At 74.6% G+C, this 114,255-nt stretch carries 99 protein-coding genes (1 of these 99 running past the window's edge); 50 read left to right on the top strand and 49 right to left on the bottom strand.

The window, feature by feature from the left end; translation table 11 throughout:
- From proC to ACIA5A_RS04055, 4 genes are all read right to left on the bottom strand, one after another.
- On the bottom strand, positions 1-339 hold the 5' end (the start) of the coding sequence (proC, locus tag ACIA5A_RS04070; protein WP_396756194.1) for a pyrroline-5-carboxylate reductase. Its footprint begins 471 nt before the window's first position; only the first 339 of its 810 coding nucleotides appear in the window; its start codon is at positions 337-339; its stop codon lies off the left edge, out of view.
- An 89-nt stretch (positions 340-428) separates the two neighbouring features.
- A complete protein-coding gene (locus ACIA5A_RS04065) occupies positions 429-1,457 on the bottom strand; it encodes a 6-phosphofructokinase (protein ID WP_396756500.1) in 1,029 nt (342 codons plus the stop codon).
- 179 nt (positions 1,458-1,636) lie between these two features.
- Positions 1,637-2,140 (bottom strand): pyridoxamine 5'-phosphate oxidase family protein, encoded by a 504-nt coding sequence (locus ACIA5A_RS04060; protein ID WP_396756192.1) that lies wholly within the window; start codon positions 2,138-2,140, stop codon positions 1,637-1,639.
- A 90-nt stretch (positions 2,141-2,230) separates the two neighbouring features.
- Positions 2,231-2,728: a polyadenylate-specific 3'-exoribonuclease AS gene (locus ACIA5A_RS04055; RefSeq protein WP_396756190.1), complete on the bottom strand. Its 498-nt coding sequence runs from the start codon at positions 2,726-2,728 to the stop codon at positions 2,231-2,233.
- Between the two features lie 246 nt (positions 2,729-2,974).
- On the opposite strand from ACIA5A_RS04055, the gene ACIA5A_RS04050 reads away from it, so the two are divergent.
- Complete coding sequence (locus ACIA5A_RS04050) at positions 2,975-3,667, top strand: Crp/Fnr family transcriptional regulator (protein WP_091059444.1); 693 nt, start codon at positions 2,975-2,977, stop codon at positions 3,665-3,667.
- Positions 3,668-3,799: 132 nt separating this feature from the next.
- Here ACIA5A_RS04050 and ACIA5A_RS04045 read toward each other — a convergent pair whose 3' ends face one another.
- The gene (locus tag ACIA5A_RS04045; protein ID WP_396756188.1) at positions 3,800-4,003 is read right to left on the bottom strand and encodes a hypothetical protein; all 204 of its coding nucleotides are present in this window, start codon (positions 4,001-4,003) and stop codon (positions 3,800-3,802) included.
- Between the two features lie 214 nt (positions 4,004-4,217).
- On the opposite strand from ACIA5A_RS04045, the gene ACIA5A_RS04040 reads away from it, so the two are divergent.
- The gene (locus ACIA5A_RS04040; RefSeq protein WP_396756186.1) at positions 4,218-5,438 is read left to right on the top strand and encodes an MFS transporter; all 1,221 of its coding nucleotides are present in this window, start codon (positions 4,218-4,220) and stop codon (positions 5,436-5,438) included.
- Positions 5,439-5,492: 54 nt separating this feature from the next.
- Here ACIA5A_RS04040 and ACIA5A_RS04035 read toward each other — a convergent pair whose 3' ends face one another.
- A complete protein-coding gene (locus tag ACIA5A_RS04035) occupies positions 5,493-5,666 on the bottom strand; it encodes a hypothetical protein (RefSeq protein ID WP_396756184.1) in 174 nt (57 codons plus the stop codon).
- Positions 5,667-5,877: 211 nt separating this feature from the next.
- On the opposite strand from ACIA5A_RS04035, the gene ACIA5A_RS04030 reads away from it, so the two are divergent.
- Positions 5,878-9,345, top strand: coding sequence for an ATP-binding protein (locus tag ACIA5A_RS04030; protein WP_396756498.1), 3,468 nt, complete (start codon positions 5,878-5,880; stop codon positions 9,343-9,345).
- A gap of 2 nt (positions 9,346-9,347) precedes the next feature.
- Here ACIA5A_RS04030 and ACIA5A_RS04025 read toward each other — a convergent pair whose 3' ends face one another.
- On the bottom strand, positions 9,348-10,043 hold the full coding sequence (locus ACIA5A_RS04025) for a lysophospholipid acyltransferase family protein (RefSeq protein ID WP_396756182.1): 696 nt from the start codon (positions 10,041-10,043) through the stop codon (positions 9,348-9,350).
- Positions 10,044-10,194: 151 nt separating this feature from the next.
- Between ACIA5A_RS04025 and ACIA5A_RS04020 the strand changes: the two genes are divergently transcribed.
- Positions 10,195-11,034 (top strand): DUF308 domain-containing protein, encoded by an 840-nt coding sequence (locus tag ACIA5A_RS04020; protein WP_396756180.1) that lies wholly within the window; start codon positions 10,195-10,197, stop codon positions 11,032-11,034.
- A 172-nt stretch (positions 11,035-11,206) separates the two neighbouring features.
- Positions 11,207-12,625, top strand: coding sequence for a trehalose-6-phosphate synthase (locus ACIA5A_RS04015; protein WP_396756178.1), 1,419 nt, complete (start codon positions 11,207-11,209; stop codon positions 12,623-12,625).
- Positions 12,626-12,641: 16 nt separating this feature from the next.
- On the opposite strand, the gene ACIA5A_RS04010 is transcribed toward ACIA5A_RS04015, so the two are convergent.
- From ACIA5A_RS04010 to ACIA5A_RS03985, 6 genes are all read right to left on the bottom strand, one after another.
- A complete protein-coding gene (locus ACIA5A_RS04010) occupies positions 12,642-13,469 on the bottom strand; it encodes an alpha/beta hydrolase (RefSeq protein WP_396756176.1) in 828 nt (275 codons plus the stop codon).
- Positions 13,466-14,872, bottom strand: coding sequence for a flavin-containing monooxygenase (locus ACIA5A_RS04005; protein ID WP_396756174.1), 1,407 nt, complete (start codon positions 14,870-14,872; stop codon positions 13,466-13,468). Before ACIA5A_RS04005 ends, ACIA5A_RS04010 begins: the two co-directional genes overlap by 4 nt.
- A 453-nt stretch (positions 14,873-15,325) precedes the next feature.
- Positions 15,326-16,027, bottom strand: coding sequence for an endonuclease/exonuclease/phosphatase family protein (locus tag ACIA5A_RS04000; RefSeq protein WP_396756172.1), 702 nt, complete (start codon positions 16,025-16,027; stop codon positions 15,326-15,328).
- Position 16,028: 1 nt separating this feature from the next.
- Positions 16,029-16,985: an ROK family glucokinase gene (locus ACIA5A_RS03995; protein ID WP_396756170.1), complete on the bottom strand. Its 957-nt coding sequence runs from the start codon at positions 16,983-16,985 to the stop codon at positions 16,029-16,031.
- 64 nt (positions 16,986-17,049) lie between these two features.
- Positions 17,050-17,706 (bottom strand): hypothetical protein, encoded by a 657-nt coding sequence (locus ACIA5A_RS03990; RefSeq protein WP_396756168.1) that lies wholly within the window; start codon positions 17,704-17,706, stop codon positions 17,050-17,052.
- Positions 17,707-17,748: 42 nt separating this feature from the next.
- A complete protein-coding gene (locus ACIA5A_RS03985; RefSeq protein ID WP_396756166.1) occupies positions 17,749-18,204 on the bottom strand; it encodes an SRPBCC family protein in 456 nt (151 codons plus the stop codon).
- A gap of 97 nt (positions 18,205-18,301) precedes the next feature.
- Here ACIA5A_RS03985 and ACIA5A_RS03980 point away from each other — a divergent pair, with 97 nt between their 5' ends.
- From ACIA5A_RS03980 to ACIA5A_RS03960, 5 genes are all read left to right on the top strand, one after another.
- The gene (locus tag ACIA5A_RS03980) at positions 18,302-20,110 is read left to right on the top strand and encodes an AMP-dependent synthetase/ligase (RefSeq protein ID WP_396756164.1); all 1,809 of its coding nucleotides are present in this window, start codon (positions 18,302-18,304) and stop codon (positions 20,108-20,110) included.
- Between the two features lie 14 nt (positions 20,111-20,124).
- The gene (locus tag ACIA5A_RS03975) at positions 20,125-21,819 is read left to right on the top strand and encodes a GAF domain-containing sensor histidine kinase (RefSeq protein ID WP_396756162.1); all 1,695 of its coding nucleotides are present in this window, start codon (positions 20,125-20,127) and stop codon (positions 21,817-21,819) included.
- A 7-nt stretch (positions 21,820-21,826) separates the two neighbouring features.
- Positions 21,827-22,495 (top strand): response regulator transcription factor, encoded by a 669-nt coding sequence (locus ACIA5A_RS03970; RefSeq protein WP_007072219.1) that lies wholly within the window; start codon positions 21,827-21,829, stop codon positions 22,493-22,495.
- A 199-nt stretch (positions 22,496-22,694) separates the two neighbouring features.
- Positions 22,695-23,507 carry an SAM-dependent methyltransferase gene (locus tag ACIA5A_RS03965; RefSeq protein ID WP_396756160.1) on the top strand — a complete coding sequence of 271 codons (813 nt, stop codon included), beginning with the start codon at positions 22,695-22,697 and terminating at the stop codon, positions 23,505-23,507.
- Between the two features lie 85 nt (positions 23,508-23,592).
- The gene (locus tag ACIA5A_RS03960) at positions 23,593-25,266 is read left to right on the top strand and encodes a putative bifunctional diguanylate cyclase/phosphodiesterase (protein WP_396756496.1); all 1,674 of its coding nucleotides are present in this window, start codon (positions 23,593-23,595) and stop codon (positions 25,264-25,266) included.
- A 73-nt stretch (positions 25,267-25,339) separates the two neighbouring features.
- On the opposite strand, the gene ACIA5A_RS03955 is transcribed toward ACIA5A_RS03960, so the two are convergent.
- Together ACIA5A_RS03955 and ACIA5A_RS03950 are read right to left on the bottom strand one after the other, a co-directional pair.
- Positions 25,340-26,008: a response regulator gene (locus ACIA5A_RS03955; protein WP_396756158.1), complete on the bottom strand. Its 669-nt coding sequence runs from the start codon at positions 26,006-26,008 to the stop codon at positions 25,340-25,342.
- Positions 25,960-27,252 carry a sensor histidine kinase gene (locus ACIA5A_RS03950; protein ID WP_396756156.1) on the bottom strand — a complete coding sequence of 431 codons (1,293 nt, stop codon included), beginning with the start codon at positions 27,250-27,252 and terminating at the stop codon, positions 25,960-25,962. Before ACIA5A_RS03950 ends, ACIA5A_RS03955 begins: the two co-directional genes overlap by 49 nt.
- Before the next feature lie 163 nt (positions 27,253-27,415).
- On the opposite strand from ACIA5A_RS03950, the gene ACIA5A_RS03945 reads away from it, so the two are divergent.
- On the top strand, positions 27,416-29,518 hold the full coding sequence (locus ACIA5A_RS03945) for an MMPL family transporter (RefSeq protein ID WP_396756154.1): 2,103 nt from the start codon (positions 27,416-27,418) through the stop codon (positions 29,516-29,518).
- Between the two features lie 184 nt (positions 29,519-29,702).
- Here ACIA5A_RS03945 and ACIA5A_RS03940 read toward each other — a convergent pair whose 3' ends face one another.
- The 4 genes from ACIA5A_RS03940 to ACIA5A_RS03925 form a co-directional block, all read right to left on the bottom strand.
- On the bottom strand, positions 29,703-30,827 hold the full coding sequence (locus tag ACIA5A_RS03940) for a glycosyltransferase family 4 protein (protein WP_396756152.1): 1,125 nt from the start codon (positions 30,825-30,827) through the stop codon (positions 29,703-29,705).
- Entirely contained in the window at positions 30,824-32,083 is a 1,260-nt protein-coding gene (locus ACIA5A_RS03935; protein ID WP_396756150.1) for a M48 family metallopeptidase, read from the bottom strand. Before ACIA5A_RS03935 ends, ACIA5A_RS03940 begins: the two co-directional genes overlap by 4 nt.
- 164 nt (positions 32,084-32,247) lie before the next feature.
- Positions 32,248-32,472: a hypothetical protein gene (locus ACIA5A_RS03930; protein ID WP_396756148.1), complete on the bottom strand. Its 225-nt coding sequence runs from the start codon at positions 32,470-32,472 to the stop codon at positions 32,248-32,250.
- Between the two features lie 142 nt (positions 32,473-32,614).
- The gene (locus ACIA5A_RS03925) at positions 32,615-34,012 is read right to left on the bottom strand and encodes an NYN domain-containing protein (RefSeq protein WP_396756146.1); all 1,398 of its coding nucleotides are present in this window, start codon (positions 34,010-34,012) and stop codon (positions 32,615-32,617) included.
- 126 nt (positions 34,013-34,138) lie between these two features.
- Between ACIA5A_RS03925 and ACIA5A_RS03920 the strand changes: the two genes are divergently transcribed.
- From ACIA5A_RS03920 to ACIA5A_RS03900, 5 genes are all read left to right on the top strand, one after another.
- Entirely contained in the window at positions 34,139-35,896 is a 1,758-nt protein-coding gene (locus ACIA5A_RS03920) for a DEDD exonuclease domain-containing protein (protein WP_396756144.1), read from the top strand.
- Between the two features lie 128 nt (positions 35,897-36,024).
- Positions 36,025-37,812, top strand: coding sequence for a RelA/SpoT family protein (locus tag ACIA5A_RS03915; RefSeq protein ID WP_396756142.1), 1,788 nt, complete (start codon positions 36,025-36,027; stop codon positions 37,810-37,812).
- 49 nt (positions 37,813-37,861) lie between these two features.
- On the top strand, positions 37,862-38,401 hold the full coding sequence (locus tag ACIA5A_RS03910) for an NUDIX hydrolase (RefSeq protein ID WP_396756140.1): 540 nt from the start codon (positions 37,862-37,864) through the stop codon (positions 38,399-38,401).
- Complete coding sequence (locus ACIA5A_RS03905; RefSeq protein ID WP_396756138.1) at positions 38,398-39,288, top strand: NDP-sugar synthase; 891 nt, start codon at positions 38,398-38,400, stop codon at positions 39,286-39,288. Before ACIA5A_RS03910 ends, ACIA5A_RS03905 begins: the two co-directional genes overlap by 4 nt.
- 52 nt (positions 39,289-39,340) lie before the next feature.
- Complete coding sequence (locus ACIA5A_RS03900; RefSeq protein WP_107159942.1) at positions 39,341-39,628, top strand: Lrp/AsnC family transcriptional regulator; 288 nt, start codon at positions 39,341-39,343, stop codon at positions 39,626-39,628.
- A 60-nt stretch (positions 39,629-39,688) separates the two neighbouring features.
- Here the strand turns inward: ACIA5A_RS03900 and ACIA5A_RS03895 are convergent, their stop codons facing one another.
- From ACIA5A_RS03895 to ACIA5A_RS03875, 5 genes are all read right to left on the bottom strand, one after another.
- Complete coding sequence (locus ACIA5A_RS03895) at positions 39,689-40,363, bottom strand: DUF4142 domain-containing protein (RefSeq protein ID WP_396756136.1); 675 nt, start codon at positions 40,361-40,363, stop codon at positions 39,689-39,691.
- A gap of 169 nt (positions 40,364-40,532) precedes the next feature.
- The gene (locus tag ACIA5A_RS03890; protein WP_396756134.1) at positions 40,533-42,164 is read right to left on the bottom strand and encodes a cytochrome b N-terminal domain-containing protein; all 1,632 of its coding nucleotides are present in this window, start codon (positions 42,162-42,164) and stop codon (positions 40,533-40,535) included.
- Entirely contained in the window at positions 42,161-43,249 is a 1,089-nt protein-coding gene (locus ACIA5A_RS03885; protein ID WP_396756132.1) for a ubiquinol-cytochrome c reductase iron-sulfur subunit, read from the bottom strand. The genes ACIA5A_RS03890 and ACIA5A_RS03885 overlap by 4 nt, the downstream gene beginning before the upstream one ends.
- A gap of 67 nt (positions 43,250-43,316) precedes the next feature.
- Positions 43,317-44,150: a c-type cytochrome gene (locus ACIA5A_RS03880; protein ID WP_181569599.1), complete on the bottom strand. Its 834-nt coding sequence runs from the start codon at positions 44,148-44,150 to the stop codon at positions 43,317-43,319.
- 72 nt (positions 44,151-44,222) lie between these two features.
- Positions 44,223-44,822 (bottom strand): heme-copper oxidase subunit III, encoded by a 600-nt coding sequence (locus ACIA5A_RS03875; protein ID WP_091059316.1) that lies wholly within the window; start codon positions 44,820-44,822, stop codon positions 44,223-44,225.
- A 108-nt stretch (positions 44,823-44,930) separates the two neighbouring features.
- Here ACIA5A_RS03875 and ACIA5A_RS03870 point away from each other — a divergent pair, with 108 nt between their 5' ends.
- The 4 genes from ACIA5A_RS03870 to ACIA5A_RS03855 all read left to right on the top strand — a co-directional run bounded on the left by ACIA5A_RS03870 (position 44,931) and on the right by ACIA5A_RS03855 (position 47,810).
- Complete coding sequence (locus tag ACIA5A_RS03870) at positions 44,931-45,911, top strand: cytochrome c oxidase assembly protein (RefSeq protein ID WP_396756129.1); 981 nt, start codon at positions 44,931-44,933, stop codon at positions 45,909-45,911.
- Between the two features lie 47 nt (positions 45,912-45,958).
- Complete coding sequence (locus ACIA5A_RS03865) at positions 45,959-46,357, top strand: hypothetical protein (protein WP_396756127.1); 399 nt, start codon at positions 45,959-45,961, stop codon at positions 46,355-46,357.
- A 77-nt stretch (positions 46,358-46,434) separates the two neighbouring features.
- The gene (gene trpD / locus ACIA5A_RS03860; protein ID WP_396756125.1) at positions 46,435-47,481 is read left to right on the top strand and encodes an anthranilate phosphoribosyltransferase; all 1,047 of its coding nucleotides are present in this window, start codon (positions 46,435-46,437) and stop codon (positions 47,479-47,481) included.
- Positions 47,482-47,603: 122 nt separating this feature from the next.
- Entirely contained in the window at positions 47,604-47,810 is a 207-nt protein-coding gene (locus tag ACIA5A_RS03855; protein ID WP_396756123.1) for a hypothetical protein, read from the top strand.
- A 338-nt stretch (positions 47,811-48,148) separates the two neighbouring features.
- On the opposite strand, the gene ACIA5A_RS03850 is transcribed toward ACIA5A_RS03855, so the two are convergent.
- Positions 48,149-48,577, bottom strand: coding sequence for a cytochrome c oxidase subunit 4 (locus ACIA5A_RS03850; RefSeq protein WP_396756122.1), 429 nt, complete (start codon positions 48,575-48,577; stop codon positions 48,149-48,151).
- Positions 48,578-48,588: 11 nt separating this feature from the next.
- The gene (gene coxB, locus ACIA5A_RS03845) at positions 48,589-49,548 is read right to left on the bottom strand and encodes a cytochrome c oxidase subunit II (RefSeq protein ID WP_396756121.1); all 960 of its coding nucleotides are present in this window, start codon (positions 49,546-49,548) and stop codon (positions 48,589-48,591) included.
- 170 nt (positions 49,549-49,718) lie between these two features.
- Here coxB and ACIA5A_RS03840 point away from each other — a divergent pair, with 170 nt between their 5' ends.
- Positions 49,719-50,870 (top strand): cysteine desulfurase family protein, encoded by a 1,152-nt coding sequence (locus tag ACIA5A_RS03840; RefSeq protein ID WP_396756119.1) that lies wholly within the window; start codon positions 49,719-49,721, stop codon positions 50,868-50,870.
- Positions 50,867-51,091 (top strand): sulfurtransferase TusA family protein, encoded by a 225-nt coding sequence (locus ACIA5A_RS03835; protein WP_396756117.1) that lies wholly within the window; start codon positions 50,867-50,869, stop codon positions 51,089-51,091. Before ACIA5A_RS03840 ends, ACIA5A_RS03835 begins: the two co-directional genes overlap by 4 nt.
- A gap of 85 nt (positions 51,092-51,176) precedes the next feature.
- Here the strand turns inward: ACIA5A_RS03835 and ACIA5A_RS03830 are convergent, their stop codons facing one another.
- From ACIA5A_RS03830 to ACIA5A_RS03810, 5 genes are all read right to left on the bottom strand, one after another.
- Positions 51,177-51,710, bottom strand: a complete 534-nt coding sequence (locus tag ACIA5A_RS03830; protein WP_396756115.1) for an AAA family ATPase — start codon at positions 51,708-51,710, stop codon at positions 51,177-51,179.
- The gene (locus tag ACIA5A_RS03825) at positions 51,707-52,681 is read right to left on the bottom strand and encodes a carbohydrate kinase family protein (protein WP_396756113.1); all 975 of its coding nucleotides are present in this window, start codon (positions 52,679-52,681) and stop codon (positions 51,707-51,709) included. The genes ACIA5A_RS03830 and ACIA5A_RS03825 overlap by 4 nt, the downstream gene beginning before the upstream one ends.
- A gap of 186 nt (positions 52,682-52,867) precedes the next feature.
- The gene (gene erpA, locus ACIA5A_RS03820; protein ID WP_091059278.1) at positions 52,868-53,239 is read right to left on the bottom strand and encodes an iron-sulfur cluster insertion protein ErpA; all 372 of its coding nucleotides are present in this window, start codon (positions 53,237-53,239) and stop codon (positions 52,868-52,870) included.
- 159 nt (positions 53,240-53,398) lie between these two features.
- The gene (locus tag ACIA5A_RS03815; protein ID WP_396756111.1) at positions 53,399-54,070 is read right to left on the bottom strand and encodes a DUF4232 domain-containing protein; all 672 of its coding nucleotides are present in this window, start codon (positions 54,068-54,070) and stop codon (positions 53,399-53,401) included.
- Between the two features lie 100 nt (positions 54,071-54,170).
- On the bottom strand, positions 54,171-55,331 hold the full coding sequence (locus tag ACIA5A_RS03810; RefSeq protein WP_396756109.1) for a glycerate kinase: 1,161 nt from the start codon (positions 55,329-55,331) through the stop codon (positions 54,171-54,173).
- A gap of 43 nt (positions 55,332-55,374) precedes the next feature.
- Here ACIA5A_RS03810 and nadA point away from each other — a divergent pair, with 43 nt between their 5' ends.
- The 3 genes from nadA (at position 55,375) to ACIA5A_RS03795 (ending at position 58,797) form a co-directional block, all read left to right on the top strand.
- Positions 55,375-56,550 (top strand): quinolinate synthase NadA, encoded by a 1,176-nt coding sequence (nadA, locus tag ACIA5A_RS03805; protein WP_396756107.1) that lies wholly within the window; start codon positions 55,375-55,377, stop codon positions 56,548-56,550.
- Positions 56,551-56,763: 213 nt separating this feature from the next.
- Positions 56,764-58,119, top strand: a complete 1,356-nt coding sequence (murA, locus tag ACIA5A_RS03800) for a UDP-N-acetylglucosamine 1-carboxyvinyltransferase (protein ID WP_181569613.1) — start codon at positions 56,764-56,766, stop codon at positions 58,117-58,119.
- A gap of 69 nt (positions 58,120-58,188) precedes the next feature.
- Complete coding sequence (locus ACIA5A_RS03795; RefSeq protein ID WP_396756104.1) at positions 58,189-58,797, top strand: DUF3043 domain-containing protein; 609 nt, start codon at positions 58,189-58,191, stop codon at positions 58,795-58,797.
- A gap of 21 nt (positions 58,798-58,818) precedes the next feature.
- On the opposite strand, the gene ACIA5A_RS03790 is transcribed toward ACIA5A_RS03795, so the two are convergent.
- The 3 genes from ACIA5A_RS03790 to ACIA5A_RS03780 are packed head-to-tail and all read right to left on the bottom strand — an operon-like array spanning position 58,819 to position 61,485.
- Complete coding sequence (locus tag ACIA5A_RS03790) at positions 58,819-59,805, bottom strand: ATP-binding cassette domain-containing protein (protein WP_396756102.1); 987 nt, start codon at positions 59,803-59,805, stop codon at positions 58,819-58,821.
- A complete protein-coding gene (locus tag ACIA5A_RS03785; protein WP_396756100.1) occupies positions 59,802-60,614 on the bottom strand; it encodes an ABC transporter permease in 813 nt (270 codons plus the stop codon). The genes ACIA5A_RS03790 and ACIA5A_RS03785 overlap by 4 nt, the downstream gene beginning before the upstream one ends.
- Before the next feature lie 19 nt (positions 60,615-60,633).
- Positions 60,634-61,485, bottom strand: a complete 852-nt coding sequence (locus ACIA5A_RS03780; RefSeq protein ID WP_396756098.1) for an ABC transporter permease — start codon at positions 61,483-61,485, stop codon at positions 60,634-60,636.
- 161 nt (positions 61,486-61,646) lie between these two features.
- Here ACIA5A_RS03780 and ACIA5A_RS03775 point away from each other — a divergent pair, with 161 nt between their 5' ends.
- Both ACIA5A_RS03775 and ACIA5A_RS03770 read left to right on the top strand, forming a co-directional pair.
- The gene (locus ACIA5A_RS03775) at positions 61,647-66,674 is read left to right on the top strand and encodes a WG repeat-containing protein (protein ID WP_396756096.1); all 5,028 of its coding nucleotides are present in this window, start codon (positions 61,647-61,649) and stop codon (positions 66,672-66,674) included.
- Between the two features lie 52 nt (positions 66,675-66,726).
- Positions 66,727-67,725 carry an aldo/keto reductase family protein gene (locus tag ACIA5A_RS03770; RefSeq protein WP_396756094.1) on the top strand — a complete coding sequence of 333 codons (999 nt, stop codon included), beginning with the start codon at positions 66,727-66,729 and terminating at the stop codon, positions 67,723-67,725.
- 49 nt (positions 67,726-67,774) lie between these two features.
- Here the strand turns inward: ACIA5A_RS03770 and ACIA5A_RS03765 are convergent, their stop codons facing one another.
- Together ACIA5A_RS03765 and ACIA5A_RS03760 are read right to left on the bottom strand one after the other, a co-directional pair.
- Entirely contained in the window at positions 67,775-68,572 is a 798-nt protein-coding gene (locus ACIA5A_RS03765) for a site-2 protease family protein (RefSeq protein ID WP_396756092.1), read from the bottom strand.
- A complete protein-coding gene (locus tag ACIA5A_RS03760) occupies positions 68,569-68,769 on the bottom strand; it encodes a hypothetical protein (protein WP_396756090.1) in 201 nt (66 codons plus the stop codon). Before ACIA5A_RS03760 ends, ACIA5A_RS03765 begins: the two co-directional genes overlap by 4 nt.
- A 202-nt stretch (positions 68,770-68,971) precedes the next feature.
- On the opposite strand from ACIA5A_RS03760, the gene ACIA5A_RS03755 reads away from it, so the two are divergent.
- The 3 genes from ACIA5A_RS03755 (at position 68,972) to ACIA5A_RS03745 (ending at position 73,035) form a co-directional block, all read left to right on the top strand.
- Positions 68,972-70,918, top strand: coding sequence for a bifunctional adenosylcobinamide kinase/adenosylcobinamide-phosphate guanylyltransferase (locus ACIA5A_RS03755; RefSeq protein WP_396756088.1), 1,947 nt, complete (start codon positions 68,972-68,974; stop codon positions 70,916-70,918).
- On the top strand, positions 70,908-71,681 hold the full coding sequence (gene cobS, locus ACIA5A_RS03750) for an adenosylcobinamide-GDP ribazoletransferase (protein ID WP_396756086.1): 774 nt from the start codon (positions 70,908-70,910) through the stop codon (positions 71,679-71,681). The genes ACIA5A_RS03755 and cobS overlap by 11 nt, the downstream gene beginning before the upstream one ends.
- 61 nt (positions 71,682-71,742) lie before the next feature.
- Complete coding sequence (locus ACIA5A_RS03745) at positions 71,743-73,035, top strand: DUF2314 domain-containing protein (protein ID WP_396756084.1); 1,293 nt, start codon at positions 71,743-71,745, stop codon at positions 73,033-73,035.
- Positions 73,036-73,083: 48 nt separating this feature from the next.
- On the opposite strand, the gene gcvT is transcribed toward ACIA5A_RS03745, so the two are convergent.
- Positions 73,084-74,208, bottom strand: coding sequence for a glycine cleavage system aminomethyltransferase GcvT (gene gcvT / locus ACIA5A_RS03740; protein WP_396756082.1), 1,125 nt, complete (start codon positions 74,206-74,208; stop codon positions 73,084-73,086).
- A 165-nt stretch (positions 74,209-74,373) separates the two neighbouring features.
- Here gcvT and ACIA5A_RS03735 point away from each other — a divergent pair, with 165 nt between their 5' ends.
- The gene (locus tag ACIA5A_RS03735) at positions 74,374-75,942 is read left to right on the top strand and encodes a leucyl aminopeptidase (RefSeq protein ID WP_396756080.1); all 1,569 of its coding nucleotides are present in this window, start codon (positions 74,374-74,376) and stop codon (positions 75,940-75,942) included.
- A 77-nt stretch (positions 75,943-76,019) separates the two neighbouring features.
- Here the strand turns inward: ACIA5A_RS03735 and ACIA5A_RS03730 are convergent, their stop codons facing one another.
- A complete protein-coding gene (locus tag ACIA5A_RS03730) occupies positions 76,020-76,349 on the bottom strand; it encodes a hypothetical protein (protein ID WP_396756078.1) in 330 nt (109 codons plus the stop codon).
- Positions 76,350-76,526: 177 nt separating this feature from the next.
- Between ACIA5A_RS03730 and lpdA the strand changes: the two genes are divergently transcribed.
- Both lpdA and sucB read left to right on the top strand, forming a co-directional pair.
- Positions 76,527-77,918: a dihydrolipoyl dehydrogenase gene (lpdA, locus tag ACIA5A_RS03725; protein WP_396756076.1), complete on the top strand. Its 1,392-nt coding sequence runs from the start codon at positions 76,527-76,529 to the stop codon at positions 77,916-77,918.
- A gap of 66 nt (positions 77,919-77,984) precedes the next feature.
- Complete coding sequence (sucB, locus tag ACIA5A_RS03720) at positions 77,985-79,883, top strand: 2-oxoglutarate dehydrogenase, E2 component, dihydrolipoamide succinyltransferase (protein ID WP_396756074.1); 1,899 nt, start codon at positions 77,985-77,987, stop codon at positions 79,881-79,883.
- Positions 79,884-79,943: 60 nt separating this feature from the next.
- On the opposite strand, the gene ACIA5A_RS03715 is transcribed toward sucB, so the two are convergent.
- Positions 79,944-80,888 (bottom strand): SDR family NAD(P)-dependent oxidoreductase, encoded by a 945-nt coding sequence (locus tag ACIA5A_RS03715; protein ID WP_396756072.1) that lies wholly within the window; start codon positions 80,886-80,888, stop codon positions 79,944-79,946.
- A gap of 147 nt (positions 80,889-81,035) precedes the next feature.
- Here ACIA5A_RS03715 and ACIA5A_RS03710 point away from each other — a divergent pair, with 147 nt between their 5' ends.
- The 7 genes from ACIA5A_RS03710 to ACIA5A_RS03680 all read left to right on the top strand — a co-directional run bounded on the left by ACIA5A_RS03710 (position 81,036) and on the right by ACIA5A_RS03680 (position 87,571).
- Positions 81,036-81,602 (top strand): TetR/AcrR family transcriptional regulator, encoded by a 567-nt coding sequence (locus ACIA5A_RS03710; protein ID WP_396756070.1) that lies wholly within the window; start codon positions 81,036-81,038, stop codon positions 81,600-81,602.
- A 63-nt stretch (positions 81,603-81,665) separates the two neighbouring features.
- Positions 81,666-82,991 (top strand): low temperature requirement protein A, encoded by a 1,326-nt coding sequence (locus ACIA5A_RS03705; RefSeq protein ID WP_396756068.1) that lies wholly within the window; start codon positions 81,666-81,668, stop codon positions 82,989-82,991.
- 80 nt (positions 82,992-83,071) lie between these two features.
- Positions 83,072-83,950 (top strand): oxidoreductase, encoded by an 879-nt coding sequence (locus ACIA5A_RS03700; RefSeq protein WP_396756066.1) that lies wholly within the window; start codon positions 83,072-83,074, stop codon positions 83,948-83,950.
- A gap of 120 nt (positions 83,951-84,070) precedes the next feature.
- Positions 84,071-85,024: an LLM class flavin-dependent oxidoreductase gene (locus ACIA5A_RS03695; RefSeq protein WP_396756064.1), complete on the top strand. Its 954-nt coding sequence runs from the start codon at positions 84,071-84,073 to the stop codon at positions 85,022-85,024.
- Between the two features lie 4 nt (positions 85,025-85,028).
- Positions 85,029-86,039 carry an aldo/keto reductase gene (locus ACIA5A_RS03690; protein WP_396756062.1) on the top strand — a complete coding sequence of 337 codons (1,011 nt, stop codon included), beginning with the start codon at positions 85,029-85,031 and terminating at the stop codon, positions 86,037-86,039.
- Positions 86,036-86,569, top strand: a complete 534-nt coding sequence (locus tag ACIA5A_RS03685; protein ID WP_396756060.1) for a DinB family protein — start codon at positions 86,036-86,038, stop codon at positions 86,567-86,569. The genes ACIA5A_RS03690 and ACIA5A_RS03685 overlap by 4 nt, the downstream gene beginning before the upstream one ends.
- A 102-nt stretch (positions 86,570-86,671) precedes the next feature.
- Entirely contained in the window at positions 86,672-87,571 is a 900-nt protein-coding gene (locus ACIA5A_RS03680) for a TIGR01777 family oxidoreductase (RefSeq protein ID WP_396756058.1), read from the top strand.
- Positions 87,572-87,646: 75 nt separating this feature from the next.
- Here ACIA5A_RS03680 and ACIA5A_RS03675 read toward each other — a convergent pair whose 3' ends face one another.
- A complete protein-coding gene (locus ACIA5A_RS03675) occupies positions 87,647-88,876 on the bottom strand; it encodes a PHB depolymerase family esterase (protein ID WP_396756056.1) in 1,230 nt (409 codons plus the stop codon).
- Between the two features lie 146 nt (positions 88,877-89,022).
- On the opposite strand from ACIA5A_RS03675, the gene ACIA5A_RS03670 reads away from it, so the two are divergent.
- Genes ACIA5A_RS03670 through ACIA5A_RS03660 form a run of 3 tightly spaced genes read left to right on the top strand, consistent with a single transcriptional unit; the run spans position 89,023 to position 91,906 of the window.
- Positions 89,023-90,816 carry a DUF2079 domain-containing protein gene (locus tag ACIA5A_RS03670; protein ID WP_396756054.1) on the top strand — a complete coding sequence of 598 codons (1,794 nt, stop codon included), beginning with the start codon at positions 89,023-89,025 and terminating at the stop codon, positions 90,814-90,816.
- 52 nt (positions 90,817-90,868) lie between these two features.
- Positions 90,869-91,510, top strand: coding sequence for a lipoyl(octanoyl) transferase LipB (gene lipB, locus ACIA5A_RS03665; protein ID WP_396756052.1), 642 nt, complete (start codon positions 90,869-90,871; stop codon positions 91,508-91,510).
- A 3-nt stretch (positions 91,511-91,513) separates the two neighbouring features.
- Complete coding sequence (locus ACIA5A_RS03660) at positions 91,514-91,906, top strand: VOC family protein (RefSeq protein ID WP_396756050.1); 393 nt, start codon at positions 91,514-91,516, stop codon at positions 91,904-91,906.
- A gap of 401 nt (positions 91,907-92,307) precedes the next feature.
- Here ACIA5A_RS03660 and aspS read toward each other — a convergent pair whose 3' ends face one another.
- Entirely contained in the window at positions 92,308-93,594 is a 1,287-nt protein-coding gene (gene aspS, locus ACIA5A_RS03655; RefSeq protein ID WP_396756048.1) for an aspartate--tRNA(Asn) ligase, read from the bottom strand.
- Positions 93,595-93,949: 355 nt separating this feature from the next.
- Here aspS and lipA point away from each other — a divergent pair, with 355 nt between their 5' ends.
- Positions 93,950-94,996, top strand: a complete 1,047-nt coding sequence (lipA, locus tag ACIA5A_RS03650; protein WP_396756046.1) for a lipoyl synthase — start codon at positions 93,950-93,952, stop codon at positions 94,994-94,996.
- Between the two features lie 59 nt (positions 94,997-95,055).
- Complete coding sequence (locus tag ACIA5A_RS03645; RefSeq protein WP_396756044.1) at positions 95,056-96,759, top strand: DUF423 domain-containing protein; 1,704 nt, start codon at positions 95,056-95,058, stop codon at positions 96,757-96,759.
- On the opposite strand, the gene ACIA5A_RS03640 is transcribed toward ACIA5A_RS03645, so the two are convergent.
- Together ACIA5A_RS03640 and ACIA5A_RS03635 are read right to left on the bottom strand one after the other, a co-directional pair.
- Positions 96,741-99,788 carry an AAA family ATPase gene (locus ACIA5A_RS03640; protein WP_396756493.1) on the bottom strand — a complete coding sequence of 1,016 codons (3,048 nt, stop codon included), beginning with the start codon at positions 99,786-99,788 and terminating at the stop codon, positions 96,741-96,743. The two genes, ACIA5A_RS03645 and ACIA5A_RS03640, sit on opposite strands and share 19 nt — an antisense overlap.
- A gap of 164 nt (positions 99,789-99,952) precedes the next feature.
- The gene (locus tag ACIA5A_RS03635; protein ID WP_396756042.1) at positions 99,953-100,123 is read right to left on the bottom strand and encodes a hypothetical protein; all 171 of its coding nucleotides are present in this window, start codon (positions 100,121-100,123) and stop codon (positions 99,953-99,955) included.
- A gap of 217 nt (positions 100,124-100,340) precedes the next feature.
- Here ACIA5A_RS03635 and ACIA5A_RS03630 point away from each other — a divergent pair, with 217 nt between their 5' ends.
- Positions 100,341-101,030 (top strand): DUF4191 domain-containing protein, encoded by a 690-nt coding sequence (locus tag ACIA5A_RS03630; protein ID WP_396756040.1) that lies wholly within the window; start codon positions 100,341-100,343, stop codon positions 101,028-101,030.
- A 65-nt stretch (positions 101,031-101,095) separates the two neighbouring features.
- On the opposite strand, the gene ACIA5A_RS03625 is transcribed toward ACIA5A_RS03630, so the two are convergent.
- Complete coding sequence (locus ACIA5A_RS03625) at positions 101,096-101,506, bottom strand: RDD family protein (protein WP_396756491.1); 411 nt, start codon at positions 101,504-101,506, stop codon at positions 101,096-101,098.
- A 184-nt stretch (positions 101,507-101,690) separates the two neighbouring features.
- Between ACIA5A_RS03625 and glnA the strand changes: the two genes are divergently transcribed.
- Positions 101,691-103,115, top strand: coding sequence for a type I glutamate--ammonia ligase (gene glnA / locus ACIA5A_RS03620; protein ID WP_181569646.1), 1,425 nt, complete (start codon positions 101,691-101,693; stop codon positions 103,113-103,115).
- 9 nt (positions 103,116-103,124) lie between these two features.
- Here the strand turns inward: glnA and mptB (ACIA5A_RS03615) are convergent, their stop codons facing one another.
- Positions 103,125-104,630, bottom strand: coding sequence for a polyprenol phosphomannose-dependent alpha 1,6 mannosyltransferase MptB (gene mptB, locus ACIA5A_RS03615; protein ID WP_396756038.1), 1,506 nt, complete (start codon positions 104,628-104,630; stop codon positions 103,125-103,127).
- A gap of 10 nt (positions 104,631-104,640) precedes the next feature.
- Positions 104,641-106,044, bottom strand: a complete 1,404-nt coding sequence (gene mptB, locus ACIA5A_RS03610) for a polyprenol phosphomannose-dependent alpha 1,6 mannosyltransferase MptB (protein WP_396756489.1) — start codon at positions 106,042-106,044, stop codon at positions 104,641-104,643.
- Between the two features lie 45 nt (positions 106,045-106,089).
- Here mptB (ACIA5A_RS03610) and ACIA5A_RS03605 point away from each other — a divergent pair, with 45 nt between their 5' ends.
- Positions 106,090-107,772, top strand: a complete 1,683-nt coding sequence (locus ACIA5A_RS03605; protein ID WP_396756036.1) for a hypothetical protein — start codon at positions 106,090-106,092, stop codon at positions 107,770-107,772.
- Between the two features lie 58 nt (positions 107,773-107,830).
- On the opposite strand, the gene ACIA5A_RS03600 is transcribed toward ACIA5A_RS03605, so the two are convergent.
- Together ACIA5A_RS03600 and ACIA5A_RS03595 are read right to left on the bottom strand one after the other, a co-directional pair.
- Positions 107,831-110,854 (bottom strand): bifunctional [glutamine synthetase] adenylyltransferase/[glutamine synthetase]-adenylyl-L-tyrosine phosphorylase, encoded by a 3,024-nt coding sequence (locus ACIA5A_RS03600; protein ID WP_396756034.1) that lies wholly within the window; start codon positions 110,852-110,854, stop codon positions 107,831-107,833.
- A 1-nt stretch (position 110,855) separates the two neighbouring features.
- Positions 110,856-111,626, bottom strand: a complete 771-nt coding sequence (locus tag ACIA5A_RS03595; protein WP_396756032.1) for a type 1 glutamine amidotransferase — start codon at positions 111,624-111,626, stop codon at positions 110,856-110,858.
- 66 nt (positions 111,627-111,692) lie between these two features.
- Here ACIA5A_RS03595 and ACIA5A_RS03590 point away from each other — a divergent pair, with 66 nt between their 5' ends.
- Positions 111,693-112,622, top strand: coding sequence for an LD-carboxypeptidase (locus tag ACIA5A_RS03590; RefSeq protein ID WP_396756030.1), 930 nt, complete (start codon positions 111,693-111,695; stop codon positions 112,620-112,622).
- Here ACIA5A_RS03590 and ACIA5A_RS03585 read toward each other — a convergent pair.
- Positions 112,603-113,532: a virginiamycin B lyase gene (locus tag ACIA5A_RS03585; protein ID WP_396756028.1), complete on the bottom strand. Its 930-nt coding sequence runs from the start codon at positions 113,530-113,532 to the stop codon at positions 112,603-112,605. The two genes, ACIA5A_RS03590 and ACIA5A_RS03585, sit on opposite strands and share 20 nt — an antisense overlap.
- 182 nt (positions 113,533-113,714) lie before the next feature.
- On the opposite strand from ACIA5A_RS03585, the gene ACIA5A_RS03580 reads away from it, so the two are divergent.
- A complete protein-coding gene (locus ACIA5A_RS03580) occupies positions 113,715-114,161 on the top strand; it encodes a hypothetical protein (RefSeq protein ID WP_396756026.1) in 447 nt (148 codons plus the stop codon).
- The last annotated feature ends 94 nt before the right edge of the window (positions 114,162-114,255 follow it).

Genomic DNA, 114,255 nt, shown 5'->3' with positions numbered 1-114,255 from the left:
CGGGGTGCCCTCGGGCAGCCGGCGGTTGAAGAAGGCGGTCGGCAGGCCGGCGCAGAGCGAGATGACCAGCTTGCCGGCCGGGATCTTCGGGCCGATCTCGTCGAGCAGCGCGGCGGCGTCCTGCGGCTTGACCGAGACGGCCAGCACGTCGGCCTCGGCGACCGCGGTCGGGTTGTCGACCACCCGGACGCCGTAGCGCTCGGTCAGCTCCTGCGCGCGGGCCGGCCGGCGCGCGGTGGCGAGCAGCCGCTCCACCGGCCAGCCGGAGCGCAGCAGCCCGGAGAGCATCAACTCGCCGATCTTGCCCGCGCCGATCACCGCGACCGTGTGCCCGCCCACCGCGCCTCCTCGTCCGACTCCGACGACTGACTGTCAAGCGGGGGCCCCTGCTATACACGATGCGTTAAGCGGGGGCCCCTCCTTACACCTCAGCTGCCGAAGAAGACCTCGGCCTCGGCGTAGCGCTCCAGCGGCACGGTCTTCAGCTCGGCGGTGGCGTCGGCCAACGGGACCCGGACGATGTCCGTGCTCTGCATCGCGACCATCTTGCCCCAGTCGCCCTCGTGCACCGCGTCGATGGCCTGCAGGCCGAGCCGGGTGGCGAGCACCCGGTCGAACGCGGTCGGGGTGCCGCCGCGCTGGATGTGCCCGAGCACCACGGTGCGGGCCTCCTTGCCGGTCTTCGCCTCCAACTGCTCGGCGAGCCACTGGCCGATGCCGCCGAGGCGGACGTGGCCGAACGAGTCGAGCTCCTGGTTGTGCAGCACCATCTGGCCGTCCAGCGGCTGGGCGCCCTCGGCGACCACGACGATCGGGGCGTACTGGTGCTGGAAGCGCTTCTCGACGTAGCCGGCGACCTGCTCGACGTCGAACTGCCGCTCGGGCAGCAGGATCACGTTGGCACCCCCGGCGAGACCGGCGTGCAGGGCGATCCAGCCGGCGTGCCGGCCCATCACCTCGACCACCAGCGTGCGGTGGTGGCTCTCGGCGGTGGTGTGCAGCCTGTCGATCGCCTCCATGGCGATGTTGACCGCGGTGTCGAAGCCGAACGTGTAGTCGGTGGCGCCCAGGTCGTTGTCGATCGTCTTCGGCACGCCGACCACGTTGACGCCCAGCTCGTGGAGCTTGGTGGCGACGCCGAGGGTGTCCTCGCCGCCGATCGCGACCAGGGCGTCCACGCCCTGCGCGGCCAGGTTCTCCTTGATCCGCTCGACGCCGTTCTCGATCTTGAACGGGTTGGTCCGGGACGAGCCGAGGATGGTGCCGCCGCGCGGCAGGATGCCCCGCACCTCCGCGATGCCCAGCGGCTTGGTCAGGCCCTCGAGCGGGCCCTTCCAGCCGTCCCGGAAGCCCACGAACTCGTGACCGTAGGTGGCGACGCCCTTGCGGACCACCGCCCGAATCACCGCGTTGAGACCAGGGCAGTCGCCGCCGCCGGTGAGCACGCCGATACGCATGATCTGCTCATCCTCCTGAAGCATCAGGTGAAGCCCGGATTAAGCCCCAGGATATGTGTCGGATCAGACCATCGGCGCCGTTGCCGGCCCGGGGCGGGCCGTCACTGCGCACTGTAGTCGGCGCGGGAGTGCGCCGGCACCGCGCCCCGGACCGTCCCGCCCGTCGGGCCGGCTACCGGTCAGTAGCCGACCTCCTGGTTCTCCCCCGCCTTCGGCGGCTTCCCGGTCACCGCCGCCTTGGCGAAGCCGAGCAGGTTGACCACCGTGCTGCCCGGCGAGTCCCAGTACTCGGCCGAGCCGGCGTGCACCTTGATCAGGGTGATCCCCGGCGTGTCCAGGCCGTCCGGGAACCACGCCTTGAGCAGCGGGCTCCACAGCTCCTTCGCGCGCTCGGCGTCCCACTCCTCGGTGGCGGTGCCGGCCACCGACACCCAGGCGTTGTGCTTCTGGTCGGAGAAACCGACGTTGACCTGCGGGTTGACCCGGATCTGCCGGATCTTGGCGGAGTCGGCGTACGCGAAGAACCACATGTCGCCGTCGAAGTCCGCCTCCTGCAGCCCCATCGGGCGACTGACCAGACGCCCGTCGACGGCGCTCGTGGTGAACAGGCAGATCCGGGCGTCCCGGATCAGCTCGGTGACCTTGCGGCGGGCGTCGGCTGCGCTGGTCGGCTCGTTGCTCATGGGCCCTCCTCGGATCGGCGTGATGCCGCTCCGGTGCCCCGGGCAGAACGGGTCAAACCTGCCGCACCGCTTGGGCCCGCGCTGCGCCGCTCAGCGCGTGGTCATGGCCCGCCAGCGCGCCAGGTTGTGCCGGGCGTCCACCAGCGCGTCGTGCCGGCCGGACTCGGCCTCCGGCAGCCGGGGACGGCCCCGGTCGTCCCAGAGCTGGCGCAGCTCCTTGGTGAACCGGGGGATCTCCCGGGGCAGCGCCGGCATGGCGCCCCAGAGCTGGGCCAGCACCACGTGGTCGTAGGCGGCGTACCAGGCCCAGAGTTCGAGCTGCTCACCCGGCCGGTCGCGGACCGGGGCGAGCAGGAACTCGTGCAGGTCGTCGCGGATCCGCTCCCGCGACCGCCAGGCCCGGTCGGCCGGCGAGGGGAGCTTGTCCAGCACGTTGCGCCGCACCCAGGGCACCGCCCGGGAGTCGTCGAACTCGGTGGAGACCGCGTAGAACTCGCGGCCGTACTCGTCGACGACGCCTATCGACACCAGGTCGACGGTGCGGCCGTCCTCGATGAATTCGCAGTCGTAGAAGTAGCGGTAGACCATCGGCCCCATCCTCGCCCATCGGCCCCGTCCGGCCGTCGGCGGGGCGTCCACCGAGGTCGGCGCGGCGCCGGTCGCCGGCCGGGCATGGTCACGGAAGTGTCTCCGGGGGTGTACAGCACGCTACCGGGACGTCATGATCTGATGTGTACCGCCGTCGGGCGCCGAACCGGTTGAGCTGCCTCGTACCGGGACTGACAGCTTCACCCGGTGTGCGAGTGGTGACTTCTGACCGGGGAGGGGTTGGCCGTGGAGTCTCGCCTGCCGGAGCCAGGTGACGCGCTCACCGGCGTGGAGATGTTCGCCGGGCTGGAGCCGGAGGTGCGGCAGCGGGTCATCGCCGCGGCCGTGCCGCGCACCTACCGCAAGGGGCAGCTCCTCTTCGTCGAGAACGACCCCGGCGAGTCCCTGATCGTGCTGCGCCGTGGCGCGGTGGCGGTGTTCCGCACCGCCCCCACCGGCGAGCGGGCCGTGCTGTCGGTCATCCGACCCCCGGACGTGCTGGGCGAGGTCTCACTGCTGGACGCCTCGACCCGGTCGGCCTCGGCCGAGGCCATCGAGGACTGCGCCGCGCTGGCGCTGTCCCGGCCCGCCTTCATGGAGCTGGTGCACTCCAACCCGCGCATCCTGGACGCGGTGATGCGCTCGCTCGGCCAGTTGATCCGCCGGCTCACCGAGCAGAACGCCGACCACGTCTTCCTCGACCTGCCCGGCCGGGTGGCCAAGACCCTGGTCCGGCTGGCCGGCGAGAGCCAGGCCCCGATGATCACCATCGAGCTGAACCAGAGCCAGCTCGCCGAGATGGCCGGCGGCTCGCGGCAGAGCGTCAACCAGGCCATCGGCTCGTTCGCCAGCCGCGGCTGGCTGCGTACCGAGGGTCGGCGGATCGTTGTCACCGACGTGGCCGCGCTGCGCCGCCGCGCCGGGATGAGCGACCGCTAGGTCCACGCCTCCCCCACCCGCCCGCGCACCGGGCCGGCCGTCCGGACGCGCCCCACGGGCCGCCGGAGGCAGCCCGCCGCGCACACGCAAGCGCCGGCCACCCGGGGTGGTCGGCGCTGTGCGTGTGTCGGGTCAGCGGGTCGGACCGACCCAGCCGCGGGTCGGGCCGGCCCAGCCACGGGTGGGGCCGATCCAGCCGCGGGTCGGGCCGAGCCAGCCGCGGGTCGGGCCGAGCCAGCCCTGGGACGCGCCGGCGGCGAAGCCGGGGCCCGCCCAGAAGCCCGGACCGGCCCAGCCGGTCGCCGTGGTCGCGGTGGCGTTGGTCGAGGTGGTCATCGTTCCTCCCGGAGGTCGTCGGTCCGCCGCGGGTGGGGCGGCGGTACGGGACAGACGCTACGGCGGAAACGAGTCGGACAAAATAGACATATGTGCACTTATCGCTGGTTGAAGGGCGGTTGTCCGGCCCCGATCCCCGCTGCCAAGGTTGCCCGCGCGCCCCCTGTCCCGGTGTACCACCGGACAGACCGATCGCAGCGAGGAGTTGACGGGCATGTCACTGATCCGGGGCAATGTCGCCTTTCGTCGTTACTGGTCCGCGCGGCTCGTCTCCTACCTGGGAGACCAACTGGCCCGGACCGCGTTGCTGATCGCCGCCTACGACGCCTACGGCGGCACGGCGGTGGCCCTGCTGCTCCTGGCGAGCACCGCGCCGAGACTCCTCGGCCCGCTGCTGGGCGCGCTCGCCGACCGGTTCGACCAACGCCGGCTGATGGTGGGCTGCGACCTGACCCAGGGCCTGATCTACCTCACCCTGGCGGTGCTGGCGCCGCCCCTGCCGGTGCTGCTCGTGGCCGTCACCGCGGCGACAGTGGCCGCCACCGCCTTCACCCCGGCCGGCCGCGGCCTGCTGCCCCGCCTGGTGGACCTGGACCGGCTGCCGGCGGCGAACGCCCAGCTCGCGGTCGGCATGAACATCGGCTTCGCCGCCGGTCCGGCCCTCGGTGGGCTGATGCTGGCCACCGTCGGCCTGGCGCCCACGCTGATCGTCGACGCCGCCACCTTCGCCCTGTCCGCGCTGCTGGTCGGCGGCGTGCGGACGCTGTCCGCCGCCCATCCGGCGGGCGCGCCCCGGGAGCCGTTCCACCGGGTGCTCGGCGCCGGCATGCGCGTGGTCCGCACCAGCGGCGTGGTGCGGGCCGTCTCGATCGGTTTCCTGGTGCTGGTGACGTTCGCCGCGTTGGACAACCTGGCCCTGGTGCCGCTCGGACGCGCCGAACTCGCGGCCGGCGAGGTCATGATCGGCCTGCTCGGCACCGCGTACGGCGTGGGCATGGTGCTCGGGCCGATGCTGCTGGCCCGGGCCGGCGGGCGGACCAGGATGCAGTTCGTGCTCTACGGCGCGGTGCTCGCGCTCGGCGTCGGGACGCTCGTCACCGGCGCGAGTCCGGTGATCGGCGTGGCGCTCGTCGGGCAGGCGCTGGCCGGGGCCGGCGCGGGCTGGCACCACGTGGCGGCGGACACGCTGATCCAACAGCACGTGCCGGCCGAACGGCTCGGCGTCGTCTTCGGGACGGTCTACATGTTCCCCTACGGCGCCGAGGTGCTGGCGTACCTCGCCGGGGCGTCGCTGCTCGGCGCGATCGGGCCCCGGTGGCTGCTCGCCGTCTCCGGCGTCGGGATCCTCGCCACGCTGGCGCTTGTGGTGCCGCTGCTGGCCCGGGCCCTCGGCGGGCGGGCCGAACGACGGGCGGCCGTGGCGGCGGTGGCCTGAGCCGGGCGGAACCGGTGGAGCCGGCGGCCCGCGGGCCGCCGGCTCACCGTCGGATCAGTTGTCCTTGGTGTCGGCCGGCGGCGCGCTCGGGCCGGGGCCGATCTTCGACGGGTCGGTCTTCTTCGGCGGCGTGGTCGTCGTGGTGGTCGTGGTCTCCGACGACCCGCTGCTCGTGGGCTGCTCCACCATGCCTTGTTCCTCCAGTTCGGCGAGTGTGACGGCGTCCACGTCGACCGTGTCGCCCGAGGCCCACACCGTCCCTCGTGGATCGGTCCATGGGGCGGAAAGCCGGACGTGCACGGCACTCTCCCTGTCGACGGGACTTCCTGCTAGGGGAGACTAGACCCGGCCGAACAGCCGCGACGTCCCGCCGACCCGTCGGTTACCCGACTGCCCGGGCGCGCGGGACACTGGGCACCTCACGCGTACGGAGCCGGACATCGACCTCACCTGTGGACACTGCTCCCGGACCGCCGGACCGGACGACCGCTTCTGCGGCGGGTGCGGCCGGCCGCTCGCGGCGGCCTGCCCGGGCTGCGGTCACGCCAACGACGCCGGGGCCAACTTCTGCACCAACTGCGGGCAGCCGCTGCGCGACCACGCGGTCGCGGTGCAGGAGGACCGGCGGCAGGTCAGTGTGCTCTTCATCGACATCGTCGACTTCACCACGTACGCCGAGCGGGCCGACCCGGAACAGGCCCGCGGCCTGCAGCAAGTCTACTTCGCCACGGTCCGCCGGATGGTGCACCAGTACGGCGGCGTGGTGGAGAAGTACATCGGCGACGCGGTCATGGCGTTGTTCGGCGCGCCGGTGGCCACCGACAACGACGCGCTGCGGTGCGTACGCGCGGGGTTGGAGCTGCAACGGAGTCTGGCCCGGCAGCCGGCCGGACCGCACCCGCCGCTCGGTTTCCGGGTCGGCATCGCCACCGGCGAGGCGCTCGTCGACCTGGCCGCGGCCCGCGACGGCGGCCAGGCCTTCGTCACCGGCGACGTGGTCAACACCGCGAGCCGCCTGCAGGGGCTGGCCCCGACCGGCGGCGTGGTGGTCGACGAGAGCACCTGGGCGGCCACCCGGCGTGAGATGGAGTACGCCGACCAGCCGCCGGTGACGCTGCGCGGCCGGTCGGCGGTGAGCCGGATCTGGCTGGCCGTGCGGGCCCGGCCGCGGCGCGACGAGCAGGGCGCCGAGCTGACCCCGATGGTCGACCGGGACCACGAGCGGGGGCTGCTGGTCAGCGCGCTGCACCGCACCGTCAACGAGCGCACCTCCCAGTTGTTGACCGTCTTCGGCCCGGCCGGGGTGGGCAAGAGCCGACTGCTGCGCGAGCTGGCCCGGCACGCGGCGAGCCTGCCCGGCCCACGGGTCACCTGGCTGACCGGTCAGTGCCCGCCGTTCGGCGAGAACGTCACCTACGCCGCGCTGGCCGACATCGTCCGGGGGTGGGCCGGCCTGACCGCCGCCGACGACCCGGCCGCCACCCGCGAGCGCCTGCGCGAGCGGCTGGGCCGCCTGGCCGATCCGCACGCGGTCCGGCTGGCCGAGTCGCTGGGCCCGCTCGTCGGCGTCTCCGGCGAACGCCTCACCTCGGCCGAGACCGAGGCGGCGTGGCGGCGGTTCCTGCTCGCGCTGGCCGCGACCGGTCCCACCGTGCTCGTCTTCGAGGACATGCACTGGGCGGACGAGGCGATGCTCTCCTTCGTCGAGCAGCTCGGCGCGGCGGCCCGCAACGTGCCGCTGCTGGTGGTCGCCACCGCACGGCCGGAGCTGCGCGAGCGCCACCCGGCCTGGACCGGCACGATCAGCGGCGCGATGTCGATCTCGGTCCCGCCGATGCACGACGGCGACATCAACACGCTCTACTCGCTGCTGCTCGGCCAGTCCACGCTGCCCACCGACGCCCGCGCGCCGCTCATCGAGTTCGCCGACGGCAACCCGCTCTACGCCCAGGAGTACGCGCGGATGCTGCTCGACGGCGGGCTCGTGCCGCGTACCCCCACCACCGGCCCGAACCGGCTCGACCTGGCCGGCGGCGCGGGCATGCCGCGTACCGTCCAGGCGGTCATCGCCAACCGGCTGGACCTGCTCGACCCGGCCGACCGCGCGGTGCTCCAGGCCGCGTCGGTGGTCGGCGTGCAGTTCTGGGCCGCGCCGGTGGCGCTCGCCCTCGGCCGGCCGACCGAGTGGGTCGAGCGGGCGCTGCACCGCCTCCAGCGCCGCGACATGGTCTTCGAGCTGCCCACCTCGACCATGCCCGGCCAGCCGGAGTACCGGTTCCGGCACGTGCTGGTGCGGGACGTCTGCTACCAGCGGCTGCCCCGGGCCGAGCGGGTCACCCGGCACCAGCGCGCCGCCGACTGGCTGGACCAGCTCACCGACGGCCGGCAGCACGACCTGGCCGAGGTGGTGGCCAACCACCGGTGGGCGGCGCACGAGATCGCCCGCACGGTGGGGCTCGACCAGGCCCCGCACGCCGCCGCCACCCGGTCCGCGCTGCACCGGGCCGCCCGCCGGGCGTACGAGCTGCACGCGCTGGACACCGCGGCGACGCTCGTCGAGCGCGCGCTCAGCGTCGAGTGCGGTCCCGATCCGGCGCTGGAGCTGTTCCAGGCCGAGCTGGCGTTCTATCGCGACCAGGACGGATTCCTGGTCGGCGGCGGGGCCGACCTGCTCACCGGCCTCGCCGGCACGCTCGCCGACGCCGGCGACCTGCCCGGGGCGGCCAAGGCGTGGCGGCTGCTGGCCACCGCGGCCTGGGCCCGGGCCGACCGGTCGGAGACGCTGCGCTGCCTGGACCGGGCGATCCGGCTGCACGCCGCCCTGCCGGACAGCGAGGACAAGGTCGGCGCGCTGCTGGAGCTGGCCCGGGCGCACATGCTCGACGCGGAGACCGGACCGGCCTGCGCCGCCGCGCGCAGCGCGGCCGAGCTGGCCGAGCGGCTGGAACTGCGCGAGGCGCGGGCCAACGCCCGGATCACCCTCGCGGTGGCCCGCTACCAGGCCGGCGCCGAGGACGCGTACGCGGAGCTGGCCGAGGTGACCGAGGAGTGCCGGGTGGAGCGGCTCACCAGCCGCCGCCGGGCGGTGCACAACCTGGCCTGGGCGTTGCAGGAGGAGGGCGACCTGGCCGGCTCGGCCCGGCTGGTCGACGAGCAGCGGTCCCTGGACCTGGCCGGCGAGCACGGCCTGACGGTGAGCTTCAGCGACCAGTGGACCCGGTCCTACTACAGCGGGGACTGGACCACGGCGTTGCGGCTGGCCGAGGGGACGACCCGACGCCCGACCGACGAGTGGGACCAGCACATCGTCGCGATCTCCGGCTGGATCCGGGCCCTGGGCGACGACCCGGCCGCCGGCGGCGACGACCTGGTGGACCAGGCGCTCGTCGCCGCCCGGCGCAGCGGCTTCCACCGGGTGTTGCGGTCCACCGTGGCGCACGCCGCGCTCTGCCGGGCGGTGCAGGGCCGCCGGGACGAGGCGCTGGCGCTCCTCGCCGAGCTGGACGAGGACTGGCGGCGGACCCGGATGATCCCGTTCGCCGAGTGGGTGCCGGCGGTCGGTCACGTCGCCGGCCTGCTCGGCGGCGACGCCGCGGTGCTCGTGCGCGACCTGCTGGGCCGCGCCCCGCGGGCGACCCGCTGGGCGCGGTCGGCCGGCCGGTCGGCGGACGCGGCGCTGGCCCGGCGCGACGGGGACACCGCCCGGGCCGGCCGGCTGTTCACCGCCGCCGCCGAGGGATACGCCGGGATGACCGACGTCACCGACCAGATCATCGCCTCGGCCCTGGCGGTGGGTCCGCTCACCGAGGCGGACCCGCCGGCCGCGGCGGCGACGCTGGCCCGGGTGCGCGCGTTCGCGGACCGGCACGCCGCCACCGGCCTGCTGCGGATCGCCGGGGCCGGCTGACCTCAGGCGGGGACCGGCTGGCGCGGCGGCGGGTTCTTCGCCTTCTGCGCGTACGTGTCGACGTACTCCCGGCCGGAGAGTTCCATCAGCTCGTACATGATCTCGTCGGTCACGGCCCGCTCGACGAACCGGTCACCGGCCAGGCCGGCGTAGCGGGAGAAGTCGAGCGGCGGACCGAAGCGGATCCGGACCCGGCCCAGGTTGGGGATGATCTGCCCGGTGGGCTGGATGGCGTCGGAGTTGAGCATGGCCATCGGAACCACCGGGGCGCCGCTCTCCAGGGCGAGCCGGGCCACCCCGGTCTTGCCCCGGTAGAGCCGGCCGTCCGGCGAGCGGGTGCCCTCCGGGTAGATGCCGGCGATCCCGCCGGCCCGCAGCACCTGAAGCTGGGTGTCGAGCGCGGCCCGGGCGGCGCGACCGCCGGAGCGGTCGACCGGGATGGTGCCGGAGCCGACGAAGAACAGCTTGGTCAGCCACCCCTTCAGGCCCCGACCGGTGAAGTATTCGGCTTTCGCGATGAAGGTGACTTTTCGCTTGACGATCAGCGGGGTGAAGATCGAGTCCGAGAAGGAGAGGTGGTTGCTGGCCAGGATCACCGGACCGGTGGCCGGCACGTGCGCCAGCTCCTCGACCTGCGGGCGGAAGACCAGCCGCAGCAACGGGCCGAGGATGATGTACTTCAGCAGCCAGTACAGCACCGGGGTCCTTCCGGATCGGGTGGTGACGCGGGGGATCGTCCGGGATGAGGGTACGAACCACGTACGCCGCGCCACAACGCACTCCCGGAACCGGGCCCCGACGTGTCAGGATTCAGGGCACGACGTCAGGCCGCGGTGAAGGGGGTGTCCGGTGTCAGGGGGCGGGCCCCGCCGAGGGCGGCGGGACAACGGGCTCGACGCGGCCGAGTACGCGGTCGCGGGCGACGTCGATCCGCGCGTGGGCGAGCACCTGCTCGACGTGCTGGCGGCCGGCGGCATCGCCGCCTACCTCCAACCCTCCGCCGACCTGAATCCGGTGACCCGCACCACCACGGTCCCGGCCCGGCCGGTCGACCGGCTCTACGTCGACCGGTTCCACCTGACCACCGCCCGCGACTACCTCACCCAGCTCGCCGACGAGGGCGGCGGCGAGCCGGAGCGCGCCGACGAGCCGGACATCGAGGCCGAGTGGGCCAAGATCGTGGCCGGGTTCCACACCGGGCCGACCGCCGGCAGCCACCCCTGGCCGGCCGCGGAGGACGTCGACGACCCGGCCGGGCCGGGTGGCGGCGCCACCGGCCGCAGCGAGGAGCCGGCCGGCCCGACCGCCACCGACGTGCGGCGGCTGCCCTACGCCGCGGACGTCTCCGGCATCTCGGTGAGCCGTGACCGGCACGACGAGCCGTCGCTGCTGGACGGCCTGGACACGTTCGGCGCCGGCCTGCCGGACGACGCGTCCGAGGAGGAGCACTACACCCCTCCCCCGCCACCCCCGCTGCCGCGCTTCTCGAAATACGCCGTGCTCGGCGTGCTCAGCATCGTGCTCGGCTTCCTGCTGTTCCTGTCCCCCACGGTGATGTCGCTCGTCGACCCGTCGGTGGTGACGCTGCTCGGCTTCACCGGCATCCTGGCCGGGTTCGTGATGCTCATCTGGCGGCTGCGACCAGGCGACCGGGACGACCACGACCCGGACGACGGCGCGGTCGTCTGACCGGCGTCCGGGCGCCTGCCCGGATCGCGGGACGCCGCACGCCCCGGGTCAAAGGTGTAACAGGGGTGTAACTTACGGTCAGTAGGAATACCGCTGAACGTCACGTCCCGCACCGGCTGTCCGGTTTGCGCCTTGACCCGGTCGCCGGTACCCCTGCTGAGCGGATTGCCCGATGCGACAGAGCCCCCTCGTGGTGGTGGCCAACCGCCTCCCCATCGACGACAGTGTGGCGCCGGACGGCGCCTTCGAGTGGCGCCGCAGCCCCGGCGGCCTGGTGAGCGCCCTGCACCCGCTGCTCCGGCACACCCCGGCCACCTGGGTGGGCTGGGCCGGCGGCACCGGCCCCGCGCCCGAGCTGCCCGACGTGGACGGGGTCCGGATGCGCACCGTCGCGCTGAACGCCGAGGACTTCCGCGACCACTACGAGGGCTTCGCCAACGCCACCCTCTGGCCGCTCTACCACGACGCGGTGGAGCAGCCGGAATACCACCGCCGCTGGTGGGAGGCGTACCAGCGGGTCAACCAGCGGTTCGCCGAGGCCGCCGCCGAGGTGGCCGAGCCGGGCGGGCTGGTCTGGGTGCAGGACTACCACCTGCAACTCGTGCCCGGCCTGCTCCGCGCGCTCCGCCCGGACCTGCGGATCGGCTTCTTCCTGCACGTGCCGTTCCCGCCGCCGGAGCTGTTCATGCAGCTCCCCCGCCGCTCCGAGCTGCTGCGCGGGATGCTCGGCGCCGACCTGATCGGCTTCCAGCGGGCCCAGGCGGCGCACAACTTCGCCCAGCTCGCCGCGAAGGTGCTCGGCCTGTCCGCGACCGACAGGCGGATCGGGGTGGACGACCGGGTGGTCCGCATCGGCGCGTTCCCGGTCGCCATCGACACCGCCGAGATGTCCGCGCTGGCCGCCCGGCCCGAGGTCGCCGACCGGGCCCGCCGGCTGCGGCAGGACCTGGGCCAGCCGGAGAAGGTGATCCTCAGCGTCGACCGGATGGACTACACCAAGGGCATCGAGCAACGGCTCAAGGCCTACCGCGAGCTGCTGGCCAGCGGTGACGTCAAGGTCCGGGACACGGTGCTGGTGCAGGTGGCGGTGCCCAGCCGAGACCGGGTGGCGCAGTACCAGATCCTGCGCGACCGGGTGGAGCACCAGGTGGGCCGGATCAACGGCGAGTTCGGCCGGGTCGGCGAGCCGGCGATCCACTACCTCACCCAGCCGTTCGACCGGGCCGAGCTGGTCGCGCTCTACCGGGTCGCCGACGTGATGGCGGTGACCCCGCTGCGCGACGGGATGAACCTGGTCGCCAAGGAATACGTGGCGGCCCGGGTCGACGGCACCGGCGCGCTGCTGCTCAGCGAGTTCGCCGGCGCGGCCGCCGAGCTGGAGCAGGCGTACCTGGTCAACCCGCACGACCTGGACGGTCTGAAGCAGGGGCTGCTCGCCGCGCTGCGGGCCGGCCCGGAGGACGTGGCGGCCCGGATGCGCGCGATGCGGGAACACCTGGCGCACAACGACATCCACGCCTGGGCCGCATCCTACCTGAGCGCGCTGGAGGAGAGCGGGTCGCTTGTCGGCCGCCGGCCCGCCACCCGCTGAGCCGGCGACCCGGCGCTCACCCCGCGGTGGGCGCCGGGTCCTTGTCCAACCAGTCCAGGATCGCGTCGATCGGCTCCCGCCAGCGGGCGTCGAGCATCAGGTCGTGGCCCATGCCGGGGAAGAGCAGCGGGGCCGAGGCGTGCCGGCGGGCCGCCCGGGTCAGCGCCGTCGCCGGCAGGACCCGGTCGTCCGGGCTGCCCAGCACCAGCACCGGCGGCCGGCCCACCGACGGCTCCGGCTGCCGGCCGGTGAGCAACTGCCACTGCGCGCGGCGGCCGGCCCGGCCCAGCCGGGCCAGGTGGCGGCGGGCGTCCGCGTCCGGCAGCTCCCGGCTGAACAGTTGCCGCCGGTTGAGCCGCAGGCCGGCGCCGAAGACCGCCGGCAGCGTGCCGGCCGGGTTACGGCGCAACGCCGTGCCGAACGTCGCCCAGCCGCCGAGCACCGGCGCCACCAGCACCGCGGCCCGCGCCGGGTAGCGGGCTAGCGCGTGCGCCACCACCCGGGCGCCGGCGCCGTGCCCCACCAGCACCGCCTGCCGCGGCAGGCTCGCCGCCACCTGGACTACGTCATGGGTGTACGCGCGCAGCGTCGCCTCCGGCGCCGGCTCGCTGCCGCCGTGCCCGCGCAGGCTGACCGCGTACGCCGGGAAGCCGCGACCGGCGGCGTGGCCCAGCCAGTGCTCGGCGAACGCCCACGCGCCGTGGCCGAAGCCGGGCACGAACAGCAGCGGCGGCTTGGCCTCGTCCTGCTCCGGGACGGCGGCCAGCACCTCGCGGCGCACCGGCCGCTCCGGCCGGGCCCACTCCCAGGCCCGGACCACTCGCACCCGCCCGGTGGTGGTCATGTGGATCCCTCCAGCTCGTGCAGCGCCTTCTGCAGCGCGCGCAGGTAGTCGGCGTGTCCGACCTCGAACCAGTGCCGGGTGCTGTCCTTGACCTTCGCCGAGTACCGCTCGCCGAGGCCGGCGCGGACCCGGCGGTCGAACGCGGCGACCTGCTCCGGCCGGGTGACGCGCAGCGTGAGCAGTCGGGCGAAGAGCACGCTCTGCCAGTGCGAGATGGTGAAGATGCCGGAGTCCGGCTGGACCAGGCCGACCACGGCGAGCGTGGGGTGGCCGGCGCTGAACGCGTTCAGCCACAGCCGGGGCTTGCCGGAGCCGTCGTCGTCACCGAGCACCCGGCCCTGCATGAACTCGAAGCGCGGCAGGTATCCGGTGGCGAAGACGACCAGCTCCGGGTCGATCCGGCGCCCGTCGGTCAGCTCGACCGCGCGGTCGTGGAACCGGGCCACGTCCGGCACCGGGGTGATCTCGCCGTGTCCGACGTAGTAGACGAGCTGGCTGTTGGCGATCGGGTGCGTCTCGTAGACCCGGTGGTCGGGCTTGGGCAGGCCGAACCGGGTCAGGTCGCCGACGGTCAGCCGCAGCGTCCAGTGGTAGAGCCACTGCCGCACCCGCAGCGGCACCCGCAGCGCCAGCAGCGTGTCGTTGACCTGGTCGGCCGGGCGGCCGAGCACGTATTTCGGGGCGTACCAGTAGCCGCGCCGGGTGGAGTGCCAGCAGTGCGACGCCTGCTGGGCCGCCTCGACCGCGATGTCGCAGCCGGTGTTGCCGGCGCCGACCACGAGCACCCGCTTGCCCCGCAACTGGGCCGGGTCCTTGTAGGACGAGGCGTGCATGACCTCGCCACGGAACTGCTCCAGCCCCTCGTAGCGGGGCAGCTTGGGCGACCAGTTGTGGCCGTTGGCCAGCACCACGGCGGCGTACCGGGAGGTGCGTTCGGGGCCGTAGCCGCCGGTGCTGCGGGTGGTCACGTCCCACCGGCCCCCCTCGACCGGCTCGACCCGGACCACCTCGGTGCCGAACCAGACGTGCTGGCGCAGGTCGAAGTGGTCGGCGTACCGCTCGAAGTAGGACAGCAGTTGGGCGTGGTGCGGGTAGTCCGGCCAGTCGTCCGGCATCGGGAAGTCCGGGAACTGGGTGAACGGGCGGGACGAGATGAGGTGGGTGCTGGCGTAGACCGGGCTGCGGTCGTGTCGCCAGTTCCACGCCCCGCCGACGCCTGTCTCCCGCTCGTAGCAGTCCACGCCGAAGCCGGCCTCGCGGAGGTTCTTCACGGCGGTCAGCCCGCTGGCGCCGGCGCCGATGACGCAGACCGTGTCCCCCCGGTCGGAGACCGGCCGGTCGTCCCGGCGGGGGGCGGCCGTGGGATCCGGGTCGGGACGGTCGAGGTCGGTGGAGGAGGGCACCGGAACATCTCCTTTTGTGCGGCACGTATGCCGGTCGGTGCGAAATCCTGCCGAGAATGCCCGCCGTTGTCCAGCCGCCCCGGGCACCGTGCGGCTGCCGCACGGCCCGGCCCGGCGATCGGCCTGACGCACGGTCACCACGGCTGTCTCACCCCGCGTGACGGCGGGGCCGCGGGTCGGTCGTTCCTCTTCCGCGCCTTTGCTCTGCAGCCACGGACGCAGCACCGCCCTGAGCTGGGCGAACCCGCGCGGCTCAGCCAAGCTCGCGTCACCGCCGCAGTCACGTCGGGTGACTGGTGCGCATATGGGTGCAGAGCAAAGGCGCCGGCGGGCGAGGCCTCCCGCCCGCCGGCACGTCACGCTCCGTCGCGGCATTCGGCAATGCCTCCGGCTCGCACGCGCACCGCCCGCGACGCACCACCCGCATCGCACCGTCGCGGGCGGCGGGCGCGGTCAGCCGGCGGTCGGCAGCAGCAGGTCGACCAGGACCGGGAAGTGGTCGCTGGCGCGGCGGGTCCGGGGCGTGTCGACCACGTCGTAGTCGACCACGGTGATCCGCGGGTCGACGAAGAGCGCGTCGATGCGTCGCCGCGGATCGGCGCAGGAGAACGTGTGCCGGTCGGCCCGGTCGGCGGCGACCGCGGTGTCGGTCAACCCCTCCGCCACGGTCCGCCAGGCCGGCCCGTCCGGCCCCTCGTTGAGATCCGCGCCGGCCACCACCGGCAGCGGGGACGCGGCCAGCTCCCGCTTGAACGCCGCCGCCTGGGCGGGCCGCTCCACCGGGTCGGTGGACAGGTGCGAGCCGGCCAGCAGGAAGTCGACGCCGCCGACGCGGCACCGCGCGTACGCGGCGCCGCGCAGGTGCCGGCCCGGGGTGAGCGGGTAGCGCTCGCACCGGGTGTCGGTGACCCGGACCCGCAGGCTGGTCAGCAGCAGGTTGCCCAGCGAGGGCAGACCGCCGGCGGCGACCACCAGTCCGAAGGAGTCGGCGAGCGTGGCGCACTTCTGCCGCCACCGGAACCGGCGCGGTCCCTCCTGGACGATCACCACGTCCGGTTCGGCCTCCCGCACCACCTCGGCCAGCGCGGCCGTGTCGTCGCGCTGCGAGTGGACGTTGTACGACAGCACCCGCAGCGGCACACCCGGGCCCGCCACGTCAGATCCGCCGAGCCAGGTCGGCGGCGCCGATCACGCCCGCGGTGTTGCCCAGCTCGGCCGGGCGCACCTCGGCCACCGGCAGGCGGCTGCGCTGGGCCAGCGCGTCGGCGAACGACCGCCGGGTCGGGCCGAGCAGCAGGTCACCGGCGTCGATCACGCCGCCGCCGACCACCAGCACCTGCGGATCGAGGATCTGCGCCATGTCGGCGAGACTGGTGCCGAGCCAGCGGCCGACCTGGGCGAACGCCTCGGTGGAGACCGGGTCGCCGCCCTTGGCCGCGGCGGTCACCATCGGGCCGGTGATCGCCTCGGCCTCGCCGTCGGCCAGCTCCAGCAACGCGGTGGCGCGGTGCGGCTCCTGCCGGGCGGCGGCCCGGGCGAAACGGACCAGCGCGCTGCCGCTTGCGTACTGCTCGATGCAGCCGAGCCGCCCGCATCCGCACTGGTGGCCGTCCGGCACGGTGAGCATGTGCCCCAGCTCGGCCGCGATGCCGTTGGCGCCGCGCACGAGCTCGCCGCCGAGCACGATGCCACCACCGACGCCGGTGCCGATGGTGAACATGACCATCGAGTCGTCGGCGGCGCGGGCCGCGCCGTAGCGGAACTCCGCCCAGGCGGCCACGTTCCCGTCGTTCTCCACGATCACCGGCAGGCCGGTGGCGTTGCCGACGTACTCGCGCAGCGGTTCGTCCCGCCAGGCCAGGTTGGGGGCGAACAGCACGGTGGAGCGGGAGGCGTCGATCCAGCCGGCCGCGCCGATGCCGACCGCCTCGACGGTACGGCCGGCGGTCAGCTCGGTGACCACCTCGATGATGACGTCGCGGGTCTTGGCCACGTCGTCCGCGGGGGTGTCCCGTCGCGTCTGCACGAGTACCGCGCCGGTGTCGTCCACGACACCGCCGGCCACCTTCGTGCCACCGACGTCGACTCCGATGGTCAGCGTCACCGCTGCCACTCCCCTCTGCTGTGCTGCCCCGGCACCGGCCGAACCGGCCGTGCGCTCCCGGGATGTCCGGTGGTCAGGCCCCGTCGCCTGGTGCGTCCGCGCCCGCCTCGTCGGGCGCCCGTGAGGCGGGCACCACCCGAGGACCGGCCGGCGGCCGGCTCGCCGCCGGCTCGTCCGGCCCGGCGGCTTCGGCGGGCGGTTGCGACGAGGCACCCGGATCGGACTCGTCCGCCCCCCGGGTGGCGGCGGACCAGACGTCCTGCTCGGGTGCCGGCTGAGAATCATGCCCGGTGCGGGTCGCCTCGCGCCACACGTGGTCGGCGGACCCGGCCGGCGCGGGACCGCCCGGATCGCCGGGCGCCGCCGGGCCGCCCGGCGCCGCCGGGCCGGCCGGGTCGCCCGGGGCCGGCGGCGCGAACGCCCGCAACATGCTGGCCACACCGGCCGCGAGGTCGCCGGCGCCGGTGGCGAGCCGCTCGGCGAACTCCGGACTCGGGTCACGCAACGCGGCGATCCCGCGGCAGAGCGGACAGACGCAGCATTCCGCCGACCCGGTGGCGAAACCGGTACCGGCGTCGCCGGGGCTGTGACCGAGGACACCCGAGAGCATCCCACCGAGCGGGCCCCGGCCCGACCCGGCGGAGGCGGCGGCGAGCCGCGCGGTGGCCAGCAACGAGACGACGAGGCGCTCGGCCTCTTCCCGGGCCGAACCCGGATCGGTGGTGCCCATGGTTCGGCTCCTCAAGCGTGACGACCGGGACGGCGATCGGGATCAGTCTGCCGCACCGGGTGTCTCTACCCGGCGCTTGAGCTGCTTCAACGCCGCATCCATGATCATTTTCTCGGCCTTGCGACGGAACATGCCGAGCGTCGCCACGGACAGCTCCACCTCGAGCGTGTAGGTCACCGTGGTCGTCCCGTCCGGGTTGCCGACCAGGTCGTACGACCCGCGCTGGGACCGCTGCATCCGCGACGGCGCGACCAGGTGCCACTCGATCCGGGAGATGTCCTCGGCGTACTCGTAGGCCAGCACGTAGTCGTCGGCCATCACGCCCGCGTCGAGCGTGAACCGGACCTGGCTGGCGTAGCCGTCCTCGTACTCCTCGACCACCTCAGCCCGGCGCACCGCCTCGGTCCACTCCGGGTAGCGGGGGAAGTCGCAGATGACCGCCGCCACCCGGTCCGGTGACGCGCCGATGATGATCGACTGGGTGGAGGAGTCCGCCATGGGGGGAGGCTACCCGGCCGCCCGGCCAGGCGGGCGGGTAGGTTTCGACTCAGCCGACCAGGCCGGCCCCCGCCGGTGCGAGCACGAGGGAGTTCAGGTGCGCGAGTTCTCCGTTCCGCCGATCGTCACCGTCGGCGACGCGGCAAACCTGACCGACCCGGTCTGGGAAAACGCCGAGGTCGCCCCGGACGCGGTGCAGTTCGTCCGGACCACCGGCACGGCCGGCGCGACCGCCCGCGTCGAGGTGACCTGCCGGCAGTTCCGCGACGAGGTGGTCGCGGTGGCCCGGGGCCTGGTCGCGGCCGGGGTCTCCCCCGGCGACCGGGTCGCGCTGATGAGCCGCACCCGCTACGAGTGGACCCTGTTCGACTACGCGATCTGGGCGGCGGGCGCGGTCACCGTGCCGATCTACGAGACCTCCAGCGCCGAGCAGGCCGCCTGGATCCTGGGCGACTCCGGCGCGGTGGCCGTGGTGGTGGAGAGCACCGCCCACGCGACGCTCGTCGCCGGCGTCCGGGACCGGCTGCCCGAGCTGCGCGAGGTCTGGCAGATCGAGCTGGACGCGGTGGACGACCTGGTCGCCGCCGGCGCGTCGGTGGACCCGGCCGAGGTCGAGGTGCGCCGCTCCACGCTCAAGGCCGACGACATCGCCACGATCATCTACACCAGCGGCACCACCGGCCGGCCCAAGGGCTGCGTGCTGAGCCACCGCAACATCTACGCCGACATCGCCAACGCGGTGCCGGTGCTGCCCAACCTGTTCCGCGAGGGCGCCTCCACCCTGCTCTTCCTCCCGCTGGCGCACGCGTTCGCCCGGCTCATCCAGGTCGGCGTGGTGCAGGCCCGGGCCACCATGGCGCACTGCGCGGACACCAGCAACCTGGTCGGCGAGCTGCAGGACGTCAAGCCGACGTTCGTGCTCTCCGTACCCCGGGTCTTCGAGAAGGTCTACAACGGCGCCCGGCAGAAGGCCGAGGCCGACGGCAAGGGCAAGATCTTCGACCGGGCGGAGAAGGTCGCCATCGCCTGGAGCGAGGCCCAGGAGACCCCGGGCGGCCCGGGCCTGGCGCTGCGCGCCCAGCACGCCCTCTTCGACAGGCTGGTCTACGGCAAGCTGCGGGCCGCGATGGGCGGCCGGTGCCGCGACGCCATCTCCGGCGGCGCGCCGCTCGGCGCCCGGCTCGGACACTTCTTCCGCGGCGTCGGGGTGACCATCTGCGAGGGGTACGGCCTCACCGAGACCGCGCCCGCCGCCGCCGCCAACCTGCCCACCGGCACCCGGATCGGCACGGTCGGCCGCCCGCTGCCCGGCGTCACCGTCCGGATCGACGACGACGGCGAGATCCTGATCTCCGGGCAGATCGTCTTCCAGGGCTACTGGCACAACGAGGCGGCCACCGCCGAGGCGCTCACCAGCGACGGCTGGTTCCGCACCGGCGACCTGGGCCAGCTCGACGAGGACGGCTACCTCAGCATCACCGGCCGGAAGAAGGAGATCATCGTGACCGCCGGCGGCAAGAACGTCGCCCCGGCGGTGCTGGAGGACCAGGTCCGGGCGCACCCGCTGGTCAGCCAGTGCGTCGTCGTCGGCGACCGGCAGCCGTTCATCGCGGCGCTCGTCACCCTGGACGAGGAGGCGCTGCCGAAGTGGCTGGCCGGCCAGGGGCGCCCGGAGACCACGAGCGTGGCCGAGCTGCGCGACGACGAGGCGCTGCGGGCCGAGGTGCAGGCCGCGGTCGACCAGGCCAACCTGTCCGTGTCCAAGGCCGAGGCGATCAAGGTGTTCCGGATCCTGCCGCAGGACTTCACCGAGGCGACCGGCGAGCTGACCCCGTCGTTGAAGGTCAAGCGACAGGTCGTGCACAAGACGTACGCCACGGAGATCGCGGAGATCTACCAGCGCTGACTACCATCCGTCAGGTGCCCGCCTCCACATCCGGACCGCCGCCGACGCAACTCCTCGCGGTCGGCGCCCGCGCGGTCGTCCTCGCGCTGGTCGCCGCCCTGACCCTGTTCGCCACCCGCGATCCCGCCCAGCTCTGGTGGATCGCCCTGCTCGGCCTCGCCGGGCTGCCCGCCGTGCTCGCCCCGCAGCACCGGCTGCTCGCCCCGATCAGCCGGTTCGCCGAGGTGGTGGTGCTCGGGCTGGCGGCCAGTCAGGTCGCCGCCGACACCCAGCTCACCGGCGTCACCGACGGGCTGGGCGCCTCCGCGGTGCTGCCGTACCTCGCCGTGCCGGTCACCGTGACCGCGCTGCGCCGCCGGTTCCGCGAGGGCGCCGCGCTGCTCGCGGTGGCGGCGGCGACGCTCATCGCCAGCGCCGCGTTCACCGAGGTCGGCGGTGACCCGCAGCTCGGCCAGGTGGGCTATCTGGCGGTCTGCGCCCAGTGGCTGATCCTGGCCGGCCTCGGCCTCTACACCGCCGGCACGCTCCAGCGGGTGATGCGGGTCCGCGGCGAGGGCAAACCCCAGCCGTACGCCGAGGCGACCCGGCTGCTGACCCAGCTCCGGACGGTCGCCCGCCAACTGCCCGGCGCCACCCTCGACCCGGGCGGCATCTCCGAACACCTGCTGGAGGAGCTGCGGGTGGTCGCGAAGACCGACCGGGGCGCGGTGCTCTCCGCCAGCGGCGGGGGCCGGCTGGTGGTGCTCGCCCAGATCGGCGCGGACCGGGTCGACTGGGAGACCACGCTCGACGCCGACTCGGCCATCGCCGACGCCTGGGCCAGCCAGCAGCCGACCGTCTCGGCCCGCTCGCAGGCCCGGTCCCGGCACTCCGGCGAGGTGTCCGCGCTGATCGTGCCGCTGGTCGCCGGCGTACGCACGGTCGGCCTGGTGGTGATCGAGGCGGACACCGGCGCCGCCTACCCGCCGCCGGTGGTGTCCCGGGTGACCGCGCTGACCGGCCCGGCGGCCCTGCGGCTGGAGGCCGCGCTGCTCTTCGACGAGGTGCGCTCGCTGGCCACCAACGAGGAGCGGCAGCGGCTGGCCCGGGAGATCCACGACGGGGTGGCGCAGGAGCTGGTCATGGTCGGCTACGGCATCGACAACGCGCTGGCCACCGTGCACGACGACGCCGAGGAGACCGCCGACTCGCTGCGCACGCTGCGCCAAGAGGTCACCCGGGTGATCCAGGAACTGCGGCTCAGCCTGTTCGAGCTGCGCAGCGAGGTGGACCGGCACGGGGGCCTGGCCGCCGCCATCGCCGAGTACGCCCGCACCGTCGGCGCCTCCGGCGGCCTGCGGGTCAACCTGTCCCTGGACGAGTCCACCGCCCGGCTGCCGGCCGCCACCGAGGCCGAGTTGCTGCGCATCGCCCAGGAGGCGGTGACCAACGCGCGCAAGCACGCCGGCGCGTCGAACCTCTGGGTCACGTGCGAGGTGGATCCCCCGTACGCCCGGATCGAAGTGTCGGATGACGGTCACGGCATCGGTGACCAGCGCCCCGAGGGGCACTATGGTCTTGCGATCATGACGGAGAGGGCGGAACGTATCCGAGGCCGGTTGGAGATCAGGCCGCGGCAACCCAGCGGCACAACCGTGGCGGTGGTACTCGGCTCGTCGCCCCGGCGCGATAAGGTGCGCGGCAGCGCCGCAGCAGCAGAAGGGGAGTAACCCGAGGATGACCACCAGCCCGACACCGGCCACCCGGACCAAGGTTCTCCTTGTGGACGACCACGACCTGATCCGCAAGGGTCTGCGACACGCCTTCGAGCGGGACCGCCAGTTCGAGGTGGTGGGCGAGGCCGCCACCGCCGCGGAGGGCGTGCGCCAGGCCGGCGCGCTCCAGCCCGACGTGGTGATCATGGACCTGCGGCTGCCCGACGGCAGTGGCCTCGAGGCCACCCGCGCGCTGCGCAAGTCCAGCGCCTCGATGGGCATCGTCGTGCTGACCATGTACGCCGGCGACGACCAGCTCTTCGGCGCGCTGGAGGCGGGGGCGAGCGCGTTCGTGCCGAAGACCGCCCCGGCCGACGAGGTGGTGGCCGCCGCCCGGCACGCCGCCTCCTCCCCCAGCGCGTTCACCGCGGCCGACCTGGCCGAGGCGATGAAGCGCCGGCTGGCGCCGTCCGGCCCGCAGCTCAGCCCGCGCGAGGGTCAGGTGCTGCGGCTGCTCGCCGACGGCATGAGCGTGGCCGGCATCGCCAAGCAGCTCTTCGTCAGCGAGTCGACCGCCAAGACCCACATCTCCAAGCTCTACGAGAAGCTGGGCGCGGCCAACCGGGCCCAGGCGCTGATGACCGCGCTGCGACTGGGGCTGCTGGAGGCCCCCGACGCGCCGAAGTTCTGACGTCCACCGCCGGAGAGGCCCGAGTCCGTACGCCGGACGCGGGCCTCTCCGGCATTCCGGGCCGGCGGTGACCGCGCACGGTGAGCGGCCGGACGCGCAGCGACGGCGGTCTTTGCACCACGACGACGGGCGGGCAGAATACCCGGGTGATCCGCGCGGCGGTGAGGCCGCGAGTCGCCGACACCCAAGGGGCAGGGACATGCAGCGGCCGGACTGGGCACCCGAGACGATCGACATCGAGCGCCCGAGCGTCGCCCGCATGTACGACTACTACCTGGGCGGGTCGCACAACTTCGCGGCCGACCGGGCCGCCGCCCGGGCGATGGTGGAGGCGGTGCCGGAGGCCCCGCTGATGGCGCAGGCCAACCGCGCCTTCCTCCGCCGGGCGGTGCACTACCTGGTCGGGGCCGGCGTGCGCCAGTTCCTGGACATCGGCTCCGGCATCCCCACCGTGGGCAACGTGCACGAGATCGCCCAGCGGATGGACCCGGCCTCCCGGGTGGTCTACGTCGACGTGGACCCGGTGGCCGTGGCGCACAGCCAGGAGATCCTGGCCGGCAACGAGCGGGCCGTGGTGCTCCAGGAGGACCTGCGCCACCCGGAGGCGATCCTCGGCCATCCGGACGTCACCCGGCTGCTCGACTTCTCCGAGCCGGTAGCGGTGATGATCGTGGCGGTGCTGCACTTCGTCCCGGACTCCGACCATCCGGAGGAGATCCTGCGGCGGCTGCGCGCCGCGCTGGCGCCCGGCAGCCACCTGGTGCTCTCCCAGGCCAGCGACGACGGCCGCGACGGCACCGGCGAGCGGGCCGAGGCGGAGCGGGTCTACCGGCGCACCGACAGCCAACTGTTCATCCGTGGCCGGTCCGAGCTGACCGCGCTCTTCGCGGGCTTCGAGCTGGTCGACCCGGGCGTGGTGTGGGTGCCGCAGTGGCGGCCGGACGCGCCGGACCAGGCGGAGCACGCCGAGCGGGCGGTGTTCATGGGCGGGGTCGGGCGGCTCGGTGCCTGACGACGTGGCCGCGCCGGCGGGCCGCCGTCCCGGCGTCTTCGCCCGGGCCTGGGCCAAGGCGGTGTCCGGGACCAGCTACCTGCCGATGACCCAGGCCCAGCTCGAGGAGATGCTGCAACGCCTCACCGACCGGTTGGCGCAGGCGATGCGCGCCGACCCGTTCGACCTGCGGATCGGCCAGCAGGTGGGCGCGGAGCTGGTGCAGTCGCACATCGCCTCGGCGGAGGGGTTGGGCCGTACCGTCGAGGTGATCCAACTTCGGCTGGTCCGCGACCTCGACCTGGTCGTCGACGACGTCGACGACCGGATGGCCCGGCTGCTCGCCACCGTCACCACCGGCTACGCCCGGGCGCTGCGCGACCGCACGCTCGACGAGCAGGAGTCCATCCGCCGGGCCGCCATGATGGCCCGCGCGCAGGCCGAACGGGCGCTGCGCGACAGCGAGGCCCGGTTCCGGCACCAGGCCACCCACGACCCGCTGACCGACCTGCCGAACCGCACCCTGTTCACCGAGCGGCTGACCGCCGCGATCGCCACGCCCGGCCGGGGCGCCGACCGGGTCGGGGTCTGCTTCCTCGACCTGGACCGGTTCAAAGTGGTCAACGACTCCCTCGGCCACCAGGTCGGCGACGCGCTGCTGGTGACCGTGGCGCAGCGGCTGCAGAGGGCGCTCGGCGAGCACCTGGTGGCCCGCCTCGGCGGCGACGAGTTCGTGATCCTGGTCGAGCGCACCGCCGGCACCGACGACGCGGTCAAGGTCGCCGAGGCGGCGCTGGACGCGGTACGCGAACCGGCGCTTGTGGACGGGCACGAGCTGACCGTCTCGGCGAGCATCGGCATCGTGGAACGGCAGGTGTCCGGCACCTCGCCGATGGAGCTGATGCGCGCGGCGGACAGCACGCTGCACTGGGCCAAGGCCGCCGGCGGGGCCCGCTGGTCGCTGTTCGACGCCGACCGCAACCGCCGGGAGCTGACCCGGTACGCGCTCTCCGCGGCGATCCCGGCCGCGCTGGACCGGGGCGAGTTCTACCTCGACTACCAGCCGCTGACGTCGCTGCGCGACGGCCGGGTGCTCGGCATGGAGGCGCTGGTGCGCTGGCGGCACCCCGAGCTGGGGGTGCTCCGGCCGGACAGCTTCATCCCCCTGGCCGAGGAGACCGGCCTGATCGTCCGGCTCGGCAGTTGGGTGCTCGCCGAGGCGTGCCGCGAGGCGGGCACCTGGGCGGCCGCGGGCGAGGCGCCCCCGTTCGTCAGCGTCAACCTGGCCGTGCGCCAACTGCACCGCCCCGACCTGGTGACCGAGGTGCGCGGCGTGCTCGGGCGCACCGGCCTGCCCCCGGAGCGGCTGCAACTGGAGATCACCGAGAGCACCATGATGAGCACCGTGGTCGAGCCGGTCCGGGCCCTGCGGGTGCTGGGCGACCTGGGCGTGCGGGTGGCCATCGACGACTTCGGCACCGGCTACTGCAACCTGGCCTACCTGCGGGACCTGCCGGTCGACGAGATGAAGGTGGCGGGCGAGTTCGTCACCGGGTTGCGCGCGCCGGCCGGCGACCCGGGCGCCCGTACCGACGAGCGGATCCTCGCCTCGCTGGTCTCGCTGGCGCACGCGCTCGACCTCACGGTGACCGCCGAGGGCGTGGAGACGGCCGACCAGGCGGACCGGCTGCGCGCCATCGGCTGTGACGCGGGGCAGGGCTGGCACTTCGGCCGCCCCGGCCCGGCGCGGCAGCACCTCACCCACGCGCCCGCGGCGTGAGGCGGGGCCCCTTCTCGACACCTGGAGGCAGGCGCACGAGGGCACGGCGCCGCCGCGCGGAGCGCGGGTGGGGTCAGCTCGGGGAGCGGCGGGTGTCCGCCCCGTCCAGGTAGGCCAGCACGGCCAGCACCCGCCGGTTGTCGTCGCCGGACGGCGGCATCCGCAGCTTGCTGAAGATGTTGTTGATGTGCTTGTCGACGGCCTTCTCGGTGACGAAGAGCCGGGCCGCCACCGCCGCGTTCGAGCGGCCCTCGGCCATCAGCGCGAGCACTTCGCGCTCCCGCGCGGTCAGCTCGGACAGCGGCCCGGCGCCGTCGCGGCGGGCCAGCAACTGGGCCACCACCTCCGGGTCCATCACGGTGCCGCCGGCCGCGACCCGGCGCACCGCGTCGACGAACTGGTCCACGTGGGACACCCGGTCCTTGAGCAGGTAGCCGACGCCGCCGCGCCGGTCGGCCAGCAGCTCACGGGCGTAGAGCTGCTCGACGTGCTGGGACAGCACCAGCACCGGCAGGCCGGGCAGCTCGACGCGAGCCCGCACGGCCGCCTGCAACCCCTCGTCGGTGAACGTCGGCGGCAGCCGTACGTCGATCACCGCGACGTCCGGCCGGTGCGCGGTCAGCGCGGGCAGCACGGACGGTCCGTTGTCGACGGCCGCCACCACCCGGCAGCCGAACGCCTCCAGGATCCGGGTCAGCCCGTCCCGGAGGAGGGCGAGATCCTCGGCGATGACAACGCGCACGGCAGCTCCATGCTGATCACGGTGGGCCCACCGGTCGGGCTGGACACCGTCATCGTCCCATCGAACGCGGCAAGCCGGCGGCCCGTCCCGGCCAGCCCGCCGCCGGCCGCCGCCGTCGCCCCGCCCCGCCCGTCGTCGCCGACCACCACGCCGAGTCGCCCGGCGTCGTGCCGCAGCGCCACCCACGCCCGGGTGGCTCCACTGTGCTTGCCGACGTTTGCCAGCGCCTCGGCGACCGCGAAGTAGACGGCCGACTCCACCGGGGCGGGCGGCCGGCCCGGCAGGTCGACGGTGACGTCCACCGGCAGCGGCACGGCCAGCGCCAGTGCCCGTACCGCGCCGGGCAGGCCGCGCTCGGCGAGCACCGGCGGGCGGATGCCGCGGACCAGCCCGCGCAGCTCGGCGAGGGCCTGGCCGCTTGTCTCCCGGGCCTCGGCGAGCAGCCGGCGGACCGCCTCCGGATCGTCGCCGACCAGTTGCTCGGCCAGCCCGATGCTCATGCTCAACGCGACCAGCCGGGCCTGCGCGCCGTCGTGCAGGTCCCGCTCGATCCGGCGCAGCTCGGCGGCCTGCGCGTCCACCGCCTCGGCCCGGGTGACGGTGAGCTGCCGGACCCGCAGCGCCAGCTCGGCGCCGCGGGTCGGGGGCAGGAAGAACCCGGCGAACGTCACGTGCAGCCAGACCAGCCAGCGCCCGGCCGCCACCCCGACGGCCAGCAGCAACGCGCCGAGCGGGACGCAGAGCACCGCCTCGACGAGATTGTCGAGCGGCCAGAACGGGCCGTAGCCGTACCAGACACCGACGACGTGCAGCACCAGCGGCACGCCGATCAGTCCCTCCAGGCCGTACAGCGGCAGGACGAACGCGGCCAGGCACACCGCGCCGGTGACCGCGCCGGGCAGCAGCCAGGCCAGGTCCCGCCAGGTCGCCGGGTCGCCCACCACCCAGCGGAACCGCCGCCAGGTGCCGAACTGGGCGCCGGCCGGCGCCGGCAGGTAGGGCGTGGCCATCTCCACGCCGCTCCACCGGGCCAGCCGGCGGTGCAGCCCGGCGCACCCCCGGACCGCGGCGGTGACCACCGGGAAGAGGGCGAACCCGACGCCGAACGCGGGGATCAGCAGCAACGCGGCCAGCGAGAGCACGACAAGCGCCACGTGGGTGGTCAGCGACAGCAGCGCGGTCAGCAGCCCCTGGGCGGCGGTCACCGCGGCGGGCCGCAGCCAGGTCCGAAGCAGTACGCGCACCGATGCGTCCACGAACCTCATTCTCCGGCACCGCCGTCCCGACGCCTGTGGTGCTGGCACCACCCGTGGAGTCGGGACGGCACCCCTGACCGGCGGCCCACCGGTCCGAAGGATCGAGTCAGGGCCCGCGGTCCGCGCCGGGCGACGAGTGGAAGGAACCCTGATGTCCCCGCACCGATTGCTCCGGCTGCCCGCCGGCCGCCGCGGCAAGTACGCCGTCCTCGTCCTCTGGCTGGCGTTGCTGGCGCTCGCCGGCCCGCTCGCGCTGAAGCTGGGCGAGACGCAGGACAACTCGACGCTCGGCGCGTTGCCGCCCGGCGTGGAGAGCAGCCGCGCCGCGCAGCGGGCCGAGGCCGCCTTCCCCGAGTCCCGCCGGCAGTTGGCCGTCGCCGTGTACGTCCGCGACAGCGGTCTCACCGCCGCCGACCGGGCCCGCGTCGACGCCGACCGGGCGACCTTCACCGGGTACGCCGACGGTGGCGTGGTCTCCCCGCCGGTGCCGAGTGCCGACGGCCGGGCGCTGCTGTTCTCGCTGCCGGTCAGCGCCGACGAGCAGCGACGCGCCGACGCGGTACGCGCCATGCAGGACCGGCTCGCCGACGGCGCGCCGGGCCTGCGGACGGCGCTGACCGGCGACGCCGCCGCCGAGAGCGACGTCTGGCAGGCGTTCGACGGGATGGACGGCGCGTTGCTGCTGGCCACCGCCGTCACCGTGGCCCTGCTCCTGCTGGTCACCTACCGCAGCCCGCTGCTGTGGCTGGTGCCACTGCTCGCGGTGGGCGTCGCCAACCAGCTCGCCGGCGCCACCGTCTACCTGCTGGCCCGGCATGCCGGCCTGGCGGTGGACTTCCAGAGCCAGACCATCCTCACCGTGCTGGTGTTCGGCGTCGGCGTGGACTACGCCCTGCTGCTCATCGCCCGCTACCGCGAGGAGTTGCGCCGGCACGCCGACCGGCACGCCGCGATGGCGGTGGCGCTGCGCCGGTCGTACGGCGCGGTGGGCGCCTCCGCGGCGACCGTCGCGCTCGGGCTGCTCTGCCTGGTCGCCGCGGACCTGCCCGCCACCCGCGGCCTGGGACCGGTAGGCGCGGTGGGCGTCGTGGCCGCGCTGCTGGCGATGACCACCCTGCTGCCGGCGGTGCTGGTGCTGTGCGGGCGGTGGCTGTTCTGGCCGTTCGTGCCGCGCCACACCCCCGGCGCGGACGCGCGGGACCGCAGCGCCGACCACGGCCTGTGGCGGCGGGTCGCCGGCCTGGTCGGTCGCCGGCCCCGCGCGGTCTGGGTGGGTACCGCTGTCGCCCTGGCCGCGCTGACCCTCGGGATCGGCAACCTCGCCCTGGGCCTGCCCGACGACGAGTCGTTCACCACCGAGGTCGGCTCGGTCACCGGCCAGCGGCTGGTCGCCGGCCACTACCCGGGCGGCTCGGCCGCGCCGGTCGAGGTGTCCGCCGCCGCGGGCGCGGCCGGCCGGGTGGTGGACGCGGCGCGCGCGGTGCCGGGGGTGGCCGAGGTGGACGGTTCGCAGCGGTCCGCCGACGGCCGCTGGGTACGCGTCACCGCGGTGCTCGCCGACGCCCCGGACAGCGCCGCGGCCCGGGACACGGTGGCGCGGTTGCGGACGGCCGTGCACGCGGTGCCCGGGGCGGAGGCGCTTGTCGGCGGGCGCACCGCGACGCTGCTCGACGAGCGACGCACGGTGGACCGGGACAACCGGGTGGTCATCCCGCTGGTGCTCGCCGTGATCCTGGTGGTCCTGGTGCTCCTGCTGCGCGCGCTCGTCGCGCCGCTGCTGCTGATGGCGAGCGTGGTGCTGTCGTACGCGGCCGCGATGGGCGCGGCCGGGCTGCTGCTCGACGCGCTGGGTCACCCGCGGCTGTTCGTCGGGGTGCCGTTGCAGGCGTTCCTGTTCCTGGTCGCCCTCGGCGTGGACTACTCGATCTTCCTGATGACCCGCGCCCGGGAGGAGGTCGCGTCGATCGGGCACCGGAGCGGGACGCTGCGGGCGCTCACCGTCACCGGCGGTGTGATCACCAGCGCCGGGGTGGTGCTGGCGGCCACCTTCGGCGCCCTGCTGGTGCTGCCGCTGGTGCCGTCGGTGCAGATGGGGGTGATCGTGGCGGTCGGCATCCTGCTGGATACGTTCCTGGTGCGCAGCCTGCTGATCCCGGCGCTGGCCCTGGACCTGGGTACGCGCACCTGGTGGCCGGCCGAGCGCAAGGCGGGGGCCCCGCTTAACGCATTGCGTAGAGCAGGGGCCCCCGCTTAACACGCCGCCGAGAGGCCCGCGCCGTCCGCCCGGAGTGCCACGACCTCCCCCTCGGGGCGGGGCGCGGCTCGGGGGCGGGCGGGCGGCGCGTCCGGGCGCACCCGGCACGGGGGCACGGGGGGGCGGGGGGGGATCAGGCGGCGAGGGGAACGGGATCAGGCGGTGAGGGCCGCTCGCGGGCGGGTCAGCCGGCGAGCAGCGAGGTCATCCGCTCGGCCTGGGTCTCCCACCGCCACTCCCGCTCGACCCAGGCGCGGCCGGCGGCGCCGAGCTGGCGGGCCAGGTCCCGGTCGGCGAGCAGGGTGGCCACCCGGTCGGCGAGCTGGGCGACGTCCCGGCCGCGGACCACGTAGCCGGTCTCGCCCTCGCGGACCGCGTCCGGCGCGCCGCCGGAGTCGCCGGCCACCACCGGCAGGCCGGTCGCGCTCGCCTCCAGGTAGACGATGCCGAGCCCCTCGACGTCCAGGCCCCGGTTGCGGGTGCGGCAGGGCATCGCGTAGACGTCGCCGGCCGCGTAGTGCGCGGGCAGCTCGGCCGAGGGCACCGAGCCGGTGAACACCACGTCCCGCTCCACGCCGGCCTGCCGGGCCAGCTTCTCCAGCGTCGCCCGGTAGGGCCCGCCGCCGACCACCAGCAGCGCCGCGTCCGGCACCCGGCGGCGGATCTCCGGCAGCGCCCGGATCAGCATGTCCTGCCCCTTGCGCGGCACCAGCCGGGACACGCACACCACCACCGGCCGGTCGGCGAGCCCGAGCCGCAGCCGGACCCGCTCGCCGTCGACGTCCGGGTGGTAGGTCTCCACGTCCACGCCGGGCGCGAGCCGGCGCAGCTCGGTCAGCCCGTCCAGCGCCCGGGCCAACCGGACCCGGGTGTATTCGCCGAGGTAGGTGGTGACATCCACGCCCCGGCCGATCCGGCGCAGCGCGGCGCGGGCGCCGGGCAGCGCCGCCCAGCCCACCTCGTGCCCGTGGGTCAGCGCCACCGCGCGGCGGATCCCGGCCCGCCGGCGCAGCCCGGACGCGAGCAGCCCGAGCGGGGCCGCCGCGCCGAACCACACCGTGTCGCAGTCGTACGCCCGGGCCAGCCGGGCCGCCCGGCGGGCCACCAGCGGGGTGGGCAGCAGCACCCGGGTGCGTTCCCGCACCACCTCGAACGGCTGGTCGGCGTCGAACTTCTCCGCGCCCCGCCAGCTCGACGCGTAGACCACCACCGAGCCGGGTGGCTGGCGGACCGCGAGGTTGTGCACGAAGGACTGGATGCCACCGGGACGCGGCGGGAAGTCGTTGGTGATCAGCAAGGTGCGGCTCATCGGCCGGACTCCCTGGCGTAGGCGCGGGCGGCGGCCATCCGCTCCACGGTGGACGGGTGGGACGCCGACCACAGGTATTCCCAGCGCGGCGGGTCGGGGTCGGCCAGGTTCACCCCGGCCAGCCGGCGCTGCATCGCCTCGAAGGTGGCCGGGTCCCCGGTGAGCGCCAGCGCGTGCGCGTCGGCCCGGGCCTCCACCCGGCGGGAGACCAGCGCCTGCACCGGGGTGGCGACCAGACCGGCGATCGTGACCAGCGCGATCAGCAGCGGGAACGCCCGCGGTTGGGCGATCGAGTCGACGCCGGCCAGCCGCAGCAGCGGCGTCCAGGAGCCGACCAGGTAGAGGGCCACCACCGCGGCGGCGGCGCCGAGCGCGCCGATGAGCGTGCCGGTCCACACGTCGCGGTCCTTGGCGTGGCCCAGCTCGTGCGCGACCACGCTTGTCACCTCGGCCGGCTCGGCCTCGCGCAGCAGGGTGTCGTAGACCACCACCCGCCGGGTCGGCCCGAGCCCGGAGACGTAGGCGTTGACCGCCCGGGTCCGCCGGGAGGCGTCGGCGACCAGCACGTCGCGGACCGGCACGCCGTCCCGGGCGGCCATGGCGGTCAGCTCGGTGCGCAGCGGGCCGGGCTCCATCGGGGTGAACCTGTTGAACACCGGCTCGACGAGCACCGGCAGCACGAACGACAGCACCACCACGAGCGCGGCGGCGCCGGCCGCGCCGAACGCCCACCACCAGCGCGGGGCGAGCCGGACCACCGCGTAGAAGCCGAGCAGGACGAGCGCGCCGATGACCGCGCTGACCGCGTACGACTTGAGCAGGTCGACCACCCAGCCGCCCCAGCTCTGGGTGCTCAGCCCGTAGCGCACCAGGACGGTGCGACGCCAGGCCGCGAAGGGCAACGTGAGCAGGTCGGCGAGGAACATGACGCCGAGCCCGCCGAGCACGGCCTGGGCGATCCAGTGGCCGCCGAACGGCCGCCCGGCCAGCTCGACCAGGCGCCCGCCCAGCGGGGTGAGCCCGAGCAGCAGCGCCACCACCAGCCCGAGCGCGAGCGCCGACCAGCCGGCCGGGCGCAACGCGTCGTGGAAGGCCCGGCCGCGGGCCACCTGATCGACCGGGAGCGCCCGCAGCGCGGCGAGCTGGTCGGCGCGGGGCGCCGGCGGGCGGCCCCACGGCACCAGCAGCGCCACGGCCACGACCAGCGCCACCGCCAGCCCGGCCAGGGTCAGCAGCGCCCAGGCGCGCGGGCTCACCGCCGCACCCCGCCGTCGCGACCCGCCCGCGTCATGCCGCTCCCTCCGCCGTGACCGCCCATCCTATGGCCCGGCGGGGGCGGTCGGCCCCGGTGCCCGGACGGAGTCACCGGGGCCGGTCCCGCCCCGGCGACGGTCGTGGTGGCCCGGCCGTAAGGCGCGGGTCAGGCGACCCGGCGGCGGCCACCGGCACGGCGGGGCGCGGGCACGGGCACGGCCGCCGGTGGCAGCACCTCCACGTCGAAGCCGGCCCGGGCGAACACCTCGATCGCCCGGTGCTCGGCCGGGCCCAGGTCGGCCGCCGGCGAGTCGGGGTCGAGCAGCGCGGTCACCAGGCACCCGGAGCAGCCGGCGCCGCGGATGCCGCAGCCGTCGCAGTCGATGAGCATGAACGCCTCCTGACACGGTCGCCGGTGGCGGTCGGGGAAGGGACCACCACCGTCGGTCACCGAGAGGCTATGCGTCGGGTACGACAGAACCGGACAACGAGGCAGCACCCACCCCGAAAACGATCATCACGCCACAGGCGGGTCAGGAACGGGCGAGCCGGCGCAGCAGCGAGTCGGCGCCCAGCGGATACGCGCCGTGCCGGCGTACCCCGTCGGCGACCTCGCGGTCCGAGGAGACCACCACCACCGGCCGGCCGGCCGGCTCGGCGCGGACCAGCCGCCGGATCAGCTCGTCCGCGGTCTCCCCCTTGCGGGAGAAGAGCACCCGCACGCCGCGCGGCGCGGGCGGCAGCCCGTGGATCCGCTCGGCGCCGTCGAAGACCACTGTCACCTCGTCGCCGGTCTGCGCGGCGATCCCACCCAACCCGGTGATCAACCGCTTGCGCTGCTGCTCCAGCGACATCTCGCCGAAGCCGCGCTTGGTGACGTTGTAGCCGTCCACGACCAGGTGCGCCCGGGGCAGGGCGAGGAGCTGGTCGAGCCGGGCCGGGTCGTCGGTGTCGCGGGCCCGCGTCGCCGCGCCGGCCGGGGCCGCGCCCGGCTGGTCGGCGAACGCCTCGGCGACGAAGTCCGCAGGCAGCGCGTCCACCGGGTCGAGCGCCAGCTCCCGGCGCAGCCCGACGGCCGCCTGGCCGATCGTCTCCAGCAGCAGCCACAGCCGGGCGTCGTCGACCGAGCGGGCCTCCTTGGCGCTGGCCCGGGCCACCCCCGCCGCGGCCTCCGCCTCGGCCAGCCGGGCCCGGGCGCGGCGCAGCTCGGCGTCCGCGTCGGCCGCCGCGCGGGCCGCCCGGCCCCGCTCGGTGGCCAGGAGTTCGGTGGCCCTGCGCTCGCGGGCCTGGGTCTCCCGCAGGGTACGGGCCAACTGGCGGGCCTCCTCGCGAAGCTGCCCCAGCTCCTCCCGGACCCGGGCCAGCTCGTCGCGGAGCTTCTCGGCCTCGACCCGGGCCACCGCCCGGTCGTGCTCGGCGCGGGTGGCCCGCTGCTCGGCCTCGCGGACCAGCTCGGCGACGACCGCGCTGTCCGCCTCGGCGCGCACCGCCTCGCCGCTGGCCTCGATCAGCTCCCGCCAGCCCCGCGGCCGGGCCAGGTAGGCCAGCGCGGCCACCTCGACCGGGTCGGCGGCGGCCGGCGCGGTGCCGTCCACCACCGCCGCGCCGAGGTCGCCGGCGTCGGCCAGCACCCGGGCGGTGACCCGCTGCCGGAACAGCGGGTCGGCGGTGAGCTGCGCGGCGATCACCGGAGCGCCGAGCCGGGCCCGGCGGTTGGGGGCGAACTTGGCGACCCGGCGCAGCGGCACCGGCACCTCGTCGCCGGGCAGCCCGGGCAGCACCGCGGCGGTCAGCGCGACGATCCGCTGCCGGACCGGCTCGGGGAGCGTGGGCTCGGGCTCGAGGGCCGAGGCGTCCTCGCCGGACTCGGGCGCGCCGGCCACCGGCTCCTCCGCGGAGGAGCGGTCGTCGGGCGGCTCGGCGAGGGGCATGTGGCAAGTCTCCCACCCCGAACGGGCCCACCACCCGGTGAGTGAGCCGATCTCTCATCGTACCCCCGTGGTAACGGTGGGACCGGAGTGACGGGAGTGTCGGACCGTGCCGTTACCGTCCGGCGGGTGACGGGAACGGAGTACGTCCAGGAGGCCCTGGCCGGCCTGGACCGGGGGGTGGGTGGCGGCGTCGACCCCGCGCTGCCGCTCTACGCGACCACGTTCGTGGTGGTCGACCTGGAGACCACCGGTGGCGCGCCGGACGGCGGCGGGATCACCGAGATCGGCGCGGTCAAGGTGCGCGGCGGCGAGGAGCTGGGCGTGCTCGCCACCCTGGTCAACCCGGGCGTGCCGATCCCCCCGTTCATCACCGTGCTGACCGGCATCACCCAGGCCATGCTGCTGCCCGCCCCGCCGATCGAGCAGGTGCTGCCGAGCTTCCTGGAGTTCCTCACCGACGCCGTGCTGGTCGCCCACAACGCCCCCTACGACGTGGGCTTCCTCAAGGCCGCCTGCGCCCGGCACGGCTACGCCTGGCCCAACCCCCGGGTGCTGGACACCGCCGCGCTGGCCCGGCGGGTGCTCACCCGCGACGAGGTGCCCAACCGGAAGCTGGGCACGCTCGCCGCCTACTTCCGCACCGCCACCCAGCCCAACCACCGGGCCCTGGACGACGCCAAGGCGACAGTCGACGTGCTGCACGGGCTGATCGGCCGCCTGGGCGGGCACCGGGTCGACACCGTCGGCGAGGCGATCGAGTTCGCCCGCGCGGTCACCCCGACCCAGCGCCGCAAGCGGCACCTCGCCGACGGGCTGCCGAAGGTCCCCGGCGTCTACATCTTCCGGGCCGCCGACGACCGGCCGCTCTACGTCGGCACCTCCGGCGACATCGCCACCCGGGTGCGCAGCTACTTCACCGCCGCGGAGAAGCGGGCGCGGATCTCCGAGATGCTGGCCGCCGCCGAGCGGGTGGAGGCGGTCGAGTGCGCGCACTCGCTGGAGGCCGAGGTCCGCGAGCTGCGGCTGATCGCGGCGCACGCCCCGCCGTACAATCGTCGGTCGAAATATCCGGAGCGCCAGGTCTGGCTCAAGCTCACCGACGAGGCGTACCCCCGGTTGTCGGTCGTGCGCGGCCTCGGGCCCGCCGACACCGCCTACCTCGGTCCGTTCCGGTCCAAGCAGGCCGCCGAGCTGGCCGCCGCCGGCTTCCACGACGCGGTGCCGCTGCGGCAGTGCACCCACCGGCTCTCCCGGCGCACCACCATGCCGGCCTGCGCGCTGGCCGAGCTGGGCCGCTGCCCGGCGCCCTGCGAGCACCTGATCACCCCGGAGGACTACGAGCGGCACGCCGCGACGCCGTTCCGCACCGCCACCCGCGACGATCCGGGCGTGGTGGTCGACGCCCTGCTCGCCCGGATCGAGGCGCTGTCCGCCGCCCAGCGCTACGAGGAGGCGGCGGTGGCGCGGGGTCGGCTGGTCGCGGTGCTGCGCGCGGCGGTCCGGATGCAGCGGCTGGCCGCCCTCACCGGCATCGCCGAGCTGGCCGCCGCCCGCCCGGCCGCCCGGGGCGGCTGGGAGCTGGCCCTGGTCCGGCACGGCCGGCTGGCCGGGGCCGGGGTCTCCCCGCCCGGCGTCCACCCTCGACCGACCATCGCGGCGATCCGGGCCACCGCCGAGACGGTGCTGCCCGGACACGGTCCGGTGCCGGCCGCCACCGCCGAGGAGACCGAGCGGATCCTGTCCTGGTTGGAGCGGGACGAGACCCGGTTGGTCGAGACGACCGCCGGTTGGGCGTCGCCGGTGGCCGGCGCGGGGCGCTTCCGTGACCTGCTGGCCAAGGCCGAGCACGGCGGATCCCACCATTTCTCGACCGAACGCTCATGACCAAGTGTCCGATCGGACTACGTCGACTCCCTTAGGCTGTTGAAGGAGTGCAGTCCTGCCCGATTCGCGGGCCTGCTCCCGGTCGCCGGTCCCCGGCGGCCGAGGGCCGGGGTGAGGAGGTGTCCCAGGTGGACGTCGACGCCGGACACGGCGCCGCCCTGGGCGGCTCCCTTCCGACCCAGGGCGAGCTGCCGCTCAGCCGCCGGCTGCGGTCACTGCTCACCTGGCCCACCGCCGACGGCGACCCGGTCACCACGCTGGTCCGCGCGCACCGTGGCATCCATCCCAGCGCCGACGCGTCGGTGCTGCGCCGGGCCTACACGATCGCGGAGAACATGCACCGCGGTCAGTTCCGCAAGAGCGGCGAGCCCTACATCACCCACCCGTTCGCGGTCGCGCAGATCTGCGCCGACCTCGGCATGGACACCATCACGCTGGTGGCCGCGCTGCTGCACGACACGGTCGAGGACACCCGCTACACGCTCCAGGCGCTCCAGGAGGACTTCGGCCGCGAGGTGGCCCACCTGGTCGACGGGGTGACCAAGTTCGACAAGGCGTTCTACGGCAAGGCCGCCGAGGCGGAGACCGTCCGAAAGATGATCGTGGCGGCCGGCAAGGACGTCCGGGTGCTGGTGATCAAGCTGGCCGACCGGCTGCACAACATGCGCACGCTCGGGGTCCGCTCCGCCGCCTCGCGGGAGCGGATCGCCCGCAAGACGCTGGAGGTGCTGGTGCCGCTCTGCGACCGGCTCGGCATCCAGACCCTCAAACGCGAGCTGGACGACGTGGTGCTGCTGCACCTGCGACCCGAGGAGCACGCGCGGATCGCCCGGTTCGTGCACGACCGGCCGGGCTGGGACGCCTACCTGACCGACGTCGTCGCCCGCACCCGCGCGGCGCTGCGCCGCAGCCGGGTCGACGCCGAGGTCTCCCCCCGCCCGCGGCACCTCTACTCGATCTGGAAGGACACCGTCGCCGGCGACCACGCCGCCCCGTTCGACCTGCCCCGCATCGCCATCGTGGTGGACGGGCCGCCGACCGACTGCTATGCCGCGCTGGGCGCCGTGCACGGGCTCTGGCGGCCGATGCCGGGCCGCTTCAAGGACTTCATCGCCTCCCCCAAGAACAACCTCTACCGGTCGCTGCACACGAGCGTCTGCGGCCCGCAGGACCGCACCGTGGAGGTGCTGATCCGCACCACCGAGATGCACCGCGCCGCGGAATACGGCGTGGCCGCCCACTACCGCTTCCCCCGTGCCGCCGGCCGGGCCGCCGACCGCGACGAGGAGCTGGCGTGGCTGCGCCGGGTGCTCGACTGGGAGCAGGAGACCGTCGACCCGGGCCAGTTCATGGCGTCGCTGCGCTGCGACCTGGCCGAGGCGCAGATCCAGGTGGTCGCCGACGGCAGGCAGGTGGTGCTGCCGGCCGGGGCCACCCCGGTCGACCTCGCCTACGAGCTGGGCACCGAGCGCGGCGACCACTGCCTCGCCACCCGGATCAACGGCCGCCTGGCCCCGCTCTCCTCCGAGCTGGAGGAGGGCGACGTGGTGGAGATCTTCACCGAGAGCGACGCGGAGAGCGGCTTCGAGGTCGACGTGGCCCCGCGCGGCCCGCGCCGGGAGTGGCTCGGGTTCGTCAAGTCCCCGCACGCCCAGATGCAGATCAACAGGTGGTTCGCCGAGCACACCGAGCCGGGCATCTCGATCGCCGACAAGGTCCGCCTCGGCCGGGCCTCGATCGGCCTGGCGCTGCGCAAGCACGACCGGGGCCTGGCCAGCGACCTGCCGCTGCTGCGGCTCTCCGAGGAACTCGGCTACCCCGACCTGGAGACGATGCTGGTGGCGGTCTTCGACCGCTCGGTCGAGCCCGACACGGTGGTCCGGCAACTGATCGACCTGGTCGACCACCGGCAGTAACCGAAGGGCGTTCGCCCGCGGCCCCCGGCCGGCCACTAGCCTGGACGGCATGATCCCCCGCGCGCGTGCCACCGGACGGGCCCTCGGCTACCGGCTCTTCTACCGGCTCCCGGTCCCGATGCGACGGCGGCTGGTCCGGCTCGCCGTGCCGAAGTACATCGTGGGCGGGGTGACGCTGGTCCGGGACTCCGAGGCCGGCGGCGCGGGCCGGATCCTGCTGCTGCGCCAGCCCCCCGGCCACAGTTGGAGCCTCCCGGCCGGCCTGCTGCAACGCGGCGAGGCGCCGGTGGTCGGCGCGGCCCGCGAGCTGTACGAGGAGTCCGGCGTCCGGCTCTCCCCCGACCGGCTGCGTCCGGCCGTGCCGAACGCGGTGGTGCACGCCAAGGGCTGGGTGGACGTGGTCTTCGAGGTGGACGTGCCGGCGTCGCGCACCGCGCTGAAGGTGGACGGGGCCGAGGTGCTGGAGGCCGCCTGGCACCCGCTGGACGACCTGCCCCGGCTCAGCCGCGCCACGGCCAACCTGCTGGGTCACTACGGCATCGGCCCGCGCGCCGGCGAGGTCCCGCCGGCGACCCCACCCGTCCCGTGACCCCGCTCGCTTCGCACCCCCCGGCACCGCACGGCTCGGCGGCGGGCGTCGACGTGTGCGCGGTGGTGCTGGCGGCGGGCGAGGGCACCCGGCTGCGCCCGCTGACCGAGCGGGTGCCGAAGGCGCTCTGCCCGGTCGGCAACGTGCCGCTGCTCGACCGGGCGCTGGCCCGGCTGGCCGGGCTCGGGCTGACCGGCCCGGAGCGGGTCGCGGTGAACGCCTGCTACCTGGGCGACCAGGTGGTCGCGCGGGTGGGCGACCGGGCGCACCTGTCGGTCGAGCCGGGCGACCCGCTGGGCACCGCGGGCGGCGTCGGCCGGCTGCGGGACTGGATCGGCGGGCGCGGCGTGCTGGTCGGCAACGCCGACGCGTACCTCGCCGACCCGGCCGCCCCGCCCGGCGCGGACGTGGCCGCGCTGCTCGACGGCTGGGACGGGCGGAGCGTACGCCTGCTCGGCCAGCCGGCGGACGACCCGGCCGCCCCGGGCACCTTCTCCGGCCACCGCTTCGTCGGGTTCTCGCTGCTGCCCTGGCGGCTGGTCCGCGACCTGCCGGCGGAGTTCGGCGACCTGGTCCGGACGGTGTGGCGGCCGGCGGAGGCGGCCGGCGCGCTGACCGTGGTCCGCTACCCGGGCACCTTCTTCGACACCGGCACACCCGCCGACTACCTGGCCGCGAACCTGCACGCCGCCGGGCCGGACGGGCTGGTCGACCCGACCGCCGAGGTCGACGCCCCGGTCAGCCGGTCGGTGGTCGGCGCCGGCGCGCGGGTGCACGGCGCGGTCGACCGGTCGGTGGTCTGGCCGGGCGCGACGGTCGCCGCCGGGGAACGCCTCGTCGGGGTGATCCGGGCCGGCGCGGACCTGACCGTCCCGGCCGCGCGGTGACCGCGCCGGGCAATAGCATGGGCCACGTCGCCGACGAACGGAGAAACGTCCCGTGATCACCGCGATCGTGCTGATCGACTGCGCCACCGACTCCATCCCCGAGGTGGCCGAGAACCTGGCCGCCCTGCCCGGCGTCAGCGAGGTCTACTCGGTGGCCGGGCACGTCGACCTGATCGCCATGGTCCGGGTCCGCGAGTTCGAGCAGATCGCCCAGGTCATCGCCGGCAGCATCTCCAAGGTGCCCGGCGTGCTCAACACCGAGTCGCACATCGCGTTCCGCGCCTACTCCCAGCACGACCTGGAGGAGGCGTTCGCGATCGGGCTGGCCAGCGCCGACTGACGGACGGGTGGCCGGCCCGCCCCGGACGGGCGGGCCGGCCACCGTCGGCCGTGCGGTGCGTCAGCTCTGCGCGGGCGCCGGGGTCTCCGTGGTGCCCGGAGCGGGCTCCTCGGTCCCGTTGCCGCCCGGAGCCGGCGACTCGGTGCCACCCGTCCCCGGCGACGTGGTGCCGCCCGGGCTGGGCGTGCCGCTGGCGCTGGTCTGCGGCACCGGGACGCCCAGGGTCTGCGCCAGGGCCACCAGCGCGTCGTAGTGCGCCTGGAGGACCGGCAGGGCGTCCTGGGCGAGCTGGACCACCGACTGCTCGGAGCCCTGCGAGATCTCCGTCTGGGTGGCCTGGATGGCCTGGACGTGGCCGGCGAGCTGCGCGGTCACCCACGCCTTGTCGAACTTCGCCCCGCTGAGGCCGTTCAACTTGTCGAGGACCTTCTGCTGGTCGGCGGTCGGGTCGGCCGGCAGCTGCACGTTGAGCTGCTGGGCGGTCGACTGCACCGTCTGGTCCAACTGGGTGTGGTCCGTGACGAACATCTTGCCCAGGTCCTTGACCTGCTGGTTCTGGCCCTTCTGCTGGGCCAGGTTACCCGCGGTGATCTCGAACAGGTTGACCTGGTGCACCGCCTGCAGATACTGGGTGTCCTGCGTCGACGGCTGCGCCGCGGCCTGCGCCGCGGCGGCGGGCGCCAGCCCCACGACCACCAGCGCGGCCAGCAGGCCCAGGCGTTTGATTCCGAACATGCGTTCCTCCCCCATGAGACGTCGGACCGCACGGATACCCGGCTGACCGGGGTTATTCCTGCGATTCCACCCGTCCGGGGCGCGTCCGAGGGGAGGAACGGGCCGGAAACGCCCGTGGCGCCCGCCGGAGGAGTCCGGCGGGCGCCACGGTCAGTCGTACCCGGAGGGGTCAGCGACGGCTGTCGCCGCTGCTGATCTCCTCTCGCTCGGGTCGGGGCTCGACCGGCGGGTGGCCCGGCGAGACCGGCGCCTCGGCCGGCTTCTCGATCGGGTAGAAGAAGCCCCGGATCGCGGGCCCGAGGGCGCCGAGCCGGTTCATCTTCTTCGGCACCACCCAGCCGACGTAGTCGAGCGCCGGCGCGTGGCCGTCGTGCCCGTCGGCCGACGTCAGCGGCTGGTGGACCTCGACGAACCGGCCGTCGGGCAGCCGCTTGATGATGCCGGTCTCCACGCCGTGCGCCAGCACCTCCCGGTCGTGCTGCTGGAGGCCCAGGCACAGCCGGTAGGTGACGTAGTAGGCCAGCGGCGGGATGACCAGCAGACCGACGCGGCCGGCCCAGGTCATCGCGTTCAGGCTGATGTGGAACTTGTCGGCGATCACGTCGTTGCCGCCGGAGAGCGTCAGCACGACGTAGAAGGCGACCGCCATCGCGCCCACCGCGGTCCGGGCCGGCACGTCCCGGGGCCGCTGGAGCAGGTTGTGGTGCTTGTAGTCCTTGAGACGGCGCGCCTCCAGGAACGGGTACATCGTCGACAGGCCCACCAGGATGCCGGGGAGCACGACCGTCGGCCAGAACAGCGGCGGGATGACGTAGCCGTTGCCGATCGGGATGTGGATCTCCCAGCCCGGCATGAGTCGGGTCGAGCCGTCGAGGAACATGACGTACCAGTCGGGCTGGCTGGCCGCGGAGACCACCCACGCCTCGTACGGGCCGAAGTACCAGATCGGGTTGATCTGGAAGAGGCCACCCATCAGCGCGACCACGCCGAAGACGACCATGAAGAAGCCGCCCTGCTTGAGCGCGTAGCGCGGGAACATCCGCTCGCCGACCACGTTGGAGTTGGTCCGGCCGGGGCCGGGCCACTGGGTGTGCTTCTGCTTGAACACCAGGCCCAGGTGCACGCTGATCAGCGCCACCAGCAGACCCGGGATGAGCAGCACGTGGGCGATGAAGAAGCGGCTGATGATGATGGTGCCGGGGAACTCCCCGCCGAAGATCGACGAGCTGACCCAGGAACCGACCACCGGGATCGACAGGATGATGCCGGAGGCGATCCGCAGACCGGTGCCGGACAGGCCGTCGTCCGGCAGCGAGTAGCCGGTGAAGCCGGCCAGGAAGCCGACCCAGAACAGCAGCGAGCCGATGATCCAGTTGGTCTCACGCGGCTTGCGGAACGCGCCGGTGAAGAAGACCCGGAGCATGTGCACCACGATCGCGGCCATGAACAGCAGCGCGGACCAGTGGTGCATCTGCCGCATGATCAGGCCGCCGCGGACGTCGAACGAGATGTCCAGGCTGGAGGCGTACGCGGCCGACATCGGGGTGCCCCGCAACGGCGAGTAGCTGCCGTCGTAGGTCACCTCGGTCATCGCCGGCTCGTAGAAGAAGGTCAGGAACACACCGGTCAGCAGCAGGATCACGAACGAGAACAGCGCGATCTCGCCGAGGAGGAACGACCAGTGGTCGGGGAAGACCTTGTTCAGCAGTTTGCGCAGCGGCGTGGCGACCTGGAAGCGGTCGTCCACCGCCCCGGCGGTCTTGGCCGGCAGCGCGGCCGCATCGAACTTTCGGCGCTTCATGGCCGCTCCCAGAAGTCGGGACCGATGGTCTCGGTGTAGTCGGACCTCGCCACGAAGAAGCCCTCCTCGTCCACCTCGATCGGCAGCTGGGGCAGCGGCCGGTTCGCCGGGCCGAAGATCGGCTTGGCGTTGTCGGTGATGAGGAACTGGGACTGGTGGCAGGGGCAGAGCAGCCGGTTGGTCTGCTGCTCGTAGAGGCTGGCCGGGCAACCGGCGTGCGTGCAGATCTTGGAGAACGCGACGTAGTTGCCCCACATGTAGTCGCCGTGACCCTTGCGCTCGTTGGCGGCGCGCGACTTCTGCGCGTCGTCCTCACGCAGGTGGATCAGCAGGGTCGGCGAGTCGGCGTGCTTGTTGCTGACCCCGCCCTCGATCCCCGGGAACACGGTGAGCTGGCCGCCGACGCTGACGTCCGCCGGGCGGATCGGGCGGCCGTCCTCGCGGATCAGCCGGATCTTCTCGCCGCCCTCGGCCGGGGCGAAGCCGGTGGTGAACATCTGGTTGTTCTTGTGCGGCTGCTCGATCAGGCCGCCGATCAGCGGGGCCGCGGCGACCGCGCCGACCGGCGCCAGGCCGGCGAGCAGCGAGATGCCGAGCAGCGGGCGGCGCTTCACACCCAGCTCGTCGGCCAGGTAGAGCATGGTCTCACCGGTGATCTTGCGATCCTCCGGGTTGTCGACCTGGTCGTGCCGGTCCTGGATCGAGACCTCCTTGGGCAGCAACTTCTTGCCCCAGGTGAGGATGCCGAAGCCGATGCCGAGCAGGGCCAGGCCGAGGGTCACGCCGAGCAGCGGGGTGTAGAGCTTGTCGCCACCGCGACCGGCCTCCCACTGCCACGGCCACCAGATGTAGATCGCCAGGAAGGCGGTGGCGAAGAGGCCGGTCAGCAGGAACATCAGGGCGACCGTGCGGGTCAGCCGGCGCTCGGCCTTGCTGCCCGGGACCACCTGCTCCTCGTAGTGGACGATCTCGATGTCGTCCCGCCGGGCGCCTTCCTGGACGATGTCGAACCGGGAGAGCCGCGGGTCGTTCACGTCGACCGGCTCCCGGCCCTGCTGGGCCTGGTGCTCGGTGTGGGTGCTCATGCCGTCACCTCGCTACGCGTGGCGCCGGTGGCCGGCACCAGGGCAATGATACAGACGTTCGGCCGGGTCACGACTTGCCCGCGATCCACAGGCTCGCGAAGACCAGCGCCACGATGCCGACCAGGAAGATCGCCAGACCCTCGGTCGACGGGCCGTACCGGCCCAGGTTGAAACCGCCCTGGTCCTGGTCGCTCTTCAGGGTCTCCTGGATGTAGGCGATGATGTCCGCCTTCTCCTGGGGGGTGATCTGGTTGTCGCCGAACACCGGCATGTTCTGCGGGCCGCTCAGCATGGCGGCGTAGATCTGCCGGTCGCTCGCCGGCTTGAGGCTCGGCGCGTACTTGCCTGAGGAGAGGGCGCCGCCGCCACCGCCGAACGCGTGGCACTGCGAGCAGTTGATCCGGAACAGCTCACCACCGGTGGACATGTTGGCGCCCTCACGCAGGTTGCCCGAGGGCACCTGCGGGCCGCCGCCGAGCTCCTGGACGTACTGCCCGAGCTGGCGCACCTGCTCGTCGGTGAACACCGGCGGCTTGCGCATGGCCTGGGCCTCCTGCCGGGCCATCGGCATGCGACCGCTGCTGACCTGGAACTCGACCGAGGCCGACCCGACGCCGATCAGGCTCGGGCCCCGACCCTCGACGCCCTGGGCGTTGCGACCGTGACAGGTCACACAGCTCACGTCGAACAGCGCCTTGCCCTCGTTGGCGGCGGCGGTCAACGGCGGGTTGTCCTGCGCCTGCACGCCCGGGGCGAAGACGGTGTAGGCGCCGCCGGCCAGCATCAGCGCGGCGGCCAGCCGGACCGCGGCACCCAGCCGGCGGCGGCCCCTGCTGCGCGCTACGGGCCGCCCGCGCAGCCGCGCGAGCAGACCGCGTCGGCGGTCGTTGTCAGAAGTCATGACCTGTGTCCTTAACCGGTTGGACCTTGTCTCAGGGGACGGAGCAGCGGCGCGGTTCGTGACGCGCCAAGATCACTGAAGCCAGTAGATCATGGCGTACAGCCCGATCCACACGACGTCGACGAAGTGCCAGTAGTAGGACACGACGATCGCCGAGGTCGCCTGGGCCGGGGTGAACCGGCCCATGGTGGTACGGACCATGAAGATGATGAAGGCGATCAGCCCGCCGGTCACGTGCAGACCGTGGAAGCCGGTGGTCAGGTAGAACATCGACCCGTAACCGTCTTCATTGATCTTGACGCCCTCGTGCACCAGGGTCCGGTACTCGTTCGCCTGGCCGAGCACGAAGATCAGACCCATCACGAAGGTGATCGTGAACCACCGGCGCAGGGCGTGGACGTCGCCCTTCTCGGCCGCGAAGACACCGAGCTGGCAGGTCACCGAGGAGAGCACGAGGATCACCGTGAAGGTGGTCGCGTACGGGATGTTGAGGACCTCGGTGTGCTTCTCCCACTGCTCCGGCGCCGCCGCGCGGATCGAGAAGTACATCGCGAACAGCGCCGCGAAGAACATGAGTTCGCTGGAGAGCCAGACGATCGTCCCGACGCTGACCATGTTGGGACGCGTCAGGGAGTGGATCCGGCTCTTGTCAATGGCTGGGGCCGCAGTCACGCGGTCATTATTGCCCTTGACCGGGACCGACGATCAGCGGGGTGGCAAACCCGGGCCCGCAGTGGCCCGATCGTGGTGGTCCGCTTCGCCTGACCTACCCTGAAAAGCGTGCTGCACGTCGATCAGATCCGCGCCGTCACCTCGGTCGTCGCGCCGGCGACCCTGGCGGCGGGGGGCGAGGCCGCCCCGCCGCCGTTCACCGTGGCCCGGGTGCTCACCGAGACCCGGCTGGAAAGCTGGCTCACGCTGGGCCTGGTGCTCGCCGCCGGGCTCTACCTCTACGGGGTGCACCGGCTGCGGCTGCGCGGCGACCGGTGGCCGGCGCTGCGCACGGTGGCGTTCCTCGGCCCCGGCCTCGGCGGCATCGCGCTGGTCACGGTCAGCGGGCTCGGCGCGTACGACACCGCGCTGCTCTCCGTGCACATGGTGCAGCACATGGTGCTGTCGATGGTCGCGCCGATCTTCCTGGCCCTCGGCGCGCCGGTGACGCTGGCCCTGCGCACGCTCCCGGTGCGGCCCCGCAAGCGGCTGCTCGCGGTGGTGCACAGCCGGCTGGCCCGGATCTACAGCTTCCCGCTTGTGGCGTTCGCCATCTTCGTGGCGAACCCGTTCGTGCTCTACTTCAGCAACCTCTACGAGTTCACCCTGCGCCACGAGTGGGCGCACGAGCTGGTGCACGCGCACTTCATCATGACCGGCTGCGTCTTCTTCTGGCCGCTGCTCGGCCTGGACCCGCTGCCCGGCCGCTGGCCGTACCCGGCCCGCGCGCTGCTCATGCTGCTGTCGGTGCCGTTCCACACGGTGCTCGGGCTGACCATCATGCAGAGCACCACGCTGCTCGGCGGCGACTGGTACCCGTCGCTGAACCTGGCCTGGTCCGACCCCCGCAACGACCAGGTGGTCGCCGGCGGCATCCTCTGGGCCGGCGGCGAGTTCGTCAGCGTCACCATGCTTGCCGTGCTGGTGGTGCAGTGGATCAAGCAGTCCGAGCGCGAGGCCCGCCGGCTCGACCGCGAACTCGACCGGCAGGAGGCCCGCGAACGCACCGCCGAGGCGGGCGCCGGGGCCGGTCCCCCGAGCGGAATGTGACGCCCGCTACGATCAGCGGGCAGCTACGAGGTGGGAGCCACGTCACGATGAGCGATCGTCTTTGCACCGTCCTGCTCTACAGCGACGACCCGAAGGTCCGGGACCGGATGCGGCTCGCCGTCGGCACCCGGCCGGCGCCCGGCATCGAGATCGAGTTCGTCGAGGCGTCCGACTACGCCGACTGCGTCCGGCTGGTCGACGACTACGAGATCGACCTGCTGATGCTCGACGGCGAGGCGAGCCCGGGCGGCGGCATCGGCATCGCCCGCCAGATCAAGGACGACCGGGACGACGCGCCGCCGACCTGCGTGGTGCTGGCCCGCGCCGCCGACCGCTGGCTGGCCGCGTACGCCGAGGTCGACGCCACGCTGACCCACCCGCTGGACCCGGTGGCCGCCGGCAGCACCGTCGCCGAGTTGCTGCGCCGCACGCACGCCGCGGCCTGATCCACCCCGCGGCGCCACGGCGACGCGGCCGTGGCGCGCCCCAACCGCTTCACTTCACGCCGCTCGGGAGGCCCGCCATGGGCGAACGGACCTGGCCGCTTCTGCTCAACGCGCTGCTGCGCGGCGAGGAGCTCTCCACCGCCGACACCGCCTGGGCGATGGGCGAGATCATGGCCGGCTCGGCCACCCCGGCGCAGATCGCCGGCTTCGCCGTGGCGCTGCGCACCAAGGGCGAGACGCCGGCCGAGCTGGGCGGCCTGGTCGAGGCGATGCTGACCCGCGCCGTCCCGGTGGAGCTGCCCGAGGACGTCCGCGCCTCCGCGCTCGACGTGGTGGGCACCGGCGGCGACCTCGCCAACACCGTCAACATCTCCACCATGGCGGCGCTCGTGGTCGCCGGGGCCGGCGTCCGGGTGGTCAAGCACGGCAACCGGGCCGCCTCCTCCTCGTGCGGCACCGCGGACGTGTTGGAGCAGCTCGGCGTGCCGCTCGACCTGGCGCCGGAGCAGGTGGCCCGCTGCGTCACCGAGGCCGGCATCGGCTTCTGCTTCGCCGCCCGGTTCCACCCGGGCATGCGCCACACCGGGCCGGTCCGGCGCGAGATCGGCGTACCCACGGCGTTCAACTTCCTCGGCCCGCTGACCAACCCGGCCCGCCCGCGCGCGGGCGCGGTCGGCTGCTTCGACAGGCGGATGGCGCCCGTGATGGCGGCCGTGTTCGCCGCCCGCGGCGACTCGGCGATCGTGGTGCGGGGCGAGGACGGGCTGGACGAGTTCAGCACCGGCGCGCCGACCCGGGTCTGGGTGGCCCAGCAGGGCGCCGTCAGGGAGGCGCTGCTGGACGCGGCGGAGCTCGGGGTACCCCGGGCCACCCTCGCCGACCTGCGGGGCGGAGACGCGGTCTACAACGCCGACGTGGTGCGCCGGCTGCTCGCCGGCGAGACCGGCCCGGTGCGCGACGCCGTGCTGGTGAACGCCGCGGTGGCGCTGGCCACCCAGGGCCCGCTCGACGGCGACCTGCACGAGGCGTTGCGCGCCAACCTGGGCCGGGCCGCCGAGTCGGTCGACTCGGGCTCGGCGGCGGCCACGTTGGACCGCTGGCTGGCGGTCGCCCGCGCCGCCTGACCGGGTGCCTGTCGTACCCGCGTGCCAAACTACAGGGGAGTAATTTTCCCCTTTCGGGCGATGGTTCTGCGGGGCGACGCCTCGCCGGCCACCGCCGGCACCCGGAGCGAGAGGAGACGCCCGTGTCGGATCGCGAGCTCTACTGCGACACCTGCGAGGGCGTCGTGCTGTTCGAGGCGCCGTTCTGCGGCGACGGGCACGGCGCCGACTGCCCCGAGCTGGCCTGCACCGGCTGCGGCGCGGCCGTGCTGGTCGCCACCGTCACGTTCCGCCCGTCGACGCGGTCCCGCCGGCGCGCCCCGCACCCCGCGCGCCGTCACGCGGCCTGACGACCGCATCCCGCAGCGGCCCGCGGCCGACCCTGTCCCCCGTCTCCGTCGACCTCGCTCAGGCACCCACCCCGGATCCCCGCACCGCCCCGCCCCTCCGGCGGCCCACCCCCATGTCGACCAAGGAGTTCGCGTCGGCGCGGAGCGCTCCGCGGGACACCAACTCCTTGATCAACCGAACGGGACACCGTCGATCATGAAGTTGGCGGGGACAAATCGGACGGTTGGTGCCGTCAACTTCATGATCGACTAGGTGAGGAGGGCGGGAGGGGCAGAGGGGGGAACGGCTGCAGGCCCGCGGCCCCGGAGGGGGCGCGGGCCTGCGGCGGAGGTGTGGGTCAGTGCTCGGCGGTGCGGCGGGTGCCGGAGTAGTACTCGAAGAGCAGGCCGCAGGCGGCGAAGATCACTGCCAGCAGGCCCAGGCCCAGCAGCCAGAACTGCCAGAACACGAGCCCCAGGCCGGCGATGGCGGCGGCCAGGGCCAGGCCGAACGGCCAGTAGCTGCCCGGGCTGAAGAAGCCGATCTCACCGGCGCCGTCGGCGATCTCGCCGTCCGCCCGGTCCTCCGGGCGCAGGTCGATCCGGCGGGAGACGAACCAGAAGAAGCCGCCGCACATCGAGCAGAGCAGGAACGACAGCAGCAGCGCCACGGTGCCGATCCACTCGACGTGGCCGCCGCTGTCGGCGTACGTCCAGGCGCCGTAGAGGATCGTCGCGCCGAGCAGGAACGCGGCGATGGTCAGGAAGATCTTCCATTCGGTCTTCATGCCGTACCCCCTCAGCTGCCCGCGTCGGACGGGTTGAAGTTGGCGGTGTTACGCCGCGTGTCGAACGGCTTCGTGGTGGTGGCGTACTCGTCCACGCCGATCGCCTTGAGCGCGTCCTGGGTCGAGCTGCCGCCCTTCTTGGCGGCCAGGAACTGCTCGTACTTCTCCGGCGAGACCACCCGCAGCTCGAAGTTCATGAAGGCGTGGTAGCTGCCGCACAGCTCGGCGCAGCGGCCGACGAACGCGCCCTCGGTGTCGATGCTGGAGACCTCGAAGGTGTTGCGGATGCTGCCCGGCATGACGTCGCGCTTGAACAGCAGCTCCGGCACCCAGAACGAGTGGATGACGTCGCGGCTCTGCTCCTCGAACCGGATCGACCGGCCGCTCGGCAGCACCAGCACCGGGATGACCTCGCTGGTGCCCAGCACCGAGGCGACGGTGTTGGCGTCGCGGCCCTGACCGTCGCGGTAGTTGAACTGCCAGTTCCACTTGAACGCCACGACCTCGACGGTGACGTCCGGGTTCTTCGACTCCTTGTTCACGTCGGTCTGCACGACCGCGGTGTAGTAGAAGAGCACGGAGACGATGAGGATCGGCGCGATGGTGTAGAGGAACTCCATCGGCAGGTTGTAGCGGGTCTGCACCGGCAGCTCGTTGCCGCGCTTGCGGTAGCGGATCACGCACCAGAAGATCAGGCCCCAGACGAACACGCCGACCGCGAGCGCCGCGATGCAGGACGCGATCCACAGGTCGTACATCCGGTGCGACTCGGGCGTGATGCCGCCCTGCGGCCAGCCGAACCCGCCGAACGTCTTGCCGACGTCACAGCCGGTGAGCAGAACCAGCAGCGCCGCTCCGCCGAGACCGAGCCCGGCGAGTCGACCAGCACCACGCCGCCGGCGTCCACCGGCCCCCGGGGAAGCGCTGTGCCGTACGGCCGACGGCCGTACCTCCGAACTCCTTGCGACCACCTGGTCCTGCCTCCCTAGCGCGCCGCGGCGGTTGTTTCCCTGACACCGACGGCAAAGGCGTCACCGACGGTCGCAGATTACTCGACCATGGCGGGCCAGACCGTCTTGGGGTCACTGTCCGCCCCCATCGGGGGGATCTTGGGCGTACCCGAGCGATAGCGTGGAACCTCATGAGCGCCTCCCCGGTCTACCTGGACGCGGCCAGCGCCGCACCGCTGCATCCGGTCGCGCGGCAGGCGATGCTGGCCGCCCTGGACGACGGCTGGGCCGACCCGGCCCGGCTCTACGCGCCGGCCCGCCGGGCCCGCCAACTCCTCGACGCCGCCCGGGAGGCCGCCGCGCAGACGCTCGGCGTCCGCGCCGACGAGCTGTCCTTCACCCCCAGCGGTACGGCCGCAGCGCACGCCGCCGTGCTGGGTGGCCTGGTCGGGCGGCGCCGGGCCGGCACGACGCTCGTGCACTCCGCGATCGAGCACTCGGCGGTGCTGCACGCCGCGCAGCGGCACACCGCCACCGGGGGCGACGCGGTCTCCGTACCCGTGGACCGGCTCGGCCGGCTGGACCTGGACGCCTGGGCGGCGGCGGTGGCCGCCCCCGGCGTGGCGCTGGCCGCGCTGATCGGGGCCAGTCACGAGGTGGGCACGGTGCAGCCGGTGCCGGCCGCCGCGGAGCTGAGCGCCGAGGCGGGCGTGCCGCTGTACGTGGACGCGGCGCAGCTCGTCGGCCGGGCGCCGCTGCCGGCGGGCTGGTCGGTGCTGACCGCGAGCGCGCACAAGTGGGGTGGGCCGCCCGGCGTCGGCCTGCTGGTGGTGCGCAAGGGCACCCGGTGGGAGTCGCCCTACCCGGCCGACGAGCGGGAGTCCGGGCGTACCCCCGGGGTGGTGAACCTGCCGGCGGTGGTGGCGGCGGCGGCGAGCCTGCGCGCGGCGGCGGCCGACGCGGCGGCCGAGGCGGCCCGGCTGGCGCCGCTGGTGGACCGGATCCGGGCCCGGGTGGCGGCGGAGGTGCCGGACGTGGAGGTGGTCGGCGACCCGGTGGACCGGCTCCCCCACCTGGTGACGTTCTCCTGCCTGTACGTCGACGGCGAGGCGCTGCTGCACGCGCTGGACCGGCGCGGCTTCGCGGTCTCCTCCGGCTCGTCGTGCACCTCGTCGACGCTGCGCCCGTCGCACGTGCTGGAGGCGATGGGGGTGCTGTCGCACGGCAACGTGCGGGTGTCGCTGCACCGGGAGACCACCGAGGCGGACGTGGAGCGGTTCCTCGCCGAACTGCCCGGGATCGTCGCGGCCCTGCGTGCCGAGGCGGGGGTGACGGACCTGTGAGCGCGCCGGACGAGGTGCTCGACTGCCGGGGGCAGCGCTGCCCGCTACCGGTGATCAATCTCGCTCGCCGGGTGCCCGGCCTGCCGGCCGGCGCGGTGGTGCGGGTGCTCGCCGACGACCCGGCGGCGGCCGTGGACATCCCGGCCTGGTGCCGGATGCGCGGCCACGAGTTCCTGGCGGCCCACCCCGACGCCGGCCCCGCCTACGACGTGCGGGTGTAAGGCGGGGCCCCTTGTTAACGCCTGCGGTAGAGGAGGGAGCCCTTCTCAACACCGCAGGCAGCGCGGCGACCACCGGCGGCGGCGCTCAGCGCAGGTAGGCGAGGATGCCGGGGAGCGGGTCGAGGGCCACGGCGGTGTCCACCACCAGGCGCGGGCCGATCAGCGGCTCGTACTCGGCACGGCGCACCAGCGTCTGCTCCCAGGTGACGTGCTCGGCGGCCGGTCGGGCCTCGACCCGGCGACGGTGCTCCGCCTCGTCGCCGCAGTGCACCTCGATCACCCGCAACGGCACGCCGGTCCGCTCGGCCAGGTCGTGCCAGAGCCCTCGGGCGCCGGCGACCGGGTTGACCGCGTCGACCACCACGCTCAGCCCGAGGCCGAGCTGCACCTCGGCCAACCCGGCGACCGCGCCGTAGGCGGCCATCCCGGGCACGTCGCCGGTGAGGCCGTAACGGCCCAGCGCCCGTTCGACCGGGTCGACCGGCAGGACCGGGGCGCGCAGCGCGGCGCCGACCCGGACGGCCAGCGTGCTCTTGCCCACGCCGGGCAGCCCGGCGAAGGCGACCAGCACCTGACTGTCCGGGGCGGCACGGTCCACCCCGCCGGCCGGCCCGGTCACAGCAGGTGCGGCCGGACGTCCTCGGCGGCCGCGTCACCGTACGACTCGGCGAGCCGCTTCACGAACAGGTCGCGGCGGACCTCGTACTCCTGGCCGCCGAAGTTCTCCAGCACCAGGGTGGCCAGCAGGCAGCCGACCTGGGCCGCGCGTTCCACCCCGACGCCCCAGTCGAGCGCGGCGAAGAAACCGGCCCGGAAGCCGTCGCCGACGCCTGTCGGGTCGACCGCCTGGATCTCCCGCGCGATCGGCACCCGGATGGTGCCGAGTTCCCGGCCGGCGATCTCCACGCCCTGCTTGCCCAGCGTGGTGACCCGCACCTTCACCCGGTCGAGCAGCTGCTCGTCGGTGAGGCCGGCCTTGCTCTGCAGCAGGGACCTCTCGTACTCGTTGGTCATCAGGTAGTCGGCGCCGTCGACCAGGCCGAGCACGTCGGCGCCGTCCATCCGGGCGAGCTGCTGCGACGGGTCGGCGACGAACGAATAGCTTCGGTCCCGGCACTCGGCGGAGTGCCGGATCATCGCGGCCGGGTCGTTGGCGCTGACCAGCACCAGGTCGAGCCCGCCGAGGCGCTGCGCCACCGGGGCCAGCTCGATGTTGCGCGCCTCGCTCATCGCCCCGGCGTAGAACGAGGCGATCTGGCACATGTCGGTGTCGGTGGTGCAGACGAAGCGTGCCGTGTGCGCGACGTCGCTGACGTGCACCGAGTCGCAGTCGACGCCGTGGCGCTCCAGCCAGGAGCGGTAGTCGGCGAAGTCGGCGCCCACCGCGCCGAGCAGCACCGGCCGCAGCCCGAGCTGGGCCATGCCGAACGCGATGTTGGCGGCCGTGCCGCCGCGCCGGAGCACCAGCTCGTCGACGAGGAAGGACAGCGAGACCTTGTCGAGCTGGTCGGCGATGAGCTGGTCGGCGAAGCGGCCGGGGAAGCTCATCAGGTGGTCGGTCGCGATCGAGCCGGTCACGGCGATCTTCATGTCAACCCTCGTGGTCGGGAGCACGGCGCGGTCAGCCTACCGGTCGTCCCGGTGCTCCGGTCGACGGTCGGTCGCGAACCGGTCGTCCCCCGTCCATCCGGGCGTCACCGGTCAGACGGCACGAAAACGGCGGGACCACCCCGAGGGGTGGTCCCGCCGTCGTCCGTCAGGCGTCGGCCCGTCGACTCAGCTGAACGAGTCGCCGCAGGCGCAGGAGCTGCCGGCGTTCGGGTTGTCGATGGTGAAGCCCTGGGCGTCGATCCGGTCGGCGAAGTCGATCGTGGCGCCGGTCAGGTAGGGGGCGCTCATCCGGTCGACGACGACCTCGACACCGCCGAAGTCGGTGACGACGTCACCGTCGAGCGACCGCTCGTCGAAGAAGAGCTGGTACCGCAGGCCGGAGCAGCCACCCGGCTGCACGGCGACCCGGAGCCGCAGGTCGTCGCGGCCCTCCTGCTCGATCAGGGCCTTGACCTTCTGCGCCGCGACGTCGGTGAGGACGACGGTGCTGGGGGCCTGCGTGGCCTCGGTCGACTCGGTCTGCGCTGGCGTGGTCACGTGGAAGTCTCCCTGCGCGGTATGAGGTCCGGACGTACTGGCCAACGCCGCACGTCCGCCAGTATTCCCGGTGGTCCGTCTCCGATCGTACGCCGCTGCCGGCGTGGCCACCCGGCGGCGTGACGACCGCCCCACCACGTACCCGCCGGTCGGCGCGGGTCAGGCGGCCGGTGGACGCCCGGCCGTGAACGAGTCCACGTCCACGACGCCGCCGCACGCGCGCCACGGCCCCTCGGCGGTCAGGCGACCCGGGTCGCCGGGCGGGCCGACCCACAGCGCCGCGGCGGGCGGCTCGCAGGGCGCGCCCTCGTCGTCGCTCCGGGGCACGTGGCTCAGGGTGACCGCGGTCCACGCCGCGCCGCCCGGCGCCAGCACCACCCGGTGTGCGCCCAGGTGGTGCCGGACCCGCACCGGCAGGGTACGGCCGGCCGGGTCGACCAGGCCGATCGTGGGGAAGCCGGACAGCGCGCATGGCGCGTCGGACCGGTTGGTCAGGACGAGGTAGTCGGTCTCGCTGCCCGCGTGCCCGGAGGAACCGGCCTCGGTCAGCTTGAGATCGCCACGGCGGCAGGCCGCGACCGGGGTCGCGCCGGGCCGGGCCGGCGAGACCTTCGTCGGCGCGGTGGTCGCGCTCGGCGGCGCGGCCGAGGGGGCCGTCGAGGCCGTCGGGGTGGGGGTGGCCACGGCGGTCTGGGTGGCCGTCGGGACCGGCGCGCCGGCCTGCGGCGCCGGTGTGCAGCCCGTCGGGAGGGCCAGCACCAGCGCCCCACCCAGTGCCGCCACCACCTGCTGGCGTCGGTGTCCTCGCCGTGCCTGTCCGCGCCTGGTCATCACGTTCCCCCTCCGTCGTCCGTCTCCACCCCGAGACGCGCGATCAGGGCGGTCGGGTTGCCGGGGCGTCGGGTCGGCTGGACGACTCAGGTGGCCGGGCTCAGCGGCTCCACTGGCCGGCCAGGCGGGCGCCGAGCGCCCGCAACCCCTCGGCGGGACGCCCCATCGCCGCCGCCGCTCCCCCACGCTCCTCGCCGCCGAAGTGCTCCACCAGGCTGTACGCCTCGGTGACGCCCGCCGCGGCGGCCTCCCGCCGCCCGGTGCTCACCCGCCCGGCCAGCACCACGCAGGGCACGCCGCGGTCCCGGGCCGCCCCGGCCACCCCGGCCACCACCTTGCCGCGCAGCGACTGGTGGTCGAACGAGCCCTCGCCGGTGACCACCAGGTCGGCGGCGTCCAGCGCGGCGTCCAGGCCGACCGCCCGGGTGACCAGGCCGATGCCCGACTCGCACCGACCGCCCAACGCCAGCACCGCCGCGCCGAGCCCGCCGGCCGCGCCGCCGCCGGGCAGCGCGCCGAGCCCGGGCGGGCAGCCGGGCAGGCGCTCGGTGAGCACCTCCGCCCAGCGTTCCAGGGCGGCGTCCAGCAGCAGCACGTCCGCCCGGTCGGCACCCTTCTGCGGGCCGAACACGCTGCTCGCGCCGTGCAGCCCGAGCAGCGGATTGTCCACGTCGGTGGCGGCGACGAGCGTCGCCCCGCGCAGCCGGGGGACGCCGTCGAGCGTCGCCACGCCGGCCAGCGCCGCGCCGCCGTACGGCAGGGCCCGGTCGCCGGCGTCGAGGCCGGTGACGCCGAGCGGGACCAGCATGCCGGCGCCGCCGTCGTTGGTGGCCGAGCCGCCCAGCCCGATCACCACGGTCCGGGCGCCCGCCTCGACCGCGGCGGCGACCAGCAGCCCCAGCCCGTACGAGGTGGTGGCCTTCGGGTCGCGTTCGGCGGCGGAGAGCAGGTGCAGGCCGCACGCCTGGGCGCTCTCCAGGTAGGCCACGCCGTCGTCGGTGAGCAGGATCTCACCGGCGGCCGGACGGCCGAGCGGGTCGACGGTGGGCACCGGCAGCCGTCGTCCGCCGAGCGCCTCGGCGAGCACCGCCACGAAGCCCGGTCCGCCGTCGGCGAGCGGCTTCAGCAGCAGGTCGTCGCCAGGCGCGACGGTCCGCCAACCGTCGGCGACCGCGGCGGCCACCTCGGGGGCCGGCAGGGTGCCGGCGAACTTGTCCGGGCAGAGCAGCACGCGCATGCGCAGCAGTGTGGCAGGCCACATCGTGGGCGGCTGCGCGGCGGCCGGGCTGTGGGACCATGGGGGCGTGACTTCGACCTGGGTTGAGCCCTCCAACACCGCCACCGCGCTGCTGCTCCTCGGCCGCGGCAGCGACCCCGCCACCGAGCGTGGCGTGGAGTGTCCGGGTGACCTCCCCGCGCCCAGCGACCCCGATCTGGTGGCCCGCGCGGCCGCGGCGAAGGCCGCGCTCGGCACGAAGGTGTTCGTGCTGGGCCACCACTACCAGCGCGACGAGGTGATCCAGTTCGCCGACGTGACAGGCGACTCGTTCAAGCTGGCCCGGGAGGCGGCGGCCCGCCCGGACGCGGAGTACATCGTCTTCTGCGGCGTGCACTTCATGGCCGAGAGCGCGGACATCCTCACCACCGACGCGCAGAAGGTGATCCTGCCGGACCTGGCGGCCGGCTGCTCGATGGCCGACATGGCGGTGCTGTCGCAGGTCGAGGCCGCCTGGGACGCGTTGACCGACTCGGGTGTCGCGGCGGACACGGTCCCGGTGACCTACATGAACTCGTCCGCCGACATCAAGGGTTTCGTCGGCCGCCACGGCGGCGTGGTCTGCACCTCGTCCAACGCCAAGCGCGCCCTGGACTGGGCGTTCGAGCAGGGCCGCAAGGTGCTGTTCCTGCCCGACCAGCACCTGGGTCGCAACACCGCGGTGCTGGAGATGGGCTTCTCGCTCGACGACTGCGTGCTGTGGGACCCGCACAAGCCGAACGGCGGGCTCACCGCCGAGCAGCTCCGCGACGCGAAGATGATCCTGTGGCGCGGGCACTGCTCGGTGCACGGCCGCTTCACGCTGGAGAGCGTGAACGACGTGCGGGCCCGGGTGCCCGGCGTCAACGTGCTGGTGCACCCGGAGTGCCGCCACGAGGTGGTCACCGCCGCCGACCAGGTGGGCTCCACCGAGTTCATCATCAAGACGATCGAGGCGGCGCCGGCCGGCTCGGCGTGGGCGGTGGGCACCGAGCTGAATCTGGTACGCCGGCTCGCGCTGGCCCACCCGGACAAGCAGATCATGTTCCTCGACCGGGCGGTCTGCTACTGCTCGACGATGAACCGGATCGACCTGCCGCACCTGGTCTGGGCGCTGGAGGAGCTGGTCGCCGGGCGGGTGGTCAACCAGATCACGGTGGATCCGGACACCGCCGGACACGCCCGGGCCGCGCTGGACCAGATGCTCGCCCTGCCCGGAGCTTGATCACGGTCGGTCACCTACCTGGCACGGAAACGCACCGAATCCCCGGTTCGTGCCCTGGCTGGTGATGTGACCGATTCCATTCTCGTCACGGAGGGCTATGCTGCCGGGGCGACGACACACGCGGGCCGGTTTTCCGACGGCCGCGATCCGGGTAGCGATGACGAGTCGCGAGCCCACACCTACACGGCAACACCCAACGCGCTGGAGGTTGCGTTGACCGACGACGTCCTGGTCGTACACGGAGGCACTCCGCTCGAAGGGCGGATCCGCGTGCGCGGCGCGAAGAACCTCGTGTCCAAGGCGATGGTCGCCGCCCTGCTCGGCGACACACCCAGCCGGCTGTTCGACGTGCCACGGATCCGTGACGTCGAGGTGGTCCGCGGGCTGCTCGGCCTGCACGGGGTGAAGGTGACCGACGGCGGCGAGGACGGCGAGCTGGTCTTCGACCCGTCCAACGTCGAGAGCGCCAGCACCGACCAGATCAACGTGCACGCCGGGTCCAGCCGGATCCCGATCCTGTTCTGCGGTCCGCTGCTGCACCGGCTCGGCCACGCGTTCATCCCCGACCTGGGCGGCTGCCACATCGGCCCCCGCCCGATCGACTTCCACCTGCAGGCGCTGCGCGAGTTCGGCGCGACGGTCGACAAGACCCCCGAGGGCCTGCACCTGTCGGCCCCGAACGGGCTGCACGGCACGAAGTTCGCGCTGCCCTACCCGAGCGTCGGCGCGACCGAGCAGGTGCTGCTCACCGCCGTGATGGCCGAGGGCGTCACCGAGCTGCGCAACGCGGCCGTCGAGCCGGAGATCATCGACCTGATCTGCATCCTGCAGAAGATGGGCGCGATCATCAAGGTCCACACCGACCGGGTGATCGAGATCCAGGGCGTCAAGAAGCTGCACGGCTACACCCACCGGCCGATCCCGGACCGGATCGAGGCGGCGAGCTGGGCGGCGGCCGCGCTGGCCACCCGTGGTCACGTCGAGGTGCTCGGCGCGCAGCAGGCCGACATGATGACGTTCCTCAACATCTTCCGCTCCGTCGGCGGCGAGTACGAGGTCACCGACGCCCGCCCGCCGAAGCTCGGCGACCCGGGCCAGGAGGGCGGCATCCGGTTCTGGCACCCGGGCGGCGAGCTGAACGCGGTGGCGTTGGAGACCGACGTGCACCCCGGCTTCATGACCGACTGGCAGCAGCCGCTGGTGGTCGCGCTCACCCAGGCCCGGGGTCTGTCGATCGTCCACGAGACGGTCTACGAGCAGCGGCTCGGCTACACCGAGGCGCTGAACACGATGGGCGCCAACATCCAGGTCTACCGGGACTGCCTCGGTGGCACCCCGTGCCGCTTCGGCCGGCGCAACTTCAAGCACTCGGCGGTGATCGCCGGCCCGAGCAAGCTGCACGCTGCCGACCTGGTCATCCCGGACCTGCGGGCCGGGTTCAGCCACCTCATCGCGGCGCTCGCCGCCGAGGGCACCTCCCGGGTGTACGGCGTGGACCTGATCAACCGCGGCTACGAGGACTTCGAGGCGAAGCTGGCGGACCTCGGCGCGCACGTCGAGCGCCCCTGACCCACCGTTCTCCGAGCCCGGCGCACCGCGATGTGCGCCGGGCTCGCGCGTTTGGCTACCCTTGCCGACGTGCCGTCGCTGTTTCGCCGCAAGCCCGCCGACCTCGTCGAGGATTCCGTCACCACGGTGACGACCGACGAGGAGTCCTCCGCCGCCCGCCCCCGGGGCTACACGCCGAGCAAGAAGGAGCTCGGGGTGACCACCCCGAAGCGTCCGGCCGCCGGTCGCCGGCCGACCGCGCCGGCCCGCGCGCTGACCAAGGAGGAGGCCCGGGAGCAGCGCCGCACGGCGCGCGCCGAGGCGGCCTCCGAGTTCCGCCGCGAGGGCGGCCCGCGGGACCGGGGGCCGGAGCGGCTGCTGGCCCGCAACGTGGTCGACTCCCGGCGGACGATCGGCACCTGGTTCTTCGGCGGCGCGCTGATCGTGCTGGTCGGCTCCAACCAGGCCATGCCGCCGATCGTGCGGCTGCTGTCGAACGTGCTCTGGGGCGCGCTGGCCCTCGGCGTGCTCGTCGACTCGGTGCTGATCAGCCGGAAGATCAAGAAGCTGGTCCGGGCGCGCTTCCCGAAGAGCACCGAGAAGCTCGGTTCGCTCTACTTCTACGCGATCATGCGCTCGATCACGTTCCGCAAGATGCGCGCCCCCGCGCCCCGGGTCGCCATCGGCGAGAAGGTCTGAGTTGTTGAGCGGGGCCCCTTCCTATACGCCAGGCGTTAGGAGGGGGCCCTTCCTTTCGCTCTGGTAGAGGCGGGCGACGACCTCCTCGATGTCCGGCTCCACGATCGAGACGTCGCGCAGCGTGGCCAGCCCGGCCAGCCCGGCCACCACCTCGGCGACGCTCGCCGACTCCAGCGCGAACACCAGCCGCCGCCCGTCCGCCTCCACCCGGTGCAGCGGCGCGCCGGGCAGTGCCGGCGGCTCGGCCAGCGCGGCGTCCAGCTCGGCGACCACCATCCGGCGCGACCCGTACCGCTGGTGCAGCTCGGCGATCGAACCGTCGTGCACCACCCGCCCGTGGTCGATGACCACCAGCCGCCGGCAGAGCCGTTCGATGTCGGCCAGGTCGTGCGTGGTGAGCACGAGCGTGGTGTCGCCGGCCCGGCCCAGCTCGGCCAGGAAGCCCCGGACCGCCTGCTTGCTGACCACGTCCAGCCCGATGGTCGGCTCGTCCAGGAACAGCACCTCCGGGCCGTGCAGCAGCGCGGCGGTCAGCTCGCCGCGCATCCGCTGCCCGAGGGAGAGCTGCCGGACCGGGGTGTCCAGGAACTCGTCCAGGTCGAGCAGGCCCCGGCAGCGGGTCAACCGGGCGGCGTGCTCGCCGGCCGGCACCCGGTAGACGTGCCGCAGCAGGTCGAACGAGTCCCGCAGCGGCAGGTCCCACCAGAGCTGGGACCGCTGCCCGAAGACCACGCCGACGCGCAGCGCCAGCCGGGTCCGGTCGGCCACCGGCCGCAGCCCGCACACCCGCGCCCGGCCGGCGGTCGGGGTCAGCACGCCGGTGAGCATCTTCAACGTGGTCGACTTCCCGGCGCCGTTCGGGCCGATGTAGCCGAGCATCTCGCCGCGTTCCACCCGCAGGTCGACACCGTCGACCGCGGTGACCGTCCGCTTCTCCCGGCGCAGCCGCCCGGCCCGGACCCGGACCGTGAACTCCTTGCGCAGGCCGTCCATCTCGATGACGCTCATGACCCCGTACTCCGGTAGTGACGGATGCCGACCCGCCAGGCGACGGCGGCGACCGCGGCCGCGACCACCGCGACGCCCGGCGAGGCCCAGCCCACCCAGGACGGCAGGCCGAGCGGGTCGGCGCGACCCAGCAGCGCCAGCGCCGGGTGGTAGCTCACGAACGCGAACCCCATCCCGTACGCGAACAGCGCGCGGAACCAGCCGCCGTAGACGGTGATCGGGTACGCGGTGAAGTCGCGCCCGCCGTAGGTGACCGAGTTGGCCAGCTCGCCCGAGTCGACCCAGTAGAACGACACCGTGGCGGTGGTGACGAAGACCGAGGCGAAGAAGACCACCGCGGCCGGCGGGGCGACCACGGCCAGCGCCACCCGACCCGGGGTCCAGGCGACCCCGGCCGAGGCGAGCGCGAACACCAGCACGGCCAGCCCGAACACCGCCCGGGACACCTTGCGCAGCGGCAGGTCCATCAGCAGCAGTTGGGGCAGCGCGGCGAGCGGGCGGACCAGCACCGCGTCGAAGAGGCCGGTGCGGACGTAGCGGGGCAGCCGCTCGATGTTGCCGACCAGCAGGTCGGCAGCGGCGAACCCGCACGTCGACAACCCGACCACGACGAGCGTCTCGCGCAGCGTGAAGCCGCCCAGCTCACGGGTCACGCCGAAGATCACCAGGACGGTGACCACGTCGAACACGGTCGCGCCCAGGTTGCCGACCAGGTCGACCACGAACGACGTGCGGTAGGCCGCCTGGGAACGCGCCTGCGCCCCGAGCAACGACCGGTACGCCCGCAGCGCACCCCCGTGCCCAGCCACCCTGGGCGCACTGTCGTGCTCAGCCACCCTGCACCACCAGCCGGCGCTCGGCGCGACGCTGCACCAGCCGGCAGAGCGCCAGCAGCAGCACCACCCAGCCGAACTGCAACCCGACCAGGCCGGCGCCGGTCGCCATCGGCTCCCGCTCCACCAGCACGTCCAGTGGCACCTGGAGGATGCTGGGGAACGGGGTGGCGTAGCGCAGGATCGCCTCCAGCCACCCGGGCAGGAAGCCGAGCGGGAAGTAGAGCCCGGCCAGCACGCCCGACCCCAGCGTCCAGAGGATCATCGGCCCCCGGACGTCCTGCAACCAGTAGGCGGTCGCGTTGACCAGGTAGCGGCAGCCGAAACAGACCACCACCGCGAGCAGCGCGGAGAGCAGGAACAGCGGGACGGTGGCCCAGTGCCGGGGCACGTGCACGGCGAAGAAGAGCGGGCCGACCACCAGCGGCGGCACCAGCCGGGCGAGCGCGGCGAACCCGGCCCGGCCCAGGTCGACGGCGAGGTAGCTGGTGACCGGGTGCACCGGCCGCAACAGGTCGGCGGCCACCTCGCCGGAGCGGATCCGGTCGGCCAGGTCGGTCCAGCCCCAGATCGCGATGACCGCCAGCAACCCCTGCCCGGCCCAGACGAACGTGCCGAGCTGGGCCCGGTCGTAGCCGGCCACCGTGCCGGCCGCGCCGGTGGCGGCGAGGAAGATGTAGCAGCGCAGGAAGCCGAACACGGTGTTGGTCACGACGCCGGCCACGGCCGCCTGGCGGTAGGTCGCGTGCCGGCGGAAGCCCGCCGCCACGATCGCGCCGAATGTCCGAAACCATGGGGTAACGTGTGCGTGCGTGGGTGATGCCACAGTGGCGGTGACCGAGCCCACGCCGTTACCCTCCTTCCGCAGCCAGACGTGCTGGACCGGGCGACTCTACCGGCACGTCCGGCGCCCCAGCGCGACAATTTCCAACGAGGTGACACCGCCGTGAGCGAGCGACGCGAGCCGGTTCCGGGGCCGCGCCGCGCGACCGGCGGGAGGGGCTGCCGATGAGTGGCTGGGGCAGCTGGCGCGAGCCGGCGGAACCGGCCTGGGCCCTCGCGCCCACCCACGAGTGGGAGCCGCAGTTTCCCGGCCAGCGCTACCCGGGCGACATCGGCCTGGAACACCTGACACCCCCGCCGCGCCGCCGGGCCGTCGTCGGACGCGCCGAGGTACGCCCGGTCAGCCCCGCGCCTGACGACGCCTACCCGGTCAGCCCGGCCGCCGACACCGGCACGTACCCGGTCAGCCCGGCGAGCCCGCGCGGCGCGTACCCGGTCAGCCCGGCGAGCCCGCGCGGCACGTACCCGGTCAGCCCCGCCGGTCCGCGCGGCGCTCATCCGGTCAGTCCCGCCGGCCCGGAGACGTACCCGATCAGCCCGGCCGCTCCGGACGGGCGGCGCGGGCCGCGCCCGGTGGGCGCGGCGCCGGGCGAGCGACGCCGGCACCCGGACGGCCCCGGCACGGACGACCGGCACCCACGCGACCACGAGGCCCCGCCGGAGCGGTCCGACGAGCGGTGGACGCGGCCCCAGGCGGCGTCCCACCGGCCGGCGCCGATCGAGCCGGGCTGGGCGCCGGAGCCGAACGAGATCCCACGCCGGGCCCCGGGCTGGTCCGAGCGCCGCCGGCCGGCGGACGACCGTCCCGCCGCGTCGAACGGGCGCGACGCCGCCTCCCGCGTCCAGTGGAGCCCCCCGCCTGACGATCGGCGTGCTCGACGCGAACCGCCACCCCCCGACGACCGTCGCCGGCTCATCCCGGACGAGCCGCACGGCCCCTACGTCGACAGCTGGCAGGACCCCGAGCCCGACGGCCACCCGGAGTGGCACCACCTCGGACGGCCGACCGACCGGCGCGACCAGGACGGCACCCCGGCGGAACGCGGCTGGGCCGCCCGCGGCGAGCCGCGCCGGGACGGCTGGCGCGAGCCGGCCCCGCGTCCGCACGCCGACCGGCGCGAGCCGTCCGCCGGCCGATGGGACGACGGCGCACCGCGCCGTGAGGCCGCCGCGTCCGCCGACACCCAGCGACCGGCACCCGGGCACGGCCGCGCGCCGCAGCGCGCGGAAACCGACAGGTACGGCGCCCCACGCCCCGCCGACCAGCGGTGGGACGGTACGCGCGACCGCGCCTACCCGCCGCAGGGCGAGTGGCCGGTGATCGAGCGGCGGCCCCGCACCGAGCCGGCCGCGTACCGGCCCGACGAGCGCCATCGTCCGGTCGCCGACGGCCACCCGGCCCAGCCGACCGATGCCGCACGCCCCGCCGCTCACCGTCCGGACCGGAACGACGTCGGCCGGGTACGCCCGGAACCGCGGGAAGCCCGGCCGCCGGTCACCCGCCCCGACCACGTCGCCCCACGCCCCGACAGCGCCGGCGCACGTCCGGAGCACACCGTCGCCCGCCCCGAGCAGGCCGGCACGCGCCCCGAGTCGACGGACGGCCGGCCGCCCCCGACCGGCGCTCGTCCGGAAGCCGGCCGGCGGCAGCCCGAGCCCGACCTGCGTCGGGTGGACTCCACGGCGCCCCCCGAGTACCGGCCCCGTCCGGAGCAGTGGTCGGCCCGACCTGACCAGCACAAGCGCGACCGTCGCGACGACGTGCCGACCCCACCCGTGCCGGCGACCCGACCGGACGAGCCACGACGGCCGCTGTCCCCGGCGTCGGACCGGCACGACGAGGTCCGCCGTCCAGCACCGCCCGCGTACCCCGGCCCCGCCCCGGCCCGGACACCCGAGCGAGCCCCGGTCCAGCCCACCCGTACCGGCCCCCCGGAGGTCCGGCCGCCGCACGCCGCGCCTCCCCCGCCGGCCCCCGCCACGCCGCACGCCCCCTCGACTCCGCCGGCCGCGCCGACTCGGCCGGCGCCGCCGGTCACGCCGGCTCCGCCCGCCCACTCGGCGCCGCCGGTCACGCCGGCCCGGTCGGCAGCCCCGGCAGCTCCGGTTCAGTCGACGCAACCGGCTCCATCGGTCACGCCGGCTCAGCCCGCCTCGCCGGCTCAGCCGGTCACTCCCGCTCAGCCGGTCACACCCGCCCAGCCGGTCAGGCCGGCGCAGGAGACCCAGCCAGCTTCCCCGGCCCAGCCGGCCCCGCCGGTCGCGCCGACACCGCCGGTCGGGCCGACACCACCGGTCGCGCCGACACCGCCGGTCGGAACCGGTGCGCGGCAGGTGGACGAGCAACGACCGGAGCCTCAGGCGACCGACTCCGGCGTGGAGGCATGGTTCCGGCCGAGCCGACCGGCGACGTCACCCGCGCAGGATGCCGACACGGCGCGGCCGGATGCCGGGGACGCGGCCGTCGCGTCGACCCCTGCGGTCGCCCCGGTCGATCTCCGCACACCGGTCGGGCCCGGCACGGCCGACCCGGGTGTCTCCGACGAGCCGGAGCAGTCCGTCGAGCGTCGCCACGAACCTGATGACGCGGATGACGCGGCCGACCTCACCGTGGACCACGTCACCACGACGGATCCCGCCGACCGCGCGGATCGCCCGGCGCCCTCGGACCGCCCGGCAGCCTCGGACCGCCCGGCAGCCTCGGAGCGCCCGGCAGCCAGTGAGCAACCCGCGCCCACGGACCCGTCCGGAGCCGCCGCGCGGCCGGAGGTCGCCACCGCAGCGCCGGGAGTCGACGGGCCGGGCTCCACGCCCGGGCAGCGCGGGGGCAACGCGGATGCCCCGGTGCGCGGCGGAGAGGTCGGCCCACCGGCATCCGTCGTCGCGGCGGCCGGGGTCGCGGTGCCGACCGCCCGCCCGCCGGCCGAGTCCCGGACAACCGTGCCGACGGCCGCCACGGACGACACGCCGCCGCGCCCGCTGCCCACCGGCGGGCCGGCGCCCCAGCCACCGTCCGACACGTCGACAGGCGACGAGACGACCCACGCGGCCGCCGAGGACGCGCCGATCCGCGGCACCGGCCCGGAGACCGGCGACGACGCGCCCGTGGTCCCGACGCTTCCGGCCACGGAGGACACGGCGACAGCGCCCGCGCGTGTGCCCGAGGAGCCGCCTCACACCACCCCCACGAGCGCGGACGCCTCCCCCACCACGCGCACGGACGCGACACCGTCCCCCACCACGCAGGCGGCGGCACCCGGCAGCCGTCCCGACCTCGACCGGTCGGAACCGGCACCGAGGACCGACGCCGTCGCGCCGACCGACGTCCCGGCCGGCCCGACATCGACCGACGCCGTCGCGACCGACCTGCCGCCCGACCCGACATCGACCGACGCCGGCGCGACCGACCTGCCGCCCGGCGAAACCGAGCGCACCGGCACGACGGCCGACCGGGCCGACGCGACGACCACCGTGCCCACCCGACCGGATCGGGCCGGCCCGGCAGGCACCGAGGCCCACGCGGCGCGCACAGACGCCGGCCCAGCGGTGACGGAGACCGGCCCGACCGGGCTGGACGCCAACGACGTCACGCCCGCCGAGGCGAGCGGGACCGACGAGGAAACGGCCGGCGCGAGCACGCACCGCGTCGAAGATGATTCGGCGAAGCCGGAGCAGATCGAATTTCGTGCGGATGACCGTGCCGCCCCCGCAGCAGCGGACGCGGACGCCGGCGGGCGGGTCGACACCGAGCCGCCGGGCGGAGCGTCGGCCGCGGACACGACCGGTGACGCCGAAGGCGGCGGGGCGGCGGGCACGCGTACCCCGGAGTCGGAGGCGGAGGGCGACGGCCGGGCGGAGGTGGCGGACGACGAGCCGGCGCGTCCGGTCGACCCGGAACAGGCGCTGGCCGCGATCGAGTGGCGGCTGGACCCGGCGACGCTGCGCGAGGAGGCGCCCGACCCGGCGCTGCTGCGCCCGATCCGCGACGGACTCTTCGGCAAGCTGGGCAGCGCGCTGGACAATCGCAGCCGGGCCCGGCTGCTCAGCCTACGGTCGGTGGCGTCCCGGATCCTCGGCGACCTGGACGACGCGGTCGCCGACGGTCGGCTGGCCGTCACGTACGCGGAGGCCACCGGCGAGTTGCGGCGGACCTCGCTGGCCCGCGCGCGCCTCGCCGAGGTGCTGCGCTGGCGGGGTGAGCACGCGGAGGCCGACCGGCTCTTCGCCGAGGCGAACTCGCCGGAGCTGCCCGACCGGCTGCGCGCGTTGCTGCACGAGCACGCCGGACGCTCCTGCTATGACCAGGGCCGGCTGACCGAGGCGTGCGGGCACTTCGAGCGGGCGCTGGACCTGCGCCGGGGCGGGGACGCGGCGTTGACCGCGCGGACCGAGGTGGCGCTGGACGCGGTCGCCGGGCGGGCGGCCGAGGCCGGCTTCGGTCCGGCGCCCCGTGCGCGGGAGGAGGTGCTCGGCACCCCGCGCCACCCGGCGGCGACGTTCGACGACGAGCAGCAGCTCTGGGGGTACGCGGACGCCGACGGCGAGATGGTCATCGCGCACCGGTACGCCGAGGCGCAGCCGTTCCACGAGGGACTGGCCTGGGTGCGCATGCCCGAGGCGTCCCGCTGGGCGCTCATCGACACCACCGGCGCGGCGTTGATCGAGGCGAACAACGGCTACCGGGCGGTGGGCGCCTTCGCCGAGGGGCTGTCCTGGGTGTCCATGGACGGCAAGGGCCGGTGGATGGCCGTCGACCGGATGAACATCGTGAAGATCCCGCCCGGGTACGAGGAGGTCCGGCCGTTCCGCAACGGCCTGGCGGCGGTGCGGCAGAACGGCGGCTGGGGTGCGGTGGACCGCGCCGGCGCGGTGGTGGTGCCGACCCGCTACCACCGGCTCGGCGCGCCCCTGGCCGACGGCCGACACCTGGACGGGTTCACCGCCGACGGGCTGGCCGTGGTGGAGCTGGCCGGCCGCCGTGGGGTGGTGGACCGCGGCGGGCGGGTGGTGGTCGCGCCGGCGTACCCGACGCTGGTGATCCACCCGGTGGCGTTCCTGGTGACCACCGAGACGGGCCGCTGGGGGGCGCTGGACCGGCGCGGCGAGCCGCTGATCGACCCGGTGCACCCGAACCGTGACGCGGTGGCCGCGGAGATCGACCGGCTGCTCGCCGACACCAGCCCGGTGCTCTGAGGCCGGCACGTCACGGCGGGTGCTCCGCGGTGCGCGGGGCTAGGGTCGGGGAATGGAATTCCGACACCTGGGCCGCTCCGGCCTGATGGTCAGTGAGATCTCGTACGGCAACTGGATCACCCACGGCTCGCAGGTCGAGGAGGAGGCCGCGGTCGCGTGCGTCCGGGCCGCCCTCGACAGCGGCATCACCACGTTCGACACCGCGGACGTCTACGCCGGCACCCGCGCCGAGTCGGTGCTCGGCCGGGCGCTCAAGGGCGAACGCCGCGAGGGGCTGGAGATCTTCACCAAGGTGTACTGGCCGACCGGGCCGGGCCGCAACGACCGTGGCCTGTCCCGCAAGCACATCATGGAGTCGATCGACGGCTCGCTGCGCCGCCTGCAGACCGACCACGTCGACCTCTACCAGGCGCACCGCTACGACGTCAGCACGCCGCTGGAGGAGACGATGGAGGCGTTCGCCGACGTCGTCCACTCGGGCAAGGCGCACTACATCGGCGTGTCCGAGTGGACCGCCTCGCAGCTCCGTGAGGCGCACACGCTCGCCCGTGAGCTGCGCATCCCGCTGATCTCCAACCAGCCGCAGTATTCGATGCTGTGGCGGGTCATCGAGACCGAGGTGATGCCGGCCAGCGAGGAGCTGGGCGTCGGCCAGATCGTCTGGTCGCCGATGGCGCAGGGCGTGCTCTCCGGGAAGTACCTGCCGGGCCAGCCGCCGCCGGCCGGCTCCCGCGCCACCGACGAGAAGTCCGGCGCGGACTTCATCGCCCGCTGGCTCACCGACGACGTGCTCACCCGGGTGCAGCAGCTCAAGCCGATCGCCGAGCAGGCCGGGCTGACCATGCCGCAGCTCGCCGTCGCCTGGGTGCTGCAGAACCCCAACGTCGCCTCCGCGATCGTCGGCGCGTCCCGGCCCGAGCAGGTGCACGACAACGTGAAGGCGGCGGGCGTGAAGCTCGACGCCGGCCTGCTCAAGGCGATCGACGAGATCGTCGAGCCGGTCACCGAGCGGGACCCGGCGAAGACCGAGAGCCCGGCGCAGCGTCCGTGACGCCCGTCGTCCCCGGGCCGGCGCGACGCCGGCCCGGGGACGACCCGGGTCAGCCCTGCCAGAAGCGGATCAGGTAGAGCCCGTAGCGGTAGAGGTCGGGCGGCAGGCCGAGCGCGTCGCCGACCGCGAAGACCCCGCCGAAGAACGCGCCGCCGATCTGCGGGCTCCACAGCAACGCGAAGAGCAGGATGAATCCGTACGGGGCGAACAGGTCGTACATCCGCCGGTAGGCGGGGCTCAGCCAGGGCTGGATCATGTTGCCGCCGTCCAGCCCGGGCACCGGCAGCAGGTTGAGCACGCTCGCCATGAGCTGGAGGAACGCGAGCAGGCCGACGCCGGCCCAGAACTCCAGCGGGCCGCCCAGCGCCGGCCCCCAGGTCACGGCCGCCACCAGCAGCAGGGTGAACAGCACGTTGGTGGCCGGCCCGGCGAGGCTGACCAGGGTGTGCCGCAGCCGGCCCGGGATGGCGTGCCGGTCCACCCAGACCGCGCCGCCGGGCAGGCCGATGCCGCCGAGCAGCACCACGACCACCGGCAGCACGATCGACAGCAGCGGGCTGGTGTACTTCAGCGGGTTGAGCGTCAGGTAGCCGCGGTGGGCGATGTCCCGGTCGCCGGCCCGGTAGGCCACCACGGCGTGCGCGTACTCGTGCAGGCACAGCGACACGAGCCAGCCGGAGACCACGAACAGGAACACGTCGAACCGGACGTTGCCGAACCCGTTCCAGGTCATCGCGCCGCCGGCCACGAAGAGCGCGACCAGGGCCAGGAAGATCGGGCTCGGCCGGAACGCCGCCCGGGGCACGCCGAGGACCAGCGGGTCGCCCGGGCGGTCGTAGCCTGTCATTCGGCCGGGGGCAGCAGGCTCATCCGGTATTCCACCCGGTCGTCCTCGACCAGGGCGACGGAGGTGACGCCGGACGTCGCGAGCTCGCGCCAGGCCTGGCCGATCCACGACTCGGCGTCCGCCTGACTCGGGAACGACTCACCCGGCCCGTCGACCGCGTCGCCGTTCGTGCCCTCGTACCGCCAGCTCCACGCCATGCCGCGTCTCCCCTCGCCGCCGTCGCCCCGCAGGGCCGGAAACCCTCGCAAGCCTAGTCGGCCCGCCGGACGACGGCCCGCCGCCACATGGATCATGCCGATCACGGCCGGTGCGGTGTCGCGGCGCTGACGTCGACGTGGTGCTCCGCGGGGGCGGGTGGGTGGGAGGGCGGGGTGGGAGGGGGCGAACTAAGGTACGGGCATGTCCGTTGACGGGTGGCACACCCTCCTGGTGCTCGGCGGTATCCGCTCCGGCAAGTCCGGGTTCGCCGAGTCGCTGGTCGCCGACGCACCCATGGTCCGCTACGTGGCCACCGCCCCCGCCGGTGATCCGGACGACACCGAGTGGGCGGCCCGCCTCGCCACGCACCGGGCCCGACGGCCGGGGAGCTGGACCACCGAGGAGACGGCGACGGACCCGGGCCGGCTGGCCGAGGTGATCACCGCCGCCGGCCCGCACGACACGCTGCTCGTGGACGACCTGGGCGGCTGGGTGACGGTGCTGCTCGACCCCACCCACCAGCCGGCCGACGACACCGCCACCATCGCCGAGCTGGCCTCGGCGGTGCGGGCCAGCGAGGCGCGGCTGGTGCTGGTCAGCCCCGAGGTCGGGCTGTCTCTGGTACCCACCACGCCGCTGGGCCGGGCGTTCACCGACGCGCTGGGCGCGACAAACCGCGCGGTGGCCGACGCCTGCGACGCGGTCGTGCTCGTGGTCGCCGGGCAGACCGCCTGGCTCAAGCCCACCGCCGCGCCGGCGCAGCCGGGCCACGCCGCACCTCCCGCCCACGCCGCGGCGCAGCCAGGCCACGCCGTCCCGCAGCCGGACCACGGCATGCCGGCCGACCTCGACCGGGCCGGCACGCCGGCGTGGGCCGGGACGGACCGGTCGACCACGTCCACCGGGCGTCGGCCGGGAAGCGTCGCGCCGGACGCGCCGCTGCCGGAGGTGCTCACCCCCGCCGCGACGCCGCCGCCGGCCGCGCCGGGCGGCGGAACGGCCGGCGGCGGGGACTGGGCGGCGCCCACCATGGCCCTGCCGATGATCGCCACCGGCCTGGTCATCCAGCCCGGCATGGAACTGCCGATGCCTGACGACTACACCGGTCCGCAGGCGGTCGACCGGCTCGCCACCCTGGACCTCCCCGGCGCCGGCCTCGGCGTGCTGGAGCAGGTGATCGGCTTCGCCGCGGCCACCCAGGGCACCTCGACGCCCCGCCCGTGGGAGTCGGTCCGGGTGCTGCTGGTGCACGGCGACCACGACGGCGGGGCGTCCGCCGGCGCGGTGCCCGGCGAGTCGGCCCGCCGCGCCCGGCAGGCCCGCGCCGGCCGGGGCGCGCTGGCCCGGCTGGCCGCCGAGAACGGCGCGAGCCTCCAGGTCGTCGAGGCGCCCGCCTCGGCGCCGTTCGAGGACGGGCCGGCGCTGGACGCCGACCAGGTCGAGTCGGCGCTGCGCTACGGCTGGCGGCTGGCCGAGCAGGCCGCCGACGCGGGCGTACAACTGCTGGTGCTGGCGTCCTGCGGGGCCGGCGCCGAGGCCGCCGCCGCGGCGGTGCTGGCGGCCACCGCCGGCGCGGAACCGCCCACTGTGCTCGGCCGGGTGGTGACCGAGCAGGGCGAGATCGACGACAACGCCTGGATGGTCCGCTGCGCGGCCGTGCGGGACGCGCTGCACCGCACCCGGCGTTCCCCCCGCGAGGCCAAGGACATCCTGGCCGAGCTGGGCGGCGGTGACATCGCGACGGCCACCGGCGTGCTGCTCGGGGCCACCGCCCGGCGGGTCCCGGTGCTGTTGGACGGCCCGGTCGGCACCGCCGCCGGCATGGTCAGCCGCGACCTGGCCGGGCAGGCCCGGCACTGGTGCCTGCTGCCCGACCACGGCGGCCGTCCCGGGGTCCGGCTCGCCGCCGACGTGCTCGGCCTGACGCCGCTGCTCGACCTCCGCCTCGACCTGGGCGAGGGCGCGACCGCGCTGGCCGCCCTGCCGCTGCTGCGCTCGGCGCTCACGCTCGCCGCGACGCTGCCGACGCACCCGTCGCTGGGCGGCGCCGAGGACGAGCCGGACTTCGCCGAGCCGGAGCCGGCCGGGCCCGGCCCGACCACCACCGGGTTCGACGAGCCGGTGTCGCCCGGCCGCCGTGCCGACTGAGCCCCGGCTCGCCGACGGCGTCCGGCTGGCGCTGACCACGTTCACCACCGCGCCGGTCCGCGCCGGCCGGGTCGACCGCGACGCCGCCGGCACCGCGATGGCGCTGGCTCCGGCGGTCGGCGCGCTGCTCGGCGCGGTGCTCGGCGGGGCGCTGCTGCTCCTCGGCGCGCTCGCCCCGCCGCTTGTCGCCGCCGGGGTCACTGTCGCGCTGGGCGCGCTGCTCACCCGGGGCCTGCACCTGGACGGGCTGGCCGACACCGTGGACGCGCTCGGCTCCTACCGGCGGGGGCCGGCCGCGCTGGAGATCATGAAGCAGCCGGACGTCGGTCCGTTCGGGGTGGTCGCGCTGGTGGTCGTCCTCCTGCTCCAGACCGCCGTGCTGGCGGAGCTGGCCGGGCGGGACGCGCCGGCCGCGCTCGCCGCCGTGGTCGCGGCCACCGCGGCCGGGCGGCTCGCCGTCGGCGTGGCCTGCCGCCGGGGCGTGCCGGCGGCCCGGCCGGACGGGCTGGGCGCGCTGGTCGCCGGCACGGTGGGCCGGACCGCCCTGGCCCTCGGCGCGGTCGCCGTGGCGCTGCTGGCCGTGCCGGCGGTGCCCGGCCGCCCGTGGCAGGGGCCGCTCGCCGTGCTCACCTCCCTCGCCGTCGCGGCCGGGCTGCTGCGGCACCTGGTACGCCGGTTCGGCGGCGTCACCGGCGACGTCCTCGGAGCCCTGGTGGAGGTCGTCACCACGCTGTCCTACCTGGGACTGGTGCTGACCGGCTGATCGCCACCCGGTCGGGCGGGTAGCGTTCGGGTGAGTGCGCCGGCGCGGTCGAGGGGGACGGATGCTGATCACGGACGACTTCCTGCCCGTACCGGTGCCGGAGTCGCTCGACGCGACCTATCTGGTGCCGATCGAGGGGCTGCCCCGGGTCAGCCCGAAGACGGCGGTGGCGGGGCTGGCCGACCGGCTGGCCGCGCCCGTGTACGGGCTGGCCACGCAGATGCTGGACAGCCCGCTGATGAGCGTGGACACCCGCACCGTGGACGAGTTCCCCGAGCTGCCGCCGGACCTGCTCGCCGCGTTCGGGGCGACCGAGGAGCAACTGGCCCGACTCGCCGCCGCCACCCACCTCGTGGTGGTGCAGGCCGAATACCGGCCAGGCTGGCCGCCGGCGCACGAGTGGGCGGCCCGGGCGGTCGCCGCGGCGGTCGCCGAGACGGTCGGCGGGGACGTGGTCGACGTGTTCGGGCTCCAGTTCCTCGACCCGGCCGCCGCGCTGCGCTCGCTGCCGGACGAGAACGGCCGGATCCGGCTTGTCGACTGGGTGCTGGTGCCCTACTCCTCGGACGCCGACGGGCTGTGGTTCACCACCAAGGGCCTGCGCCGGTTCGGGCTGCTGGAGTTGCAGGCGCAGGGCGTGCCGGACCACCTCACCCGGGCCTGGGGCGCGGTGATGACCGGGGCGGCCCGGCGGCTGCTGCGGGACTGGACCGACGGCCTGGCCGGCGAGGAGGTGCCGGCGTTCGTGCAGCTTCCGGTGCTGGCCACGGTGACCGGGCACGACATCGCGGTCGCGTACGGCAACCCGGAGCAGCACGGCGCGACGGCGCCGGTGCTGCTGCGCCTGGAGCTGGACCCGGCCACCGACCCGGACGCCGACTCGTTCCTCAGCCTGAACCCGCCGCCGGGGCATCCCGGACCGCCCGGCCGCTACTTCGCCGCCGCCTGCGCGACGCTGTTCAACGGCATCCAGCCCGACGTCCGCTACACCCGCACGGGTGACGCGATGAGCCGGGCGGTGGCGACCGCCCGCAAGTCGCTCGGCGACATCCGGGCCCGGTTCCTGGCCGGCGGGTTGCCGGACGAGAGCCAGCTCGTGGTCAAGTACGGTCTGCCCGCCGACGAGGGCCCGGAGTACGTCTGGGCCGGGGTGACCTCGTGGGACGTCCCGGAGCGGATCGTCGGCGCGAGCGCCACCGACGCCACCAGCGACCCGAGCGTGCGGATCGGCTCCCCGGTCGTGGTGGAGGCGTCGGACGTGGTCGACTGGGCGATCCTGGACGGCACCGGCGTGCTGGAGGGCGGCTGGACCCAGGCCGTCCTCGACGCCGGCGAGCGCCTGCGCGAGGACTGACCCGGGCGGCACAGCCCGAGCGCCTGCGCGAGGACCGACCCGGGCGGCTCAGCGCACGGAGGGCTGGACGAAGGGGGGCCGGGTCAGGCGCATCCGGGCGCGGCGGCCCCGGATGTCCACCTCCAGTTCCTCGCCGTCGGGCAGCTTCGGGTCGGTGCCGACCAGCGCCAGCGCGACGCCGTGCTTGAGCGTCGGGCTGAACGTGCCGCTGGTGACCACGCCGACCTGCCGGTCGCCGGCGTACACCGCCATGCCGGGGCGCGGGATGGCCCGGTCGACGGCGGCGAGGCCGCGCAGCGTACGGGCCGGGCCGGCGGCCTTCTCGGCGCGCAGCGCGTCGCGGCCCCAGAACGCCGGCTTGTCCCAGCCCACCGCCCAACCGGAGCGGCCCTGCACCGGGGTGATGTCGAGGGAGAGGTCCTGCCCGTGCAGCGGGTAGCCCATCTCGGTGCGCAGCGTGTCCCGGGCGGCCAGGCCGCAGGCGCGTACCTCCGGGCCGGCGGCGAAGATCGCGTCCCAGACGGCCACCGCGTGCTCCGCGGGCACCACCAGCTCGTAGCCCAGCTCGCCGGTGTAGCCGGTGCGGCAGACGGTCAGCTCGACGCCGGCCAGGCCGGCGGTGGAGAAGCTCATGTAGTCGTGCCCGGTGGGCAGCCCGAGCCCGGCGAGCAGCTCCGCAGAGCCCGGCCCCTGCACGGCGAGCACCGCGTACGCCTCGTGCTCGTCGGCGACGGTCACGCCGGCCGGCGCGACGGCGCGCAACCGGCGGGCCACCTCGGCGGTGTTCGCCGCGTTGGGCACCAGGAACACGTGGTCGTCGGCGTGCAGGTAGGCGATGATGTCGTCCACCACACCACCGGTGGCGTCGTCGCAGCAGAGCGTGTACTGCGCCTGGCCGGGCTGGATCCGGCCGAGGTCGTTGCTGAGGCAGGCGTTGACGAAGTCGGCCGCGCCGGCGCCGGTGACCCGGATCTTGCCCAGGTGCGAGACGTCGAAGACGCCCACGGCGTCGCGCACGGCCGTGTGCTCCTTGAGCACGCCGCCGCCGGCGTACTCGAGCGGCATCTGCCAGCCGCCGAAGGGGGCGAACTTCGCGCCGAGCGCGGTGTGTCGCTCGTGCAACGGGGAGCGGCGCAGCCGGGTCTCGGCGGCGTCGGAGGTCACCTCGGTCATGGGTGGCAACTTACCGGCCGGGACCGCGGTGGTTAGCATCGGCGGGATCCCGTCGACACGCATCGGCGGGACAGCCACGCTTCCGGCGGGTAGGTTGCCGCCGGAGAGACCTTCATCGCCGGTACGCGACGACGCGGCCGGCCCGGCCCGCCCGGAGTAGCTTTCGTGACATCGCCCCGCACCACCCTCAGCCTGGTCGACACCGACCCCGCCGAACTCGCCGTCGACGCGATCGTGATCGGCGTGCACAGCCAGACCACCGAGCCGGGCGGTGGCGCATCCGCCGACGCCCTGCTGCTGGCCAGCGGCGCGGAGAGCATCGCCGCCGCGTTCGACGGAAAGCTGACCGAGACCCTCGCCCTGCTCGGCGCGACCGGCGGCCCCGGCGAGATGATCAAGCTGGCCACGCTGGGCACGGTGACCGCCCCGGTGGTCGTCGCCGTCGGGCTCGGCGCGGAGCCCTCGGGCGCCGCTCCGGCCCCCGAGTCGCTGCGCCGGGCCGCCGGCGCGGCGGTGCGGGCGCTGGCCGGCGCGCCGCGGGTCGCCCTCGCCCTGCCGCTGCCGGACGACGCCGACGCCCCGGCCGCGCTGCGCGCGGTCGCCGAGGGCGCGCTGCTGGGCGGCTACCGGTTCGCCGGCTACAAGACCAAGCCGCAGCCGGCCCGGCGCGAGCCGGTGGCCGAGGTGCTGGTCGCGGTGCCGGACGCGGCGGACGCGACCGCCCGGGCCGAGGTGGACCGGGCGCAGGCGGTGGCCGGCGCGGTGCGGACCAGCCGGGACTGGGTCAACACCGCCCCGAACGAGCTGCGCCCGCCGGCGTTCGCCGACGCGGTGGCGTCCGCCGCCCGGGAGGCCGGCCTGGAGGTCGAGGTGCTCGACGAGGCGGCGCTGGCCGCCGGCGGCTACGGCGGCATCCTCGCCGTCGGTCAGGGCTCGGAGGCCCCGCCGCGGCTGGTGAAGCTCACCTACACGCCGGCCGGTGGCGGCAACGGTAAGCGGGTCGCGCTGGTCGGCAAGGGCATCACGTTCGACACCGGCGGCATCTCGATCAAGCCGGCGCAGGGCATGTGGGAGATGAAGTCGGACATGGCCGGCGCGGCGGCGGTCGGCGCGACGATGCTGGCGGTGGCGGCGCTCAAGCCGTCGGTGGCCGTGACCGGCTACCTGCCGATGGCGGAGAACATGCCGTCGGGCACCAGCTACCGGCCGGGCGACGTGATCAGCATGTACAACGGCAAGAAGGTGGAGGTGCTCAACACCGACGCCGAGGGCCGGATGATCCTGGCCGACGCCATGGCGCGGGCCTGCGAGGACGGCGCCGACTACCTGTTCGAGACCTCGACGCTGACCGGCGGCCAGGTGATCGCGCTGGGCAAGCGGATCGCCGGCGTGATGGGCTCGCCGGAGCTGTGCGAGCGGGTGCGGGTGGCCGGCGACGCGACGGGCGAGCCGGCCTGGCCGATGCCGCTGCCGGACGAGGTGCGCAAGGGCATGGAGTCGGACGTCGCGGACATCTCCCAGGTCAACGCCGGCATGGACCGGGCCGGTCACATGCTGCAGGGCGGGGTCTTCCTGCGCGAGTTCGTCACCGACGAGGTGGCGTGGGCGCACATCGACATCGCCGGCCCGGGCTACCACTCGGGCGAGGCGACCGGCTACTGGACCAAGGGCGGCACCGGCGTGCCGGTCCGCACGCTGCTCCACCTGGTGGACGACGTCGCCGCCAACGGCTGAGGTGTAAGGAGGGGCCCCCTGTTAACGCGTTCCGCATAACAGGGGGCCCCTCTTAACGCCTGGGGCGGCGCGCCGCCTCAGAACAGCTCGGGGCGGCGCTTGCGGCGCTCGTTGAAGTCGCGCATCCGCTGCGGGTAGCCCATCAGCCGGACGTCGTAGATCGGGATGGCGGTCTTGTGGGCCCAGCGCCGGGCGTCCTCCGGGCTGCCGACCCGCCGCCGGGTCCACTCGCCGTCGTCGGCGATCAGCATCACGGTGGTCTCGGTGACGGTCGTCCGAGGTTCCAGGTAGGCCTCGACGCCCTTCCGGGTGCGGACGAAGTTCTCAAGATGGTCCAGATCGGCGCGATCGGCGGCACGATCGCGGTTCACCGCGGCCACCCGCTTGCGTCGTCGGAACAGCGCCACCGGATCCACTCCTCCCCCGGACGTCATCGAAGACGATGCCAAGGGTACGTGCCACCGACGTGTCGTTGGGCACCTCGGTACGCGCCCGGCCGCCGGTGGTGACAAGATGACCGAGGTGGGGTGTACCTGTTACCCCGCCGTAACCCCCGATGCAGTGACGCGACCTGGGAGTTGGATGTGAGCGAGCCGAACGACACGACCTTCGACATCGTCATCCTCGGAGGTGGTAGCGGCGGCTACGCGACCGCGCTGCGTGCCGCCCAGCTGGATCTCTCCGTCGCGCTCGTCGAGAAGGGCAAGCTCGGCGGCACCTGCCTGCACAACGGGTGCATCCCCACCAAGGCGCTGCTGCACGCCGCCGAGATCGCCGACCAGACCCGCGAGTCCGAGCAGTTCGGCGTGAAGGCCGAGCTGGTGGGCATCGACATGACTGCGGTCAACTCGTACAAGGACGGTGTGATCGGCCGCCTGTACAAGGGCCTGCAGGGGATGCTCAAGAGCAACAAGGCGATCACCATCATCGAGGGCCACGGCAAGCTGGTCGGCAAGAACGTGGTCGAGGTCGACGGCAAGCGCTACACCGGCCGCAACATCGTGCTGGCCTCCGGCTCGTACGCGAAGAGCCTGCCCGGCCTGGAGGTCGACGGCGAGCGGATCATCACCAGCGACCACGCGCTCACCCTGGACCGGATCCCGGCCTCGGCGATCGTGCTCGGCGGCGGCGTCATCGGCGTCGAGTTCGCCAGCGTCTGGAAGTCCTTCGGCGTCGACGTGACCATCGTCGAGGCGCTGCCCCGGCTGGTCGCCGCCGAGGACGAGGAGTCGTCGAAGGCGCTGGAGCGGGCGTTCCGCAAGCGGAAGATCAACTTCAAGGTCGGCAAGCCGTTCGAGAAGGTCGAGAAGACCGACAAGGGCGTCAAGCTGACGATCCAGGGCGGCGACACGGTCGAGGCCGAGCTGCTGCTGGTCGCCGTCGGTCGCGGCCCGAACACCGCCGACCTCGGCTACGAGGAGCAGGGCGTCAAGATGGACCGCGGCTACGTGCTGACCGACGAGCGGCTGCGCACCAGCGTGCCGAACGTCTACGCGGTCGGCGACATCGTGCCCGGCCTCCAGCTCGCGCACCGCGGCTTCCAGCAGGGCATCTTCGTCGCCGAGGAGATCGCCGGGAAGACCCCGGCCGTGATCGACGAGGCCGGCATCCCGCGCGTCACCTACTGCGACCCCGAGCTGGCGTCGGTCGGCCTGACCGAGGCGAAGGCCAAGGAGCAGTACGGCGCCGACAAGGTCAAGACCTACAACTACAACCTGGGCGGCAACGGCAAGAGCCAGATCCTCAAGACCGCCGGCCACGTCAAGCTGGTCCGGGTGGACGACGGCCCCGTGGTCGGCGTGCACATGGTCGGCGCGCGGGTGGGTGAGCTGATCGGCGAGGCCCAGCTCATCTACAACTGGGAGGCCTACCCGGCCGAGGTGGCGCAGCTCGTGCACGCCCACCCGACCCAGAACGAGGCCCTGGGCGAGGCGCACCTGGCCCTGGCCGGCAAGCCGCTGCACGCGCACGCCTGACACGACAACCGCGGCGTCCGGCGACGGGCGATGATCCCACCAGGGGAATGAAGGAGTCTGGAGAACATGCCGGTATCGGTCACCATGCCCCGGCTCGGCGAGAGCGTCACCGAGGGCACCGTCACGCGCTGGCTCAAGCAGGAGGGTGACACCGTCGAGGTCGACGAGCCCCTGCTGGAGGTGTCGACCGACAAGGTCGACACCGAGATCCCGTCGCCCGCGGCGGGCGTGCTGAGCCGGATCGTGGTCGGCGAGGACGAGACCGCCGAGGTCGGCAGCGAGCTGGCGGTCATCGCCGGCGAGGGCGAGGACGCTGGCGCCGCCCCCAAGGAGGAGGTGGAGCCGGCCACCGAGCCGACCGCCGCCGCCGAGGGCACCGGCCCCGAGCCGGAGCAGGCGGCGCAGGCCGCCGCCGAGCCCGACGCCGAGGCCGAGCAGCCGGCCGTCGAGGAGCCGGCCCAGCCCGCCGCGTCGTCGGGCGAGGGCACCCCGGTGACCATGCCGGCCCTGGGCGAGAGCGTCACCGAGGGTACGGTCACCCGCTGGCTCAAGCAGGTCGGCGAGACCGTCGAGGTGGACGAGCCGCTGCTGGAGGTCTCCACCGACAAGGTCGACACCGAGATCCCGTCGCCGGTGGCCGGCACCGTGCTGGAGATCAAGGTCGCCGAGGACGAGACCGCCGAGGTCGGTGGCGTGCTGGCGATCGTGGGCGCGGCCGGCGGCGCGCCGGCGAAGCCCGAGCCCAAGCCCGAGCCCAAGCCCGAGCCCAAGCCCGAGGCGAAGCCCGAGCCCAAGGCGGAGGCGAAGCCCGAGCCCAAGGCCGAGCCGAAGCCCGAGCCCAAGGCCGAGCCGAAGCCGGCGCCGAAGGTCGAGGAGCCCACCCCGGGCATGTCCTACAACGAGCCGTCCGCCGAGGCGGAGCAGGCCGCCGAGCCGGCCAAGGCGGAGCAGGCCGCGCAGCCGGCCGCGCCGACCGCCGCGCCGCAGCGCCCGAGCGCCCCGGCGCAGGGCGGCGGCGAGGAGGCCGCCGGTTACGTGACGCCGCTGGTCCGCAAGCTCGCCGCCGAGCACGGCGTGGAGCTGGGCTCGGTCAACGGCACCGGCGTGGGCGGCCGGATCCGCAAGCAGGACGTGCTGGAGGCGGCCGAGAAGGCGAAGGCCGCCAAGGCCCAGCCGGCCGCCGCCGAGCCCGCCGCCGCCAAGGCGCCGGCGCAGCCGGCCGTCAAGGCGGAGCCGAGCGCGAAGCGGGGCACCACGGAGAAGCTGCCGCGGATCCGGGCGACCATCGCCAAGCGGATGCAGCAGTCGCTGCACGAGACGGCGCAGTTGACCACGGTCGTCGAGGTCGACGTCACCAAGGTCGCCAAGCTGCGGGCCCGGGCCAAGGACTCGTTCCAGGCCAAGCACGGCGTGAAGCTGTCCTTCCTGCCGTTCTTCGCGCTGGCCGCGATCGAGGCGCTGCAGACCCACCCGATCATCCAGGCCAGCATGGACCTGGACGGCGGGACGATCACCTACCCGGCCGCCGAGCACCTGGGCATCGCGGTGGACACCGAGCGCGGGCTGCTCGTGCCGGTCATCCACAACGCCGGCGACCTCAACATGGGTGGGATCGCCAAGCGGATCGCCGACCTGGCCGAGCGCACCCGGGCCAACAAGATCACGCCGGACGAGATGGCCGGCGCGACGTTCACGCTGACCAACACCGGCAGCCGGGGCGCGCTGTTCGACACCCCGATCGTGCCGTCGCCGCAGTCGGCGATGCTCGGCACGGGCGCCGTGGTGAAGCGCCCGGTCGTGGTCAACGACCCGGAGCTGGGCGAGGTCATCGCGGTCCGGTCGATGGTCTACCTGGCCATGTCGTACGACCACCGGCTGATCGACGGCGCCGACGCCGCCCGCTTCCTGACCTCGGTCAAGGAACGGCTGGAGGGCGGCAACTTCGAGGCCGAGCTGGGTCTCTGACGTCCGACACCACGGAGGGGCGCACGGCGACTGCCGTGCGCCCCTCCGGCGTTTCGCGGGTCAGCCGCGCAGGTGCTCCTCGGAGACCGTCCACAGCCGCTCGGCGGCCTCCGGGTCCCGGGCGTACGGCGCGTAGCCGGTGCGGGTGCCCGGCTGGTTCACGCCGGCCTCCTGGCAGTCCTCGAAGTACCTACCGCCGGCGCCGGCCACCAGCGGCGACGCCGCGACCAGCACCGAGGTGGCCGCGCCCTGCTCGGGGGTCTTCCAGTAGGCAGCGCCGCCGCCGCTCTGCGCGCGCATCCGGTCCAGTTCCTCGTCGCTGATGTAGCGCTGGAGGTTGGTGCGGATCGCGCCGGGCATCAGTGCGTCGACGGTGATCCCGTCGTCGACCCAGCGCCGGGTCGCCTCGACCGCGAAGAGCACGTTCGCGGTCTTGGACTGCCCGTACGCCTGCCACGGGTCGTAGGGCCGCTGCCGGAAGTGGATGTCGTCGAACACCACGGGCGAGCGCAGGTGGGCGGCCGAGCTGACCGAGACGATCCGCGCGTCCCTGGCCGCGGCGAGCGCCGGGCGCAGCCCGGTGGCCAGCGCGAAGTGGCCGAGGTGGTTGGTGGCGAACTGCATCTCCCAGCCCTGCTCGGTGCGCATCTCCGGGGACGCCATGATGCCGGCGTTGTCGACGAGCATGTGCAGCGGTCCGTCCCAGGTGCGGACGAAGGCCGCCACCGAGCCGAGGTCGGCGAGGTCGAGCGGGGCGACCAGGACCCGGTCGCTGCCGGTGCTGCCGGTGATGTCCGCGGCGGCGCGCTGCCCGGCGTCGAGGTTGCGGACCGCGAGGGTGACGTCGGCCCCGGCGGCCGCGAGCGCGCGGGCGGTCTCCACGCCGATCCCGGAGGCGCCGCCGGTGACGACGGCCCGGCGGCCGGTCAGGTCGAGGTCGCGGACCACCTCCAGGGCGGTGGTGTCGCGGGAGAACGGGGTGGTGACGGGAGTGCTGCTGGTCATGATCCATCCTTGTCGGCGGCGGGGCGGACCGGTGTCCGCCCGCTACGATGAGAAGCGGAGGACCCTCCGTTACGTCCGAGCGTAACCGGAGGATCCTCCGGTTGCCAGTCCGACCGGCCGCGTACCCGGTCGAGCCGAGGAGGAGCCGTGCCCGACCGCCCCCTGCGCGCCGACGCGCAGCGCAACCGGCAACGCCTGCTGGACGCCGCGGTCCAGGCGTTTTCCCAGGGCGGCGCGGAGGTAACGCTGGACCGGGTGGCCAAGGAGGCCGGGGTCGGCATCGGCACCCTCTACCGCCACTTCCCCACCCGCGAGGCGCTGGTCGAGGCCGCCTACCGCAACGAACTGGCCAAGCTCTGCGACGCCGTACCGGACCTGCTCGCCACCCGGCCCGCCGAGACGGCCGTGCGGGACTGGATGGACCGGTTCGTCGACTACCTCGCCACCAAGCGGGGCATGGCCGACGCGCTGCGGCTGGCCATCGCCTCCGGCGCCAACCCGTACGCGCACAGCCGCGACCGGCTGCTCGCCGCGCTCGGCGAACTGCTCGCCGCAGGCGTCGCCGCCGGCACCGTACGGCCCGACGTGGCCGCCGCCGACGTGCTCGCCGGACTGAGCGGCGTGGCCCTGGTGGCCGGCGAGCCGGACCGGCGTGACCAGGCCGGCCGCCTGCTCGACCTGCTGATGGACGGGCTGCGTCACCGGCAGGGCTGACCCGCGCCGCCGGAGGGGCCCGTTTCCGGCCCGCCACCGCCGACGCGCTGACAGACTCGGCCGGTGGGCGGGTACGGGTGGCGGGGGCGCCTCGGTCCGGCGGTGCCGGTGGCCCCGGGCGCCCGGGTGGACCGGTTCGAGATCTTCTTCGACCTGGTCTTCGTCTTCTCGTTCTTCATCATCACCCGGGCCACCGCGCTCCAGGTGACCGGCGGCGCCCTGCTGCACGCCCTGCTGGTCCTCGCCGTGCTCTGGTGGTCGTGGGTGGTGCACAGCGTGGTGGCGACCCGGGTCCGGCTCGGCGAGGGCTTCGTCCCGGTGCTCATGACCGTCGGCATGGCCGCGCTGTTCACGTTCGCGCTGTCGCTGCCGAACGCGTTCCGCGACCCGCGCGGCAACGCCGCCGGGCCGATCGTCGCGGCGGCCAGCTACACCGTGCTGCGGCTGGTGCACCTGCTGCTCTACCGGCACGTGGTGCGGGACAGCCCGAACGAGCGCCGGCAGTTGATCCGGTTCACCCCGGAGGTGATCGGCAGCACCGCGCTGCTGCTGGTCGCCGCGCTGGTGCCACCGAAGATCGACGGCCTGTTCACGGCGTCGGTGGTCCGGGACGGCCTGTGGGCCCTCGTCGTCCTGCTCCAGTACGGCACCGGCATCATCGCCGGCACCTGGGGCTGGGGCGTGGCCTCGGCCGAGCACTGGACCGAACGGTACGACCTCATCCTGATCATCGCGCTCGGCGAGTCGGTGATCTCGGTCGGCGTCGGCAGCAACCTGCTCGGGCAGCCGCCCACCTGGCCGGCGGTGGCCGCCGCGGTGCTCGGCATCTTCTTCACCGCCGCGCTCTGGTGGGCCCACTACGACCTGGTCGGCCCGGCGGCCCGGATCGCCCTGCACGCCGCCCGGGACGGTCCCCGGGTGGCGATGGCCCGGGACGCGTACGCGTACCTGTTCCTGCCGATGATCGCCGGCATCATCCTGTTCGCGCTCGGCGCCGAGATGATCGTGCACGACATCGCCGACCCGAACGTGTCGCCGGGCACGCCCGCGCACGGGCCGGCCGTACCGCTGCTCTTCGGCGGCGTGGCCTGCTATCTCTGCGGCAACATGCTGTTCCAGGCGCGGACGCTGCGCACGCTGAGCTGGACCCGGGTCGTGGCGGTGCTGCTGCTCGGCGCCGCGATCCCGCTCGCCGAGCGGATGCCGGGGCTGGTCGCGCTGGCCATGCTGACCGCCGTCACGGTGGGTATGGTGGCCGCCGAGGTGATCGTCTTCGACGAGGGCCGGCGGGCGCTGCGCAAGCTGGTCTTCGAGGAGCGGGCCAGTCACGAGGCGCACGAGGCGGCCTGGCGGGCCCGGTGGCACGAGCAGCCCGACGAGGGCGAGTGACGCGGGGTTGAACCGGCCGGCTGTCGGCCCCGTGGAAATGCTCGGCCCCCTCATGGGGCTCCGAGAGGAACGGGGACACCATGACCATCGACACCATCCACGCCGGCGGCGCCGGCACCTGGCAGCTCGGCGACCGGACGGTCAACCGGATCGGCCTCGGCGCGATGCGGTTGACCGCGAACGCCGACGGCGGACCGAGCGACCGGGACCGGGCCGTCGCCGTGCTGCGCCGCGCGGTCGAGCTGGGCGTCAACCACATCGACACGGCGGCGTTCTACTTCTCGCCGCTGCGCTCGGCCAACGAGCTGATCAACCGGGCGCTCTCGCCGTACCCCGATGACCTGGTGATCGTCACCAAGGTCGGACCCGGCAAGGACCCGTCCGGCGAGTGGCTGCCGATGGCCCGGCCGGAGCAGTTGCGCGGTCAGGTCGAGGAGAACCTGCGCCAGCTCGGCCGGGACCACCTCGACGTGGTCAACCTCCGGGTGTACGGGCCGGAGCCGCTGGGCGAGCACTTCGGCGCGCTCGCCGAGCTGGTCGACGCCGGGCTGGTCCGGCACCTCGGCGTCTCCGCGGTCCGCCCGCACCAGGTCGCCGAGGCGCGGGCGATCGCCCCGGTGGTCTGCGTGCAGAACTCGTACGGCCTCGGCTACCGCCGGAGCAACGACGAGCTGATCCGGGACTGCGCCGCGCACGGCACCGCGTTCGTGCCGTTCTTCTCGATCGTGACCAGCGGGCGGGAGGCCGGGGCGACGGGCGAGGAGCACCCGGAGGTGCTCGCGGTGGCGCGCGAGCACGGCGCCACCCCGGCGCAGGTCCGGCTGGCCTGGACGCTGAGCCGGGGCCCGAACGTGCTCGCCATCCCCGGCACCGGCGACCCGGCGCACCTGGAGCAGAACGTCGCCGCCGGCGCGCTGCGCCTCTCCCCCGCCGCCCTGGCACGCCTCGACGCGGTCTGAGGGTTGGGTTAGGAGGGGCCCCCTGTTAGGCACCAGGCGTTAAGCGGGGGCCCCTCCTTACCCTTCGGCCCACGGCAGAAGGGGTGGGTGGAGAGGGCGGCGGGGCCGGAGACTGGGCCGATGGCGATCTTCTCCGTGCAGGCCCGGGCCACCGACGCGGTGGGCTGGGCCGAACTGGCCCGCACCGTCGAGGCCGCCGGCTTCGACGCGCTCCACGCGGCCGACCACCCGGGGTTCGGCCCGTCCCCGTTCGTCGCGCTGGCCGCCGCGGCGGCCGTGACCGACACGCTGGGCGTCGGCTCGTACGTGTCCAACGCCGGGGTCCGGGAGCCGCTCCTGCTCGCCGCCGACGTGGCCACGCTTGACGTGGTCTCCGGCGGGCGGGCGCGGCTCGGCCTGGGCGCCGGTCACACGCCGGGCGAGTGGCGGGCCGTCGGGCGCGAGCGCCCGGACGTCGCCGGCCGGGTCCGCCGCTGCGTCGCGGTCGCCGAGGCGGTACGCGCGCTGCTGGCCGGCGACGAGGTCACCGTGGACACGCCGGACCTGACCGCGTACGCCGCCCGCCTCGACGCGCCGCGACCGGTCCGGGACCGGATCCCGCTCACCGTGGGCACCGCCAACTCGACGCTGCTGCGGTGGGCCGGCGCGCACGCCGACGTGGTCGGCCTGACCGGCTTCGGGCGCACCCTGGCCGACGGTCACCGGCACGAGGTCCGGTGGCGGGCCGACCAGCTCGACGCACAGCTCGCCCAGGTGGCCGCCGGCGCGGCCGGCCGCGACGAGCCGCCCGCCCTGGAGGCGCTGGTCCAGCGCGTCGCCGTCACCGACGACGCCGAGGCGGTCGCCGCCGGGACGGCCGCGGAGACCGGCCTCACCCCGGCCGAGGTGCTGGCCACCCCGTTCGTGCTGATCGGCACCCCGGACGAGATCGCCCCGGCCGTCGCCGGGCACGAGCGCCGCTGGGGCGTCACCCGCTTCGTGGTACGCGCCGACGCCGTCGACTCCGTCGCGCCGCTCCTGTCCCGACTGGCCGGAAACGACTCGACTTCGAGTGCACTCGAGACTGGACACTGAGGACATGACGACGACACGACGACTGGGCCGCAGCGGCATCGAGGTCAGCGCGATCGGCATGGGCTGCTGGGCGATCGGCGGCCCGCTCTGGGACGGCGCGCAGCCGCTCGGCTGGGGCGAGGTGGACGACGACGAGTCGGTCCGCACCGTGCACCGGGCCCTGGAGCTGGGCGCGACCCTCTTCGACACCTCCAGCAACTACGGCGCGGGGCACAGCGAGCGGGTGCTGGGCCGGGCGCTCGCCGGCCGCCGGGACCGCGCGGTGATCGCCACCAAGTTCGGCTACCCCACCGACGAGGCGACCCGGCAGGCCGCGGGCGAGGACGCCAGCCCGGCGTACGCGCGGCGCAGCCTGGAGGACTCGCTGCGCCGGCTGGGCACCGACCACGTCGACCTCTACCAGTTGCACCTGAACGGGCTGCCGGTGCCGCGGGCGCTGGATCTCGTCGAGACGCTCGAGGACCTGGTCGGCGCGGGCAAGATCCGGGCGTACGGCTGGAGCACCGACGACCCGGCCTCGGCGCGCGCGTTCGCCGAGGCGGGCCCGCACTGCGCGGCGATCCAGCACGACCAGTCGGTGCTGCGGGACAACGCCGCGATGCTTGCGGTGTGCGACGAGTTCGACCTGGCCAGCCTCAACCGGGGCCCGTTGGCGATGGGCCTGCTCACCGCGAAGTACCAGGGCGCGCCGGCGGCCCGCGGCGGCGACGACGTGCGCGGGTCGGCGCCGGAGTGGCTGGACTGGTTCCACGACGGCGTCCCGCGCGCCGAGTGGGCCGACCGGGTGGCCCGGGTCCGCGCGGCGCTGACCGCCGACGGCCGCACGCTCGCCCAGGGCGCGTTGGGCTGGCTGCTCGCCCGCAGCCCGCGCACGCTGCCGATCCCCGGCTGCCGCACGGTCGGCCAGGCCGAGGAGAACGTGGGCACGTTGGCGTACGGGCCGCTGCCGGAGGCCGCGTTCGCGGAGGTGGAGCGCCTCCTCGCCGACCTGCGCACCGCCGGGGCGACGGCGTGAGCACCGTCGTGCCCGGAGACCCCGCGACGGATCGGCGGTTCGCGCTGCCACCCGCCGCCGACGAGCGGACGCTGCTCGACACCTTCCTCGACTTCCAGCGGGACGCCCTGGTCCGCAAGTGCGCGGGCCGGTCCGACGAGCAGCTTCGGTCGAGACCGGTACCGTCGTCCAGCCTGTCGCTGCTCGGCCTGGTCCGGCACCTCGCGACGGTCGAACGCTGGTACTTCCAGGGCGTGATCGCGGAGGCATTCCCTGGTGACCTGTTCGACCTGACCGACGACGCCGACGCGCCGTTCCACGATGTCGCCGACGCCACCGGCGCGGAGACGTTCGCGCTCTGGGGCGAGCAGGTGGCGGCGTCCCGCCGGATCGCCGCCGCGCGCTCCCTCGACGCGATCGGACGCACCCCGGGCACCGGGGCCGAGCGATCGTTGCGGTGGGTGCTGACCCACATGACCGACGAGTACGCCCGGCACCTGGGCCAGGCCGACATCCTGCGGGAGGCGATCGACGGTCGCACCGGGGAGTGACACGGCCGGCTCCGTCACGCCCGACCGAGCCTCGACGGGCGTGACGAGTGAGTGATTTCGCTCCACGCATCCGAATCCCGTCCGGTATCCGAAGATGGGAACATGCGGATCCTCATGGCCGGCGCCTCCGGCTTCCTCGGCACCCGACTGGTCGACCGGCTCACCGCCGACGGGCACCAGGTCACCCGCCTGGTCCGCCGCCCACCGCGTACCCCGGACGAGCGGCAGTGGAATCCGGCCGCCGCGCAGCTCGACCCGCAGGTGGTCGCGGACGCCGACGCGGTGGTGAACCTGGCCGGCGCCGGGGTGGGTGACAAGCGCTGGGACGACGACTACCGGAAGCTGATCCGGACCAGCCGGGTGGACAGCACGACGACGCTCGCCATCACGATCGCGGGCCTGCCCGCCGCGGACCGGCCGCCGGTGCTGCTGAACTCGTCAGCGGTCGGCTGGTACGGCAACACCGGGGACCGGACCGTGGAGGAGGACGCGCCGGCCGGTGAGGGGTTCCTCGCCGACGTCTGCCGGGTCTGGGAGGCGGCGACCCGACCGGCCGAGGACGCCGGTGTCCGGGTGGCGCGGCTGCGCACCGGGTTGCCGCTGCACCGCGACGGCGGCCTGCTCAAGCCGCAGTTGCTGCCGTTCCGGCTGGGGGTCGGCGGCAAGCTGGGCAACGGCCGGCAGTGGCTGCCGTGGATCTCGATGCGGGACTGGCTGGACGCGGTGGTGTACCTGCTGGCAAGGGACGACGTGGCCGGCCCGGTCAACGTGGTCGGCCCGGCGCCGGTCACGAACGCCGAGTTCACCCGGGAGCTGGCCCGCCAACTGCACCGGCCGGCGATCATGCCGATCCCGGCGCTGGCGCTGAAGGTGGCGCTCGGCGGGTTCGCCCAGGAGGCGCTGACCAGCACCCGGGTGCTGCCCGGGGTGCTCGGCAGGGCCGGCTTCACCTGGACCCACCCGGATCTGCCGGGCGCGCTGCACGCCGCCCTCACCGGCTGAGGGCGACGCGCAGGCGTTGAGCGGGGCCCCCGCCTCCACCGGAGGCGTTGAGCGGGGGCCCCTCCCTGCATCGGGTCAGCAGCCGATGACCCAGTAGCTGGGGCCGGTCTGCTTGAGCGACGTCGTGTAGAACGTGTTGTAGAGGCCCATCCGCTGGCCGCTGCCGAGCGCGTAGGCGTACCCGCCGGACTGGTAGGCCCGGCCGGCCGCGACGTGCGCGTAGTTGCTGGCGGTGACGCAGACCGGTGCGGTGGTGGGCGACGCGGTCGGGGTGGGCGAGGCGGTCGGTGACGCGGTCGCCGTCGGGGTCGGGCCGGGCGTGGCGCCGCCGCCACCGAGGCCGAAGAAGAGCGCGTCACGGTACGTCGAGCAGATGGTGTCCAGGAAGTACGCCCCGGCGGTGCCGCACTGGTCGGCGGCAGAGCCCGGGTCGACCGGGGTGCCGTGGCCCATCCCGGAGACCCGGTAGACGCGGACCTGGTCGTTGCCGTAGACCTCCAGGCTGGTGCCGCCCGGCAGCGACGAGGTGCTGGTCGGGGTCTGCGACACGCCGAGCACGTTGGTCCACTGGTCCCGCGACTCGGTCGCGTTCGCCACGTTGACCGTGTAGTCGCTGGTGCCGTGCCACACGGCCACCCGGGGGCGCGGGCCGGAATAGCCGGCGTACGCGTTGCGGACCAGGTCGCCCCACTGCGCCGGGGTCTTGTCCACGCCCGGGTTCATGCAGCTGTACGCCGTGGTGGTGCTGGTGGCGCAGCGGTACGGGATGCCGGCGATGATCGAGCCGGCGGCGAACACGTCGGGGTAGGTGGCGAGCATGACGGAACTCATCGCGCCGCCGGCGGAGAGGCCGCTGACGTAGACCCGGCCGGCGGCGGTGCCGTAGTTCGTCTTCGCGTAGTCGACCATCTGCTTGATCGACAGCGCCTCGCCCTGGCCGCGTGCGGTGTCGCCGGTCTCGAACCAGTTGAAGCAGGAGTTGGCGTTGTTGCCGGACGGCTGCTGCGGCACGATCAGCGCGAACCTCCACTGGTCGGCGTACTTCTGCCAGCCGGAGTTGGTGAAGTAGGTCGAGGCGTTCTGGGTGCAGCCGTGCAGCAGCACCACCGCCGGCGCGTTGCCGGGCAGGCCGTCCGGGCGGTAGGCGTACATGGTCAGGTTGCCGGGGTTGGAGCCGAAGCCGCTGACCTGGGTCAGCGAGGCGGCCTGCGCGGGCAGGGCGGCGACCAGGACGCCGGCCGCGGCCAGCACGACCCCGGCCGCCGCCCCGGCGAGGCGGGTGATGAGGGATGAGGAGCGGGACACGGGGACCTCCCGATCATGGAATGTGAACTGGGTCACTCTCCGAGTTGCCGGAACGTTACGTCCGTGTTTCATCGACAGGAATAGCTGTCGGTCACACATTCCCCGTCCGGGCGGTGTGCCCAGGTCCGGTTGGTAACGTCCGCTGCGTGCCGTCCTCCCCGTCCCCGGTCACCCGCGACCGGCGCGCCGACCTGCTGGTGACACTCGCGGCGGTGGCGCTGGCGCTCTGGGTCACCAGCGGGATGTGGCGGGACCCGAACAATCGCGCGATCACCGTCAACTCCAGCGACCAGGCGCTCTTCGAGTGGCTGCTGGCCTTCGGCGGGCACGCGCTCACCCACGGCGAGAACCCGTTCTTCACCCACCTGATCAACGTCCCGGACGGGGTGAACCTCGCGGTCAACACCTCGATCACCGTGTACGCGGCGGTCTTCGCGCCGCTGACGTACCTGGTCGGGCCGCCCGCGACGTTCCTGGTGATCCTGACGCTCAACCTCGCCGCCACCGCGGTGGCCTGGTACTGGCTGCTCAGCCGGCACCTGGTCGCCAGCCGGCTGGCCGCCGGGGTGGGCGCGCTGTTCATCGCCTACTGCCCGGCCATGGTGTCGCACGCCAACGCGCACCTGAACTGGACCGCGGGCTGGCTGGTGCCGCTGCTGGTCTGGGGCGTGTTCCGGCTGCGCCGCCCCGGCCGCGCGGTCACCGGCGGGATCGTGCTCGGCCTGCTGGTGGCGGTCGCGTTCTCGATCGCCGCCGAGGGCCTCTTCTTCACCGCCCTGGCGCTCGCGGCGTTCCTGCTGGTCTGGGCGCTGCACCCGGCCCGGCGGGCGGAGGTGCGGGCGGCGCTGCCGCGCGTGCTGGCCGGGCTCGGCGTGACCGCGCTGGTGGCCGGCGCGCTGCTGGCGTACCCGCTCTGGCTGCACTTCGCCGGGCCGCAGCGGTTCCACGGCACCGGCTTCGACCCGCTGATCCACTCCGAGGACATCGCCGCGTTCGGGTCGTACCCGCGCCGGTCGCTTGCCGGCTGGGCCGGGTTCGGCACGTCGCTGGCGCCGAACCCGACCGAGGAGAACTCGTTCTTCGGCGTCCCGCTGCTGGTGCTCGCGGTCGCCTGCTTCGCCCTGCTGTGGCGGCGCGCCGACCGGGCGTTCCGGGCGACCCTGCTCGCGCTCGGCGTGACCGCGGTGGTCTTCGCGGTGCTCTCCTGGGGCCCGACGGCCAAGTGGAACGGGCGGCGCACCGACCAACTGCTGCCGTTCGGGGTGTTGGACAACCTGCCGGTGGTCAACGCGGCGCTGCCGTCGCGGCTGGCGCTCGTCGTCGCGCCGGTGATCGGCCTGCTGCTGGCGTACGCGGTCGACGCGCTGCGCGCCCGCCCGCCCCGGCGGCGGGTGGTCGGCGCGGCCTGGCTGGTCGGCTTCGCCGTCGCGCTGCTGCCGCTGCTGCCCACCCCGCTGCTCACCAGCGTCCGCGAGCCGATCCCGACGTTCATCACCGGCGGGACCTGGAAGCGCTACGTCCCGCCCGACGGGGTCCTCACCCCGCTGCCGCTGACCGTCGACGTCTACCCGGACGGGCAGCGCTGGCAGGCGTACGCCCTCGCCCACCGGCAGGGTGAGTTCCGGATTCCCGCCGGTTTCTTCCTCGGCCCGGGCGGGCCGGACGGCCGGGGCCGGATCGGCCCGGTGCCGCGCACCTTCGACACGCTGATGGACCAGGCCGGCAGCACCGGGCTGGTGCCGATCGTCACCGAGGGCAGCATCCAGGAGTCCCGGGCCGACCTGCGCCACTGGGGGGTGCGGGTGGTGGTGCTTGCCGACCGGGTGCACGGCGCCAAGTACGACGTCGACGAGGAGGCGTTGCGTCGCACCGCCACCGCCCTGCTCGGGCCGCCCGAGCGGGTCGAGGACGTCTGGCTGTGGCGGGTGCCGCCGGCGTGACGCGACGAGCGTCACCCGGGGGCCGCCCGGCCGGCGGGACTACGCTGGACGGGTGAGCGTGACGACTTCCGGACCGACCACCGTCCGCGCCGGCCGGCTCGACTACCGGGCCGCCTGGGACGAGCAGCGCCGGCTGCACGAGGCCGTGGTGGCCGGTGAGCAGGGCGACACGGTGCTGCTCCTGGAGCACCCGAGCGTCTACACCGCCGGCAAGCGGACCGAGCCGTGGGACCGGCCGACGGACGGCACGCCGGTGGTGGACGTGGACCGCGGCGGCAAGATCACCTGGCACGGTCCGGGGCAGTTGGTCGGCTACCCCATCGTCCGCCTGCCCGACCCGGTCGACGTGGTGGCGTACGTCCGGCGCACCGAGCAGTTGCTGATCGACGTCTGCGCCGAGTTCGGGCTGGTCGCCGGCCGGGTCGAGGGCCGCAGCGGCGTCTGGGTGCCGGCGGACGACCGGGGGCCGGCGCGGAAGGTGGCGGCCATCGGCATCCGGGTGGCCCGTGGCGTCACGCTGCACGGCTTCTCCGTCAACTGCGACTGCGACCTGGGCTTCTTCGACCGGATCGTGCCGTGCGGCATCCGCGACGCCGGGGTCACCTCGCTCACCGCCGAGCTGGGCCGTCCGGTCACGGTGGCCGACGTGCTGCCGGTGGTCGAGCGGCACCTGCCCACCCTGACCCGGGTCTGACGGGTGCGGCTCGATCTCGTCACCCTCGTCGTCGCCGACTACGACCCGGCCGTCGCGTTCTTCACCGAGGTGCTCGGCTTCGAGCTGACCGAGGACTCGCCGTCGCTGACGAACGACGGCCGGCCGAAGCGCTGGGTGGTGGTGCGCCCGCCGGGCGGCGGCACCGGGCTGCTGCTGGCCCGCGCGGACGGGGAGCACCAGGCCGGGGCGGTCGGTGACCAGACGCACGGCCGGGTCGGCTTCTTCCTGCGGGTCGACGACGTCGACGCCACGCACCGCCGGATGGCCGCCGCGGGCGTCGAGTTCGTCCGCCCACCCCGTACCGAGCCGTACGGCCGGGTCGCGGTCTTCCGGGACGTCGCCGGCAACCTGTGGGACCTGCTCGGCCCGGCCTGACCGCCCGCTCCCCCGGCGCCCCGACGCGCGTCCCGCCGCCCGACAGAAGCCACCCCATGCTCACGGAGCGTGAGCACCCTCCGTTCCACCCCGCCCACCCGCCGCCACCTTTGCTCTGCAGCCTCATACGCACCACTCACCCAGCGTCGACCGGTGCGCCCGTGGCTGCAGAGCAAAGGCGGCCGGCACCTCTTCCCCGCCAGGGCGAGCCTTCCGCGAAGTGGCTGGTCAGCGCGTCGCAGCGAAGACGGCACGTTCCGCACCACCGCCACGCCCACTACCCACCGTCACGACCGGCGAGCGGACGTCACCCGTCACCCTCGGTAGGGATTCCGCTGACCCGGCGGCCCGCCCGCCCGGCCGCCGCCGGCGGCGCGCGCCGCCGGCGGCGGCCGGGCGGTTCACGGCGTGAGGCGATGCAGGTCGCGTGGGAAGGCGGTCACCTCCCGGACGTTCGCCGCGCCGGTCAGCCGGGCCACGAACCGCTCCAGGCCGATCGCGAAGCCGCCGTGCGGCGGCATGCCGTGCCGGAACGCGTCCAGGTAACCGGCGTACGGCTCCACCGGCTCGCCCCGCGCCGCCAGCGCCGCCAGGTAGTCGGCGTGCCGGTGCAGCCGCTGCCCGCCGGTGACCAGCTCCATCCCCCGGAACAGCAGGTCGAAGCCGTTCGAGTGGGTCGGCCGGGCCGGGTCCGGGTGGGTGTAGAAGGGCCGCTTCGCCATCGGGTAGCCGGTGACGAACAGGAAGTCGCTGCCGTGCTCGACGCGCGCCCACTCCCCCAGCGCCCGCTCGTGCGCCGGCGCCAGGTCGGGCTCGTCGGCCGGCGCGCCGGCGATCCGCAACGCGTCGGCGAAGTGCACCGCCGGGATCTCGGCGGGCACCGGAGGCAGCGTGACGCCGAGCGTGTCGAGCGCGCCGCCGGCCCGCTCGGCGACGCCGGCGAGCATCCCGGCCAGCGTGTCGCGCAGCACGGCCATCACGTCCTGGTGGTCGGTCACGAAGCCCAGCTCCACGTCGAGCGAGGTGTACTGGGCCAGGTGCCGGACCGTGTCGTGCGGCTCGGCGCGGAACACCGGGCCCACCTCGTAGACGCGCTCGAAGACGCCGACCATGAGCTGCTTGTAGAACTGCGGCGACTGCGCCAGGTAGGCGGGCCGGCCGAACCAGTCCAGCGCGAACACGTTCGCCCCGCTCTCGGTCGACGAGCCGACCACCTTCGGGGTGTGGACCTCGACGAAGCGCTGCCGGTCGAGCGTGGCCCGGAAGCCGGCCACCGCCGCCGCCGAGATCCGCAGCGCGGCGGAGCGGGTCGGATGGCGCAACGCCGTCGGCGCGTGGTCGAGCTGGGTGGGCAGGCTCGCGGTGAGCGCCGGCCGGTAGAGGTCGAACGGGGGCGGCACGGCGGGCGGGCCGAGCGGACGTACCGTCGGCTCGACGACCTCGACCCCGGCGGGCGCGGTGGGGTTCGCGACCACGGTGCCGACCACCTCGACGACGGTCTCCTCGGAGAGCGCCTCGACGTGCGCGCGCACCTCGGGCGCGGCGACCACCACCTGCGCGAGCCCGGCGGCGTCCCGGACGATCAGGAACGCCACCGACTTGAGCAGCCGGCGGCGGTGGACCCAGCCGGCGAGCCGGACGGTCGCGCCGACATGGGCGGTGAGCTGGGAGGACAGGATGCGTTGCACGGCGGTTACCTCCTCGATCAATCGCAACGCGATCCCCGGGAGGTGTGGGCGAGCGGGATCCTCGCGGTGCCACCACACCTTCGCCCCCGCCGGAGCGGAGGCCTCGTTCGTCGCCTTTTCACCGGGGCCAGCCGGGCGGGTTCTACTGGGCGCGTACGCCGTTCTTCCCGCAGCTCGGGAGGGTCTTCGCGGGCCCGGCGCCAGACCGCCTCGCAGCACTTCGGCGGCTCTCTGGGCTGGCGGGTCGGTCCGCTACTCGGCTCCGTCGCAGCTCTGCCGGCACGCTAGCACCACCGCCACCGGAATGTGACGAGGTTTTTTGGCCGCTCGTGTCCGGTGTCACAAGCTTTCCGGGGTGACGGCCGTCGCCCGACGTTCATCGACCGCCGCCGACCGGCGTAGGCTCGATTTCGTGACGATCGAGCAAACCGCGCCGACGACCGAGCAGCCCGCGCGCACCGCGACCGTCGCCCCGGAGGGGCGGCGCATGCTGCGGATCGAAGCGCGCAACGCCGAGACGCCGATCGAGCGCAAACCGCCGTGGATCAAGGTCAAGGCCAAGATGGGCCCGGAGTACACCGAGCTGCGCGGCCTCGTCTCGCGCGAGGGACTGCACACGGTGTGCCAGGAGGCCGGTTGCCCCAACATCTACGAGTGTTGGGAGGACCGCGAGGCCACCTTCCTCATCGGCGGCGACCAGTGCACCCGGCGCTGTGACTTCTGCCAGATCGACACCGGCAAGCCGGCCGAGTTCGACGCCGACGAGCCGCGCCGGGTCGCCGAGTCGGTCGCCGCGATGGGCCTGCGCTACGCCACCATCACCGGGGTGGCCCGCGACGACCTGCCCGACGGCGGCGCCTGGCTCTACGCCGAGACGGTCCGGCAGATCCACGCCCTGCAGTCCGGCTGCGGCGTCGAGCTGCTGATCCCCGACTTCAACGCGGTGCCCGAGCAGCTCGCCGAGGTCTTCGGCTCGCGTCCCGAGGTGCTGGCGCACAACGTCGAGACCGTGCCACGCATCTTCAAGCGGATCCGCCCGGCCTTCCGCTACGAGCGGTCGCTCGACGTGATCCGCCAGGCCCGCGCCGACGGCCTGGTCACCAAGAGCAACCTCATCCTCGGCATGGGCGAGGAGCGCGCCGAGGTCTCCCAGGCGCTGCGCGACCTGCACGAGGCCGGCTGCGAGCTGATCACCATCACGCAGTACCTGCGTCCCACCCCCCGGCACCACCCGGTCACCCGCTGGGTCAAGCCGGAGGAGTTCGTCGAGCTGCGTGAGGAGGCCGAGGAGATCGGCTTCGCGGGCGTGATGAGCGGCCCACTGGTCCGTTCCTCCTACCGCGCCGGCCGCCTCTACCAGCAGGCGCTCGCCGCCCGCGAACAGGTCGCCGTCACCCGCTGAGGCCGGCGTCCGACCGCGTCGCCCGCCGCCGGCCCCCGGCCGGATGCCATGATCCAGGCATGACCGCCGGGGTACGCCAGGAGCCGCGCGAGGCCGACCGCCCGCGTACGCCCCGGCGGCTCCGGCTGCCCACGCTGCTCGCCCTACTGGTCGGGTTCGCCGGGGTCGGCTACCGGCTGGCGCTGATCCTCGCGGACGCGCCGCCCAGCAACAGCGACGAGGCGACCATGGGGCTGGCCGCCCTGCACATCGCCCGGGGCGACGACTTCCCGGTCTGGTTCTACGGCCAGGCCTACATGGGGACGCTGGAGGCGTACCTGGCCGCGCCGCTTGTCGCGCTCGCCGGGCCGTCCGTGCTCGTGCTGCGGCTGCCCACCCTGGCCCTGTACGCGCTGTTCCTGCTGCTGTCCTGGCGGCTCACCCGCCGGCTCGGCGGTGACCGCTGGTACGCCCTGCTGGTCGTCGGCGTGCTCGCGCTCGGCTCCGACCGGGTGGTGAAGAACCAGCTCATCGCCGGCGGCGGCTATCCCGAGCTGAACCCGGCCGGGGCGGCGCTGGCGCTGCTCACTGTCGCGCTGTGCGGCGGCGGGCCGGGCGTGCGGCTGCCCCGCTGGGCGGCCTGGGGACTGGTCGCCGGGGTGCTGCTCTGGGTCGATCCGCTGATCCTGCCGTACGTGCTGACGCTCGGCGCGCTGCTGGTGGCGTGGCGACGCCGGGAACTCGCCGGCCGGGCCGGCGCGGTGCTCGGCGGCGCGCTGCTGCTGGGCGTCGCCCCGATGGTGCTGGACAACCTCCGGCACGGTCGCGACCCGCTCACCGCGGTGCTGGCGGCCAGCGGGTCCGGCGCGACGGCGGGCTGGGTCGAGCGGTGGCACGGCGGGCTGGTCGTCGGCCCGCCGCTGGCCATGGGCTTCTGCTCGCCGGGCCGCTGCGCCCCCTGGCAGCTCTGGTGGGCGCCGGTCCTGCTGGTCCTGCTCGTGCTCGCCGCGTTCACCGCGTGGCGCGCCCTGCGCCGCCCGGTCCCGCCGGCGTCGGCCGGGCGGCGGGTGTCGGCGGGAGTACGGTTGGCGCTGCTCGGCGGCGCGGCGGCGGTGCTGGCGGCGTACGCGTCGAGCAGCGCGGCCGGCCGCACCCCGTTGGAGAGCGGCCGCTACCTGTCCTGCCTGGCGGTCGCCGTCCCGGCCCTGCTCTGGCCGCTGTGGCAGGCCGCCCGCCCGCTGGTCGCCCGGCTCGTTCTCCGGCCCGGTGGGCGGGGCGCGCCCGGACCGGACCGGCCCGACGAGGCGTCGGTCCGGCCGGCGCCTGGCCGGCTCGTCGGCGCGGCGCCGGTCCGCGCCGTGGTGGCCGGGGTCGGGGCGGTCGTCGTGCTCGCCGGGATGCCCGGCACCCAGGCGGGCGCCACGGTGGAGACGATCCGGGCGGCGCCGGCCGCGCACGCCGAGGCCGACCGGCACCGGATGCTCGTCGACGCGCTCGGTGACCTGGGCGTCCGGCACGCGCGGGGCGGCTACTGGACGTGCAACCGGATCGCGTTCGCCAGCGCCGAGGAGACCGTGTGCGCGGTGGTCGACGACGACCTGCGCCCCGGGTTCGACAGGCTGCCGGCGTATCGGCGGGCGGTGGCCGCGGACCCGGACGCGGCCTGGGTGGCCCCGGACGGCTCACCGCTGGCCGCGCGGCTGGACCGGCAGCTCGGTCCCGGAGCGGGCGCCCTGCGGGTGATCACGATCCCCGGCTGGCGGATCTATCTGCCCCGTCGCTGAACCGGCGCGGGCGGCGGGTCGAGCAGGCCCAGGCGGTGGGCCAGCGCGGCGGCCTCCACCCGGTTGGTCACGTCCAGCTTGGCGATGATCCGGGACACGTGCACGCTTGCCGTCTTCGGGGAGATGAAGAGCCGCTCGGCGATCCGGCTGTTGCTGTGCCCCTCGGCGACCAGCCGCAGCACCTCCCGCTCCCGACCGGTCAGCAGGTCCGGCCCGGGTCGCCCGGTGCCGCGCAGGCCGACCCGCCGGGCGAGGGTGGTGGCCTGCTCGCCCAGCGGGGTGGCGCCCAGCCGGGCGGCCACCTCGACCGTCTCCCGGATCGCGGCGGCCACCTCGTCCCGCTCGCCGGCCGCCGCGGCCACCTCGGCCAGCCCGAGCAGCGCCCGCCCCAGCGGGTGCGGCGGCCCGGCCGCCCGCCACGCCGTCACCGCCGCCCGCCACGCGTCCACCGCCCCGCGAGGCGCCGGCCGCCCCTCGACCGCCGGCCGCCCCTCGACCGCCGGCCGCCCCTCGACCGCCGGCCGCCCCTCGACCGCCGGCCGCCCCTCGACCGCCGGACCGCGGCCGAGGGCCGGGTCGGCGGGACCGAGGTCGTGCAGGAGCGCGGCGACCTGGGCGGCGTGCGCCCGCTCGGCCGGGTGGCGGGCCGGCAGCACGGCGGCCACCGTGGACACCTCGGCGGCCAGCGCCGGGTCACCGGCCAGCACGGCGGCCCGTGCCGCCGCGCTGAGCACCGGCCAGCCCTCGCGGGGCAGGTCGGCCAGGTGCGGGTCCGCCAGGGCGGCGCGGGCCGCGCGTACCGCCTCCAGCTTGTCGTCGGCGGCCAGCGCGGCCTCGACGCGCAGCTCGTGCAGCGGCAGCCGGTGGTTCGGCCAGAGGTAGGGCCGGGCCAGGAAGGCCAGCGCCCGCCCGACGAGTTCGTCGGCGTGGGGATGCCCGCGGGCCAGCCGCAGCCCGGCGCGCAGTTGGAGCCAGTGCAGCCCGGAGACGCCCGGCGGGTCGATCCGGGCCGCCTCGGCGCACGTCGCGTCGGCCTCGTCCCACCGGCCCGACGCGATGAGCGCCTCGGCCCGGTTGGAGAGCAGGTAGGCGCCGATCGAGCGGCTGATCCCGGCCTGGCGCGCCTCGCTCACCCCGGCCGCGGCGGCCTCCTCCGACTCGGCGTAGCGGCCCAGCTCGTAGAGCACGTCGGAGAGGAAGACCAACGCGCTGACCAGGGCCCACGAGTCGCCGGCGGCCCGGGCCCGCGCCTGCACCCGGCGCAGCTCGGCCAGCCCGAGGTCGGGGGTGTCGTCGATGCGGTGCAGCAGGGCGATCCGGGTGGGCAGCAGCACCAGGTCGGTGCCGATCTCGGACGCGCCGACCATCGCCTCGGCGGCCACCGAGGCGGCCTCCCGCGGGTCGACCTTCATCAGGTGCGCCGCGATGTCGGCGAGCACGCCGAACCGTTGCGCGCCGGCGGGCGCGCCGGCCGCCAACCGGTACGCCTCGCGCAGCTCGACCGCGCCGTCGCTCTTGCCGAGCAGGGCGAGCAGCCGGCCCCGGTGGTCGAGCAGGGCGGCGGCGCGCAGCGGTTCGGCGGCCGGGTCGACCTCGGCCAGCGCGGCGCGGGTGAGCGTGAGCGCCCGGCCCAGGTCGCCGGCGGTGACCGCCGCGGTGAGCGTCTCCTCCAGCACCCGCAGGTGGTCCATGCCGAGCCGGTCGGCGGCGTCGGGCACCAGCTCCCACAGTTCGAGGACGCGTTCCAGCAGCCGGCTCTGCTCGGCGTACGCGCAGCCGTCGGCCGCCGTGGCGGCCGCGGACCGGGCGGCGGTGAGGGCGCGGGGGTGGTCGTGCGCCGCGTACCAGTGGTGGGCGATCTCGGCCGGGGCGCGGCCGGCGGCGACCAGGTGCGGTTGCGCCTCGATCGCGGCGGCGTAGCGGGCGTGCAGCCGGGCGTGCTCGCCGGGGAGCAGGTCGTCGTGCACCGCCTCGCGGACCAGCGCGTGCCGGAACTCGTAGTCGCCGTCGGGGTCGGCGACGACGAGTTGCCCGGCGACGGCGGCGCGCAGCGCGTCCTCCAGCTCGACCTCGGGGAGCCCGGCCACCTCGGCGACGAGCTGGTGGGAGAAGCGGGTGCCGCCGGCGGCGGCGATCCGCAGCACCCGCTGGGCCGGCTCGGGCAGCCGGTCCACCCGGGCGAGCAGCAGGTCGCGCAGCGTCTCCGGGAGCACCGCGCAGCCGACCGGGTCACCGGCGGCGGCCAGCTCCTCGATGAAGAACGGGTTGCCCTGGGTGCGCTCGTGCACGTCGTCGACGGCCCGGGCGGACGGCTCGGCGCCGAGCAGGTCGGCGAGCACGGCGGCGGTGCCGTCGCGGTCGAGTCGGGCCAGCTCGACCCGGTCGACGCCGCGGGCCCGGTCCAGCTCGGCGAGGAAGGGCCGCAGCGGGTGCCCGCGGTGCAACTCGTCGGTGCGGTAGGTGCAGACGACGAGCAGGCGGGTGGCGCGGGTGGCCCGCACCAGGAAGCCGATCAGGTCCCGGGTGGACCGGTCGGCCCAGTGCAGGTCCTCGATGACCAGCACCAGCGGGCGTTCCTCGGCGATCCGCCGGAACAGCTCGGCGACCAGGTCGAACAGGTAGCCGCGCGGGGTGTCGGCGAGGGCCGGGCCGGTGGGCGCGGCGATGCCGGCGGGCATCCGGGCCAGCTCGGGCAGCAGCCGGGCGAACTCGGCCTCGTAGCCGGCGAAGGCGGCCGGGCCGTCGTGCCGCAGCACGTCGCGCAGCGCGGCCGCGAACGGCGCGAACGGCAGGCCGGCCTCGCCCAGTTCGAGGCACTGGCCGACCAGCACCCGGGCCCCGGTCGTGGCGACGTGCCCGCCGAACTCCTCCAGCAGGCGGGTCTTGCCGACGCCGGCCTCGCCGCCGACCAGCACCGTGGTCGGGTCGCCGCCCCGGGCCCGGTTCAGCGCCTCGCCCAGCGCGGCCAGCTCGGGCTGCCGGCCGACGAGGACGGTGCTGGCGGCGCGTGCGGTCACGCCGTCGAGCATGCCACGGCGCTCCGACGGCCCGACCGGTCCGATCGGCCCGGCTGAGCGGACCGACCCGGCTGAGCCGACCGACCCGACGCCGACCGCCGGTCCGACCGCCCCCGTGACGGTCGGACCGGCGTCCACCGCGCCGGCGACGGCCGGACCGGTGACCGGTGGGGCGGTCACCGGCGGGCGTCGGTGGTGCGGGCGGTGTGCCTGCGACGGCTCAGCCAGCCGTGCGCGTGCCGGCGGGCCAGCGACCGGGCGAGCCGGTCGTGGGCCGCGTCGGCCTGCAGTTCGGAGGCGTGGCTGCGGTGGATGCTGAGCAGGAACTCTGCGTCGTTGCCGAACATCTCGGATCTCCCTGTCGTGCGGTGTGGTGCTCGCTGTCGAGGTCGACTCTCCGCGCGAAGGGGGCCCCGGCGCATGGGTACGTCGCCCGATATTCACCCCGCGCCGCCTCCTTACCCGGCGGCCGGGAGGGCCGGCGCGGCCGTAAGGTACTCAGCCCTCGGCGGAACGGGTGGCCACGGATCAACGGGTCGAGCGCCGACCACTAGACTCTGCGGCATGGCAAAGCCCCAGGAGAAGGTCTCGTTCGGCCAGCGGCTGAAGCAGATCGGGATGGTGTTCAAGTTCACCGCCAAGCAGGACAAGTGGTTCGCGCCGCTGGCCGCTGCGGCGGTGCTGATCCCGCTCGCGCTCACCGTGGTCGCGGTGCTCGCCTGGGGCTGGATCTGGCTGCCGATCGGCATCCTGCTCGCGCTGCTCGCCCTGCTGATCGTGCTCAACCTGCGGTCCAACAAGGCGATGATGAACGCCGCCGAGGGGCAGCCCGGCGCGGCGGCGCAGATCATGGAGAGCATGCGCGGCGACTGGCGGGTCACCCCGGCGGTCAGCTCGACCACCCAGATGGACATGATCCACCTGGTGCTGGGCCGCGCCGGCGTGATCCTGCTGGCCGAGGGGAACCCGCAGCGCGTGCGGGGTCTGCTCGGGCAGGAGAAGCGCCGGCTGGCCAAGGTGATCGGCTCGGCCCCGCTGCACGACTACGTGATCGGTTCCGGCGAGGGTGAGCTGCCGGTCCGCAAGCTGCGGATGACGGTGATGCGGCTGCCGCGCACCCTCTCCCCGAAGGACGTCAACGCCCTCGACAAGCGGCTAAAGGCGCTCACCGCCCGGCCGCAGATGCCCAAGGGCGCGGTGCCGAAGAACATGCGGCCGGCGCGGGGCGCGTTCCGGCAGACCCGGGGTCGCTGACTCCCGTCGTACGCGGAGAAGGAGCCGGTCCCCCGCGGGGCCGGCTCCTTCGTCGTCGGGGTGGTTCAGCGGCGGGGCGCGTCGGTGACGACGGCGCCGGTGAGCCGGTCGTGCAGGCCGCGCCGGTGCTGGTCCATGATCAGGGCCGGGACGACGAGGGCCAGCAGCAGGCCGCGCAGCAGGCCCCGGGCCAGCCCGATCCGGCCGCCGTCGGCCCAGGCCACGCAGCGCAGCCGGGTCAGGTACATGCCGGGGGTCTGGGCGAAGAGGCCGAGGAAGAAGCCGTATTCGAGGATCAGCACCAGGACCGGCGGCCAGCCGTCGCGGACCGGGTCGGCGAAGGCCCGGGCGACCATCAGGCACAGCACCCAGTCGATGATCAGCGCGCCGAAGCGGCGGCCGAGGCCCGGGGGCGTGAAGGCGGGGTCGGCGGCGGGTGGCACCGGTGCGGCGGCGGTATCGGTCACAGCGGCCAGGGTAGCGCCGCCTCGGCACCCAGCGAAAAATCCGACAATGCCGTCAACTGCCGTCAGAAGGTGCGGGCGATGACGCTCCGCGAGCGACGTAACACGGCGGAAACAGAGGAGACACGGCCGGGCAACCGCCCGGCCATAGCGTCGCCACCAGCCAGCGACCGGAGTGGACCTGCCAGGAGGACGTGTGTTCGCCAATCCCGAGGAACTCCTGCGTTACCTCAAGAACGAGGACGTGAAGTTCGTCGACGTACGTTTCTGTGACCTGCCCGGCGTGATGCAGCACTTCAACCTGCCGGTCGAGTCCTTCGACGACAGCGTCTTCACCGACGGCCTCGCGTTCGACGGCTCGTCGATCCGCGGTTTCCAGGCCATCCACGAGTCGGACATGCTGCTGCTGCCGGACGTGGCCACCGCGTTCGTCGACCCGTTCCGGAAGCAGAAGACCGTCGCGATCAACTTCTTCATCCACGACCCGTTCACCCGCGAGGCCTACTCCCGGGACCCGCGCAACGTGGCCAAGAAAGCCGAGGCCTACCTCGCCGCCAGCGGCATCGCCGACACCGCCTACTTCGGCGCCGAGGCGGAGTTCTACATCTTCGACTCGATCCGCCACGAGACGTCCGCGCACCAGTCGTTCTACTACATCGACTCCATCGAGGGCGCCTGGAACACCGGCCGCGAGGAGGAGGGCGGCAACCGGGGCTACAAGACCGCCTACAAGGGCGGCTATTTCCCGGTCCCGCCGGTCGACCACTACGCCGACCTGCGCGACTCGATCGTGCGGCGGCTGGTGGACACCGGCTTCACCGTGGAGCGCTCGCACCACGAGGTGGGCACCGCCGGCCAGTCGGAGATCAACTACAAGTTCTCCACCCTGCTGCACGCCGGTGACCAGCTCCAGCTCTTCAAGTACATCGTGAAGAACGAGGCGTGGGCCAACGGCAAGACCGCCACGTTCATGCCCAAGCCGCTGTTCGGTGACAACGGCTCCGGCATGCACACCCACCAGAGCCTCTGGCTGAACGGCGAGCCGCTGTTCTACGACGAGACCGGCTACGCCGGGCTGTCCGACACCGCCCGCTGGTACATCGGCGGCCTGCTGCACCACGCGCCGTCCCTGCTCGCCTTCACCAACCCGACCGTCAACTCCTACCGGCGCCTGGTGCCGGGCTTCGAGGCGCCTGTCAACCTGGTCTACTCGCAGCGCAACCGCTCCGCGTGCACCCGCATCCCGGTCACCGGCAGCAACCCCAAGGCCAAGCGCGTCGAGTTCCGCGTCCCCGACCCGTCGGCCAACGTCTACCTCGCCTTCTCCGCGATGATGATGGCCGGCCTGGACGGCATCAAGAGCAAGATCGAGCCACCGGCGCCGATCGACAAGGACCTCTACGACCTGCCCCCGGAGGAGTGGGGCGACGTCAAGCAGGTCCCCGGCTCGCTGCCGGCCGTGCTCGACTCGCTCGAGGCCGACCACGACTACCTGCTGGACGGCGGCGTCTTCACGCCGGACCTCATCTCCACCTGGGTCGACTGGAAGCGGTCCAACGAGGTCGACCCGGTGCGCCTGCGCCCGACCCCGCACGAGTTCGCCATGTACTTCGACTGCTGAGCACGCTCGTCAGCACCGGCCGGGCCGGCTCCGCCACCGCGGGGCCGGCCCGGCCCGTACCGCGCGCACCACGACCACGACCACCAGCACGGTCATCAGCACCGCGCCGGGCGCCTTGGTGAACCGGGCCAGGTTGGTGCCGTCCGGGAAGGTGAGCACCGAGGCGACCGCGCAGGGCGCCACGAACCAGACCGTCCGGGCCGGCGACACCACCGCCACCGCGAGCAGGGTCAACGGCCAGATCGCGTACCAGGGGTGGAAGACCGGGGCGAGCAGCACGGTGGCGGCCAGCGCCAGCCCGGCGCCGAGCAGCGCCACCCGGGGGCGGGCCACGGTCAGCCGGGCCACCCGCTGCCTGGCGTCGTTCAGCGCACGCAGCGCCGACCACGCCCACCACCAGAGCGCCACCAGCAGCCCAACCAGCAGCACCAGCCCGACCACCCGGGTCACCGGCACGGCGTGCGGGTGGCGGCCGGCCAGCTCGCCGGCGTAGTCGACGACGAAACCGACGGCGGTCGGCGGCGAGGTCCACTGGTGCGAGTCGCCGCTGCGGCCGAGCCCGTCCACCCAGCCCAGCCCGAGGCCGGTGGCGAGCGAGAGGACCAGCAGCGTGCCGAGCACCACGGCGGCCAGCCGGCCCCCGTCGCGCAGCAGCGCCCGCCAGGTGTACCGGCCGAGCACCGCGGCGAGCGCCGCGAACGGAAGCACCACCACGGCGATCGCCTTCACCGCGACCGCCAGGCCCAGCAGCACGCCGGCCGCCACCAGCGCGCGCGGCTTGCCCGGCCGGCGGACCAGCACCAGCAGCCCGAACAGGACCAGCCCGAGCGCGAGCGCGTCGTTGTGCGCGCCGGCCACCAGGTGCACCGCGACGAGCGGGCACGCGAGCACCAGCCAGGCCGCCCGGCGGGTGGGCGCCCCGGCGGCGCGGGCCAGGCCGGGCAGGCAGAGCGCGGCCAGCAGCACCCCGGCCACCGCGACCAGCCGGAGCAGCACGACCGCACCGACCAGGCCGCCGCCGGCGAGCACCGCCAGGCCCGCCAGCAGCACGAAGAACGGCCCGTACGGCGCCGGCGTGTCCCGCCAGATCGGCGACACCGACCCGGTCCACGGGCAGCCGGCCGCCGCGACCCCCACCCGGTACGGGCTGACCCCCTGCGTCCAGGTCCAGCCCTGGCAGGCGTACGAGTAGACGTCCCGGCTGCCCAGCGGCGGCGCGGCGAGCAGCGGCAGCGACCACAGCCCGGCGGTCAGGTAGGCCCACCGCCCGGACGGGGCGCCCCAGCGCAGCGACCACCAGGCGCCGACCAGCAGCACGGTCCCGACCAGCCAGCAGCCGAGCGTCACCGGCCCGTGCGGGGCCTGCCACAGCGCGGCGAGCGTGGCGCGCGGCGGGGCGTCGGGCAGTGCCCCGCCCAGCCAGCCGGCGACGGTGAGCAGGACCGCTCCGGCGAGACCGGCGTAGCGGGCGAACGCGGGGGCGACCGGCCGTACCGGCGCGTCGGACTCGCTCACCGACGCCTCCTCACTCCACCGGGACCGGCTGCCGCTCCTTCCGAGCCGACCGTACCAACCACACCACCAGCACGATCACGAACAACGTCATCAGCGGCGCACCCGGCATCTTGGTGTAGCGGGGTAAACCGGTCCCGTCCGCCAGCACCAGGAACGACGACACCAGGGTGACGATCGAGAACCAGCCGGTCCGGCGCGCGGAGGCGGCCAGCACCGCCAGCGGCCACAGCCAGTACCAGGGATGGAACAGCGGCGACAGCCCGACGGTGGCGACAAGCGCCAGCGCCGCGTGCCAGAACGGTTCGCCCCGACGCCACGCCCGGAACCAGAGCCAGACCAGCAGCGCGACGAGCACCACCATGCCGATCGCCCGGGTCACCGGCAGCGCGTCGACGTGCACCCCGAACGGCGCCAGCAGGTAGCCCACGGTCTGCCCGACCGCGGTCGGCGGCGAGGTCCAGGCCACCACCAGGCCGCCCTGCTCCAGCCCGCTGATGAAGCCGAGACCGAGGCCGGCGACGAGCGTCGCGGCGGCAAGCGAGGCCAACGCGCCGCCGACCACCCACCCGCCGTCGCGGACCAGCGTCCGGATCCGGTACGGCCCGACGACCGCGGCCAGCGCCGCGAACGGCACCACCACCAGCGCGGTCACCTTGATCCCGGCGGCCAGGCCCAGCAGCAACCCGCCGGCGAGCAGCGGGCCCCGCCGGCCGGGTCGGGCCGCCACCACGGCCAGGCCGGCGACGAGCAGGCCGACCATCATCGCGTCGTTGTGCGCCCCGGAGGCCAGGTGCACCGGCACCAGCGGGCTGGCCAGCGCCAGCCAGAGCGCGCGCCGCGGCGGCACCCCGCAGCGGCGGGCCAGCACCGGCAGCGCCCAGGCGGTGAGCGCCACCCCGGCCAGGGCGAGCACCCGGAACAACGCGACCGCGCCCCACAGCGAACCGGTGGCCTTCACCACCGCGCCGGCGAGCAGCACGAACAGCGGCCCGTAGGGTGCCGGGGTGTCCCGCCAGATGTACGAGATGGTGTCCAGCCACGGGCAGGGCAGCACCGACACGCCCTGCTCGTACGGGTTGATCCCGGCCGAGAAGCTGGCACCCTGGCAGGCGTACGCGTACACGTCCCGGCTGCCCAGCGGCGGTGCGACGAGCATCGGCAGCAGCCACAGCCCGACCGTGACGAGCGCCCAGCGGCTCGACGGCACCCGGTCCCGGAGCGACCACCACGCCCAGGCCAACAGCCCGGTGCCGGCGAGCCACAGGGCGATGATCAGCGGCCCGTTCCGGCCCTGCCAGATACTGACCGGGGTGGGGCGCAGGTCACCGTCCGGCAGCGCGCCACCGAGGTACGCGGCCACGGCGAGCAACGCCGAGCCGGCCAGACCGGTCCAGCGCGAGAGGTGGTGAGACACGTTCACCATGCTGCCAGTACGGTGGTTCGCGATCAGGAGGTGGGCATGCGCGGCGGTCGGGTGGTCGCGGTGTCCGCCGTGTCCGCGCTCGTCCTCGCCGCTCTCCACCTGATCCTGCCGGCCACCGGCTCGGACCTCTCCGCCCAGGTCGCCCGCGCCGGGTTCTTCGCCGCGCACGGGCCCGCCCTGGTCGACCTGCGCTGGTACGGCGGCGTGCACCCGTGGGGCTACAGCCTGGTCTCCCCGCCGCTGATGGCGCTGCTCGGGGTACGCCCCACAGGCGCGCTCGCGCTGCTCGTCTCGGCCGTCGCGTTCGCGGCCCTGCTGGTCCGGGCGCGGGTGCCCCGCCCACTGTTGGGCAGCCTGGTCGGGGTGGTCACGATCGCCGGCAACCTGGTCTCCGGCCGGGTCACCTACGCCCTCGGCGTCGCGTTCGGCCTGGTCGCGCTGCTCGCCCTCACCCTGCCCACCACCTCGACACGGTCCCGGACCGCCCGCCCGACCGGTCCGTCGCCCGACTCGCTGCCCGCCGGCGCGGCCGACTCGACCGGTCCGACACCCGCCGGAGCGGCCGGCTGGGCCGGCCTGCCGCGCGCCGTGGCCGTCGGTGTGGCCGCGCTGTTCGCCTCGGCGGCCAGTCCGGTGGCCGGGCTGTTCGTCGGGCTCGCCGGCGTCGCACTGCTGCTCGGCCGGCGGTGGGCCGACGGCCTGCTGCTCGCCGTGCCGGCCGCCGCGCCGCTCGCGGTGACCGGGCTGCTGTTCGGCGAGGGCGGCTGGATGAACATCAGCCGCACCGACACGGTGCACGCCGTGGTGACCAGCCTGCTGGTGGCGGCGCTGGTGGCGTACCGGCCGGTGCGGGTGGGCGCGCTGCTCTCCGCGGCCGGGGTGCTGGCGGCGGCGCTGCTACCCACCCCGGTCGGGTTGAACGCCACCCGCCTGGTGGTGATGTTCGCGCTGCCGGTGCTGGCCGCCGCCGCGACGCTCCCCCGCGCGCTCACCGGGCGTACACCTCTCGGGCGCGGCCTGCCGCGCGGCGCCGGGGCGGTCGGGCTGGCCGCGTTGCTGGCGGTGGTCTGCTGGTGGCAGCCGCCGGTGGTCACCGCCGACCTGCGCAGCGCCGACGACCCGACGGCCGACCCGGCGTACTTCGCGCCGCTGCGGGCGGAGCTGGCCCGGCGCGGGCTCACCGGTCGGGTGGAGGTGCCGCCGACCCGCAACTACTGGGAGGCCGCCCGGCTCGGCGAGGTGCCGCTGGCCCGGGGCTGGCTGCGGCAGGCCGACATCGACCGCAACCCGCTGTTCTTCACCACCGTGCCGGGCACCGCCGGCACCGGCGTCCCGCTGACCGCCGACAGCTACCGGGCCTGGCTGGCCGACAACGCCGTGCAGTACGTCGCCGTGCCCGACGCCGAGCTGTCCTGGGTGGGCCGACCCGAGGCGGAGCTGGTGACCGCCGGGCAGCCGTACCTGACCGAGGTCTGGTCGGACCGGCACTGGCGGCTGTACGCGGTCGCCGATCCCACCCCGCTGGTCGGGGCGCCCGGCGAGCTGGTCCGGCAGGACGGCGCCTCGGTCACGTTCCGCACGCCCGCGGCCGGCCCGGTCCCGGTCCGGGTCCGCCACGACCGCTGGCTGACCGTCACCGGCGGCGCCACGCTCTCCCCCGCCGGCGACTGGCTCACCGTGACGGTCCCCCGCCCCGGCACCTACACCGTCACCGGCTGAGCGCCGGTGTTGAGAAGGGGCCCCGCCTATACCTCAGGCGTTAACAGGGGGCCCCTCCTTATAGGGGGGCTTCGAGGATGCGCTGGACGACGGTGCGGGAGTGGCGGCCGACGCGCAGGTATTCGTCGAGGAACTCGCCCGGGTCGTCGCGGCCGAGCAGGCGCACCACCCCGGCCAGCTCCACCCCGTGCCGGGGCAACTGGTCGCCGGCCCGGCCCCGCACCAGCATCAACGCGTCACGGACCTGGGCGGCGAGCGTCCAGCCGGCGGCCAGCTCGACCGCCTCCTCGCCGTCGAGCAGGCCGGCGTCGCGGGCCGCCGCCAGCGCGTCGAGGGTACGGGTGCCGCGCAGCGCGGGCAGCTCGCCGGCGTGCCGGAGCTGGAGCAGTTGCACCGCCCACTCGACGTCGGCCAGGCCGCCCCGGCCCAGCTTGGTGTGGGTGGCCGGGTCGGCGCCGCGGGGCAGCCGCTCGGTCTCCACCCGCGCCTTGATCCGGCGGATCTCCACCACCTGTTCGCGGGTCAGCCCGCCGGCCGGATAGCGCACCGGCTCGATCATCGCCTCGAACTCGGCGCCCAGCTCGGCGTCGCCGCAGACGAACCGGGCGCGCAGCAGCGCCTGCGCCTCCCACACCCGCGACCAGCGGGCGTAGTACTGCGCGTAGGCGGCCAGGCTGCGGACCAGCGGGCCCTGCCGGCCCTCCGGGCGGAGGTCGGCGTCGACGCCGAGCGGCGGGTCGGGGGCGGGCGCGGAGAGCAGTCGACGCAGCTCCTCGGCGATCGCGTGCGCGGCGGCGCTGGCCGTGCTCTCCTCCACCCCGGCCGGCGGGTCGTAGACGAACAGCACGTCGGCGTCGGAGAGGTAGTTCGACTCGTACCCACCGAGGCGGCCCATGCCGATCACCGCGAAACGCAGTCCGGGTGGCCCGGGCTGGGTTGCCCGGGCGGCGCGCAGCGCGGCGGCCAGGGTGGCGTCGGTGACGTGGGACAGCGCGGCGCCGACCGCCGTCACGTCCACCACCGTGGGCCGGCGTTCCCCGCCGCCGACCGGGCGCGGGGTGAGCGGTGCGAGCGAACCGGCCCGGCTGAGCACGTCGGCGGCGGCGATCCGGACCAGCTCGCGGCGGCGCAGCGCGCGGACCGCCCGGGTCGCCTCGACCGGGTCGTCGTGCCGGGCCGCGGCGGCGGCGAAGCCCTCGACCAGGGTCTCCCGGGGGCGGGGGGTCAGTTCGCTGTCCTCGGCCAGCAACCGCAGCGCCTCCGGCTCCCGGGCGAGCAGGTCGGCCGCATAGCGGGAGGAGGAGAGCACCCGGGCCAGCCGGCGCGCCACCGGGCCGGAGTCGCGCAGCAGCCGCAGGTACCAGGGGGTGCTGCCGAGCTTGTCGGACACCTGCCGGTAGTTGAGCAGCCCCCGGTCCGGCTCCGGCGCGTCGGCGAACTCGTCGAGCAGCACCGGCAGTAGCGTGCGCTGGATCGCGGCGGTGCGGCTGACCCCGCCGGTGAGCGCCTGGAGGTGCCGCAGCGCCCCGGCCGGGTCGGCGAAGCCGAGCACCTCCAACCGGTGCCGGGCCGCCTCGGGCGTGAGGCGCAGCCCTTCGGCGGGCACCCGGGCCACCGACTCCAGCAACGGCCGGTAGAGCAGTTTGGCGTGCAGCCGGCGTACCTCGGTGGCGTGGGTGACCCACTCGGCGCGGAACTCCTCGACGGCGCTGCGGCCCGGGGTGGCGGCGTAGCCGAGCGCAGCGGCGAGCCAGCGCAGCGCGGCCGGCTCGGTCGGCACGGTGTGGGTGCGGCGCAGGCCCTGGAGCTGGAGCCGGTGCTCGACGGCGCGCAGGAAGCGGTAGCCGCGCAGCAGCGCCTCGCCGTCGGCGCGGCCCACGTAGCCGCCGGCGACCAGGGCACGCAGCGCGGGGATGGTGCCGGGTACGCGCAGCGACTCGTCACCGCGGCCGTGCACGAGTTGGAGGAGCTGGACGGCGAACTCGATGTCGCGCAGCCCGCCCGGACCGCGCTTGATCTCGCGTTCCAGCTCCTTCGGCGGCACGTTGTCGAGGATCTTGCGGCGCATGGACCGCACGTCGGAGACCGCCTCCGGCCGCTCGGCGGCGGTCCAGACCAGCGGGGCGAGCGCCTCGACCCACTCCCGGGCCAGCTCCAGGTCGCCGGCCGCCGGTCGGGCCTTGAGCAGCGCCTGGAACTCCCAGGTGCGGGCCCAGCGGCGGTAGTAGGCCAGGTGGCTGGCGAGCGTGCGGACCAGTGGGCCCCGGTTGCCCTCCGGACGCAGCGCGGCGTCGACCGGCCAGGCGACCAGCCCGCACACACCGATCAGCCGGGCGGCGACCTGGGTGGCTGCGGTGAGGTCGTCGTCGCCGGCGGCGACGAAGATGACGTCGACGTCGGAGACGTAGTTGAGTTCGCCGCCCCCGCACTTGCCCATCGCCACCACCGCCAGCCGGGGCGCGGCGGTGCCCTCGGGCAGCTCGTCGACGGCGATGTCGTAGGCGGCGGCGAGCGTCGCGTCGGCCAGCCCGGAGAGCGCGGCCATGGTCTGCTCCAGGCCACGCCCGCCGGTCAGGTCGGCCGCCGCGATCCGCAGCAGCGCCAACCGGTACGCCTGCCGCAGCAGCGGGACCGCGCCGGTGACGGCGGTCAGCTTGGCGGCGGCGGCCAGGTCGAGGCGGCCGTCGGCGGTCGGGGCGAGCCCGTCCGGCTCGGTGGCCAGCACCGCCCACTGCCCGGGGTTGGCGACCAGGTGGTCGCCGAGCGCCGAGGAGGCGCCGAGCACCGCGATCAGCCGGCGACGCAGCCCCGGGTCGGCGGCCAGCCCGTCGCGGACCGCCACCTCGTCCCCGGTGCGCCGCTCCGACTCGACCAGCCGGTGCAGTTGGCGCAGCGCCAGGTCCGGGTCGGCGGCCCGGGACAGCGCGGTGAGCAGTTCGGCGGCCCGGTCGTCGACCGGTTCCTGCGTCTCCGGGCGCCACAGGCCGAGCCCGTCCGGGCCGAGCAGGTCGGCGGCGCGGGTGGCGCCGTCGCCCTCGGCGAAGCCGTAGCGAGCCAGGCGCCCGCGAGCCGGCCGGGTCACCTCACGCCCCGAGCAGCGGCAGGGTGCGGCGTGGGCTGTCGTCGTCGCCCAGCTCGCCGAGCGCGAGCGCAGCGAACCGGATCGCGAACGGTTGCCAGGCCTCCTCGACGTCGGCCATCGCCCGGTCGCAGGCGGCCACCACCAGCTCCGGGTCGTAGCCCAGCTCGGCCAGCGTGGCCGAGTCGCGGGACCACTCGGCGATCATCGCGGTGTCGCACTCGATGTGGAACTGCAGCCCCCAGGCCCGGTCGCCGAGGCGGAACGCCTGGTGCGGGTAGCGGGTGGACGCGGCGAGCAGCGTCGCGCCGTGCGGCAGTTCGGTGATCTCGTCGGCGTGCCACTGGAGCACGTCGGGCATCAGCGGCACGTAGCGGAACAGCGGGTCGGTCTCGGCAGCGTCGCGCCGGCCCACCACGGTGGGCCCGACCTCCGGCCCGGACGGGCTGCGCTCGACCCGACCGGCGTGCGCGGTGGCGAGCAGTTGCGCGCCCAGGCAGATCGCCAACGTGGGCACCCGGTGCCGGACCGCCTTGCGGAGCAGCCCCTCCAGCGCCGGGAACCAGGGCGCGCCGGGACTGTCGTCGGCCAGCGGATAGGCCTGCTGGTCGCCGCCGAGCACCACGAGCGCGGCGTACCCGGTCAGGTCGGCGGGGAGCGCGTCGCCCGCGTGCGGGCGCACGACGCGCAGCTCCAGGCCCCCTTCGGTGAGCCACTCCCCCAGGCGGCGGAGGTCGTCGGTCGGGTCGTTCTCGATCACCAGCGCGGTCGCCACGACGTCGAGGCTAGCCGGTACGCCCGCGCGCGGGCGGTCCGGCTCGGCCGCACTAGGCTCGCGGTCGTGCCCACCGACGACTGCCTGCGCCCACCGGCCCTGCGCCCCGGCGACGCGGTGATGCTGGTGTCGCCGTCCGGCCCGACCCGTCCCGAGCGGGTGGCCCGCGGCATCGAGCTGCTCACCGGCTGGGGCCTGCGACCGGTGCCCGCGCCGAACGCGTACGCCCGACGGGGTTATCTGGCCGGCGACGACGCGCTGCGGGCCGCGGACCTGAACGCGGCGTTCGCCGACCCGGAGATCCGGGGCGTGATCTGCACCCGGGGCGGCTACGGCGCGCAGCGGGTGGTCGACCTGATCGACATGGCGGCGGTACGCCGTGACCCGAAGGTGGTGGCCGGCTTCTCCGACATCACCGCGTTGCAGTTCGCGCTCTGGCGGGGCGCCCGGCTGGCCGGGGTGCACGGCCCCGGCGCCGCCTGGCGGGACGAGCGCACCCCGATCCGCTCGGCGGAGTCGCTGCACGCCGCGCTGACCACCACCGAACCGGTGACGGTGGCGGCGGTCGAGACGGAGGAGACCTATCCGGTGCGGGTGCCCGGGCGGGCCGAGGGCCGGCTGATCGGCGGCAACCTGTGCCTGATCACCGCGTCGGTCGGCACCCCGGACATGCCTGATCTCACCGGCGCGATCCTGCTGGTGGAGGAGGTGCAGGAGCCGCCGTACAAGGTCGACCGGATGCTCACCCACCTGCGCCGGTGCGGCGCGCTGGCCGGGCTCGCCGGGGTGGCGGTGGGCCAGTTCACCGAGTGCGCCGACGGCTGGGACACCACGATCGTCGACGTGCTCACCGACCGCCTGGGCGACCTGGGCGTCCCGGTCCTCGGCGGCCTCCCCATCGGCCACGGCCCCGACCAGCTCACCGTCCCGGTGAACACCCGAGCGACCCTGGACACCACCACCGCCACCCTCACGGTCACCCCCGCCGTCCGCTGACGGCGCCGCCCGCCGCGCGCGCTCGGGGTGGGGTGAGGCGGGCTACCGCGCCGGTCTCCAGGGCGGTCCAGACCGTGGCGTCCGGGGTGAGCGTGAGGCCGTGGGGTTCGGAGCGCGGGGTGGGCAGGGTGTGGTGGGTGAACGTGCCGTCGGGGGCGAGGTGGCCGATGCGGTTCGCGGCCCACTCGGTGAACCAGCAGCCGCCGGCCGGGTCGGCGACGACGGCGTGCGGCCGGGCCGCCCGGTCGGGCAGCGGGAACTCGTCGATCCGCCCGTCCGGGGTGATCCGGCCGAGCTGCCCGGCGAGGATCTCCACGAACCAGAGCGCGCCGTCGCCGCCGCGGGTGATGCCGACCGGTCCGGCCGCCTCGGTGGGCAGCGGGTGCAGCGTCACCGAGCCGTCCAGGTCGACGCGGGCGATCGCGTTCGCCTGGTTGAGCGTGAGCCAGAGCGCGTCGTCCGGCCCGGCGGCCAGCATCGACGGGAACGTCTTGGCGCCCGGCAGCGGGAACGTGCTGACCTGCCCGTCGACGGTGACCCGGCCGACCGTGTCGTCGCCCGTCCCGGCGTACCAGAGCGCGCCGTCCGGGCCCACGGCCAGGCCGCACGGGGCGCAGCCGGGCGGGAGCGCCACCGAGCTGCTCTCGCCGTCGACGGTGATCCGGCCGAGCCGGTGGTCGCCGGAGCGGGTGTACCAGAGCGCGCCGTCCGGGCCGGCGGTGATGATCAGCGGGCGGCTCTCCGGCGGGTCGCCGCGGTGGACCCGCACGTCGCCGTCGAGGCCCAGCCGGGCGACGCCGCCGGACCCGGCCAGCGTCAGCCAGAGCGCGCCGTCCGGCCCGACCGTGATCGCGTACGGGCCGGAGTCCGGCCCGGTCAGCGGGATCTCGCGGATGACGGGCTGTGTCATGAGGGATGGCCTTTCGTCGGGATTCCGCCACCCTCGCGATCGCCACGGTGACCGCGCAACCGCTTTTGTCCGGATCCTCGCCCCGGACTGCCAGCTCGCTGACAGGTTCGCCACGGGTTGCCCCCAGCTCCGTTAGTCACTGTCAGTGAGGTCATCGCACCACCACCGAACAGGAGAACCGCATGATCCGCATGACGAGGAAGCGCCTGCTGGTCGGCCTGGCCGCCGCCGGCGTGCTCGGCGTCGGGATCGCCGCCCCGACGGTGGCGCTCGCCGACGACAACAGCCCGAGCGCCGGCGCGAGCACCCAGCAGGACGGCGACCGCCACCAGCAGCACGCCGACCGGCAGGCCGAGTTCGCCGAGGCGCTCGCCAAGGAGCTGGGCGTCCCGGCCGACAGGGTGACCGCGGCCCTGGAGAAGCTGCGCGAGCAGCGCCAGGCCGACCGCCCGGAGCGGCCCACGCCGCCGTCGGCACAGGACCGGCAGGCCGCGCTGAAGGACCGGCTGGACCAGGCCGTCAAGGACGGCAAGCTGACCCAGGAGCAGGCCGACGCCGTGCTCAAGGCCGCCGAGTCCGGCGTCTTCCCCGGCCCCGGCGGCATGGGCCCCCGAACCTGGCACAAGTGAAAGGCGGGGCCCCCTCTTAACGCATTCGGTATAGGAGGGGGCCCCGCTTAACACCTGTCGGGCAGGGCGGCGTCGGGCGGGAGCCGCCCGACGC

It is taken from the genome of Micromonospora sp. NPDC051300, from assembly GCF_044455315.1.
GTDB lineage: Bacteria > Actinomycetota > Actinomycetes > Mycobacteriales > Micromonosporaceae > Micromonospora > Micromonospora robiginosa.
This window is presented reverse-complemented; position numbering and strand designations above follow the sequence as displayed.

What these genes read in the sequence shown, in the direction of transcription:
- ACIA5A_RS03945 (WP_396756154.1), top strand. Translation starts at nt 27,416, where the DNA reads ATGTCCCCGCACCGATTGCTCCGGCTGCCCGCCGGCCGCCGCGGCAAG.
- ACIA5A_RS03745 (WP_396756084.1), top strand. Translation starts at nt 71,743, where the DNA reads ATGCTGATCACGGACGACTTCCTGCCCGTACCGGTGCCGGAGTCGCTC.
- ACIA5A_RS03760 (WP_396756090.1), bottom strand. Translation starts at nt 68,769, where the DNA reads ATGGCGTGGAGCTGGCGGTACGAGGGCACGAACGGCGACGCGGTCGAC.
- ACIA5A_RS03865 (WP_396756127.1), top strand. Translation starts at nt 45,959, where the DNA reads ATGAGCGATCGTCTTTGCACCGTCCTGCTCTACAGCGACGACCCGAAG.
- ACIA5A_RS03810 (WP_396756109.1), bottom strand. Translation starts at nt 55,331, where the DNA reads ATGTGGCCTGCCACACTGCTGCGCATGCGCGTGCTGCTCTGCCCGGAC.
- ACIA5A_RS03840 (WP_396756119.1), top strand. Translation starts at nt 49,719, where the DNA reads ATGAGCGCCTCCCCGGTCTACCTGGACGCGGCCAGCGCCGCACCGCTG.
- ACIA5A_RS03700 (WP_396756066.1), top strand. Translation starts at nt 83,072, where the DNA reads ATGACCATCGACACCATCCACGCCGGCGGCGCCGGCACCTGGCAGCTC.
- ACIA5A_RS04015 (WP_396756178.1), top strand. Translation starts at nt 11,207, where the DNA reads ATGCGACAGAGCCCCCTCGTGGTGGTGGCCAACCGCCTCCCCATCGAC.
- ACIA5A_RS03585 (WP_396756028.1), bottom strand. Translation starts at nt 113,532, where the DNA reads ATGACACAGCCCGTCATCCGCGAGATCCCGCTGACCGGGCCGGACTCC.
- ACIA5A_RS03910 (WP_396756140.1), top strand. Translation starts at nt 37,862, where the DNA reads ATGATCCCCCGCGCGCGTGCCACCGGACGGGCCCTCGGCTACCGGCTC.
- ACIA5A_RS04055 (WP_396756190.1), bottom strand. Translation starts at nt 2,728, where the DNA reads ATGGTCTACCGCTACTTCTACGACTGCGAATTCATCGAGGACGGCCGC.
- sucB (WP_396756074.1), top strand. Translation starts at nt 77,985, where the DNA reads ATGCCGGTATCGGTCACCATGCCCCGGCTCGGCGAGAGCGTCACCGAG.
- trpD (WP_396756125.1), top strand. Translation starts at nt 46,435, where the DNA reads ATGGGCGAACGGACCTGGCCGCTTCTGCTCAACGCGCTGCTGCGCGGC.
- ACIA5A_RS03895 (WP_396756136.1), bottom strand. Translation starts at nt 40,363, where the DNA reads ATGTTCGGAATCAAACGCCTGGGCCTGCTGGCCGCGCTGGTGGTCGTG.
- ACIA5A_RS03890 (WP_396756134.1), bottom strand. Translation starts at nt 42,164, where the DNA reads ATGAAGCGCCGAAAGTTCGATGCGGCCGCGCTGCCGGCCAAGACCGCC.
- ACIA5A_RS03990 (WP_396756168.1), bottom strand. Translation starts at nt 17,706, where the DNA reads ATGGGCACCACCGATCCGGGTTCGGCCCGGGAAGAGGCCGAGCGCCTC.
- ACIA5A_RS04045 (WP_396756188.1), bottom strand. Translation starts at nt 4,003, where the DNA reads ATGACCACCTCGACCAACGCCACCGCGACCACGGCGACCGGCTGGGCC.
- ACIA5A_RS04040 (WP_396756186.1), top strand. Translation starts at nt 4,218, where the DNA reads ATGTCACTGATCCGGGGCAATGTCGCCTTTCGTCGTTACTGGTCCGCG.
- ACIA5A_RS03880 (WP_181569599.1), bottom strand. Translation starts at nt 44,150, where the DNA reads ATGACTTCTGACAACGACCGCCGACGCGGTCTGCTCGCGCGGCTGCGC.
- ACIA5A_RS03640 (WP_396756493.1), bottom strand. Translation starts at nt 99,788, where the DNA reads ATGCTCGACGGCGTGACCGCACGCGCCGCCAGCACCGTCCTCGTCGGC.
- ACIA5A_RS03715 (WP_396756072.1), bottom strand. Translation starts at nt 80,888, where the DNA reads ATGACCAGCAGCACTCCCGTCACCACCCCGTTCTCCCGCGACACCACC.
- ACIA5A_RS03970 (WP_007072219.1), top strand. Translation starts at nt 21,827, where the DNA reads ATGACCACCAGCCCGACACCGGCCACCCGGACCAAGGTTCTCCTTGTG.
- gcvT (WP_396756082.1), bottom strand. Translation starts at nt 74,208, where the DNA reads ATGACCGAGGTGACCTCCGACGCCGCCGAGACCCGGCTGCGCCGCTCC.
- ACIA5A_RS03960 (WP_396756496.1), top strand. Translation starts at nt 23,593, where the DNA reads ATGACCCAGGCCCAGCTCGAGGAGATGCTGCAACGCCTCACCGACCGG.
- ACIA5A_RS03680 (WP_396756058.1), top strand. Translation starts at nt 86,672, where the DNA reads ATGCGGATCCTCATGGCCGGCGCCTCCGGCTTCCTCGGCACCCGACTG.
- ACIA5A_RS03775 (WP_396756096.1), top strand. Translation starts at nt 61,647, where the DNA reads ATGAGTGGCTGGGGCAGCTGGCGCGAGCCGGCGGAACCGGCCTGGGCC.
- ACIA5A_RS04065 (WP_396756500.1), bottom strand. Translation starts at nt 1,457, where the DNA reads ATGCGTATCGGCGTGCTCACCGGCGGCGGCGACTGCCCTGGTCTCAAC.
- ACIA5A_RS03630 (WP_396756040.1), top strand. Translation starts at nt 100,341, where the DNA reads ATGGCAAAGCCCCAGGAGAAGGTCTCGTTCGGCCAGCGGCTGAAGCAG.
- ACIA5A_RS03925 (WP_396756146.1), bottom strand. Translation starts at nt 34,012, where the DNA reads ATGCCCCTCGCCGAGCCGCCCGACGACCGCTCCTCCGCGGAGGAGCCG.
- ACIA5A_RS03885 (WP_396756132.1), bottom strand. Translation starts at nt 43,249, where the DNA reads ATGAGCACCCACACCGAGCACCAGGCCCAGCAGGGCCGGGAGCCGGTC.
- ACIA5A_RS03690 (WP_396756062.1), top strand. Translation starts at nt 85,029, where the DNA reads ATGACGACGACACGACGACTGGGCCGCAGCGGCATCGAGGTCAGCGCG.
- ACIA5A_RS03645 (WP_396756044.1), top strand. Translation starts at nt 95,056, where the DNA reads ATGACCGCCGGGGTACGCCAGGAGCCGCGCGAGGCCGACCGCCCGCGT.
- ACIA5A_RS03765 (WP_396756092.1), bottom strand. Translation starts at nt 68,572, where the DNA reads ATGACAGGCTACGACCGCCCGGGCGACCCGCTGGTCCTCGGCGTGCCC.
- ACIA5A_RS03755 (WP_396756088.1), top strand. Translation starts at nt 68,972, where the DNA reads ATGTCCGTTGACGGGTGGCACACCCTCCTGGTGCTCGGCGGTATCCGC.
- ACIA5A_RS03815 (WP_396756111.1), bottom strand. Translation starts at nt 54,070, where the DNA reads ATGACCAGGCGCGGACAGGCACGGCGAGGACACCGACGCCAGCAGGTG.
- ACIA5A_RS03940 (WP_396756152.1), bottom strand. Translation starts at nt 30,827, where the DNA reads ATGAGCCGCACCTTGCTGATCACCAACGACTTCCCGCCGCGTCCCGGT.
- ACIA5A_RS03770 (WP_396756094.1), top strand. Translation starts at nt 66,727, where the DNA reads ATGGAATTCCGACACCTGGGCCGCTCCGGCCTGATGGTCAGTGAGATC.
- ACIA5A_RS03695 (WP_396756064.1), top strand. Translation starts at nt 84,071, where the DNA reads ATGGCGATCTTCTCCGTGCAGGCCCGGGCCACCGACGCGGTGGGCTGG.
- ACIA5A_RS03850 (WP_396756122.1), bottom strand. Translation starts at nt 48,577, where the DNA reads ATGAAGACCGAATGGAAGATCTTCCTGACCATCGCCGCGTTCCTGCTC.
- ACIA5A_RS03825 (WP_396756113.1), bottom strand. Translation starts at nt 52,681, where the DNA reads ATGAAGATCGCCGTGACCGGCTCGATCGCGACCGACCACCTGATGAGC.
- ACIA5A_RS03930 (WP_396756148.1), bottom strand. Translation starts at nt 32,472, where the DNA reads ATGCTCATCGACTGCGACGGCTGCGGCATCCGCGGCGCCGGCTGCTCC.
- ACIA5A_RS04060 (WP_396756192.1), bottom strand. Translation starts at nt 2,140, where the DNA reads ATGAGCAACGAGCCGACCAGCGCAGCCGACGCCCGCCGCAAGGTCACC.
- ACIA5A_RS03965 (WP_396756160.1), top strand. Translation starts at nt 22,695, where the DNA reads ATGCAGCGGCCGGACTGGGCACCCGAGACGATCGACATCGAGCGCCCG.
- ACIA5A_RS04010 (WP_396756176.1), bottom strand. Translation starts at nt 13,469, where the DNA reads ATGACCACCACCGGGCGGGTGCGAGTGGTCCGGGCCTGGGAGTGGGCC.
- ACIA5A_RS03790 (WP_396756102.1), bottom strand. Translation starts at nt 59,805, where the DNA reads ATGAGCGTCATCGAGATGGACGGCCTGCGCAAGGAGTTCACGGTCCGG.
- ACIA5A_RS03580 (WP_396756026.1), top strand. Translation starts at nt 113,715, where the DNA reads ATGATCCGCATGACGAGGAAGCGCCTGCTGGTCGGCCTGGCCGCCGCC.
- ACIA5A_RS03985 (WP_396756166.1), bottom strand. Translation starts at nt 18,204, where the DNA reads ATGGCGGACTCCTCCACCCAGTCGATCATCATCGGCGCGTCACCGGAC.
- ACIA5A_RS03635 (WP_396756042.1), bottom strand. Translation starts at nt 100,123, where the DNA reads ATGTTCGGCAACGACGCAGAGTTCCTGCTCAGCATCCACCGCAGCCAC.
- ACIA5A_RS03605 (WP_396756036.1), top strand. Translation starts at nt 106,090, where the DNA reads ATGCGCGGCGGTCGGGTGGTCGCGGTGTCCGCCGTGTCCGCGCTCGTC.